106 protein-coding genes and 3 tRNA genes (2 of these 109 only partly in view) are annotated in these 115343 nt (G+C 70.8%); 39 read left to right on the top strand and 70 right to left on the bottom strand.

Annotated features, from left to right (window positions below):
• Positions 1-14: the 5' portion of a GNAT family N-acetyltransferase gene (locus ELY19_RS15335; protein WP_126196991.1), read on the bottom strand. Its footprint begins 628 nt before the window's first position; the window shows 14 of its 642 coding nt (coding positions 1-14); the start codon lies at positions 12-14; its stop codon lies off the left edge, out of view.
• Between the two features lie 66 nt (positions 15-80).
• Here ELY19_RS15335 and betT point away from each other — a divergent pair, with 66 nt between their 5' ends.
• The 3 genes from betT to ELY19_RS15320 are packed head-to-tail and all read left to right on the top strand — an operon-like array spanning position 81 to position 5338.
• Complete coding sequence (gene betT, locus ELY19_RS15330; protein ID WP_126196990.1) at positions 81-2240, top strand: choline BCCT transporter BetT; 2160 nt, start codon at positions 81-83, stop codon at positions 2238-2240.
• Complete coding sequence (locus ELY19_RS15325; protein WP_126196989.1) at positions 2237-3751, top strand: aldehyde dehydrogenase family protein; 1515 nt, start codon at positions 2237-2239, stop codon at positions 3749-3751. The genes betT and ELY19_RS15325 overlap by 4 nt, the downstream gene beginning before the upstream one ends.
• A complete protein-coding gene (locus ELY19_RS15320) occupies positions 3752-5338 on the top strand; it encodes a GMC family oxidoreductase (RefSeq protein ID WP_126196988.1) in 1587 nt (528 codons plus the stop codon).
• 23 nt (positions 5339-5361) lie between these two features.
• Here ELY19_RS15320 and ELY19_RS15315 read toward each other — a convergent pair whose 3' ends face one another.
• Entirely contained in the window at positions 5362-6318 is a 957-nt protein-coding gene (locus ELY19_RS15315; protein WP_197715905.1) for an RNA polymerase subunit sigma-70, read from the bottom strand.
• Between the two features lie 7 nt (positions 6319-6325).
• Positions 6326-6937 carry a maleylpyruvate isomerase family mycothiol-dependent enzyme gene (locus tag ELY19_RS15310; protein ID WP_126196987.1) on the bottom strand — a complete coding sequence of 204 codons (612 nt, stop codon included), beginning with the start codon at positions 6935-6937 and terminating at the stop codon, positions 6326-6328.
• Between the two features lie 115 nt (positions 6938-7052).
• Here ELY19_RS15310 and ELY19_RS15305 point away from each other — a divergent pair, with 115 nt between their 5' ends.
• Entirely contained in the window at positions 7053-7667 is a 615-nt protein-coding gene (locus tag ELY19_RS15305; protein WP_126196986.1) for a type II toxin-antitoxin system PemK/MazF family toxin, read from the top strand.
• Position 7668: 1 nt separating this feature from the next.
• Here the strand turns inward: ELY19_RS15305 and ELY19_RS15300 are convergent, their stop codons facing one another.
• From ELY19_RS15300 to ELY19_RS15280, 5 genes are all read right to left on the bottom strand, one after another.
• Positions 7669-8076, bottom strand: coding sequence for a RidA family protein (locus tag ELY19_RS15300; protein WP_126196985.1), 408 nt, complete (start codon positions 8074-8076; stop codon positions 7669-7671).
• Positions 8077-8101: 25 nt separating this feature from the next.
• Positions 8102-8785 (bottom strand): type 1 glutamine amidotransferase domain-containing protein, encoded by a 684-nt coding sequence (locus tag ELY19_RS15295; RefSeq protein ID WP_126196984.1) that lies wholly within the window; start codon positions 8783-8785, stop codon positions 8102-8104.
• 112 nt (positions 8786-8897) lie between these two features.
• Entirely contained in the window at positions 8898-9740 is an 843-nt protein-coding gene (locus ELY19_RS15290; protein WP_126196983.1) for a transglutaminase family protein, read from the bottom strand.
• The gene (locus ELY19_RS15285) at positions 9737-10720 is read right to left on the bottom strand and encodes an alpha-E domain-containing protein (protein ID WP_126196982.1); all 984 of its coding nucleotides are present in this window, start codon (positions 10718-10720) and stop codon (positions 9737-9739) included. Before ELY19_RS15285 ends, ELY19_RS15290 begins: the two co-directional genes overlap by 4 nt.
• Positions 10707-12392 carry a circularly permuted type 2 ATP-grasp protein gene (locus ELY19_RS15280; protein ID WP_197715904.1) on the bottom strand — a complete coding sequence of 562 codons (1686 nt, stop codon included), beginning with the start codon at positions 12390-12392 and terminating at the stop codon, positions 10707-10709. Before ELY19_RS15280 ends, ELY19_RS15285 begins: the two co-directional genes overlap by 14 nt.
• Positions 12393-12574: 182 nt before the next feature.
• Between ELY19_RS15280 and rpsT the strand changes: the two genes are divergently transcribed.
• Positions 12575-12835, top strand: a complete 261-nt coding sequence (gene rpsT / locus ELY19_RS15275; RefSeq protein WP_126196981.1) for a 30S ribosomal protein S20 — start codon at positions 12575-12577, stop codon at positions 12833-12835.
• A gap of 173 nt (positions 12836-13008) precedes the next feature.
• On the opposite strand, the gene holA is transcribed toward rpsT, so the two are convergent.
• The 13 genes from holA to ELY19_RS15210 form a co-directional block, all read right to left on the bottom strand.
• Positions 13009-13971 (bottom strand): DNA polymerase III subunit delta, encoded by a 963-nt coding sequence (gene holA, locus ELY19_RS15270; protein WP_227966859.1) that lies wholly within the window; start codon positions 13969-13971, stop codon positions 13009-13011.
• Positions 13865-15478: a ComEC/Rec2 family competence protein gene (locus ELY19_RS23835; protein ID WP_126196979.1), complete on the bottom strand. Its 1614-nt coding sequence runs from the start codon at positions 15476-15478 to the stop codon at positions 13865-13867. The genes holA and ELY19_RS23835 overlap by 107 nt, the downstream gene beginning before the upstream one ends.
• 1 nt (position 15479) lies before the next feature.
• Entirely contained in the window at positions 15480-16436 is a 957-nt protein-coding gene (locus ELY19_RS15260) for a ComEA family DNA-binding protein (RefSeq protein WP_126196978.1), read from the bottom strand.
• Positions 16437-16561: 125 nt separating this feature from the next.
• On the bottom strand, positions 16562-17416 hold the full coding sequence (locus tag ELY19_RS15255) for a DegV family protein (protein ID WP_126196977.1): 855 nt from the start codon (positions 17414-17416) through the stop codon (positions 16562-16564).
• Complete coding sequence (gene octT, locus ELY19_RS15250; protein WP_126196976.1) at positions 17413-18141, bottom strand: diglucosylglycerate octanoyltransferase; 729 nt, start codon at positions 18139-18141, stop codon at positions 17413-17415. Before octT ends, ELY19_RS15255 begins: the two co-directional genes overlap by 4 nt.
• Positions 18138-18827: a histidine phosphatase family protein gene (locus ELY19_RS15245; protein WP_126196975.1), complete on the bottom strand. Its 690-nt coding sequence runs from the start codon at positions 18825-18827 to the stop codon at positions 18138-18140. Before ELY19_RS15245 ends, octT begins: the two co-directional genes overlap by 4 nt.
• Complete coding sequence (gene rsfS, locus ELY19_RS15240) at positions 18827-19243, bottom strand: ribosome silencing factor (protein WP_126196974.1); 417 nt, start codon at positions 19241-19243, stop codon at positions 18827-18829. Before rsfS ends, ELY19_RS15245 begins: the two co-directional genes overlap by 1 nt.
• Positions 19240-19911, bottom strand: a complete 672-nt coding sequence (gene nadD, locus ELY19_RS15235) for a nicotinate-nucleotide adenylyltransferase (RefSeq protein WP_126196973.1) — start codon at positions 19909-19911, stop codon at positions 19240-19242. The genes rsfS and nadD overlap by 4 nt, the downstream gene beginning before the upstream one ends.
• 31 nt (positions 19912-19942) lie before the next feature.
• The gene (locus ELY19_RS15230) at positions 19943-21451 is read right to left on the bottom strand and encodes a vWA domain-containing protein (protein WP_126196972.1); all 1509 of its coding nucleotides are present in this window, start codon (positions 21449-21451) and stop codon (positions 19943-19945) included.
• On the bottom strand, positions 21448-22341 hold the full coding sequence (locus ELY19_RS15225) for an AAA family ATPase (protein ID WP_126198864.1): 894 nt from the start codon (positions 22339-22341) through the stop codon (positions 21448-21450). The genes ELY19_RS15230 and ELY19_RS15225 overlap by 4 nt, the downstream gene beginning before the upstream one ends.
• Before the next feature lie 8 nt (positions 22342-22349).
• Positions 22350-22802: an SRPBCC family protein gene (locus ELY19_RS15220; RefSeq protein WP_126196971.1), complete on the bottom strand. Its 453-nt coding sequence runs from the start codon at positions 22800-22802 to the stop codon at positions 22350-22352.
• 56 nt (positions 22803-22858) lie between these two features.
• On the bottom strand, positions 22859-23308 hold the full coding sequence (locus ELY19_RS15215; RefSeq protein ID WP_126196970.1) for an SRPBCC family protein: 450 nt from the start codon (positions 23306-23308) through the stop codon (positions 22859-22861).
• Positions 23309-23355: 47 nt separating this feature from the next.
• The gene (locus ELY19_RS15210; protein ID WP_126196969.1) at positions 23356-24630 is read right to left on the bottom strand and encodes a glutamate-5-semialdehyde dehydrogenase; all 1275 of its coding nucleotides are present in this window, start codon (positions 24628-24630) and stop codon (positions 23356-23358) included.
• A gap of 82 nt (positions 24631-24712) precedes the next feature.
• On the opposite strand from ELY19_RS15210, the gene ELY19_RS15205 reads away from it, so the two are divergent.
• Positions 24713-25420, top strand: coding sequence for an HNH endonuclease family protein (locus tag ELY19_RS15205; protein WP_227967341.1), 708 nt, complete (start codon positions 24713-24715; stop codon positions 25418-25420).
• 5 nt (positions 25421-25425) lie between these two features.
• Here ELY19_RS15205 and ELY19_RS15200 read toward each other — a convergent pair whose 3' ends face one another.
• On the bottom strand, positions 25426-28440 hold the full coding sequence (locus tag ELY19_RS15200; RefSeq protein ID WP_126196968.1) for a tetratricopeptide repeat protein: 3015 nt from the start codon (positions 28438-28440) through the stop codon (positions 25426-25428).
• A gap of 204 nt (positions 28441-28644) precedes the next feature.
• Here ELY19_RS15200 and ELY19_RS15195 point away from each other — a divergent pair, with 204 nt between their 5' ends.
• The 8 genes from ELY19_RS15195 to ELY19_RS15160 are packed head-to-tail and all read left to right on the top strand — an operon-like array spanning position 28645 to position 38558.
• Positions 28645-29427 carry a TIGR03084 family metal-binding protein gene (locus ELY19_RS15195; protein WP_126196967.1) on the top strand — a complete coding sequence of 261 codons (783 nt, stop codon included), beginning with the start codon at positions 28645-28647 and terminating at the stop codon, positions 29425-29427.
• Positions 29424-31166, top strand: a complete 1743-nt coding sequence (locus ELY19_RS15190) for an acyclic terpene utilization AtuA family protein (RefSeq protein ID WP_126196966.1) — start codon at positions 29424-29426, stop codon at positions 31164-31166. The genes ELY19_RS15195 and ELY19_RS15190 overlap by 4 nt, the downstream gene beginning before the upstream one ends.
• Positions 31163-32335: an acyl-CoA dehydrogenase family protein gene (locus ELY19_RS15185; RefSeq protein WP_126196965.1), complete on the top strand. Its 1173-nt coding sequence runs from the start codon at positions 31163-31165 to the stop codon at positions 32333-32335. Before ELY19_RS15190 ends, ELY19_RS15185 begins: the two co-directional genes overlap by 4 nt.
• A 52-nt stretch (positions 32336-32387) precedes the next feature.
• Positions 32388-33977 carry an acyl-CoA carboxylase subunit beta gene (locus ELY19_RS15180; RefSeq protein WP_126196964.1) on the top strand — a complete coding sequence of 530 codons (1590 nt, stop codon included), beginning with the start codon at positions 32388-32390 and terminating at the stop codon, positions 33975-33977.
• Between the two features lie 8 nt (positions 33978-33985).
• Positions 33986-35959, top strand: coding sequence for an ATP-binding protein (locus tag ELY19_RS15175; protein WP_126196963.1), 1974 nt, complete (start codon positions 33986-33988; stop codon positions 35957-35959).
• A 17-nt stretch (positions 35960-35976) separates the two neighbouring features.
• Entirely contained in the window at positions 35977-37134 is a 1158-nt protein-coding gene (locus ELY19_RS15170) for an acyl-CoA dehydrogenase family protein (RefSeq protein ID WP_164711721.1), read from the top strand.
• Between the two features lie 10 nt (positions 37135-37144).
• Positions 37145-37933: an enoyl-CoA hydratase family protein gene (locus ELY19_RS15165; RefSeq protein WP_126196961.1), complete on the top strand. Its 789-nt coding sequence runs from the start codon at positions 37145-37147 to the stop codon at positions 37931-37933.
• Between the two features lie 10 nt (positions 37934-37943).
• Positions 37944-38558, top strand: coding sequence for a TetR/AcrR family transcriptional regulator (locus ELY19_RS15160; protein ID WP_197715902.1), 615 nt, complete (start codon positions 37944-37946; stop codon positions 38556-38558).
• Positions 38559-38575: 17 nt separating this feature from the next.
• Here ELY19_RS15160 and ELY19_RS15155 read toward each other — a convergent pair whose 3' ends face one another.
• Together ELY19_RS15155 and fakA are read right to left on the bottom strand one after the other, a co-directional pair.
• Complete coding sequence (locus ELY19_RS15155; protein ID WP_126196960.1) at positions 38576-40927, bottom strand: ATP-dependent DNA helicase RecG; 2352 nt, start codon at positions 40925-40927, stop codon at positions 38576-38578.
• Positions 40924-42594 carry a fatty acid kinase ATP-binding subunit FakA gene (fakA, locus tag ELY19_RS15150; RefSeq protein ID WP_164711613.1) on the bottom strand — a complete coding sequence of 557 codons (1671 nt, stop codon included), beginning with the start codon at positions 42592-42594 and terminating at the stop codon, positions 40924-40926. The genes ELY19_RS15155 and fakA overlap by 4 nt, the downstream gene beginning before the upstream one ends.
• Before the next feature lie 169 nt (positions 42595-42763).
• On the opposite strand from fakA, the gene rpmB reads away from it, so the two are divergent.
• The 3 genes from rpmB to ELY19_RS15135 all read left to right on the top strand — a co-directional run bounded on the left by rpmB (position 42764) and on the right by ELY19_RS15135 (position 44327).
• Entirely contained in the window at positions 42764-42955 is a 192-nt protein-coding gene (gene rpmB / locus ELY19_RS15145; protein ID WP_068521417.1) for a 50S ribosomal protein L28, read from the top strand.
• Positions 42956-43158: 203 nt separating this feature from the next.
• Complete coding sequence (locus ELY19_RS15140) at positions 43159-43971, top strand: hypothetical protein (RefSeq protein ID WP_126196958.1); 813 nt, start codon at positions 43159-43161, stop codon at positions 43969-43971.
• Complete coding sequence (locus tag ELY19_RS15135; protein WP_126196957.1) at positions 43968-44327, top strand: GntR family transcriptional regulator; 360 nt, start codon at positions 43968-43970, stop codon at positions 44325-44327. Before ELY19_RS15140 ends, ELY19_RS15135 begins: the two co-directional genes overlap by 4 nt.
• Positions 44328-44344: 17 nt before the next feature.
• Here ELY19_RS15135 and ELY19_RS15130 read toward each other — a convergent pair whose 3' ends face one another.
• Positions 44345-45040, bottom strand: a complete 696-nt coding sequence (locus tag ELY19_RS15130; protein ID WP_126196956.1) for a uracil-DNA glycosylase — start codon at positions 45038-45040, stop codon at positions 44345-44347.
• A complete protein-coding gene (locus ELY19_RS15125) occupies positions 45037-46053 on the bottom strand; it encodes a thiamine-phosphate kinase (protein ID WP_126196955.1) in 1017 nt (338 codons plus the stop codon). The genes ELY19_RS15130 and ELY19_RS15125 overlap by 4 nt, the downstream gene beginning before the upstream one ends.
• 19 nt (positions 46054-46072) lie before the next feature.
• Here ELY19_RS15125 and ELY19_RS15120 point away from each other — a divergent pair, with 19 nt between their 5' ends.
• Positions 46073-46657: a DUF3515 domain-containing protein gene (locus ELY19_RS15120; RefSeq protein WP_164711612.1), complete on the top strand. Its 585-nt coding sequence runs from the start codon at positions 46073-46075 to the stop codon at positions 46655-46657.
• An 18-nt stretch (positions 46658-46675) separates the two neighbouring features.
• Here ELY19_RS15120 and ELY19_RS15115 read toward each other — a convergent pair whose 3' ends face one another.
• Complete coding sequence (locus tag ELY19_RS15115; protein WP_126196953.1) at positions 46676-47761, bottom strand: D-alanine--D-alanine ligase family protein; 1086 nt, start codon at positions 47759-47761, stop codon at positions 46676-46678.
• A 54-nt stretch (positions 47762-47815) separates the two neighbouring features.
• A complete protein-coding gene (locus tag ELY19_RS15110) occupies positions 47816-48847 on the bottom strand; it encodes an NAD(P)H-dependent glycerol-3-phosphate dehydrogenase (RefSeq protein WP_126196952.1) in 1032 nt (343 codons plus the stop codon).
• A gap of 113 nt (positions 48848-48960) precedes the next feature.
• Here ELY19_RS15110 and cofC point away from each other — a divergent pair, with 113 nt between their 5' ends.
• Genes cofC through ELY19_RS15095 form a run of 3 tightly spaced genes read left to right on the top strand, consistent with a single transcriptional unit; the run spans position 48961 to position 52795 of the window.
• Complete coding sequence (gene cofC / locus ELY19_RS15105; RefSeq protein WP_227966857.1) at positions 48961-49662, top strand: 2-phospho-L-lactate guanylyltransferase; 702 nt, start codon at positions 48961-48963, stop codon at positions 49660-49662.
• A 53-nt stretch (positions 49663-49715) separates the two neighbouring features.
• Positions 49716-51851 (top strand): RNA degradosome polyphosphate kinase, encoded by a 2136-nt coding sequence (locus tag ELY19_RS15100; protein WP_227967339.1) that lies wholly within the window; start codon positions 49716-49718, stop codon positions 51849-51851.
• Positions 51848-52795 (top strand): NUDIX hydrolase, encoded by a 948-nt coding sequence (locus ELY19_RS15095; RefSeq protein ID WP_126196949.1) that lies wholly within the window; start codon positions 51848-51850, stop codon positions 52793-52795. Before ELY19_RS15100 ends, ELY19_RS15095 begins: the two co-directional genes overlap by 4 nt.
• Positions 52796-52828: 33 nt before the next feature.
• Here the strand turns inward: ELY19_RS15095 and ELY19_RS15090 are convergent, their stop codons facing one another.
• The 3 genes from ELY19_RS15090 to leuC form a co-directional block, all read right to left on the bottom strand.
• Positions 52829-53548 (bottom strand): HU family DNA-binding protein, encoded by a 720-nt coding sequence (locus tag ELY19_RS15090; RefSeq protein WP_126196948.1) that lies wholly within the window; start codon positions 53546-53548, stop codon positions 52829-52831.
• Positions 53549-53716: 168 nt separating this feature from the next.
• Positions 53717-54304, bottom strand: coding sequence for a 3-isopropylmalate dehydratase small subunit (gene leuD / locus ELY19_RS15085; protein ID WP_126196947.1), 588 nt, complete (start codon positions 54302-54304; stop codon positions 53717-53719).
• A gap of 33 nt (positions 54305-54337) precedes the next feature.
• Positions 54338-55771: a 3-isopropylmalate dehydratase large subunit gene (gene leuC / locus ELY19_RS15080; protein WP_126196946.1), complete on the bottom strand. Its 1434-nt coding sequence runs from the start codon at positions 55769-55771 to the stop codon at positions 54338-54340.
• Positions 55772-55856: 85 nt separating this feature from the next.
• On the opposite strand from leuC, the gene ELY19_RS15075 reads away from it, so the two are divergent.
• Positions 55857-56579, top strand: coding sequence for an IclR family transcriptional regulator (locus ELY19_RS15075; RefSeq protein ID WP_126196945.1), 723 nt, complete (start codon positions 55857-55859; stop codon positions 56577-56579).
• 4 nt (positions 56580-56583) lie between these two features.
• Here ELY19_RS15075 and ELY19_RS15070 read toward each other — a convergent pair whose 3' ends face one another.
• The 4 genes from ELY19_RS15070 to ELY19_RS15055 form a co-directional block, all read right to left on the bottom strand.
• Positions 56584-57720: an AAA family ATPase gene (locus ELY19_RS15070; RefSeq protein WP_126196944.1), complete on the bottom strand. Its 1137-nt coding sequence runs from the start codon at positions 57718-57720 to the stop codon at positions 56584-56586.
• 3 nt (positions 57721-57723) lie between these two features.
• Positions 57724-58761, bottom strand: a complete 1038-nt coding sequence (locus ELY19_RS15065) for an aliphatic amidase (protein WP_126196943.1) — start codon at positions 58759-58761, stop codon at positions 57724-57726.
• Between the two features lie 38 nt (positions 58762-58799).
• Positions 58800-59432, bottom strand: coding sequence for an AmiS/UreI family transporter (locus ELY19_RS15060; RefSeq protein ID WP_126196942.1), 633 nt, complete (start codon positions 59430-59432; stop codon positions 58800-58802).
• A gap of 104 nt (positions 59433-59536) precedes the next feature.
• A complete protein-coding gene (locus ELY19_RS15055) occupies positions 59537-59917 on the bottom strand; it encodes a MarR family transcriptional regulator (protein WP_126196941.1) in 381 nt (126 codons plus the stop codon).
• Between the two features lie 108 nt (positions 59918-60025).
• Between ELY19_RS15055 and ELY19_RS15050 the strand changes: the two genes are divergently transcribed.
• Positions 60026-61072 carry a substrate-binding domain-containing protein gene (locus tag ELY19_RS15050; protein ID WP_126196940.1) on the top strand — a complete coding sequence of 349 codons (1047 nt, stop codon included), beginning with the start codon at positions 60026-60028 and terminating at the stop codon, positions 61070-61072.
• Between the two features lie 21 nt (positions 61073-61093).
• Here the strand turns inward: ELY19_RS15050 and ELY19_RS15045 are convergent, their stop codons facing one another.
• The 13 genes from ELY19_RS15045 to iolC form a co-directional block, all read right to left on the bottom strand.
• The gene (locus ELY19_RS15045; protein ID WP_126196939.1) at positions 61094-61633 is read right to left on the bottom strand and encodes a hypothetical protein; all 540 of its coding nucleotides are present in this window, start codon (positions 61631-61633) and stop codon (positions 61094-61096) included.
• 198 nt (positions 61634-61831) lie between these two features.
• Positions 61832-61904: transfer RNA gene (locus ELY19_RS15040), tRNA-Glu, on the bottom strand.
• A 71-nt stretch (positions 61905-61975) separates the two neighbouring features.
• Positions 61976-62048 (bottom strand) — tRNA-Glu (locus tag ELY19_RS15035).
• 38 nt (positions 62049-62086) lie between these two features.
• Positions 62087-62158: transfer RNA gene (locus tag ELY19_RS15030), tRNA-Gln, on the bottom strand.
• A gap of 91 nt (positions 62159-62249) precedes the next feature.
• The gene (gene gltX / locus ELY19_RS15025; RefSeq protein WP_126196938.1) at positions 62250-63776 is read right to left on the bottom strand and encodes a glutamate--tRNA ligase; all 1527 of its coding nucleotides are present in this window, start codon (positions 63774-63776) and stop codon (positions 62250-62252) included.
• A 36-nt stretch (positions 63777-63812) separates the two neighbouring features.
• Entirely contained in the window at positions 63813-64688 is an 876-nt protein-coding gene (locus ELY19_RS15020) for a sugar phosphate isomerase/epimerase family protein (RefSeq protein WP_126196937.1), read from the bottom strand.
• Positions 64689-64696: 8 nt separating this feature from the next.
• Positions 64697-65719 carry a Gfo/Idh/MocA family protein gene (locus ELY19_RS15015; RefSeq protein ID WP_126196936.1) on the bottom strand — a complete coding sequence of 341 codons (1023 nt, stop codon included), beginning with the start codon at positions 65717-65719 and terminating at the stop codon, positions 64697-64699.
• A gap of 38 nt (positions 65720-65757) precedes the next feature.
• Entirely contained in the window at positions 65758-66702 is a 945-nt protein-coding gene (locus ELY19_RS15010; protein WP_126196935.1) for a sugar phosphate isomerase/epimerase family protein, read from the bottom strand.
• 44 nt (positions 66703-66746) lie between these two features.
• Positions 66747-68696 (bottom strand): 3D-(3,5/4)-trihydroxycyclohexane-1,2-dione acylhydrolase (decyclizing), encoded by a 1950-nt coding sequence (gene iolD, locus ELY19_RS15005; RefSeq protein ID WP_126196934.1) that lies wholly within the window; start codon positions 68694-68696, stop codon positions 66747-66749.
• On the bottom strand, positions 68693-69637 hold the full coding sequence (gene iolB / locus ELY19_RS15000) for a 5-deoxy-glucuronate isomerase (protein WP_126196933.1): 945 nt from the start codon (positions 69635-69637) through the stop codon (positions 68693-68695). Before iolB ends, iolD begins: the two co-directional genes overlap by 4 nt.
• 59 nt (positions 69638-69696) lie before the next feature.
• Positions 69697-71205 carry a CoA-acylating methylmalonate-semialdehyde dehydrogenase gene (locus tag ELY19_RS14995; protein ID WP_126196932.1) on the bottom strand — a complete coding sequence of 503 codons (1509 nt, stop codon included), beginning with the start codon at positions 71203-71205 and terminating at the stop codon, positions 69697-69699.
• Between the two features lie 36 nt (positions 71206-71241).
• Positions 71242-72156, bottom strand: coding sequence for a Cgl0159 family (beta/alpha)8-fold protein (locus ELY19_RS14990; RefSeq protein WP_126196931.1), 915 nt, complete (start codon positions 72154-72156; stop codon positions 71242-71244).
• Positions 72149-73126 (bottom strand): 5-dehydro-2-deoxygluconokinase, encoded by a 978-nt coding sequence (gene iolC, locus ELY19_RS14985; RefSeq protein ID WP_126196930.1) that lies wholly within the window; start codon positions 73124-73126, stop codon positions 72149-72151. Before iolC ends, ELY19_RS14990 begins: the two co-directional genes overlap by 8 nt.
• A 281-nt stretch (positions 73127-73407) precedes the next feature.
• On the opposite strand from iolC, the gene ELY19_RS14980 reads away from it, so the two are divergent.
• Complete coding sequence (locus ELY19_RS14980; protein WP_126196929.1) at positions 73408-74148, top strand: GntR family transcriptional regulator; 741 nt, start codon at positions 73408-73410, stop codon at positions 74146-74148.
• Here the strand turns inward: ELY19_RS14980 and ELY19_RS14975 are convergent.
• Positions 74145-75173, bottom strand: coding sequence for a LacI family DNA-binding transcriptional regulator (locus tag ELY19_RS14975; RefSeq protein WP_126196928.1), 1029 nt, complete (start codon positions 75171-75173; stop codon positions 74145-74147). The genes ELY19_RS14980 and ELY19_RS14975 overlap by 4 nt on opposite strands.
• Positions 75174-75308: 135 nt before the next feature.
• Here ELY19_RS14975 and ELY19_RS14970 point away from each other — a divergent pair, with 135 nt between their 5' ends.
• Genes ELY19_RS14970 through ELY19_RS14960 form a run of 3 tightly spaced genes read left to right on the top strand, consistent with a single transcriptional unit; the run spans position 75309 to position 78735 of the window.
• Positions 75309-76499 carry a phytanoyl-CoA dioxygenase family protein gene (locus tag ELY19_RS14970; RefSeq protein WP_126196927.1) on the top strand — a complete coding sequence of 397 codons (1191 nt, stop codon included), beginning with the start codon at positions 75309-75311 and terminating at the stop codon, positions 76497-76499.
• Positions 76496-77284 (top strand): SDR family oxidoreductase, encoded by a 789-nt coding sequence (locus ELY19_RS14965; RefSeq protein ID WP_197715901.1) that lies wholly within the window; start codon positions 76496-76498, stop codon positions 77282-77284. Before ELY19_RS14970 ends, ELY19_RS14965 begins: the two co-directional genes overlap by 4 nt.
• Before the next feature lie 38 nt (positions 77285-77322).
• Positions 77323-78735 (top strand): MFS transporter, encoded by a 1413-nt coding sequence (locus ELY19_RS14960; RefSeq protein WP_126196926.1) that lies wholly within the window; start codon positions 77323-77325, stop codon positions 78733-78735.
• Positions 78736-78766: 31 nt separating this feature from the next.
• On the opposite strand, the gene ELY19_RS14955 is transcribed toward ELY19_RS14960, so the two are convergent.
• The 9 genes from ELY19_RS14955 to ELY19_RS14915 all read right to left on the bottom strand — a co-directional run bounded on the left by ELY19_RS14955 (position 78767) and on the right by ELY19_RS14915 (position 88135).
• Positions 78767-79783 carry a Gfo/Idh/MocA family protein gene (locus ELY19_RS14955; RefSeq protein WP_197715900.1) on the bottom strand — a complete coding sequence of 339 codons (1017 nt, stop codon included), beginning with the start codon at positions 79781-79783 and terminating at the stop codon, positions 78767-78769.
• Complete coding sequence (gene iolG / locus ELY19_RS14950) at positions 79780-80781, bottom strand: inositol 2-dehydrogenase (protein ID WP_126196925.1); 1002 nt, start codon at positions 80779-80781, stop codon at positions 79780-79782. The genes ELY19_RS14955 and iolG overlap by 4 nt, the downstream gene beginning before the upstream one ends.
• Positions 80778-81728 (bottom strand): sugar phosphate isomerase/epimerase family protein, encoded by a 951-nt coding sequence (locus ELY19_RS14945; protein WP_126196924.1) that lies wholly within the window; start codon positions 81726-81728, stop codon positions 80778-80780. The genes iolG and ELY19_RS14945 overlap by 4 nt, the downstream gene beginning before the upstream one ends.
• A 1-nt stretch (position 81729) precedes the next feature.
• Positions 81730-82905, bottom strand: a complete 1176-nt coding sequence (locus ELY19_RS14940; RefSeq protein WP_126196923.1) for a Gfo/Idh/MocA family protein — start codon at positions 82903-82905, stop codon at positions 81730-81732.
• A 27-nt stretch (positions 82906-82932) separates the two neighbouring features.
• A complete protein-coding gene (locus ELY19_RS14935) occupies positions 82933-84090 on the bottom strand; it encodes a Gfo/Idh/MocA family protein (protein ID WP_126196922.1) in 1158 nt (385 codons plus the stop codon).
• 4 nt (positions 84091-84094) lie between these two features.
• Positions 84095-84907, bottom strand: a complete 813-nt coding sequence (locus ELY19_RS14930) for an ATP-binding cassette domain-containing protein (RefSeq protein WP_126196921.1) — start codon at positions 84905-84907, stop codon at positions 84095-84097.
• A gap of 4 nt (positions 84908-84911) precedes the next feature.
• A complete protein-coding gene (locus ELY19_RS14925; RefSeq protein ID WP_126196920.1) occupies positions 84912-85970 on the bottom strand; it encodes an ABC transporter permease in 1059 nt (352 codons plus the stop codon).
• Positions 85970-86992, bottom strand: a complete 1023-nt coding sequence (locus tag ELY19_RS14920) for a substrate-binding domain-containing protein (protein ID WP_126196919.1) — start codon at positions 86990-86992, stop codon at positions 85970-85972. The genes ELY19_RS14925 and ELY19_RS14920 overlap by 1 nt, the downstream gene beginning before the upstream one ends.
• Before the next feature lie 120 nt (positions 86993-87112).
• A complete protein-coding gene (locus tag ELY19_RS14915; RefSeq protein WP_126196918.1) occupies positions 87113-88135 on the bottom strand; it encodes a LacI family DNA-binding transcriptional regulator in 1023 nt (340 codons plus the stop codon).
• 116 nt (positions 88136-88251) lie between these two features.
• On the opposite strand from ELY19_RS14915, the gene ELY19_RS14910 reads away from it, so the two are divergent.
• On the top strand, positions 88252-89466 hold the full coding sequence (locus ELY19_RS14910) for a Gfo/Idh/MocA family protein (RefSeq protein WP_126196917.1): 1215 nt from the start codon (positions 88252-88254) through the stop codon (positions 89464-89466).
• 22 nt (positions 89467-89488) lie between these two features.
• Positions 89489-90502 carry a sugar phosphate isomerase/epimerase family protein gene (locus ELY19_RS14905; RefSeq protein WP_126196916.1) on the top strand — a complete coding sequence of 338 codons (1014 nt, stop codon included), beginning with the start codon at positions 89489-89491 and terminating at the stop codon, positions 90500-90502.
• A gap of 53 nt (positions 90503-90555) precedes the next feature.
• On the opposite strand, the gene ELY19_RS14900 is transcribed toward ELY19_RS14905, so the two are convergent.
• Positions 90556-91734 carry a Gfo/Idh/MocA family protein gene (locus tag ELY19_RS14900; protein ID WP_126196915.1) on the bottom strand — a complete coding sequence of 393 codons (1179 nt, stop codon included), beginning with the start codon at positions 91732-91734 and terminating at the stop codon, positions 90556-90558.
• A gap of 158 nt (positions 91735-91892) precedes the next feature.
• Between ELY19_RS14900 and ELY19_RS14895 the strand changes: the two genes are divergently transcribed.
• The 3 genes from ELY19_RS14895 to ELY19_RS14885 are packed head-to-tail and all read left to right on the top strand — an operon-like array spanning position 91893 to position 94130.
• Positions 91893-93347, top strand: coding sequence for a sugar porter family MFS transporter (locus tag ELY19_RS14895; protein WP_164711611.1), 1455 nt, complete (start codon positions 91893-91895; stop codon positions 93345-93347).
• A gap of 26 nt (positions 93348-93373) precedes the next feature.
• Positions 93374-93727 carry a universal stress protein gene (locus tag ELY19_RS14890; protein ID WP_126196914.1) on the top strand — a complete coding sequence of 118 codons (354 nt, stop codon included), beginning with the start codon at positions 93374-93376 and terminating at the stop codon, positions 93725-93727.
• 49 nt (positions 93728-93776) lie between these two features.
• Positions 93777-94130, top strand: a complete 354-nt coding sequence (locus ELY19_RS14885; RefSeq protein ID WP_126196913.1) for a universal stress protein — start codon at positions 93777-93779, stop codon at positions 94128-94130.
• A gap of 29 nt (positions 94131-94159) precedes the next feature.
• On the opposite strand, the gene ELY19_RS14880 is transcribed toward ELY19_RS14885, so the two are convergent.
• A complete protein-coding gene (locus ELY19_RS14880; protein ID WP_126196912.1) occupies positions 94160-94933 on the bottom strand; it encodes a fumarylacetoacetate hydrolase family protein in 774 nt (257 codons plus the stop codon).
• A 90-nt stretch (positions 94934-95023) separates the two neighbouring features.
• On the opposite strand from ELY19_RS14880, the gene ELY19_RS14875 reads away from it, so the two are divergent.
• Entirely contained in the window at positions 95024-96247 is a 1224-nt protein-coding gene (locus ELY19_RS14875; protein ID WP_126198858.1) for an MFS transporter, read from the top strand.
• A gap of 118 nt (positions 96248-96365) precedes the next feature.
• Here ELY19_RS14875 and ELY19_RS14870 read toward each other — a convergent pair whose 3' ends face one another.
• From ELY19_RS14870 to ELY19_RS14860, 3 genes are read right to left on the bottom strand one after another with little or no spacing between them, the layout of a single operon-like run.
• Positions 96366-97385 (bottom strand): 3-isopropylmalate dehydrogenase, encoded by a 1020-nt coding sequence (locus tag ELY19_RS14870; RefSeq protein ID WP_126196911.1) that lies wholly within the window; start codon positions 97383-97385, stop codon positions 96366-96368.
• Positions 97382-98968 (bottom strand): phosphoglycerate dehydrogenase, encoded by a 1587-nt coding sequence (gene serA, locus ELY19_RS14865; protein WP_126196910.1) that lies wholly within the window; start codon positions 98966-98968, stop codon positions 97382-97384. The genes ELY19_RS14870 and serA overlap by 4 nt, the downstream gene beginning before the upstream one ends.
• 38 nt (positions 98969-99006) lie before the next feature.
• Positions 99007-100269 (bottom strand): RsbRD N-terminal domain-containing protein, encoded by a 1263-nt coding sequence (locus ELY19_RS14860; RefSeq protein ID WP_126196909.1) that lies wholly within the window; start codon positions 100267-100269, stop codon positions 99007-99009.
• 149 nt (positions 100270-100418) lie between these two features.
• Here ELY19_RS14860 and ELY19_RS14855 point away from each other — a divergent pair, with 149 nt between their 5' ends.
• From ELY19_RS14855 to ELY19_RS14845, 3 genes are read left to right on the top strand one after another with little or no spacing between them, the layout of a single operon-like run.
• Complete coding sequence (locus ELY19_RS14855; RefSeq protein ID WP_227966850.1) at positions 100419-101891, top strand: class I adenylate-forming enzyme family protein; 1473 nt, start codon at positions 100419-100421, stop codon at positions 101889-101891.
• Positions 101892-101918: 27 nt separating this feature from the next.
• Complete coding sequence (locus tag ELY19_RS14850) at positions 101919-103703, top strand: DUF3556 domain-containing protein (protein ID WP_126196908.1); 1785 nt, start codon at positions 101919-101921, stop codon at positions 103701-103703.
• A complete protein-coding gene (locus ELY19_RS14845; protein ID WP_126196907.1) occupies positions 103700-105115 on the top strand; it encodes a phytoene desaturase family protein in 1416 nt (471 codons plus the stop codon). The genes ELY19_RS14850 and ELY19_RS14845 overlap by 4 nt, the downstream gene beginning before the upstream one ends.
• A gap of 39 nt (positions 105116-105154) precedes the next feature.
• On the opposite strand, the gene ELY19_RS14840 is transcribed toward ELY19_RS14845, so the two are convergent.
• From ELY19_RS14840 to ELY19_RS14815, 6 genes are all read right to left on the bottom strand, one after another.
• Entirely contained in the window at positions 105155-106162 is a 1008-nt protein-coding gene (locus ELY19_RS14840) for an AurF N-oxygenase family protein (protein WP_126198856.1), read from the bottom strand.
• A gap of 98 nt (positions 106163-106260) precedes the next feature.
• Positions 106261-106629 (bottom strand): DoxX family protein, encoded by a 369-nt coding sequence (locus tag ELY19_RS14835; RefSeq protein WP_126196906.1) that lies wholly within the window; start codon positions 106627-106629, stop codon positions 106261-106263.
• On the bottom strand, positions 106626-107225 hold the full coding sequence (locus ELY19_RS14830; RefSeq protein WP_126196905.1) for a TetR/AcrR family transcriptional regulator: 600 nt from the start codon (positions 107223-107225) through the stop codon (positions 106626-106628). The genes ELY19_RS14835 and ELY19_RS14830 overlap by 4 nt, the downstream gene beginning before the upstream one ends.
• A gap of 88 nt (positions 107226-107313) precedes the next feature.
• Positions 107314-108327 carry a ketol-acid reductoisomerase gene (gene ilvC / locus ELY19_RS14825; protein ID WP_164711610.1) on the bottom strand — a complete coding sequence of 338 codons (1014 nt, stop codon included), beginning with the start codon at positions 108325-108327 and terminating at the stop codon, positions 107314-107316.
• Positions 108328-108368: 41 nt separating this feature from the next.
• Positions 108369-108872, bottom strand: coding sequence for an acetolactate synthase small subunit (gene ilvN, locus ELY19_RS14820; protein ID WP_126196904.1), 504 nt, complete (start codon positions 108870-108872; stop codon positions 108369-108371).
• A complete protein-coding gene (locus tag ELY19_RS14815; RefSeq protein ID WP_126196903.1) occupies positions 108869-110845 on the bottom strand; it encodes an acetolactate synthase large subunit in 1977 nt (658 codons plus the stop codon). The genes ilvN and ELY19_RS14815 overlap by 4 nt, the downstream gene beginning before the upstream one ends.
• Before the next feature lie 304 nt (positions 110846-111149).
• On the opposite strand from ELY19_RS14815, the gene ELY19_RS14810 reads away from it, so the two are divergent.
• The gene (locus ELY19_RS14810; RefSeq protein ID WP_164711609.1) at positions 111150-111665 is read left to right on the top strand and encodes a PH domain-containing protein; all 516 of its coding nucleotides are present in this window, start codon (positions 111150-111152) and stop codon (positions 111663-111665) included.
• An 87-nt stretch (positions 111666-111752) separates the two neighbouring features.
• A complete protein-coding gene (gene ilvD, locus ELY19_RS14805) occupies positions 111753-113594 on the top strand; it encodes a dihydroxy-acid dehydratase (protein ID WP_126196901.1) in 1842 nt (613 codons plus the stop codon).
• Between the two features lie 66 nt (positions 113595-113660).
• Here the strand turns inward: ilvD and ELY19_RS14800 are convergent, their stop codons facing one another.
• Positions 113661-114836, bottom strand: coding sequence for a DoxX family protein (locus ELY19_RS14800; protein ID WP_164711608.1), 1176 nt, complete (start codon positions 114834-114836; stop codon positions 113661-113663).
• A gap of 76 nt (positions 114837-114912) precedes the next feature.
• Here ELY19_RS14800 and ELY19_RS14795 point away from each other — a divergent pair, with 76 nt between their 5' ends.
• A protein-coding gene (locus tag ELY19_RS14795) for a PQQ-dependent sugar dehydrogenase (RefSeq protein ID WP_126196899.1) crosses the window boundary here: on the top strand, positions 114913-115343 show its start. 694 nt of this gene lie beyond the right edge of the window; the window shows 431 of its 1125 coding nt (coding positions 1-431); the start codon lies at positions 114913-114915; its stop codon lies off the right edge, out of view.

The following is a 115343-nucleotide window of genomic DNA, read 5'->3' as shown; positions in this document are numbered from 1 at the left end:
CGGATCACGGTCATCGCGCGGTGTCCGCGGAATGACCGACCTCGTCCGGTTTCATACCCACCACGGTAACGTCGAACGACATGAGTGATTCTGAATCCTCACGAACATCGAAACCAGTAGAGACCACGACGACACCGACGAGCTCCTTGAACCGCCGAGTCTTCCTCGCAGCCGCGGGCTCGGTCCTCGCCCTCGCCCTGTGGGCGCTCGCCTCTCCCGAAACCGCGGAGAGCGTGATCAGCGGCGTGGTCGACTTCATCACCACCTGGTTCGGGTGGTGGTACTTCCTTCTCGCGACGGGCATCGTCGGCGTGGTCGTGTTCATCGGCCTGAGCCGGTACGGCCGGTACCGCCTCGGACCCGAGGAGTCGCGCCCCGAGTACAGCCTCTTCACCTGGACCTCGATGCTGTTCGCCGCGGGCATCGGCATCGACCTGATGTTCTTCTCCGTCGCCGAGCCCGTGAGCCACTACATCGATCCACCGGTCGGGCAGGGCGAGACGAACCACGCCGCGCGCGAGGCCGTCACGTGGACCGTGTTCCACTACGGCATCACCGGCTGGGCGATGTACGCGCTGATGGGCGGGGCGCTGGCCTACTTCGCGTTCCGGCACAACCTCCCCCTGACGATCCGCGCGGCGCTCTACCCGATCCTCGGCAAGCGGGTGCACGGCCGGCTCGGCGATGCGGTCGACGTGGCCGCCGTCCTCGGCACCATCTTCGGCATCGCGACGTCCCTCGGCATCGGGATCGTGCAACTCAACTACGGGCTCAACACGCTCTTCGGCATCCCCCAGGGCAAGGCCGCGCAGATCGGCCTCATCGTGCTGTCGGTCATCGTCGCCACGATCTCCGCGACGTCCGGCGTCGACAAGGGCATCCGCCGGCTCAGCGAGCTCAACGTGATCCTCGCGATCCTCATGCTGGTGTACATCCTGGTCGCCGGGAAGTCCGACTTCCTGCTCAACGCCCTCGTGCAGAACACCGGCGACTACGTCTCGACGTTCCTCGACCGGACCATGGACACCTTCGCGTGGGGCCAGGTCAATCCCGAGTTCCCGGGCAACGACCCGTCGGGATGGCTCGACGCCTGGACCCTGTTCTTCTGGGCCTGGTGGGTGGCCTGGGCCCCCTTCGTGGGGCTGTTCCTGGCGCGCATCTCGCGCGGACGCACCCTGCGGCAGTTCGTCTTCGGCGTGCTGGTGGTCCCGTTCAGCTTCATCCTCGTGTGGATCTCGGTGTTCGGCAACAGCGCCCTCGAGGTCGCCCGCGGCGACAAGAGCTTCGCGGAGGCCACCGCGGCGACGCCCGAGGTGGGCTTCTACTCCCTGCTCGAGAAGTACCCCGGTGCACCGCTACTCCTGGCCATCGCCACGATCACCGGCCTGCTGTTCTACGTCACCAGCGCCGATTCCGGTTCCCTGGTGATGGGCAACTTCACGTCGAAGCTCGCGGACCCGATGGCGGACTGCGCGCGGAGTACGCGCATCTTCTGGTCCTTCGCCATCGGATTGCTCACGCTCGCGATGCTGTTCGCGGGGAACGAGGGCTCGATCGTCACGCTGCAGAAGGCGACCATCATCATGGGCCTGCCCTTCTCCTTCGTGCTGGCCCTCGTGGGCATCGCGCTGCTGCGGGCGCTGCACAGCGAGTCCTACAAGCTCGACAGCTACCGCACGACGCTGCCGAAGTCGCTCGCGGCGGGCCGTGGCAGCGGCGATCCCGGGAGCTGGCGGCGGCGCCTTCTCGCCACCATCCACTACCCCGGGAAGGCCGCCACCCAACGTTTCCTCACCAGCACCGTCGCGCCCGCGATGCGGGACGTGGCAGCCGAATTCGCCGCCGAGGGGCTCACGGCGACGATCGACGAATCGGGCCGGAGCGAATCCCTACCCTCGCCGACGCTCAAGGTGGACCTGGCCGGCGAACCGCATTTCGAGTACTGCGTGTGGCCGGTCTCCGCTCCGGCGCCCAGCTACGCGATCCTCGCGCAGCGCTCGGACGACCGGTACTTCCGGTGCGAGGTCTACCTCGCGGAGGGCTCGCAGGGGTACACGCTCAACGGCTACACCCGCGAGCAGATCATCGGCGACATCCTCGACCAGTACGAACGCCACCTCGGCTACCTGCACCTGCGGCGCGCCGCCACCGACCACCACGACGGACACGACGAATCCGCCGATACCCGAACCGATCCCGACCCCGAAGCGTCCACGGAACCCGAAGGGACCCCCGCATGACCGAACCCACCCTGTTCATCGACGGCGCCTGGCGCCGCAGCGCCGACGGCGGCACGCGCACGATCCTGTGCCCGGCCGACGGCACCGAGGTCGGCGTCGTCGACGAGGCGACCGCCGCCGACACCGAGGCCGCGATCGCCGCCGCGCGACGGGCCTTCGACACCGGCCCCTGGCCGCACACCCCCGCGGCCGAGCGCGGCGACCTGCTGCTGCGCGTCGCCGACGCGATCGACCGGCGACGGGACGAGTTCGCCCGCGCCGAGACGCTCGACACGGGCAAGCGGCTCTACGAGTCCGAGATCGACATGGCCGACATCGCCGCCTGCTTCCGCTACTTCGGCAAGCTCGCCGGGCAGGACAGCGGGCGCATCGTCGACGCCGGCTCCGCCGACGTCAGCTCGCAGATCGTGTACGAGCCCGTGGGCGTGTGCGGCATGATCACGCCCTGGAACTACCCGCTCCTGCAGGCCGCGTGGAAGGTCGCCCCGGCACTCGCCGCCGGCGACACGTTCGTACTCAAGCCGTCCGAGCTCACCCCGCACACCTCGATCCTGCTGATGCGGGTGCTGCAGGAGGTGGGTCTGCCCGACGGTGTCGCCAACCTCGTGCTCGGCGCGGGCGCGCAGGCGGGCGCGCCGCTCTCGACCCACCCCGACGTCGATCTGGTCTCCTTCACCGGCGGCCTCGTGACCGGTCGGCTCATCGCCGCGAACGCCGCAGGCACCGTCAAGAAGGTCGCGCTCGAACTCGGCGGCAAGAACCCGAACGTGATCTTCGCCGATGCGTGCGCCACTCCCGAGGGGCTCGCCGCCGCGGTCGACAACGCGCTCAACGCCGCCTTCCTGCACTCCGGGCAGGTCTGTTCGGCCGGCGCGCGCCTCGTCGTCGAGGAGTCCGTGCACGACGTCTTCGTCGACGAGCTGGTCCGCCGCGCCGAGGACATCCGGCAGGGACTGCCCTACGCCGAGGGCACCGAGACCGGCCCGCTGATCTCGGCCGCGCACCGCGACAAGGTGCACGCCTACGTGGAGAAGGCGCGCGAGGACGGCGCGGTGGTCCGCACCGGCGGCGCCTTCGCCACCGGCGACCAGGGCTCGGGCTCGCTCGACGCCGGCTTCTTCTACCTCCCGACCGTGCTGGACCGGTGCGATCCGTCGATGGCCTGCGTCCACGACGAGGCCTTCGGGCCCACCGTCACCGTCGAGACCTTCGAGACGGAGGACGAGGCCGTGGCGATCGCCAACGACACCGAGTACGGCCTCGCCGGCGCGGTGTGGTCCGCCGACGGGGGTCGCGCCAAGCGGGTCGCACGCCGGCTGCGCCACGGCACCGTCTGGATCAACGACTTCGGCCCGTACCTCCCCCAAGCAGAGTGGGGCGGTTTCGGCGCCTCGGGAATCGGGCGCGAGCTCGGTCCCACCGGCCTCGGCGAGTACCTCGAGGCCAAGCACGTGTACGAGAACCTGCGGCCGTCCGTGACCGGATGGTTCGCCGAGCGGAAGGACGCGTAAGTGACCTCTGAGCACGCACGGGACGACGACACCTTCGACTACGTGGTGGTGGGCGCCGGATCGGCCGGCGCCGCCGTCGCCGCGCGCCTGTCCGAGGATCCGACGGTGACGGTCTGCCTGCTGGAGGCGGGCCCGTCGGACGTGGGCGACCAGGCGATCCTCCAGCTGGACCGGTGGATGGAGCTGCTCGAGTCGGGGTACGACTGGGACTACCCGATCGAACCGCAGGAGAACGGCAACTCGTTCATGCGGCACGCGCGCGCGAAGGTCCTGGGCGGCTGCAGCTCCCACAACAGCTGCATCGCCTTCTGGGCACCGCGGGAGGACCTCGACTCCTGGGAGCGCGACCACGGCGCGACGGGCTGGGGAGCCGACTCGGTGTACCGGCTGTACCCGAAGATCGAGACCAACGACGCGCCGGGCGAGCACCACGGGCGCTCCGGGCCGGTGCACATCATGACGGTGCCCCCGAACGACCCCTGCGGCGTCGCGCTGCTCGACTCCTGCGAGGAGGTCGGCATCCCCCGCGTCGAGTTCAACTCGGGTGAGACGGTGCTCAGCGGTGCCAACTTCTTCCAGATCAACCGCCGCGCCGACGGGACCCGTTCGTCGTCGTCGGTGAGCTACCTGCACCCCGCGCTCGACCGCGAGAACCTCACGATCCGGACCGGCGCGTGGGCCAAGAGGGTCGTCTTCGACACGGCCGGCGACGTGCCGCGCGCCGTGGGCGTGGACATCACCGACAACGCGTTCGGCCGCACGACGCGCGTGGCCGCACGACGGGAGGTGATCGTCAGCGCGGGCGCCATCGATTCGCCGAAGTTGCTCATGCTGTCCGGGATCGGCCCCGCCGATCACCTGCGCGAGACGGGCGTCGACGTGCTCGTCGACTCCCCCGGCGTGGGCGCGCACCTGCAGGACCACCCCGAGGGCGTGATCGGTTTCGAGACCACGCGGCCGATGGTCCGCGAGTCCACCCAGTGGTGGGAGATCGGGATCTTCACGCCCACCGAGTACGGCCTCGACCGGCCCGACCTGATGATGCACTACGGCAGCGTCCCGTTCGACATGCACACGCTGCGCCAGGGCTACCCGACGGCGGAGAACACCTTCTGCCTCACCCCGAACGTCACGCACGCGCGCTCGCGCGGCACCGTCCGGCTGCGGTCGCGGGACTTCCGGGACAAGCCCAAGGTGGACCCGCGGTACTTCACCGACCCCGAGGGGCACGACATGAAGGTGATGATCGCGGGCATCCGGAAGGCGCGCGAGATCGCCGAGGCGGGGCCGCTCAAGGAGTGGATCGAGCGCGAGCTGTACCCGGGACCGGGCGCACAGACGGATGCGGAGCTCGCCGACTACATCCGGCGCACCCACAACACCGTCTACCACCCCGCGGGCACGGTGCGGATGGGCGCGGCCGACGACCCGATGTCGCCGCTGGACCCCGAGCTGCGGGTCAAGGGCACCGCGGGCCTCCGGGTGGCGGACGCGTCCGTGTTCCCCGAGCACACCACGGTGAACCCGAACATCACCGTGATGCTCGTCGGCGAACGCTGCGCGGAGCTGGTGGCCGCCGGCCGCTGACCGGCGCCGCGCTCCGGCGGCGGTCAGTCCGCGGTCAGGTGGGCCGGCAGGCCGAAGGCCTCGAACCGGTCCGCCTGGTCCAGGCACGTGGTCACCCGCGTGATCCGGGCACCGTCGGACTCGACGACGACGAGCGCGAACGGACGCATGGCGCCCCCGGAATCGGGCGCGTACTGCCCGAACGCGGGGGCGCCGTTCGCCGTCGTCGGGACGAGCCGGTGGCCGACGCAGGCGTCGCCCGAGCCGAACAGGGTCGCGTAATCGACGGCACCGCGGAGCCAGAACGCGACCGGAGGCATGGAGAAGACGACGTCCTCCGCGAGCAGGGCGGCCAGGCCCGCGACGTCGTGCCGCTCGAAGGCTCGCACGAAGCCGTCGAGCAGGCGGGGATCCACCTCGCCGGCGGGGAGGTCCGACGGTGGCGGGCCGGCACTCGCGAGCGCCTTCCGGGCGCGCTGCAACGCGGAATGAACCGCGGTCGCACTGATCCCGAGGATCGCCGCGGTCTCGGCGGCACTGTGCCGGTAGACGTCGCGCAGCACCAGCACGGCGCGCTGCGAGGGTGTGAGGCGCTGCAGCGCCGCGACGAAGGCCATCCGGATCGACTCGTGGCGCTCAGCGGCGGCCGCCGGATCTCCGCCGGCGTCCGGGAGCGGCGTGACCCACGCGCCCGGCCGCAGCTGCGCGAGGGCCTGGTCGCCGGGCCCGTTCCGCTCCGAGAGGTCCGTCGGGAGGGCTTTGCGGGGCGCGGCCCGCAGCAGGTCGATGCAGTACCGCGACGCGATCGCGTACGCCCAGGTCCGGATGCTCGCGCGCGCCGGGTCGTAGCCCTCCCGGGAGCGCCACAGCCGCAGCAGCACCTCCTGCGCGGCGTCCTCCGCGCCGGCACCGTCGCCGATCATGCGGTAGCAGTACCGGACCAGCTCGGGACGCAGCTCGCCGAGGACGTCCTCGTCGATCGCCGCATCGATCACCGCCACGGCGCGATCATCCCACGGCGCTGGGGGCCGGGACCGGCTCTCGCCCCGTCGCGATCAGCACGATGGTGAGCGTCGGCAGCGGGACGTCCCGCGGACCGTCGCCGAGGACGAGGTCGGAATCGACGGCCGTGAGCCGCAGGCCGGCGAGATCGACACCGAAGAAGGCGAGCCCCTCCGGGGTCGATCCGGCGACCGCCGCCGCGAGCACCTCCGGCGCGGGCCCCGGCAGGCCGAGCGGCACCGTGATGTCGAGGCCGTGAATGACCTCGTGGGCGAGCGCGCCCTGCAGGGCACCGGGACCGGGTGTCCAGCGGCTCGCGACCCGGGCCCTCTGGATCGCCAGCAGCTCGGCGTCGGAGAATCGTGCGACGTCGGCGCGGGCGGTGCGGTCGACCGCGACGTCGACGTCCCCGCCCGCCTCGGCGAGCGCGGCCCCGAACTCCTCCTGGGTCTGGGTGTCGGTCATGGTCAGGTGCGCGACCACCTCGCGGATGCGCCAGCCCGCACACAGCGAATCGGCGGCCCACCGCTCGGGGGCGAGGTCCTCGAGGATCGCCGCCATCCGGGCGCGCTCGGCGACGGTGGCGTCGTACAGGTCGGTGTCGGTACGGATGGTCATGGTGCTCTCCTGTGCTCGGAAACGGTCGTCACAGATGCATACGAGCGGGGCCGCCGGAATTCGTCGCGCGATTCGCCGCGCGCGGGCGTCCCGGGTGCGGGCCTATCCTGGGGACATGGCGAACGACTTCACCCGCTTCGCGGCCGTGGCGGCCAAGCTCGCGCGCGAGCACGGGCCCCGGCTCGCCGCGCAGGTCGTGAACAGTCCTCCGGTCCGAGCGGGTCGCGAGGCGATCACCCAGGCGGTGACGCAGACGGTGAATCAGGCGCTCGGGCTGGAGGCACCGCCCGAGCCCAAGGAGTTCACGCCGGGCCGGCCGGTCACCCGCACGTCCACCCCGACCGCGCTGATGGCGCGGGGCGTCTTCTACGCCCCCCAGCTCGACGGCCAGGCCGACCCGGGCGAGATCGTGTGGACGTGGGTCGAGTTCGAGGAGACGACGGGGCCGAACGCGGGCCAGGGCAAGGACCGGCCGGTGCTCGTGGTCGGGCGGTCGGTGAACAGCCTGCTCGGACTCATGCTGTCCAGCCAGGAGCGGCACATGGGTGACCCGGACTGGGTCGGCATCGGTTCCGGTCCGTGGGACGCGGACCAGCGTCCCTCGTGGGTGCGTCTCGACCGGGTCCTCGACGTGCCGGAGGACGGCATCCGGCGTGAGGGCGCCGTGCTGGACCGGCGGCGTTTCGAGGCCGTCGCGCAGCGCCTGCGCGACGACTACGGCTGGACCTGAGTCATTCCGCCACGGCGGCTACGGCTTCGATCTCGACCAGTTGATCGTCGTAGCCGAGAACGGTGACGCCCATCAGGGTGCTGGGCACGTCATGATCCCCGAACGCTGCGCGCACCACGTCCCACGCGGCCACGAGGTCGCGTTGTCGTGTCGACGCGACGAGTACCCGGGTGTACACCACATCCGCGAACCGAGCGCCTGCGGCGCCCAGGGCGAGTCGGAGATTCGCCACGCACTGCACGGCCTGCGCGGCGTAGTCACCCACGCCGACGGTACGACCGTCCGCATCCAGCGGGCACGCGCCGGCGGGGAACACCAAACGGGATCCGCCTCGCACGGTCGAGACGTACGCGTACTGCGCGACGTCGCTGAGCCCCGTCGACCTGATCAACCGGACGTGATCGGACATCCCCCGACCTTGCCACACCCCACGGTCAGAGCAGGCCCGCGACCTTCTGTGCGGTCTCCTTGGCCGAGCCCGGGTTCTGGCCGGTGACCAGGTTGCCGTCGACCACGGCGTACGAGACGAACGGGAGCCTGGCCTTCTCGTAGCGCGCGCCCCGCTTCTTCATCTCCTCCTCCGCGTTGTACGGGACCAGCTTGTCGACGCGGGCCAGGACCTCCTCCTGCCAGGCGAAACCGGTCACCTTCCGTCCGGCGACGAGGTACTCGCCGTTCGAGAGCCGGGTGTTGAGCAGACCGCAGTAGCCGTGGCACACCGAGGACACGATGGCGCCCCGCTCGAAGAGCTCGCGGCTGATCCGCTGCAACCCCTCGCTGTCCGGGAAGTCGTACATCACGGCGTGGCCGCCCGTGAAGTAGATCGCGTCGAAATCGGCCGAATCGATGTCGTCCGGCGCGGCGGTGTTCTCCAGCAGAGCCATCCGCGCGGGATCGGCCCGCCACGCCTTCGCGGTCCTGTCGTAGTTGGGGAACTTCAGCGAGCGCGGCTCGAGCGGCACGGGGCCGCCCTGCGGGCTGACGATCACCTGATCGAAACCGGCCGCCTCGAAGACGTGCCAGGCGTGGGTGAGCTCGGAGAGCCACAGCCCCGTCCTGTGCGACGGGTCGTCGTAGTGACCGACATTGGTGACGACGTTGAGAATGCGCTTCGGCATGGCGGGCTCCCGGCGACGATTGCGGTTAACACTGCTTACATTAGCGGTTCCCGCTCATGTAAGCAATGCACACATCGCGGAAGACGTGCGCCGGCGCGCCATGACCGGGACATCACGCGAGGCGGGTGATCTCCACGATCACATCGAGATCCGAGGCTCCGCCGCCCGCGATCACCCCGCGCAGCGGGGGAACGTCGGCGTAGTCGCGCCCCACGCCCACGGAGACGTGCCGCTCGCCGATCGGGACGTCGTTGGTCGGGTCGTAGCCGCGCCACTGCCCCGTCCACGCCTCGATCCAGGCGTGCGACTCCCCCGCCACCGTCGAGCCGACCTCCGCATCGCGCTGCGGGTGCAGATACCCGGACACGTACCGGGCCGGGATCCCGACGCTGCGCAGCAGGAGCAACGTGAGGTGCGCGTAGTCCTGGCAGACCCCCTTGCGTTCGTCCCACGCGTCGATCGCGGACGAGTGCACCCCGGTGGTGCCCGGCACGTAGTCCAGCTCGTCGTGCACCCAGCGGCACACCGCGAGCACGGCCTCATCGGGCTCGAGGTCCTTGACCAGCTTCTTCGCCTGCGCCGTCAGCTTGCGATGCTTCGGTACGTAGTCGGTGTAGCTGAGCAGCTCGTCGAACCGGTCCCGCACGCGGTCCGTCGCGAGCTCGTCCCAGCCGACGACGTCGCCCGTGTCGTCGGCGGCCTCGGTCTCCACGACCGAGGCACCGGTCACCTCGAGCGCGGTGTGCGGCGCGTGCAGGTCGAACGCCGTGACCGCGGTGCCCCAGTAGTCGGTGTACCGGTAGGCGCGGGTGGCGGGCACCGTCTCCACGCGGTTGAGGATGACGTTCTGCCGCTGGTCGCTCCGCGGCGTCAGGCGGGCCTCGTTGTACGACGAGGTGACCGGTGCGTTGTAGCCGAAACCGGTCGAGTGCACGACTCGAAGACGCCAGCTCACAGCTCCCCCTCCAGGATGGTGTCGATCTCGCCCCGGGCGCGGGCGTCGGTCCAGGCGACGTACGGCGTCACGTGGAAGTACCGGGCGGTGATCGCCTCGCCCGCGGCCTGCCCGAGCTCCTGCAACGCGAGGAGCCTGCGCTGCAGATCGTCGAGGAGCTCGCCGGGCGCGAGGTACTCGAGCTCGCCGCGCGCGCGGCCCAGCAGGCGCTGCGCCTCGGTGCGGGTGCCGAGCCGGCCCTCGCGGCCGCCCTCGATGGCGCCGAGGCAGTCCTCGGCGGTGGTCAGCGCGTGGATCACCGACCGCGGAAAGAGGCGGTCGACCAGGATGAATTCGACCACGCGCGTCGCGTCCAGGACCCCGCGGTACGTCCGCAGGTAGGTGTCGTGGGCGCCCGTCGCACGGAGCACCGTCACCCAGGTGGGCGAGCCGGCGCGATCACCGGCACGGGAGAGCAGCAGCCGGACCGCCATGTCCATCCGCTCGATCGAGCGCCCGAGGAGCAGGAACCGGTAGCCCTCGTCACGCGACAGGGTCGAATCGGTGAGACCGGAGAACATCGCCGCACGATTCTTGATGTAGTTGAGGAACTCGTGCGGCCCGAGCCGGCGCGCGGCGCGCTCACGTTCGGCGAGACCGTTGTAGGTGGCGTTCAGGCACTCCCACATCTCCGAACTCGTCACCTCGCGGGCGCCGCGGGCGTTCTCACGCGCCGAGGCGACGCTGGCGGCGATCGAGCCGCTGCCCGGATCCCGGTTGTAGGCGACGACCTCGGTGACGGCACGCAGGTCCAGCGGCTGATCGGCGGGCGGCTCGGGGATGCCGAGGACGCGGACCAGCTGGCGGGAGACGCGGTCCTCGTCGACGGTAGCGTCCTCGAGGAACTGATGCACGGTCACGTCGAGCATGCGGGCGGTGTCGTCCGCGCGCTCGGCGTACCGGCCGATCCAGTACAGCGCCTCGGCGTTACGGGCGAGCATGGCGCTCCTCCTCTCGTGCCTGCTGTTGCTGTTGGTCCTGCGAACTGAGCTCGGGCCCGAGCTCCACCTGCTGCTGCTCGGCCAGATCCCGGCTGGGGACCACCTCGGCGCCCTCCAGTTCGGCCTCGGCGGCCGACGAGCGGGCCGCGAGCACCCAGGTGTCCTTGGAGCCGCCGCCCTGGCTCGAGTTCACGACGAGCGAGCCCTCCGGCAGGGCGACGCGGGTCAGGCCGCCGGGGAGCACCCAGACGTCGTCGCCGTCGTTGACCGCGAACGGGCGCAGGTCCACATGGCGCGGACGGGCCTGCTCGCCGATCTTCGTCGGCACCGTCGACAGCTGCATGACGGGCTGCGCGATCCAACCGCGGGGGTCGGCGGCGACCTTGCGTCGCATCGTCGCGAGCTCCTTCTCGCTCGCGTCGGGACCGAAGACGATGCCGTAGCCGCCGGACCCCTCCACGGGCTTGATCACCAGCTCGTCGATCCGGTCGAGCACCTCCTCGCGCTCGTCGTCGAGCCAGCAGCGCAGGGTGTCGACGTTCTGCAGCATCGGCTTCTCACCGAGGTAGTAGTCGATGATGTCCGGCACGTAGGTGTAGGTCAGCTTGTCGTCGGCGACGCCGTTACCGACCGCGGAGCTGATCACGACGTTGCCGGCGCGCGCCGCGTTGAGCAGGCCCGCGACGCCGAGTACCGAGTTCGGGAGGAACTGCATCGGGTCGAGGAACTCGTCGTCGATGCGACGGTAGATCACGTCGACCTGCTGCTCACCGCTCGTGGTGCGCATGTAGACCACGTTGTCGCGACAGAAGAGGTCGCGGCCCTCGACCAGCTCGACGCCCATCTGGCGCGCCAGCAGCGAGTGCTCGAAGTAGGCGGAGTTCGCCATGCCAGGCGTGAGCACCACCACCGTCGGGTCGGCCTCGTTCGACGCGGCGCTGCGCCGCAGGGCGCGCAGGAGGTGCGAGCTGTAGTCGGCGACGGCGCGCACGCGGTGCCGCTGGAACAGGTCCGGGAAGACCTGCGCCATCGTCCGGCGGTTCTCCATCACGTAGCTCACGCCGGACGGTGACCGCAGGTTGTCCTCGAGCACGCGGAAGGTGCCTTCCGCGTCGCGGATGAGATCGATTCCGGCGACGTGGATGCGGACGCCGTTGGGTGGGCGGATGCCCGCGGCCTGACGATGGAAGTGCGCACACGAGGTGACCAACCGCTTGGGGACCACGCCGTCGCGCAGGATCTCCTGCTCGGAGTAGATGTCGTCGAGGAACATCTCCAACGCCTGGACCCGCTGCTTGATGCCCTTCTCCAGGCGGTTCCACTCCGCGGCGGCGATCACGCGGGGCACGAGATCCAGCGGGAACGGCCGCTCGCGGCCCTCCAGCGAGAAGGTGATGCCCTGGTCGATGAACGCGGCGCCGAGGGCGTCGACGCGGGCCGCCAGATCCGATTCGTCCGCCGAGGAGAGGGCGCCGAAGATCCGCTTGTACGGGGCGCGGACGGTGCCGTCGTCGGCGAACATCTCATCGAACGCCCGCCCGAACGACGGAGCATCGTCGTAGCCCGCGAAGAGGGGCGCCTCGTCGGACAGTCGGGGGGCGGCGGCCTGCTTCCGGGGCGCGGACGCCGTGCGTCCCGAACTGCCGGACTTGGCCTGTTTCTGCGGGGTCACTCGCACATCGTGCCGCACCCGCGCGGTTTCGGCAGCGCTCTCGTTCACGGCGTGGCAATGTGGGTGTCGGGCGCCGTTCCCGCAGGCGGTGCCGCGATTTGGGTTGTGTCCGGACCGCTGGTAACCTGGTACGTCGGCAGTCAGTACCGGCTGTCCCTTTCGAGACAAGAGAGTTTGAACGCGTGGCCAACATCAAGTCCCAGATCAAGCGGATCAAGACCAACGAGCGCAACCGCCTGCGCAACCAGTCGGCGAAGTCGTCGCTGCGTACCGCCATCCGCCACTTCCGTGAGGCCGTCGAGGCCGGGGACAAGACCAAGGCCGGCGAGCTCCTCGTGAGCACCAGCCGCCAGCTCGACAAGGCCGCCAGCAAGGGCGTGATCCACGCCAACCAGGCCGCCAACAAGAAGTCGGCGCTGGCGCTCGCGCTGAACAAGCTCTGATCGTCCGCTAGACGCGCGTATCACCGCGCCGCACCACCCACCGGCACCACGCGGGCCGGGACTGGTGCGGCGCGGTTTTCGCGTATCCACGACGGGCGCGCCGGGTCGACGGTCCGCTCCTCGCACCCCGCGCCCCTGCCGTGACCGGACGCGCGGTCCGCGCGTCCGCTCCCTCAGCCCGCGAGTGTGGCGACCCTGCGGACCGCGATCTCCAGCGCGTAGTCCGGGTCCGCCGCCTGGCCCTTCACATCGGCGTTGGCGGCGGCGACCGCCTGCAACGCACCGGCGACGTTCTCGGCGCGCCACCGTCGCGCGACCTGCGTCATCTTCTTCACCTTCCACGGCGCCATGCCCAGCTCCCCCGCGTCCCGGTACTGGTCGGGGGTGCGGCCCAGGCCGCGGATCCGTGCGACGGAGTGCACCGCGTCGGCGAGTGCGTCGGCGATGAGCACGTGCGGCGTGCCGCGGTGCTGGGCCCAGCGCAGCGCCTCCAGCGCGGCCGCCACCTGCCCGGCGACGGCCTTGTCGGCGATCTCGAAGCCGGTGACCTCGGCGCGGCCCGCGTAGTAGCGGTGCACCGCGGCGAGGTCCACGCGGCCGCCCGTGTCGGCGACGAGTTGCGCGATCGCCGCGGCGAGCTCCCGCAGGTCCTTTCCGACGGAATCGACCAGCAGATCGACGAGCTCGTCGGAGACACGGACCTTCTGCGCCCGGAACTCCGACTTCGCGAAGTCCGCCCGGTCGCGCGCGGAGGTGATCGTGGGCACCTCCACCATTGCGGCGCCCGCCTTCTTGAGCGCGGCGACCATCGACTTCGCGCGGCCACCGCCGCTGTGCTCGATCACCAGGGTGATCCCGTCGGGCGGGTTCTTCGCCGCCTCGACGATGAGATCCACGGGCGCCTTGCCCGCCTCGCCGGCGGACTCGAGCACGACGATGCGCTCCTCGGCGAACAGCGAGGGGCTCAGCAGCTCCACCAGCTCGGACTGGTCGACATCGCCGGCGCGGATCCGGGTGACCGGCACGGCGTCACCCGCGCCGCCCGGCAGGCCCATACCTCCGTCGCCCGCCGCCGCGCGCGCCGACTCGACGATCGACGAGACCGCCCGCTCCACCAGGAGGCCCTCGGTCCCCACCACCACGTGTACGCGCGCGCTGTCCACCACGGCTCCCATACTTCCAGACCCCACCGACGACCACGCACGCCACGACCAGCGCGACGCCCGTGCCCGCACCGCCCGGCACGGGGAGGACGCCGATCCGCGCACACCACCGCGCGACCGTGATGACCCACCACAGCTCCGGCCCCGTCGCCGACACCGCGAGCGCGGCGACGGGCCCGGCGACCGGGGCCGCCACCGCGGCGAGCGTTCCGACCACCGTGATGATCGGGATCACCGGCCCGGCGAGGAGGTTCGCCACGACCCCGCCCAGCGGCACGCGGCCCGAGAAGGCGATCACGAGCGGCAACGTCACGACCTGCGCCACGATCGTCACCGCGAGCAGGCCGGCGAGCGTGTCCGGCACCCGCGCGAGGACCAGGCGATCGCGCACCACCGGCGACCACAGCACCAGCCCGGCGGTGGCCGCCACCGATAGCGCGAAACCGATGTCGCGGGCGAGCGCCGGGCGCACCAGCATCAGCACGACCACCGCGACGAACAGCGCGACCAACGGTTGCCGCCCGCGCCGCAGCGCCAGCGCCGCCACCCCGACCAGTCCCATCACCGCGGCCCGCACCACGGAGCCCGTGGGCCCCACCAGCCCGACGAAGGCGACGATCGCCACCGTCGTCACCGCGGCCCGCGCGGTGAGCGGCACGCCCGCCGCCGCGCACAGCCCCAGCACGCAGAGGGCGATGATCGCGAAGTTGGCGCCGCTCACCGCCGTGAGGTGGGTGAGGCCGGAGTCCTGGAAGTCGCCGCGCACGGTCGGCAGCGTGGCGGACTCGTCGCCCAGCACGAGCGCGGGCAGGAGCCCGGCGGCGTCGGCGGGGAGCGCCTCCGCAGCGACCGCGGCAAGCGCGCGACGGACCGCAGCGGCGGCACGGAAGTACGGCGGCGCACGGCCGAGTACCGTCGGCTCCCCCGCCCCGACGAGCACAACCGCGACGAGGCCCGGCCGCGTGCTCCGGAGCACCGTCGCGCGGATCGCGACCCGCTCGCCCGGTACCAGGCCGCCGAGATCCTGCGTCGCACCCAGGAGGAGCACTCCTCCCCGAGCCGGAGTCGTCGCATCGGTCCGCACCCCCTGCACCGTCGCTGCGACCAGTACGCGCGACGCGTCGAGGTGCCCGCCCGGGGATCCGGAGCGCTGCCGCGGCCACTCGTCAACCTCGAGCAGCACCTCGACCGGTCCTGCCCCGTCGTACGCCACGATCGGGGCCCGCTCCCGGTCGTGCACCCGCACCGCGACCGATGCGGCCACGCCGGCGCCGAGTCCCGCGGCCGCGACGACGACCAGGCTCACCGCCTGGATCACCGGCCCCGGCCGCCTGCGGCGGAGCACCGCCGCCGCCACTGCCACCGCCGCGAGTATTCCGGCCGTCCACCACGCCGCGACGGCGGAGATCAGTGCGACCGCGGCCGCCGCCCAACAGACGATCGCCGCCGGGAGAAGGCGCAGATCCAGCCGCTCGCGCACGTCACACCGTGGCCATCGGCTTGATCTTGGCGAGCTTCGCCTCGCCGATGCCGCTGACCTTCGCGAGGTCGTCGACGGTGCGGAACGGCCCGTTCTTGTCGCGGTAGGCGATGATCGCGGCGGCGGTCGCCGCGCCCACGCCGGGCAACCGGTCGAGCTCGGCGGCGCTCGCCGTGTTGATGTTGACCGCACCCGCCGCGTCGGCGCCGCCCGCACCGCCCACCGCCCCTCCCGGTGCCCCCGACGACGCGCCCGCCGCGCCCGCCACCGAGCCGGACCGCACGGAACTGCGCAGCGTCACTCCGGCCTTCGGATCCACAACGCCGACGACCACCTGATCGCCGTCGCGCAGCGGCTGCGCCAGGTTCAGGCTCGCGGTGTCGGCACCGCCGAGCGTGCCGCGGGCGGCGGTCAGGGCGTCGGCCACCCGGGCACCGGGCCGCAGCCGGTGCAACCCGGGGGCCCGCACCAGACCGACGACCGCCACGACCAGATCCGACGGCGCCGACCCCGATCCGGTCGCAGCGCCGGCCCCGGCGGACGCGGCCGCCCCCGACGGCGCGGACGGCTCCGCCGACGAGGACGCGCCCGCGAAATCCACGACCGGGTACTGCCCGCCGCCCTCGCGCGACGGTCCGAGGACCGTCACCGCCGCCACCACGGCGGCGATCACGCCCACCACGACGAGTGCGATCGCGGCCCGGGGCGTCGTCCGCACCCGCTCGACGGTGGCGCGCCACCCGACGGGTTCCTGCTCGTCCCAGAAGTCGTCGTCCTCCATGCGCACCCGGCGCGACGGCGTGACCCCGGTGCCGCGCCCGTCACCGTCCCGCCCGGGGTCGACCGGCTCGGCGTACTCCCGGCGGGCCGGCGCGAAGTCGTCGAGCCACGCGGGCCGCGCGAAGATCTGCTCGTCCGCGACGCCGCTTCCGGCCGCCGCCTCTCGTTCGCCGTTCATGCGACGACCGTAGGGCGCCGGCACCGCCGGAACGCTCGACGAGAGCGCGAACCGGGGCCGCCTGTGGATAACCCCGAACCTGTGGAGAACCCGCTCGCCGGAGCGCGATCCGTCGCAGCGTTGTGCTAGGCCGGATCCGCGCCGTCGACCAGCGCGGGCGCCACCGCGACGCCCACCGCGCCCGGTCCGAGGTGCGCGGCGATGGTGCCGCCGAACGGCCCGGTCACCAGTTCCTGGAGCTGCGGGAACTCCTCCTTGACCAGAGCGGCGACGTGCTCGGCGGCCTCGGGCGCCTCGACGTGGTGCACCGCGACCCGCGCGGGCCGGTTCCCGAGGTGCTGGGAGGCCAGGGCGGCGAGCTGGTCCCGCGCGCGGGAGACCGTGCGGGTCTTGCGCTCGGAGACGATCCGGCCGTCCTGCAGCCGCAGCACCGGCACGATCTGCAGCGCCCCGCCGAGCAGCTTCGCGAGGGCGCTCACGCGGCCGCCCGCCCGCAGGTGATCGAGCGTGGCGACACAGAAGAAGCCCTCGGCGCCGTCGAGCACCTGCCGCGCGGCCTCCGCGACCTCGTCGGCGGGCGCGCCGGCGCGGGCCAGCCGCGCCGCCTCCAGCACGCCGAATCCCATCGCCATGTCGATGCTCCGCGAGTCGACCACGGTGATGTCGGCGTCCATGAGCGCGGCCTGCGCGACCGACGTCGAGTAGGTGGAGCTCAGGTGGGAGCTCATGGTGATCACCACGACGCCGTCACCGCCGGCCTCGGCGACCGCGGCGGCGAGCACCTCGCGGACCTCGCCGACCGACGGGCCGGACGTGGTCACGCCCTCCTTGACGAACCGCTCGGCCTGGTAACCCGTGCCGCGGTCGATGTACTCGGCGTCGCCCGAGAGGACGTGCAACGGGAGGATGTGGATGCCGAGCTCGGCGACCCGCTCCGGGGCGATCGCGGCCGAGGCGTCGGTCACGACGACGACACTCATGGCGCACCCCCTCCCGCACCGCGCAGCGCGCGCAGCACCCGCTGCGCCACCTGCTCGTGCATCTCGAACGACCAGTGGATCCCGTCGATGTTATTGATCCCCAGGTCGAACGACCAGTCGCACAGGTCACGCACGGGAACGGTCGGCACGCCCGCACCGTCGGACCAGGAGCGCATCGCCCGCTGCGTGCGGGCCCACCCGGGGTGCGCGAACGAGTAGGCCAGCGCGCGGTGCGTCGGCGGCTCGAGCACCGCGACCGGGGCCTGCGGGCGCAGGGAGTGGATCGAGTCGTAGGTCTTGGCGAGGTAGTCGACGGTGACCTTCGGCGGCAGCGCCATGGGCCAGCCCACCGGCGCGAAGACCCTCTGGATCGTCGCGTAGCCGTCGCGGGCGCGGGCGCGCACGGAGGCGGGCCGCAGGTACCGGATCTGTTCGCGCAGCGCGGTCGGCAGCGGCGAGGGCAGCGAATCCATGCCGCCGAGCGCGAGGACCGCCGCCTCGACGGTCGGCACGGCCGCCCACACCCGCGGGTCCTGGGTCACGCACCACCAGCCGTCGCGGGTGGTCCAGCCGACGCGGGCGAAGAGCTCGCACCGCAGCCCCAGTTCGGCGGCCACGAGATTGGGCCAGATCCGCGGGTCCGAGGTGGGCAGCGCACCCTCGGGTCCGTAGAAGCCCAGGGAGTCGCTGAGCACCAGGAGGGTGCCGGTCGCCGATGCGCTCACTGGACCTCGGGCGCCACGTCCGACGAGGCGTTCCACACGTCGAGCCGCCACCGCGGTACGTCGCCGTGGCCGGAGAGCTGCACCCAACTGCAGTTGCCGAGGCCACCGAGGATCGGCCAGGAGGTCACCGGCAGGTCCAGCAGGCGGGCGGTGAGCGCGGCGACGAGGCCGCCGTGCGCCACGAGCACGACGGGGCGCTCGGAGTCGCCCCAGGCGGGCAGCCGCTCGATCAGTTCCTCCACCAGCGGGTACGAGCGGGCCGCGACGTCGACGCGGGCCTCGCCACCGGGCGGCGCCCATTCGGGGGCGTCGCGCCAGCGCAGCCGCGCGCCGGGCATGTACGCGTCGACCTCGCGGTGGGTCATGCCCTGCCAGTCCCCCAGCATGGTCTCCCGCAGCCGGACGTCGGTCTCGACGGTGCCGCCGGTCACCGCGGCGAGCGCGTCCGCGGTGTCGCGGGCGCGGCGCAGGTCGGAGCTGACGATCGCGATCGGATCGCGGTCGCCGAGCGCGTCGGCGGCCGCGGCGGCCTGCCGGCGTCCCAGGTCGGTGAGGTCCGTGTCGAGCTGGCCCTGCATGCGGCCTTCGGCGTTCGACGCCGTCTGGCCGTGCCGGAGCAGGATGAGACGGCGCACCGTCGGGGTCAGGCGCTCGACCGACGAGTCGAGCCCGTCCTCCACGTGCATCAGGCGCCCTCGCGGTCCCCGCCGGAGTCCGCGGCGCCGTCGGCGCGGTCGTGCTCACCGAGGCCCTCGACCTCGATGTGCGGGCAGTCCTTCCACAGCTTCTCGAGGGCGTAGTACTCGCGCTCCTCCTCGTGGAAGACGTGCACGACGATGTCGAGGAAGTCCAGCAGGGCCCAGCGGCCCTCGCGCGCGCCCTCGCGGCGGGTGGGCTTGACGCCGGCCTCGCGGAGCTTGTCCTCGACCTCCTCGACGATGGCGTTCACCTGACGCTCGTTGCTCGCCGACGCGATGACGAAGGCCTCGGTCAGTACGAGCTGCTCCGAGACGTCGAGCACGACGACGTCGCTCGCGAGCTTGTCGTCGGCCGCGCGGGCCGCGACGGCGGCGAGGGTACGGGCCTGATCGGATGCGGTCATGATCCTCCTGGGTTCACGGTCTGGTCCGGTGCCGGGCGGCTCTGATAGAGAGCTCGCTTGGCGATGTACTGCACCACGCCGTCGGGCACGAGGTACCAGACGGGCCGTCCGGCGTCGGCGCGTGCGCGACAGTCGGTCGACGAGATGGCCAGCGCGGGCACCTCCACGAGGAACAATCTATCCTTCGGCACGTCCGACAGGTGATCCGCCGCCAGGTGGTAGCCGGGCCGGGAGACGCCGATGAAGGTGGCGAGCCCGAACAGCTCCTCCCAGTCCTGCCAGCTGAGGATGGAGGCGAGGGCATCGGCGCCGGTGATGAAGAACAGGTCGGTGTCGGGGTTCTGCCGGTGCAGGTCGCGCAGCGTGTCCACGGTGTAGGTGTCGCCGCCGCGGTCGATGTCCACTCGGCTCACGGAGAAACGCGGGTTCGACGCGGTCGCGATCACCGTCATCAGGTAGCGGTCCTCGGCGGGCGTGACCTCGCTCTTCTGCCACGGTCGGCCGGTGGGGACGAAGATCACCTCGTCGAGATCGAATCGGTCCGCCACCTCGCTGGCGGCCACGAGGTGACCGTGGTGGATCGGGTCGAAGGTCCCACCCATGACGCCCACGCGGCGGCGACCGTGATCGCTGCCGCGACGGCGCCCGGCGGTGCTGGACTCACGCATAACGGTCCATCCTATGCATCCCGCCCGCGGGTCAGACGGGCAGCAGGCGCCCGATGACCTCGGCCAGCTGCCCCGCGGTGCGGCATTCGTACATGTCGATGAGCCGCCCGTACTTGTCCGCGACCGAGTCTCCCGTGCCCCACGAGGCCTTCCGCTCCGGGTTGAGCCAGAACGCGTGGCGCGCCCGCTCGACGAGCTCGTCGAGCTCCGCCAGCGCGGGATCGGTGTGGTTGGACCGGGCGTCGCCGAGGATCAGCAGGGTCCCGCGGTGCGTGACCGCGTCGGGGAAGTCGCGGACGAACGTGCGCAGCACGTTGCCGTAGTCGGAGCCGCCGAACCGGGCGACCTTGGTCTCCCGGATCACCCGGTCGAACATGTCCACCACGGTGTCGACGGTGAGCGTGCGCGACGGGTCGATGTAGTCGGTGATCTCGTCCACGGAGTCGACGAAGCCGAACACGCGGATCTTGGAGAACTCGGCGCTGAGCGCGTGCGTGAGCAGCAGCGTGAAGTTGGAGAAGCCCGCGACGGAGCCGGAGAGGTCGCACAGGAGCACGAGCTCGGGCTTGGTGGGCCGGGGTCGACGGTGCGCCAGATCGATCGGCACGCCGCCGGTCGACATCGACTTGCGCAGCGTGCGGCGCAGGTCGATGGGGCCGCGGCGGGCGCGGCGCCGCCGCACCAGCAGGCGTGTGGACAGCTGGCGGGCCAGCGGCCGGACGGTCTGCTCCATGCGGTGCAGCTCGGTGCGGGTGGCGGCGAAGAAGGCGACGTTCTCGGGCAGCTGCGGAGCGGCGTACTGCGCGACGGCCTCGGGGCCCCGTCGAGCGGCCATGGCGACGGAGGTGAGCTCCTGCACCCGCTCCGTGAGCCCGGCGACGCGCGAGCGCGCGACGCGGCGCGCGGACTCGTACTCGAAGCTGCCGGGCGCGGCGCCGTCCTCCCCGGCGGCGGCGAGCAGGCCGTTGGCGATGGCGGCGATGAGCGTCTGCGGGTTCAACGCCTTAAGCGCCTGGTACGAGGAGAAGGCCGTGCCGGTCGCCGACTGGTACTCGCCGAGCTGCTCGACGATCTGGCTGGCGATGCCGTCGTGGTCGCCGCCGGCGACGAGCGCGGCGACGGCCTCCTGCCGCAGCGCCTCGCGGACGGCGTCCGGATCGGGCGGCGTGTCGGGAGCGGGCATCTTCAACGGGTCGACCTGGTCGGGCGCCTCGCCTGGCGCCCCCGAGCAGCCCTCCCCGCCGGACCCGGTGGCACCGTCGGGCCCGCTCCCCGCCGCGCCGAAGCCGCCGCGGACGGGGAAGTACAGATCGAAGATGACGTCGAAGGTCTTGCGGTGCATCTGCTCGCGCAGCAGCACCGCGGCGAGGCCCTCGCGGAGCTGGCCGCGGTCGGTGAGGTCGAGCACCGTCAGCACCTCGGCGGCGGTGATCGCCTCGCCCGGGCCGATGGCCATGCCGCGCTCACGCAGGGTCCGCACGAAGGCGTGCAGGTGCGTATCCAGAGGCGTGCCGGCGCCCGGATCCCGCACGCTGGTCATGACAGGCCCAGCGCCGCCGCGGCGGTCTCGATGTCGACCTGGTGCTTGAGCACCACGCCGAGCGTCGAGCGGAGGGCCGCCTTGTCGATGGACCCGCTGGCGCTGCCGGTCACGCCGAGCGCGAGCAGGGTGCGGCACCAGTCGAGCGTCTCCGAGACGGACGGCTTCTTCTTCAGATCGAGACCGCGCAGCGTCGAGATGACGCGCAGCAACTGCTGCGCGACCTCGGTCGGCAGGTCGGGAACGCGGCTGCGGATGATCGACAGTTCCAGCTCGGCGTCCGGGAAGTCGATGTGCAGGTACAGGCAGCGGCGCTTGAGCGCCTCCGACAGCTCACGGGTGGCGTTCGAGGTGAGGAAGACCAGCGGCTTGCGCTCGGCGACGATGGTGCCCAGTTCGGGCACCGTCACCGCGTAGTCCGAGAGGACCTCCAGCAGCAGCCCCTCGAACTCGAGATCGGCCTTGTCGGCCTCGTCGATGAGCAGGACCGACGGTCCGCCCTCCCGCACCGCCTGCAGGAGCGGGCGCGGGAGGAGGAACTCCTCGGAGAAGACGTCCTGCTTGGTGTCGTCCCAGTCGCCGTCGCCGCCGGAGGACTGGATGCGCAGGATCTGCTTGGCGTGGTTCCACTCGTACAGGGCGCGGGCCTCGTCGATGCCCTCGTAGCACTGCAGGCGGACGAAGCGGGCGGCGCTGGCCTGGGCGCAGGCGCGGGCCAGCTCGGTCTTTCCGACGCCGGCGGGGCCCTCCACGAGGAGCGGCTTGCCCAGTCTGTCGGCGAGGAAGACGGCCGTGGCGGTGGCGACCGACGGGATGTAGCCGGTCTCGCGCAGTGCCGCGGCGACGTCGTCGACGCTGGTGAACAACGCGGTGGGCGCGGGGGTCGTGATGTCGGTGCTCAGCGTGCAGCCTTCCGTTTGAGGACCTCCTTCGAGAAGCCCTTCGACGCGATCTCTGCACTCATCTTCACACCCTTGCGCACGACGAAGCCGGGCAGCTTGATCTTGAGGGCGATGTTCATCTCGCACAGGACGTGCACTTTGTCGTCACCGACCGGCGTGAGCTGGTAGTACCCGCCCTGGGAGCGCACGGCGACGCCCTCGCTCTCCGACTGCCAGGCGACCCTGGTCACGGGTGTGAACTCGTAGCGGAACCGCATCGAGTCGCTGATGCCGACCATGCCGGCCTCGACCTCGACGACCCGCGGGTCCCCCTCCGCATCGCGCTCGACGACCGTCACCCGCTTGTGCGACGACGACCACTCGGGAAGCGATTCGACGTCCAGCAGCGTCGCGTAGGCGAGCGCGGCGGGCGCATCGATCTCGAACTCGACCTTCTCCTTGATTGCCATTGCAACAATCTAGCGAGGCCGCCGGGCCCTCGGACGGCGAGCCCGGCGGCGGAGCGTCAGGCCGCGGCCTTGCGCTTGAGGACCTCCTTGGTGAGGCCGTTCTTGATGATGTCCATCGCCAGCTTGATGCCCTTCTTCACCACGAATCCGGGCGCCTTGACCTTGGGATCGAGGTACATGGTGACCTTGACGTGGGTCTGATCGTCGCCCTTGGGTGCGAGCTCGTAGATGCCGCCCTGGCTGCGCACGGCGGTGCCCTCGTTGCGGGTGTCCCACTTGCAGCTGACGTCGGTGAAGACGTAGTCGAAGGTGAGGTTGTCGCTGAACATCATGAGGCCGACGGAGGCGTCGACCACGCTCGGGCGGCCGTTCGCGTCGCGCTCGACGACCTTGACGTTGCTGTGCGCCGACGACCAGTCCGGCAGCGCCTCGACGTCCGCGAGGGTGTCCAGCACCAGCGAAACCGGCGCGTCGATGTCGAATTCGAGGGACTCGTTGATTGCCATGCCCGACAACCTACCCCCGAGGGCACCCGGTTCCGGGCGGGTCGGAATTACCGGGGCCGGACGTGCCCGTCGCCCCACGCGATCCACTTGGTGGAGGTCAGTTCCGGGAGCCCCATCGGGCCGCGGGCGTGGAGCTTCTGCGTGGAGATCCCGATCTCCGCACCGAACCCGAACTGCTCGCCGTCGGTGAACGCGGTGGACGCGTTGACCATCACGGCGGCGGCGTCGACGCGGGTGGTGAAGGCGCGGGCCGCCGCGAGGTCGCCGGTGACGATGGCTTCGGTGTGCCCGGTGCCGTAGTGGTCGATGTGCGCGATCGCGGCGTCCAGCCCGTCGACCAGCTTCACCGCGACGTCCAGGCTGAGGTATTCGTCGGCCCAGTCGGTCTCGGTGGCGGGCACCATGCCGTTCTCGTCGCCGTGCACGATCACGCCCTCGGCCTGGAAGGTGCTCAGGAGGCGGGGCAGGAAGGTGTCGGCGAGCGCGCGATCGACCAGCACGGTCTCGACGGTGTTGCAGACGCTGGGCCGGCGCGTCTTGGCGTTGAGCACGATCTCCTCGGCCATGTCGAGGTCGGCCGCGGGGTGGACGTAGATGTGGCAGTTGCCGACGCCCGTCTCGATGGTCGGCACGGTCGCGTCGCGCACCACGGCCGCGATGAGTCCGGCGCCGCCGCGAGGGATGACCACGTCGACCAGGCCGCGGGCTCGGATCAGCGCGGTCACGCTGGCCCGGGAGTCGGCGGAGAGCAGCGAGACCGCGTCGGGCGTGATGCCGCTCGCCGTGAGGGACTCGCGCAGGATCGCCACGAGGGCGGCGTTCGACGAGGCCGCCGAACTCGAGCCGCGCAGCAGCACGGCATTGCCGGACTTGAGCGTGAGCCCGAAGGCGTCGACGGTGACGTTGGGCCGGGCCTCGTAGACGATGCCCACGACGCCGAGCGGCACGGCCACCTGTCGCAGCTCGAGGCCGTTGGGCAGCGTGGAGCCGCGTAGCACGTTCCCGATCGGGTCCGGCAGGCCGGCGACCTGCCGCAGGCCCGACGCGATGCCGTCCACGCGAGCCGCGTTGAGGGCGAGCCGGTCGATGAGCGACTCCTCGGTGCCGGCGGCGCGGGCCCGTTCGACGTCCTCGGCGTTCGCGGCGAGGATGCGGTCCTTGCTCGCCAGCAGCGCGTCGGCGGCGGCGTGCAGCGCGGCGTTCTTCTGCTCGGTGGTCAGCGTGATCAGCTGCTTCGACGCGGCGCGGGCGGCGCGGGCCGCCTCCTCGACCGCGGCGGTCGCGGTCTGCAGTTCGGCGTCCTGGGCGGTGGGCGTGCTCATGGTCCGAGAATACGGGGCGGCCGGAATCGTCGGTGCGCGGTGTTACGTTGCGCTCGTGTCCCGTCGGAGATCCACCCGCAGCCTGTCCCGGCGGTCGTGGCTGGCGCTCGTACTGGTCACGGCCACGGCCGTCTTCGTCGCGATCGGGGCGTACCGGGACCGGTCCGGCGCGGAGCCCGGCACCGGCCCGGTGGCCCCCTCGGCCACGGTGCCCGACGGTGCGCCGCTCGCCGGCGTCCGGATCGTCGCCACCCGGGAGCGCGCCCCGCAGCCCTACCGTCGCGCGGCCTTCGGGAAGGCGTGGACGGACGACCAGTCGGCGCCGCTCGGGCACAACGGCTGCGACACCCGCAACGACGTGCTGGACCGCGACCTGACGGACAAGACCTACGTCCGCACCTCGACGTGCCCCCGCGCAGTCGCCACGGGAGTGCTGGTCGACCCGTACGGCGGCGCGACGATCCGGTTCGAGCGCGGCGCGAAGACCTCGGCCAAGGTGCAGATCGACCACGTCATCGCGCTGGCCTACGCCTGGGACATGGGCGCCTGGTCGTGGGACGACACCAGACGCGCCGCGTTCGCCAACGATCCGAGGAATCTCGTCGCGGTGGACGGGCCGGCGAACGAGAACAAGCGCGACTCTCCCCCGGGCCGCTGGATGCCGTCCAACGAGCGCTTCCACTGCCAGTACGCGCAGCAGTTCGCGTTCGTCGCCCGCGAGTACGGCCTGTCCGTCGACCGCTCCTCCGCCGCCGTCATCGTGCAAGCCGACAATCTATGTCAACCGTAGGAGACCTAGTTCCGGTTCTGTTCAAGTTTGAGCATCCAGTCGAGCATTGTCAGCTGAAACTGCCGCCTTGCCACTGGCTCGGGATCCGTCATCGCGTAATCTCGGAGCATCTTAGGCATGTCGGGGATGCCAGGCCCGACACGACGACGCTGACCAGGGGCCACGGGATCCAGCAGCGCAACCTCGTTCCTCTGTTCACGGAATGCGTCGCGATTCCCCAGCCAACGTTCCAAACAGCATGTGAAGATCTTTGAGCAATAGCGATCAAAGTCATTCAAGCGCATCCCGTTCGCGAGACCCAACAGAGTCCGGCAGGCCAATTTCGACGACACCCCTCCAAGAATGCCGGGCACAATCAGAGCTTGAACGCAGTCGAGAATGCTTGCTGCAGCCTCGGCGTGAACGTTGGGTTCCAGATCTAGGCGTACCTTCAGGTCACCTACACATTCCTCCAGCTTGGAATAGTTCGAGGTGTACGCCAAAGCCTCAATCTCACACAGATCAACTTCAACTCTTTGTTCACTGGTTAGTTTTAGCGACTGTCGAACCTGACGACACTTGTCAAGGACCGCCGGATAATCGCCAACCTCTAGATCGCGTTGAATCGAGCTGTACTCGATCAGAAACGGGCTAGCAAATCCAAATCTCTTCATTGCCGCAATTGCCTCGGCGCGGATCGAGAGGATAATTTCCCGCTCCGAGCCCCGACCTCCTGGCCGTTCCGCAGAGATGCGCCTTTCAAGCATTCCAACGATATCGACGATACTTGCCGCTACACCACCGCCATCCCAATCCCATCCCGACCTGGCCACTTCGCCGTTCATAGCCTCCAGCGACTGGATGAGATGTTCAACTACCGCTGACCGATCGTCGCCGCGGTTCAGAAGAACCGTAGCAAGCTGTTGATGGGTCTTGCACAGCGACACCAGATGAGGTCGCTCCTTCGCTTCAAGCCAGTTTAATTCATCATTCAGAAGTCGCTCAGCGTCGTCATAGCGCCCTTGCTTATGGTACAAATGCGCAAGGTTCCCGGCCAACAGCGCGCAGAGATTCGGGGGATCGGACAATTGATGAAGCCTAGTCAATAGCGCCTCAGCGTGCGGCTCCACTTCCAGCGCGAACCTTATCGAGTCGTGATCCATGTAATGCGCAATCCAATGGGAAACAAATCCTCCGACTTGTTCGACGACGACATAGAGGTCGAACTTCTGTCGAATAACATGCTGCACAATCTCATTCATGTCGTATCGATCAGAAAGCGCGCCCACATTGCTACGAGCATCGACCTCAACTGAATCGTTGATTAGTGACGCGGTCCGCAGCGAATTGATCGTGCGCAGTAGACTGTACTCATCGACATCGGTCGCCGGACTCCGCGAAGTATCAATAAGCACACTCAGATCGGTCGTGGCGGCCTCATACACCATCTTAGCAGGAATCGCTGTCGGAGCTAGAACGGAACAGACAGCTGCAAACTCGGAGGCAACCTCGCCGGAGTCACTGATGGCACGCTCGTAGGATCTGCTTAGAACGCCGTCAACAGCGATATGTAGCGCAGCAAGTAGAGGCTTATCATATCCGTCGCGTTCCAGCTCATCGTCCGCCAACAAGCGATATCTGTCGATCTCATCGCGATAGAGGTCACAGTGTGTTATCAAACGCCCCCGTGTGCCGAGGCTTGCGGCCGCAACTCTAATCGCCAGCGGCCAATCACCTAATAGATCGCATACAGCATCCGCGGCAGATTCAATCTGGCCGCTTTCGATCTCACACCCATCATCAACAACGCTGGCGAGAAGCAGTTGGACGGACTCATGCCGCTCGAATCGGCGCACCTCAATCGGCTGTGTCGAGCCCCAATCTCTGGCATTGATAGACGTGAACACGACATGAATATCGCTATGCCGCGGTATCCATTTTTCAATAGCCCCGAACGATACAGCGTTATCAAGTACCAACAGCCAACGCCCCGGTGTGTCATCAATGCGGGACCGGAATCTTTCTGAAACGTGCGGCGCTGATTCTCTACTCGACGATTCGGTTGAAACCAGATCGGAGAAGATTTTCGATCGTGCCAGCGAGCTAACGATCGAGGAATCCGATTCAGCGTCTATCCAAACGATCCTGTCATAGAGGGCACGGTTTCGATGACAGTACATCGCCGCCAGGCGTGTCTTGCCGATTCCAGACTTCCCGACCAACGCACACCGCTTGGGGCCTATGCTAGATTTTCCGCCCGCAAGTAGACGATCTTCAAGCAACGTCATCTCTCGCGTCCGCAAAACCCCACTCGCCGGAGGTACAGCAAAAATTCCGTCTCCATATTCCCTGAGCGAGACTACATCTGCGATAATCTCGCTCGCCATTGCGAGCTCTCGACAAAATTCCTCGAATGTCATCGAACTCGAATCCAGCCCCGAACCGTGGGACGCGCCGCGTTTGAACACAGCATTCTCGAGGTATCCGCAAAGAACCCCTCCTGCGCGTTGCCCCAATGGGAGTTGTATAGATCTTCTCCACGATGAGACACGGTCCAGAATCCGTGCTGATACGTCTGTCTCCGATTCGGATCGGGCCTCAATCTCGCAAAGCGAGAACCGCTGGACAAGGTCGTCAGCCTCAACGCGATCGATATGTTGCAATGCGGCCGGCGATCTCCAACAAATCTCCCTGAGTCGGACGACAAGGTCGTCCCCACCGATTTCGCCCGTTCGGAAACTCTTCAGCGCTTCTACCAATTCCGCCAGCCCCAAACTCGGGCGCGCGTTGGTCGTCAATACGTATAGGCGCGCGGATTCGTTACGAATCATTCGCGTGAGAACTCGAATCGCATCCGCGGGCGAGTACGCACTCTCGTCACTCTTTATTGTCGACTTGACTTGATGAATCTCCAGGAGAGATCCCTCCTTGTCGCGGACGGCAAAGTCCACAACATGTGAATCTCGAAGATCTTCTGCGGCGTCACCGTCAACCGAAATTGACGACCGCACATCAATTCCTCGTTCAAGCAGAACCAGCATTCGTTCGACCGTGTAGAGATACTGGTATCGATAACCCGATGCCCCCGCAGTGCCGCTCAACCGATCCCCACCTTCTATATAAACGCATCCTAAGTTCCCAATACTTGTCTTTTGCAACCATAGCGCGACTTACTGACCGTAGCTATCGGATGCAAACAAGCAGTGCTGCTTGTTTTTTTCGCCTCCAGCTGACAGAGTGTGGGCGTGCCCACTTCAGCCCCCGTGTTCGACGCGCTCGAGTCCACCTCGGCCGCCGTCGCCGCCATCGCGGATTCGCTTCCCGACTGGTCGATCGCCACGCCCGCCGAGGGCTGGACCGTCGCCCACCAGGTCGCCCACCTGACCTGGACCGACGAGGTCTCGCTCGTCGCCGCCACCGACCCCGACGGCTTCGCCGCGATCCTGAAGGACGCGATGGCGGACCCGATGGGTTTCGTCGACGCCGGCGCCGCCGAGCTGGCCACGGACCCGGACCTCCGCGCGCGCTGGGACCGCGGTCGCGCCGCCCTCGCCGTCGCGCTCCGCGAGGCGGACCCCGGCACGCCGCTCCCCTGGTTCGGCCCGCCCATGCGGCCCGCCACCATGGCGAACGCCCGCCTCATGGAGACCTGGGCGCACGGCCTCGACATCGCCGACGCGGCCGGCACCGAACTGGACGCACCCGAGGCGCTCCCCCACGTCGCGAAGATCGCCTACAAGACCCGCGACTTCGCGTACACGGTGAACGGCGAGACGCCGCCGGCCGAGCCCTTCGACGTCTTCCTCGTCGCCGCCGACGGCGCGGAGATCACCTTCGGCCCCGGCGATGCCGCACAGCGCGTCACCGGCTCACTCGAGGACTTCTGCCGCCTCGCGACGCAGCGCATCAACGTCGCCGACACCGATCTCGTCGCCACGGGTGCGGACGCCGCCCACTGGCTCACCATCGCGCAGTGCTTCGCCGGCGCCCCCGGCACCGGCCGCGCCCCGCAGGAGGGACGTCCATGACCCGCACCATCAGCATCGCCAACGTCTCCGGCTTCTACGGCGACCGCGCCGCGGCGATCGGCGAGATGCTCGCCGGCCCGCGCGTCGACTACATCACCGGCGACTACCTCGCCGAGCTCACCATGCTCATCCTCGGCCGCGACCGGCTCAAGGACGCGGACCTCGGCTACGCCAAGACCTTCCTGCGGCACCTCACCCCCCACCTCGGCCTGCTCGCCGAGCGCGGCACCAAGGTCGTCGTCAATGCCGGCGGCCTCAACCCGGGCGGCCTCGCGGCCGCGGTCGAGAAGGCCGTCGCGGAGGCCGGCGTCGACCTCGCCGTGGGGTGGGTCGACGGTGACGACCTCGTCGCCCGGTCCGCCGACCTCGGCGTGCCGAACGCCGTGACCGCCAACGCCTACCTCGGTGCGTTCGGCATCGCCGATTGCCTCGCCGCGGGCGCCGACATCGTGATCACCGGCCGGGTCACCGACGCCTCCGTCATCCTCGGCCCGGCCATCGCCGAATTCGGCTGGCAGCGCACCGACTTCGACGCTCTCGCCGGCGCCGTCGCCGCGGGCCACATCATCGAGTGCGGCACGCAGGCCACGGGAGGCAACTACGCCTTCTTCGACCGTCACCCGATCGAGCAGCTGCTGCACCCCGGCTTCCCCATCGCCGAGATCGCCGCCGACGGCTCCTTCGCCATCACCAAGCAGCCCGGCACGGGCGGCGTGGTGGAGGTGGGCACCGTCACGGCGCAACTGCTCTACGAGGTCACGGGCCAGCGGTACGCGAACCCCGACGTGACGCTGCGGCTCGACTCCATGTCCCTCGCCCAGGACGGCCCGGACCGGGTGACCGTCACGGGCGTGCGCGGCGAGGCGCCGTCGACCACGACCAAGGTCGCGACCACCACGCTCGGCGGCTTCCGCAACGAGATCGCCTTCCTGCTCACCGGGATCGACGTCGAGCGCAAGGCCGCACTGCTGGAGGCACAGCTCCGCGACGCGCTCGACCGGACCGGCGGCGCACCGTCGGACCTGCAGTTCCGCCTGGCGCGCACCGATCATCCCGACGCCCCCACCGAGGCCGCGGCGTCGGCCACGCTGACGGTGGTCGCGTGGGACGCCGATCCGAACCGTGTCGGCCGCGCCTTCAGCTCCGCCGCCGTGGAACTCGCGCTCGCCACGTACCCCGGTGCCTCCCCGATGGCCCCGCCGTCGAGCGGCGGCCCCTACGGTGTGTACCGCGCGGTCTACGTACCGAACGGTGACGTCCCCCACCGCGCCCACCGGCCCGACGGCACCGTCGTCGACATCGCGCCGCCCGAGGTCGTCCAGGAGCTCGTCACGGATCCGTCCCAGCCGGGCGAGGACACGGTGCGCCCCGTCGGCCCGACGGTCCGCGTCCCGCTCGGCACGGTCTTCGGCGCGCGCAGCGGCGACAAGGGCGGCAGCGCGAACGTCGGCGTCTGGGCGGAGTCCGATGCGGGGTACGAATGGCTCCGCAGTAACCTGACCGAACAGGCTCTGCGCGAACTCCTTCCGGAGGCCGCGGACCTTCCCGTCCGCCGCTACGAACTGCCCAACCTCAAGGCCCTCAACTTCGTCATCGAGGATCTGCTCGGCAAGGGCGTCGCCCACGGCTACCGGTTCGACCCGCAGGCCAAGGGCGTCGGCGAGTGGCTGCGGGGCCGCTACGTCGACCTGCCCACCGGCCTGCTCCCCGCCGGCCACACCACGAAGGAGATCGCATGACCAGCCTGTGGGAGTCCGACGAGCGGCTCGCGCTGCGGAAGACGGTGACCGCGTTCACCGAACGTGAGATCCTGCCGAACCTGGACGAGTGGGAGGCCGGCGGGTTGCTCCCCCGCGAACTCCACAAGAAGGCGGGCGACCTCGGCCTCCTCGGCGTCTCCTTCCCCGAGTCGGTGGGCGGCGGCGACGGCGACCCCCGCGACGCGCTCATCGTGTGCGAGGCGATGCACGAGGCGGGCGGCTCCGGTGGCCTGTTCGCGTCGCTGTTCACCTGCGGGATCTCGGTGCCGCACATCATCCTCGCCGGCACCGACGAGCAGAAGCAGAAGTGGGTGGCCCCGGTCCTCGCCGGCGACAGGATCAGCTCACTCGGTATCACCGAGCCCGGCGGCGGCTCCGACGTGGGACACCTCACGACCACCGCCCGCAAGGACGGCGACCACTACATCGTCAACGGCGCCAAGACGTTCATCACCTCCGGCATCCGCGCGGACTGGGTGGTCACAGCGGTCCGCACGGGCGGCGAGGGCGCCGGCGGGATCAGCCTGCTGGTGATCCCCAAGGGCCTGGACGGATTCGAGGTGAGCGCCCCACTGAAGAAGATGGGCTGGCACGCCTCGGACACCGCCGAGCTCTCCTTCACGGACGTCCGCGTCCCCGCCGAGAACCTCATCGGCCCCGAGGGCAGCGGTTTCCTCCTCATCGGCGCCGCCTTCGTCACCGAACGGCTCGCCCTCGCGGTGCAGGCCTACTCGCACGCGCAGCGCTGTCTCGACCTCACCCTCGACTGGGTCCGCGAGCGCGAGACCTTCGGCGCCCCGCTCATCACCCGGCAGGCCGTGCAGAACACGGTCACCGAGATGCGACGGAAGATCGAGGTCGCCCGCGTGTACAGCCGGCACGTCGCCGATCTGTACGCCGAGGCCCTCGAATCCGGCGGTCCCGCCGCCGCCGCGGAGCTCGTGCCGCAGGCGTGCTTCGCGAAGAACACCGCCGTCGAGTGCGGCGAGTGGGTCGCGAACGAGGCGGTGCAGCTCTTCGGCGGCCACGGCTACATGTCCGAGTACGAGGTCTCGCGCCATTACCGCGACGTCCGCATCCTCGGCATCGGCGGCGGCACCACCCAGATCCTCACCACGCTCGCGGCCAACCGACTCGGCTACAAGTGATCCCCCTCCCAGGCACCCACTCCGGTACCCACAACGGCAAAGGACTCCACTCATGACGGTGCTCCGCAGCACCCCCGCCCCCGACGCGGCCGCGTACCGCAAGACGATGCTCGACAAGCTGGCCGATCTCACCGCCGAATTCGACAAGGCCCTCGCGGGCGGCGGCGAGAAGTACGTGGAGCGGCACCGGGGGCGCGGCAAGCTGACGGCCCGGGAGCGCATCGACAGCGTGCTCGATCCCGCCTCCCCGTTCCTCGAGCTGATGCCGCTCGCCGCCTGGGGCAGTGACTTCCAGGTCGGCGCCTCCCTCGTCGGCGGCATCGGCGTCGTCGAGGGAGTCGAGGTGATGGTCGTCGCCAACGACCCGACCGTCAAGGGCGGCACCTCCAACCCGTGGACGCTGCGCAAGTCGCTGCGTCTCAACGACATCGCGAAGGAGAACCGCCTGCCGGTGCTCTCGCTGGTCGAGTCCGGCGGTGCCGATCTGCCGACGCAGAAGGAGGTGTTCGTCCCCGGCGGTGCGATGTTCCGCAACCTCACGCAGCTGTCGAAGGCGGGCATCCCCACGATCTCCGTGGTCTACGGCAACTCCACCGCGGGCGGCGCGTACATCCCCGGCATGAGCGATCACGTGGTGATGATCAAGGAGCGCTCCAAGGTCTTCCTCGCCGGACCTCCCCTGGTGAAGGCCGCGACGGGCGAGATCTCCGACGACGAGACGCTCGGCGGCGCCGAGATGCACTCGCGGACCTCGGGCCTCGGCGACTACCTCGCCACCGACGAGCTCGACGCGGCGCGGATCGCCCGCTCGATCGTCAAGCGACTCAACTGGCGCAAGCAGGGCACGGCACCGTCGAGCCTGGTCAAGCCCCCGCGCTACGACGCCGAGGGCCTGCTCGACATCGTCCCGGACGATCTGAAGATCCCCTTCGACCCGCGGGAGATCATCGCCCACATCGTCGACGACTCCGACTACGACGAGTTCAAGCCGCTGTACGGCGGTTCGCTCACCACCGGCTGGGCGAACCTGCACGGCTACCCCATCGGCATCCTCGCCAACGCCCGCGGTGTCCTGTTCTCCGAGGAGGCGCAGAAGGCCACGCAGTTCATCCAGTTGGCCAACCGCTACGACACGCCGCTCCTGTTCATCCACAACACCACCGGCTACATGGTGGGCGCGGAGTACGAGCGCGGCGGCATGATCAAGCACGGCTCGATGATGATCAACGCCGTCTCCAACTCCGAGGTCCCCCATCTCTCGCTGATCGCGGGCGCCTCCTACGGCGCCGGCCACTACGGCATGGCGGGCCGCGCCTTCAACCCGCGGTTCCTGTTCTCCTGGCCCAGTGCACGCTCGGCGGTCATGGGCGCCAAGCAGCTCGCGGACGTGGTGACCGAGGTGGCCGCGGCCTCCGCCGCGTCCCGCGGCCAGGCCATGGACCCCGCCTTCGTCGACGGCATGCGTACCGCGATCGAGACCCAGATCGACAAGGAGTCCCTGCCGGCCTTCATGTCCGGGATGCTCTACGACGACGGCATCATCGACCCCCGCGACACCCGCACGGTGCTCGGTATGGCGCTCTCCGCCATCAACAACGGCCCCGTCCACGGCACCGACGCCTTCGGCGTCTTCCGGATGTGAGAGAAGACATGACTGACACCACCTTCGATTCCGTCCTCGTCGCCAACCGCGGCGAGATCGCCCGCCGCGTCATCGCCGCGGCCCATGCCCGTGGCCTGCGCGCCGTCGCCGTCTACTCCGACCCGGATGCGAACGCGCCGCACGTCGCGGAGGCCGACGAGGCCGTGCGCCTGCCCGGCGAATCCCCGGCCGATACCTACCTGCAGGGCGAGAAGATCATCGCCGCGGCGAAGGCCACCGGCGCCCGGGCCATCCACCCCGGGTACGGCTTCCTCTCCGAGAACGCCGAGTTCGCCGCCGCGGTCCAGGCAGCGGGCATCGTCTGGATCGGGCCGTCCCCCGAGGCCATCACCGCGATGGGTTCCAAGGTGGCGGCGAAGGCCCGCCTCGCCGAGGCCGGCGTCCCCATGCTCACCAACCTGACCCCGGATCAGGTGTCCGACGGCGACTTCCCCGTCCTGGTCAAGGCCTCCGCCGGCGGCGGCGGCCGCGGCATGCGCGTGGTCCGTACCCGCGCCGAATTGCAGGACAACCTCGACGCCGCAGAGCGCGAGGCGAAGTCGGCGTTCGGGGACGGCACCGTGTTCTGCGAGCGCTACCTCGAGCGCGGCCGCCACATCGAGGTCCAGGTGATGGCCGACGCCCAGGGCACCGTCTGGGCGGTGGGCGAGCGCGAGTGCTCGATCCAACGCCGCCACCAGAAGGTCCTCGAGGAGGCCCCGTCGCCGCTGGTCGAGCGGCATCCGGCGATGCGGGCCGCCCTGTACGAGGCGGCGGCCAACGCCGCCAAGGCCATCGGCTACACCGGGGCGGGCACCGTCGAGTTCCTCGCCACCGACGCGGGCGAGTTCTTCTTCCTCGAGGTCAACACGCGCCTGCAGGTGGAACACCCGGTCACCGAGGCCACCACCGGGCTCGACCTCGTCGGACTGCAGTTCGACGTGGCCGCCGGCCTGCCGCTGCCCTCGCCCGAGCCTCCCGCCACGCGCGGCTGGGCCATCGAGGCCCGCCTCTACGCCGAGGACCCCGCCAACGATTGGCGGCCCGCGGCCGGCACGGTCCATCGCTTCGAGGTGCCCGGCGTCGTGAGCGAGTTCACCGGCCCGGACCGCCCCGGCATCCGGCTCGACAGCGCCCTCGCGCCGCGCGACAGCGTCGTGGAGGTCTTCTACGATCCGATGCTGGCCAAGGTGATCGGCTTCGCGCCAACCCGCGCGCAGGCCCTCGCGATCACCGAGGCCGCGCTGCGCAAGGCCGTCATCCACGGCATCACCACCAACCGCGACCTGCTGGTACGGGTCCTCGCGGACGCCGACTTCAAGGCCGGCGACTTCGCGACCGACTTCCTCACCGGCGACCGGTTGGACCGCCTCGCCGCGCCCCTGCTCGACGAGGCCGAGCTCGCCGAGGCCGCGTCGGCCGCCGGCGCGGTGCTGGACCGCCGGGGCGCCGCCGCGAGCCCGCTGCCGCACGTCGCGCCCGGCTGGCGCAACCTCGGCTCGCGCACCCTGGTGCCCGAGTTCCGCACGGCCGATGAGCGCGAGTTCCGCGCCGACAGCGGGCAGGTCGCGACCGTCACCGACGACGGCGTGAGCGCGCGCGTCGCCGTCGAGCGCGACGGGATCCGGCGCACCGTCGCCGTCACCACCTACTCCGGGGACCGCACCGTCGTGGAGGTGGAGACGGCGCGCGGCGCCGCGACGCTGACGCTCGTCGACCCGCTGCCCTCGGCGGACGCCGCCGCGGCCGCGGGATCCCTGCTCGCGCCAATGCCCGGCGTGATCACCCGGATCGGCTCCCAGGTGGGCGATTCCGTCACCACCGGGCAGCCCGTGCTGTGGATGGAGGCGATGAAGATGGAGCACGCCATCTCCGCCCCCGCCGACGGCGTCATCACCGCGATCGCGGTCGAGGTGGGCCAGAACATCGATGCCGGCGCCGTCGTCGCCGTGCTGGAAGATTCAGGAGACAACGAGGAATGAGCACCACCAGCATCGCTATGGATGTCATCGAGTCCGAGGAGCGCCAGGCGCTCCGGCAGACGGTCTCGGACCTGGGGAAGAAGTTCGGCCCCGAGTACATGCGCGAGAAGATCGCGGCCGGCGAGGGCCCGACCGAGCTCTGGAAGGCCGCGGGCGATCTCGGCCTCATCGGCGTGAACATCGCCGAGCAGTACGGCGGCGGCGGCGCCGGGATGTACGAGCTGGGCATCGTCGGCGAGGAGCTCGCCGCGGCCGGCTCGTCGCTGCTGATGCTGGTGGTCTCCCCCGCCATCAACGGCACCATCATCTCCAAGTTCGGCACCGAGGAGCAGAAGCAGCGCTGGCTGCCGGGCATCGCCTCCGGCGAGACCATCGCCGCCTTCGCGATCACCGAGCCCGATGCGGGCAGCAACAGCCACCGGATCACCACCACCGCCCGCCGCGACGGCTCCGACTGGATCATCTCCGGCCAGAAGACCTTCATCTCGGGGATCGAGCTCGCCGACGTGGTCCTCGTCGTCTCGCGCACCGAGGACGCGAAGACGGGCAAGCTGCGCCCCGCGCTGTTCCTCATGCCCACCGACTCGCCCGGCCTGCAGAAGACGAGGATCCCCATGGAGGTGGGGCTTCCGGAATCGCAGTGGACGCTGTTCTTCGACGACGTCCGGCTCCCGGCCGAGGCACTCGTCGGCGAGCCCGACGCCGCCATCGCGCAGCTGTTCGCGGGGCTCAATCCCGAGCGGATCATGGCCGCGGCGGGCGCCGTGGGCTCGGCCCGCTACGCGATCGACCGCGCCGTGGCGTACGCCAAGGAGCGCACCGTCTTCAAGGTCCCGATCGGCGCGCACCAGGCCATCGCACACCCCCTCGCCGAGCTCAAGGTCGAGACCGAACTGGCGAAGCTGATGTTGCAGAAGGCCGCGACCCTGTACGACGCCGGCCAGGAGTTCGCCGCCGCCGAGGCCGCGAACATGGCGAAGTTCGCCGGCGGCGAGGCGGGCGCGAAGGCCGTCGACCGGGCGATCCACTCGCTCGGTGGCAACGGCCTCACCACCGAGTACGGCCTCGCGCAGATGCTGGTGGCGTCGCGCCTGTTCCGCATCGCCCCGGTCAGCCGCGAGATGGTGCTCAACTTCATCTCCGAGCACTCGCTCGGCCTGCCCAAGAGCTACTAGGAGGCAGCCGATGACCGACGATTCCCTGGTCCGGTACGAGACGCGCGGCGGCGCCGCGTACCTCACGATCGACAGCCCGCACAACCGGAACGCGATCTCGCAGCGGCTGCTCGCCGACCTGAGCGCGGGTCTGGAGCGTGCCGCCGCGGACGACGCCGCCCGGGCGGTGGTGCTCACCCACACCGGCACGACGTTCTGCGCGGGCGCCGATCTCAAGGAGGCCGCGGCCAACGGGGCAGGGAGCGATCCGAAGTCGCGCACGCTGGCGATGATCGGCGCCATGCGCGGGATCATCGAGTGCCCGAAGCCGGTGATCGCCCAGGTCGACGGGCACGTCCGAGCCGGCGGCTTCGGCCTGATCGGCTCGTGCGACTTCGTGTTCGCGGGTCCCGGCGCGTCGTTCGCGGTCACGGAGACGCGGATCGGCGTCGCGCCGGCGATGGTCTCGCTGGTGCTGCTGCCGCACCTGCCCTCGCGGGTCGCCTCCACGCTGCTGCTCACCGGCCGGAAGTTCGACGGTGCCGAGGCCGCCGGCTACGGCCTGATCACCGCGGCGGTCGCCGATCCGGCGTCCGCGGTCGCGGAGCAGCTCCGCGAGCTGCAGCTGTGCAGCCCGCAGGGCTTGCGGGAGACCAAGCAGATCCTGTGGCACGACGTGCTGCGCTCCTTCGACGAGCGGGCGGACGCCCTGGGCGAGCAGTCGGCGCGACTGTTCGGTTCCCCGGAATCCGTCGAGGGGATCACGGCGTTCCTGCAGAAGCGCGCGCCGAGCTGGGCCGAACCGGCACCGGCGGAATAGGCTGCTGCTGATGACTCCCCTCCGCCCGCCCATCCGCGCACCCCAGCAGTCCCGCAGCCGGGAGACCCGGCAGCGTTTGCTGGAGACCACCATCGCGTCGCTCGCCGCACGCGGGTGGACGGCCACCACGGTGGGCAGCGTGGCACGGCAGGCGGGGGTCTCGCGGGGCGCCGCCCAGCATCACTTCCCCACTCGGGAGGATCTGATCAGCGCCGCGCTCGAGTACATGGGCGAGCAGCGGCTCGCGCAGGTGGCGCAGGCGGGTGCGGCGGTGCCCGAGGGGCCCGACCGTCCGTACGCGGTGGCGCGGCTCATCGTCGAGTACTACACGGACGACCTGTTCAAGGCCGCGCTGCACGTGTGGACGGCGGCCGCGAGCGACGACGCACTCCGCGAGCGGATGCTGCCCTTCGAGAACAAGCATTCCCGTGAGGTCTTCGCCCTCGCCATGCGCCTGCTCGGCGTGGACCGGGACGACGAGGAGGCCCGCCGGGCCGTGCAGGCCACGCTGGACCTCGCCCGCGGCCTCGGCCTCGCCGACCTGCTCTCCGACGATGCCGCCCGCCGCGAGCAGGTCGTCGACTTCTGGGGCCGGCAGCTGGCGGCGATCTTCGTCGCCCGCTGAGCGCGTCGCCGTGCTCGCTAGGCCTTGTCGAGGTAGTCGCCGCGGTCGCCGCCGAGGATGACCTCGTTCATGCTGCGCAGGGCCTCGTGGCGCTCGAGTTCGGGATCCTCGCCGACGATCTCGTAGGCGAGATCCCGCGCGGCCTGGAGCACGTCGCCGTCCTGCGCGAGGTCGAGGAAGCTCAGGCGCCGTGCGAGGCCGGACTGGTCCACGCCCAGGATGTCGCCGAAGCCGCGGTACTCGAGGTCGAGCTGCGCCAGCGCGAAGCCGTCGACGGTCTCGGCGACACGGTGCAGCCGCTCCAGCGTGCGCTCGGACCCGGTGGCGGTGAGGAGCAGGCACAGCCCCGGCAGCCCGCCGCGGCCGACGCGGCCACGGAGCTGATGCAGCTGACTGATGCCGAACCGGTCGGCGTCGCGCACCACCATCGTGGTCGCGTTCGCGACATCCACGCCGACCTCGATCACGGTCGTCGCCACCAGGATGTCGATCTCCCCGGCGGCGAACGACGCCATGATCTCCGACTTCTCCTCGGCGGGGAGCCGGCCGTGCAGCAGGGCGATCCGGTGCCGGCCGAGCGGGCCGGCGGCGAGCTGGTCGTACATCTCGATCGCGGAGACGGTCTTCGGCTTCTCCGCCTCGTCCGCGTTCGGCGCTCCGCGGGATGCGCTCCTCCCGGACGCCTTCGGTTCCGCCGCGGGTGCCTCGAAGTCGTAGTCCTCGTCGGTGAACCCGGCTTTGGCCTGCTCACCGGTCGCATCGTCGCCGATCCGCGGGCACACGACGTACACCTGGCGGCCGGCGCGGACCTCCTCGTCGACGCGCGCCCAGGCCCGGGCGACCCACGCCTCGCGGTCCTCGGGGACGACGGAGGTCTGGATCGGCTGCCGGCCGCGCGGCAGCTCCCGCAACACGGATGTCGCCATGTCGCCGAACTGCGCGAGGGCGACGGTGCGCGGAATCGGCGTCGCCGTCATCACCAGCAGGTGCGGCATCGACTCGTCGTCGGTGCTCTCCCCGGTGCCCTTGCGCCGCAGGCGGTCACGCTGCTCCACGCCGAACCGGTGCTGTTCGTCGACCACCACGAGCCCCAGCCGGAAGAACTCGACGGTGTCCTCCAGCAGTGCGTGCGTGCCGATCACGATGCCGGCCTCGCCGGTCACGATGCGCAGCAGCGCCGCCCGGCGCTGCTTGACGGTCATCGACCCCGTCAGCAGGGTCACCGTCGTCGCCGCGTCCGCCGCGCCCAGCTGGCCCGCCTCGGCCAGGTCGCCGAGCATCGCCGTGATGGACAGGAGGTGCTGCGTCGCCAGGACTTCCGTCGGCGCCAGGAGCACGGCCTGGTGCCCTGCATCCACCGCGGCGAGCATCGCCAGCAGCGCTACGAGGGTCTTGCCGGAGCCGACCTCGCCCTGCAGCAGCCGGGTCATCGGGTGGTCGCGGGCCATGTCGCCGAGGATCTCGGCCAGCACGCCCTCCTGCCCCGCGGTGAGCGCGAACGGGAGCCGCTCGCGCAGCCCGGCCTGCAGCGGACCGTCGGGCGCGTGCAACGGCGGCGCGCCGACGATGCCGACGTCGTGCGCCCGCCGGGCGAGGGCGGTCTCGATCGCGACGGCCTCGTCGAAGGCGAGGCGGCGGCGCGCCCGGTCGGCCTGCGCGCGACCGTCCGGCTTGTGCGCGGCGCGCACCGCGTCGTCGAGGCTCATGAGCCCGTGCAGCGCGAGGAACGCGGGCGGCAGTGATTCCGGCACCGGCGCGAGCCTTTTCAGGACGCTGTCCACCAGCGAGAGGATCAGCCACGTCGGCATGTTCTTGGTGCCGTGGTAGATCGGCACGGTGGGCTGCATCAACAGGCTCAGGTCGGCGAACTTGAGTCGTTTGGAACCGGCCTTGGTCGATCCCGCCTCGTTGGCGGCGAGCGCCTCGGCCGAGGTGATCGTGGTGTCCGGCAGGACCAGCCACTCGGGATGGGTGAGTTGCAGCTTGCCGTTGAACTCGCCGAGCCGGCCGATCAGCAGCAGTTGCCGGTCGGGCTGGATCGGCTTGGGCAGGTAGTTGAAAAAGGTCACCTCGTAGGCCCGGACCTTGTTCACCACCTGGACCCGGAACATCTTCTTGCCGCGATGATGCGGCTTCGGGGGCGTGATCGCGGTGACGGTGCCGATCACGACGATGTCGTCGCCGATGCGGGGTTCGGAGCGCCGCGTGCCGTCGTCCTCGACGGCGCCGCCCTCGTACCGGAACGGGAAGTGCCGCAGCAGGTCACCGACGGTGGCCAACCCGAGTTCGGCGGTCGCCACGTCGGCGATCTCGGGGTCGACGGCCTCCGCCAGCGGCGTCTGCAGCGTGAGGGTGCGCGCAGAGCTCATTCGACGCCGATCTCCATCACGCTCGCGGTCTGTCCGCCCCGGTAGCCGATCACCTCGACCTCGGGGCGGTCCGGCCGCAGGGCGGCGCTGACCCGGTCGGGGAAGTCGCCGTCGCCGGCCTCGCCCAGGAGGACCGTCACCATGTCGCCGCCCGTGGCCAGCAGCAGTTCGGCGAGCGCCTCGCCCGCGGAGTACTGGTCCTCCTCGAGAACCACCACCTCGCCTCCGACCATGCCCAGGTAGTCGCCGGGGCCGCAGGGGCCGAGGATCGTCAGCGCATCCTCGGTGACGGCGACGACCGAGCCGCACCGCGCACCGGCGGCGGCCTCCGCCATCGAGTAGGTGTCGTCGGCGGCGTGGCCGTTCGGCTCGTGCACCGCGAGCGCGGCGATCGCCTGCACCATCGACGAGGTCGGCAGCAGGGTCACGAGCACCCCCGATTCGCGGGACCGCGCCGCGACCGCCAGCAGTTCCGGGGTGGGGAGCGCGCCGTTCGGCATGAGCAGCACCTCGCGGCCCTCGAACCGGTGCAGTGCGGCCAGCAACTCCGCGTGGGTCATGCCGCCGTCGCAGCGGATCACCTCCGCCCCCGCGCTCGTGAACAGCTCCGCGGCACCGTCGCCGGAGACGAGCGCGACGATCGCGCGCGGCGCGTCCAGCAGTGCCTGCAGGGGCGTCTCCGCGTGGCCCGCCTCCTGCAGCACGTTGACGGCGATGCTGCGGAGTTTGCCGTGCCGCAGCCCGGCCTGGATCGCGGCACCGGGCTCTGTCGTGTGCGTGTGCACCGACCAGGTCGCGACGGGGTCCGGGTCGGCCGCGGCGACCACGACGACCGAGTCGCCGAAGGCCTGCAGCTCCGCCCGCAGCCGGTTCGCGGTGGCCTCGGTCGCGGCGGGGAGGAGGTACATGACCTCGTAGTCGGCGTGCGGACCGCGGGGCGGGTCGGCGTGCGCACCGTGATCGTGCGCGTGACCGTGCCCCTCCTCGACGTGCACCTGCACGTGCGGTGCCACCTGGCGGCCGAACCGGGGGCGCTCGGGCACGGTGCCGGACGTCACCTCGACGAGAGCGTCGAGCAGGACGAGCAGGCCGCGCCCGCCGGCGTCGACCACTCCGGCCGCGGCGTTGTCGGCGAGCTGGTCGCGCGTGCGCAGCAGGGCGTCGAAGGCGGCGTCCGCGGAACCGCGCGCGCAGGCGGCGAGGTCGCCCCCGCCGGAGAGGGCCGCCCCGGCCCCGTCGCCGGCGGCCCGCAGGACGGAGAGGATGGTGCCCTCGATCGGATCGGCGACCGCGGTGGTGACCAACTCGGTCGCGTTCCTCAGGCCGGTCGCCAGGCCCTCGGCGGTGAGGTCGGCGTCGGGACCGAGCTGCGCGGCCAGGCCCCGCATGATCTGCGAGACGATGACCCCCGAATTGCCCCGCGCCCCCGCCACCGCGCCGGCGACCGTGGCGCGGGCCACGGCGTGCGGCCCCTCGGCGCGGTCGGCCTCCTCGGCGGAGCGGGCGGCGGCGCGGAGAGTGACCAGCATGTTCGTGCCGGTATCCGCGTCCGCGACCGGGAACACGTTGAGCGTGTTGATCTCGTCGACGGCGCGCTCGAGTCCGAGGACGGCGCGCCGCAGCCAGGCCACCACCACGCGGCCGTCCTCCGCATTCGGTCCCGTCACGGGTGCCAGCCTAGTGGGCGCGCCCGCGCGGTACGGGCTCCGGAGCGGTTTGGCTCCGTCGCCGGGCTCGGCTATGCTTGCAGGGTTGCCTCGCGTCCGTGCGTGTCCTTCACGTCTGCGACCGCCGGGGCGAAGCACAGGTTTTCAACGATACGAGGAGTACACGACTATGGCTGCCGTCTGCGACGTCTGCGACAAGGGCCCCGGCTTCGGTAAGTCGGTCTCGCACTCGCACCGGCGTACCAACCGCCGGTGGAACCCGAACATCCAGACCGTGCGCGCCCAGGTCGCGCCCGGCCAGACCCGCCGGCTGAACGTGTGCACCTCGTGCATCAAGGCCGGCAAGGTCGTCCGCGGCTAGTACGCGACACCCACGCCACAAGGCCCGCGACCGTTTCGGTCGCGGGCCTTGTGGCGTCCGCCGTCCTCGTGATCCGCACTCGGCCGTCGCCGAGCGCCCACCACCGCGCCGCGAGGCGCTTGCCGGACCATTTATGTATTGATACATTCGGTGGTGTATCGACACACATGCGGAAGCCGGAGCGCACCCGGACGGAGGCAGTCATGACGCTGGTGTGGATCATCCTTCTCCTCGGCATGGTCGGGCGGCAGGCGAACGCCGTCTACGGCACGACGGGCCGGCGCGCGCCGGAGCCGACGCTGTACACCGGGCTCGTCATCGCTGCACCGTTCGTGGTTCTGGCCGCGGCGTCCTGGGGGAACACGGAGCTGTGGTGGGCGGGAGCCCTGATCGCCTTCGCCGGCGGGACGGTGATCGGCGAATTGATCTCCGTGCTGCGAAGGACGAAGGCTGCCCCCGGGCGGCGGGTCGCCCTCGGGGTCGGAGTCACCGCGCACGACTACCTGCCGCGGATGAACCTCACCACCATGCGCGCGGCCCCCGCCGTCGTGGTGGCGGTCGGGGTCGGCACGGTCCTGCTCGTGCGCTGGCCGGCCCATCACACCGACTCGGGACTCAGCGTCGCACTGCCGGTCGCGATCGGCGCCTCCGCCGTCGCGGTCATCGGATGGATCTGTGCCGAACTCGGCGTCCGCGCCGTCGTCGGGCACCCGCTGCGCGCGGACACGCCGGAGGACCTCCGGGCGGCGAACCGCGCCCGAGCGCGGTACCTGGTCCGGTTCACCAACCTGGTCCCCGCCTACGCCGTCGTCGCGGTCGTGCTGTGGCTCGCCTACGCGGCGGACGCTCTGCTCAAGGCCAATTCCGCGCCGTATCCGGCTGACGCGCAACTCGCCGGGTACGCCATCCTCGTCCTGTGCGGGGCCGCGGCATCCGCGCTCGCCGTGGGACTGGTGGTCTCCGCACGCGCCGAGAAGGACGGTACGCACGGCCCGCGCGGTGCCCTCTCGCGATGATCGTCTACGACCCGGACTCCCCCACCCCGGCCTTCGAACAGATCCGTTCGCAGATCGCGGCCGCCGCGGCGAGCGGCGCGCTCGCGCCGGGCACCCGGCTCCCGTCGGTGCGGCGCCTCGCCGCGGACCTCGACATCGCCCCCAACACCGTGGCCCGCGCCTACCGCGAGCTGGAGCAGTCCGGCGTCGTCGTCACGCGCGGTCGGGGCGGAACCGTCGTGGCCGATGCGTCGGCGGCCCCCGCGGCACGCGCGCATGCCTTCGTCGCCGAGATGCGGTCCCTGGGCGTGCCCCGTGCGACGATCCTCGGTCTCGTCGAGGACGCCCTGAGCACTCCCGCGACGATGCATCGCTGATTCCGGCGCCGAACCTCTCAGGGAACCTGCGCGAGGTGCGGCAGCCGCCAGTCCACGGGATCGGCGCCCAGGGCGACCAACGCCTCGTTGGCCTTCGAGAAGGGGCGGGATCCGAAGAAGCCCCGCGACGCGGACAACGGCGACGGGTGCACCGACTCGATCCGCGGAGCGTCCCCGAGGCGCGGCCCGAGCGACGCCGCGTCGCGGCCCCACAGGATCGCCACCAGTGGAGCGTCGCGCGCGACCAGCGCGTCGATGGCGCACTCGGTCACCTTCTCCCAGCCCTTCCCACGGTGTGAGGCGGGCGTCCCCGGACGCACGGTGAGGACGCGGTTGAGCAGCAGCACGCCCTGCTCGGTCCACGGCGAGAGGTCGCCGTTGGCGGGCATCGGCAGGCCGAGATCGTCGCAGTACTCGCGGTAGATGTTCTGCAGGCTGCGCGGGACCGGTCGCACCGCCGGGTCGACCGAGAAGGACAGTCCCACGGCGTGCCCGGGCGTCGGATACGGGTCCTGGCCGACGATGAGCACGCGCACGTCGGCGAACGGCTGCCGGAAGGCGCGCAGCACGTTGGCGCCGGCGGGCAGGTACCCCCGCCCGGAGGCGTTCTCGGCGCGCAGGAAGTCGCCGAGCGCGGCGATCTCGTCGGCGACGGGCGCGAGCGCCTCCGCCCATCCCGCCTCGACGCTGTCCGCCAGTGGTCTCGCCGTCATCGCGCGTCCTCCTCTGCCTCGGTGAAGGTGTTCCAGCCGCCGCCGGCCGGCCCGGCGTCGCCGTCGACGGTGACGGTGCCCGCGGGCCGTTCGCCGGGCTCGGCGGCCGTGCCGATGGCGCGCCATCCGCCCGGGAGAGGGCTCCCCGCGGGGAACGTCGCGAGCAGTGCGTGATCCTCGCCGCCCGTGCGGACCCACCGGTCGGCGTCGGCGCCGAGCGCGGCGGCGCAGGCGGTCAGCTCGGCGTCGGGCGCGAGGAGCGCACCGTCGAGCGCGATCGTCACGCCCGAGGCCCGGGCGAGGGCGCGGGCGTCCCGGAGCAGTCCGTCGGAGACGTCGGTGAGGGCGGTCGCGCCGGCGTCGGCGGCCTGCGGCCCGGCGGCGAGCGGAGGGGCCGGGCAGCGGTAGGTCTCGACGAGCCCGTCGAAACCGTCGTACCCCGCGAGGAGGACGTCCAGGCCCGCGGCGGAGTGTCCGAGCGTGCCGCGGACGGCGACCACGTCGCCCGGCCGCGCGCCCGAGAGCAGCACCGGTTCCCTGCCCTGGAGGTCGCCGAGGACGGTGACCGCGAGCAGCACCTGGTCGGTGCGCACCACGTCTCCCCCGGCGATCGCGCCGCCCGCCTCCGCGGCGCCGAGCGTGGTGCCCCGAGCGATACCCGCGATCACGTCCTCGCCCGTCTCCGACGGACAGCCCAGCGTCACGGTGAAGGCGGTGCACACGGCGCCCATCGCCGCGATATCGGCGGCGTTCTGCGCGATCGCGCGCCGGCCCACGTGCTCGGGCGTGGTCAGCTCGAACCGGAAGTGCCGGCCCTCGACGAGCGCGTCCGAGGAGACCACCGTCCGGCCGTCGGGGGCGACGACGACCGCAGCGTCGTCGCCCGGGCCGACCGGTACCCGCGGATCGGGGCGCACACCGCCGGTGGCCAGCGCGATCACGCCGTCCTCCCCCAGTTCGGCCACGGTGCGCACGCGGGTGTGCGCAGGGCTGTCCGGCTCCTCTGATGTCATCGCGGCTACCGTATCGGACGTGAGCGATGCAGACGACCAGACCACCGCGGCGCCGGGCACGACGGAGCGCCGCAGCCCCGCCTTCCTCGCGACGGCGGTGGCGCTGCCGCTCGCGGTGGTCGCGTGCTTCGTCGTCTTCCTGGTGCTCGCGCAGCAGAAGCAGGGCGAGGCCCGCGACGCGGCGGAGGCCGGCCACCTGAAGTCGATCGCGGCGCCGTCGTCCGGCGACGGGGCGTGCGCGAAGCTGCTCGGCGCGATCCCCGCCGACCTCGACGGCTTCCGCCGCACCGGCGACGACGAGCCCGGGGGCTTCGCCCGCTGGAGCGGCGAGAAGGCCGGGGCCGTCGAGGTGCGATGCGGCACCGACCGTCCCGCCGACCTGTCCGCGACGTCGAAGCTGCAGATCATCAACGGAGTGCAGTGGCTGCAGGCGACTCCCGCGGGCGCCCCCGCTCCCGACGGCGGCAGCTACTGGACCGCCGTGGATCATCGCCCGTACGTCACCCTGTGGGTGCCCGACGGTGCCGGTACCTCGGCCGTGCAGGCGACGTCGGACGCGATCCGCGAGCACCTGCAGGCCGCCTCGCTCGACCTGGGTAGGTAGCCCGCTCCCGCTCCGCCGTCAGCGGAGGCCGGTGCCCCGGGCGAGGGCGGTCTCGATGAGCACGGTGAGCAGTTCGGCGTAGCCGACGCCGGACTCGGCCCACATCCGCGGGTACATCGACGTCGACGTGAAGCCCGGCATGGTGTTGACCTCGTTGATCACCGGGCCGTCGGGGGTCTGGAAGAAGTCGACGCGGGCGAGGCCCTGGCCGTCGAAGGCGTGGAAGGCGCGCACCGCGAGGTCGCGGATCGCCGCCGCCTGCTCCTCGGTGAGGTTCGCGGGCACGGTGTACCGGGCGCGGTCGTCGAGGTACTTGGTCTCGAAGTCGTAGAAGGAGTGCTCGGCGTCGGCCGCCATCTCGATCTCGGCGATCGCCGATGCGGCGACGTCGCCGTCGGGCCGTTCGAGGACGCCGATCTCGACCTCGCGGCCGATCACGGCCGCCTCGATGATCACCTTCGGGTCCCACTTCCGGGCCTCGGCGATCGCGGCGGGGAGCTCGGTCAGGTCGGTCACCCGGGTGATGCCGATCGACGAGCCGCCGCGGGCGGGCTTGACGAAGAGCGGCAGGCCCAGGCGGTGCAGGACGTCCGGCGGGACCTCGGTGTCGCGCTGGCGGAGTACGTGGAAGTCGCCGACGGGCAGGCCGTCGGCGGCGAGCAGCTTCTTCGCGAACTCCTTGTCCATTCCCGCGGCCGAGGCGAGGACGCCCGCGCCGACGTAGGGCACGCCCACCATCTCCAGCAGGCCCTGCAGCGTGCCGTCCTCGCCGTACGGGCCGTGCAGCACGGGGAAGACGACGTCGACGCTCCCGAGCACGGACCCCGCCGCGTCGGCGTCCACGGATACCAGTTCGGCGCCGGGGAGCAGGGCGAGGTCCGTGGGGCCCTCGGGCACGCTGGGCAGGCTGCGGTCCGTAAAGCGCAGCGCGTCGGCGTCACCGTCGGAGAGCACCCACGAGCCCGCCTGGGTGATGCCGACGGGGACCACCTGGTAGCGCTCGGGGTCGAGGTGGGCGAGGATGCTGCCCGCCGAAACGCACGAGACCGCGTGCTCGCTGCTGCGCCCGCCGAAGACCACTGCCACCCTGATTCGCTCCGTCACGGTCGCCCACCTTACGTGTCGCCGGATCGGAGGGCCACGTGGTTACCGCGTCGGCTACTCGGCGTCGTTGGGCCGCCATTCGCCGCCGACGTCGCGGTTGAGCAGGTCGTCCATGGCCCGGGAGACGGGCACCCCGTCGTAGCAGACGGCGCGCACGGCCTCGGTGAGCGGCATCTCGACCCCGACGCGGCGTGCCAGGTCCGCGATGGAGATGCACGACTTGGCGCCCTCGGCGACCTGGCCGTGCGCGGCGGCCTGCGCCTGTTCCACCGTCATGCCCTGTCCGAGGCGCGCGCCGAAGCTGAAGTTGCGGGACTGGGGCGAGCTGCACGTCGCGACCAGATCGCCCACGCCGGCGAGCCCAGCCAGGGTCAGCGGCTGGGCCCCGAGCGCCGTGCCGAGGCGCAGCGTCTCGGCGAGGCCGCGGGTGATGATCGCCGCGCGCGAGTTCTCGCCCAGGTCGATGCCGGAGGCGATACCGCAGACGAGGGCGATGACGTTCTTGGTGGCGCCGCCGATCTCGCAGCCGACGACGTCGTCGCTCGTGTAGGGACGGAAGTAGTCGGTCCGGACGAGGTACTGGGTACTGGAGGCCCGGTCGGCGTTGTCGGAGGCGACGACGGCGAGGGTGGGCTGTCCCTTCGCGATCTCCTTGGCGAAGTTCGGACCGGTGAGCACGGCGAGGCGGTCCCGGTCGATGCCAGCGGCGTCGACGACGACCTCACTCATCCGGTCCAGCGTCCCGATCTCGATGCCCTTGGCCAGGTTGACGACGGTGATGTCCGGCGGGATGAGGTGGCCCCAGTCGCGCAGGTTCGCGCGCAGCGACTGCGATGGGACGGCGAGCACCACGAGCCCCGCCCCGCGCATCGCCTCCTCCGGATCGTGTGTCGCGGTGAGGTTCTCGGGGAGCACCCCCTCCGGGAGGTACTGGGCGTTGATCCTGGTGTCGTTGATCTGATCGGCGACCTCCTGCCGCCGGCACCACATCCGGACGCGGTGCGGCTCCGGACGGGTGGCCTCCGCGAAGACCTTCGCCATCGCGGTTCCGAACGACCCCGCCCCCATCACCGCAACGTCGACCATCCGAGACCCCTCCTCGCAGCGCACCGGTCCCACCCGATCCGTGGGCACCCGGGCCGAGCCTATCGCCCGCCCGGAGACGGCGGGTTCGGTTCGGCGCGCCTACATTGGTGCTCATGAGCTCACCGCACGGGGCCTCCGCCCGCCCCGCCGTCGTGGTGGTGACCGCTGTGAAGTCGCTCGACGCCGCCAAGTCGCGGTTCGCCGCGCCCGGGGACGGCCTGCGGGACGCCGTTCCCGGGCTGGTGCTGGCGATGCTGCGGGACACACTGGCCGCGGCCGCCGCGACTGCCGGGGTCATCGGCGTGCACGTGGTCTCCCCGGATCCCGCCGTGCGCGCGGCGGCGGAGGCCGCCGGCGCACGGACCGTCGACGAGCCCCGGCCCGGTGGCCTGAACGCCGCTCTGGAGGCGGGGGCGCGGGCCGCGCGCGCCGAGCACGGCCCCGCGGTCGCGGTCCTGGCGCTCCAGGCGGACCTGCCGGGGGTCACGCCCACCGAACTCGGGGCCTTCCTCGCCGCGACGGAGGGCCGCCGGGGATTCGTGCCGGACCACGCGGGGACGGGGACCGCCGCGCTCTACGCGCCTCCGGGGACGGACCTGGGCGCCGCCTTCGGGCCGGACTCCGCGGCGGCGCACGAGGCCGGGGGTGCCGCCCGGCACGCCGGTCCCTGGCCCGGTCTGCGCACCGACGTCGACACCCCGCAGGACCTCGCCGGTGCGCGGCCCCTGGGAGAACGCACCACCGAGGCGCTCGCCGCGGCCGATCGGGGCTTCGCGTCGAATGCACGCGTCCGATACGCCAGAATGGAACGGTGACGACCGAGCCTCCCGCCCCCTCCGCCGAACCGACGCAAGCCCCGAGCACCGCGGTGGCCGAGCCGGCCCTCCCGCCCTCCGGCAGGCCGACGGCGATCCCGACGGCGCCGCCCGCGGCGCCGGCCGAGGTGACCAGCGACCTGCCGGCGGACCGCTACCTGAACCGGGAACTGAGCTGGCTCGACTTCAACGCGCGCGTGCTGGCGATGGCGGAGGACGCCTCGCTGCCACTGCTGGAGCGGGCCAAGTTCCTCGCGATCTTCGCGTCGAACCTGGACGAGTTCTTCATGGTCCGGGTGGCGGGCCTCAAGCGTCGCGACCAGATGGGACTGTCCGTCCGCTCGGCCGATGGCCTCTCGCCCCGGGAGCAGCTGCGCCTGATCGCCCAGCGCACCCAGGAGCTCTCGCACAAGCACGCCCTCGTGTTCAGCGACGCGGTGCGCCCGGAGCTGGCGGCGCAGGGCATCTCGGTGGTCAGCTGGGCGGACCTGACGCCGGCCGAGCGCGAGGACCTCACCGCGTACTTCCACACGCAGGTCTTCCCGGTGCTCACGCCGCTGGCCGTCGACCCGGCGCACCCGTTCCCGTACATCTCGGGTCTCTCGCTCAACCTGGCGGTGGCGGTGGTCGACACGACCACGGGCGGCGAGCATTTCGCCCGCGTCAAGGTGCCGGACAACGTCGCACGGATGGTCTCGGTGCGCAGCGAGCGGATGGATCACGCGGTTCTCCCCCTCGAGGACCTGATCTCCGCGCACCTCGACGTCCTGTTCCCGGGGATGACGGTGTCCGAGCATCACGTCTTCCGGATCACGCGCAACGCCGATTTCGAGGTCGAGGAGGACCGCGACGAGGACCTGCTGCAGGCGCTCGAACGCGAGCTCGCGCGGCGCCGCTTCGGTTCGCCGGTCCGCCTTGAGGTGGCGGAGGACATGTCCGAGCACATGCTCGATCTGCTGCTGCGCGAGATGGATGTCGACCCGGCCGATGTCATCACCGTGCCCGGCCTGCTGGACCTGAACTGCATGTTCGAGTTGTACGGCGTGGACCGTCCGGACCTGAAGGAGAAGCCCTTCGTCCCGGTGACCCACCCCGCGTTCGGTGAGCGGGAGACCCCGAAGAGCGTCTTCTCCACGCTCCGCGAGGGCGACGTGCTCGTGCACCACCCGTACGACTCCTTCTCGACCAGCGTGCAGCGGTTCATCGAGCAGGCGGCCGCAGACCCCCACGTCCTCGCGATCAAGCAGACGCTGTACCGCACCTCGGGCGATTCGCCGATCGTCGACGCCCTGATCGACGCGGCGGAGGCCGGCAAGCAGGTCGTGGCGCTGGTCGAGATCAAGGCGCGCTTCGACGAGCAGGCGAACATCAAGTGGGCGCGCAAGCTGGAGCAGGCGGGCGTGCACGTCGTGTACGGCCTCGTCGGCCTCAAGACCCATTGCAAGACCTGCCTGGTGGTCCGGCGCGAGGGCTCGACGATCCGCCGCTACTGCCATATCGGCACGGGGAACTACAACCCGAAGACCGCGCGCCTGTACGAGGACGTCGGCCTGTTCACGGCGGACCCCGATCTGGGCGCGGACCTGACGGACCTGTTCAACCGGCTCACGGGTTACTCCCGCAAGGAGGAGTACCGCAACCTCATGGTCGCGCCGCACGGGATCCGCTCGGGCATCGTCGAGCGGATCGACCGCGAGATCGAGCTGCGTCTCGCGGGGAAGCCCGCCGGCGTCCAGCTCAAGGCGAACGCCGTGGTGGACGAGCAGATCATCGATGCGCTCTACCGGGCGAGCCAGGCGGGGGTGCCCGTGGAGGTCGTGGTCCGCGGAATCTGTGCGCTGCGTCCCGGCGTCCCGGGCGTGAGTGAGAACATCACGGTCCGCTCGATTCTCGGGCAGTTCCTCGAGCACTCGCGCATCCTGCACTTCCGCGGCGCGGACGAGTTCTGGATCGGCAGCGCGGACATGATGCACCGCAACCTCGACCGCCGAGTCGAGGTGATGGCGCAGGTGAAGGATCCGCGACTCACGCGGCAGTTGGGCGAGATGTTCGACTCCGCCCTCGATCCCGCGACGCGCTGCTGGGTGCTCGACGGTGACGGCAACTGGAACGCCTCCCCCATCCCGGGCGAGACCGTGCGGGATCACCAGCGGGAACTGATGCGCCCGCACCGCGCGAGCCAGCGGTGAGCGGCGGAGGCGAGGGCGCGGTCGTCCGCGCCTCCGGCGGCGTGCTCTGGCGCCCCGCCCCGGGCGGCCCGGAAGTGGCTGTGGTGCACCGCCCCCGCTACGACGATTGGTCGCTGCCCAAGGGGCACGTGGAGGCGGACGAGAACCCCGTCGTGGCCGGGCTGCGGGAGGTGGTCGAGGAGACGGGCTTCTCCGCCCGCTTCGTGCGCGCGGTCGGCCAGGTGTCCTACGACGTGCCGCGGCGCAAGCGGCACGGTCCGGGCGGCGCGACCGTGCGCAAGCGCGTCGGCTACTGGTCCGCGCTGGCCGGGTCCGGGGTGTTCGTGCCGAACGAGGAGACCGACGAACTGCGGTGGCTCCCGGTGAAGGAGGCGACGGCGCTGCTGAGCTATCCGATCGACCGGCGGATCCTGCGGTCGTTCGGCAAGCAGCCGCGGTCGACGTCGACGATGCTCATCGTGCGGCACGCGAAGGCGGGCCGGAAGCAGGGGTACCAGGGCGACGATCTCGCGCGACCGCTGGACCGGAACGGGCGGGCGCAGGCGGAGGCCCTGGTGGACCTCCTGAGCGCCTTCGGGCCCGGTCGCCTGCTCTCGGCGCCGCCGGTGCGATGCACGCAGACCCTGGAGCCGCTGGCGGCCGAGACGGGCCTGCCCCTGGTGGAGGAGCCGACGATGTCGGAGGCGGCCTACGCACGCGACCCGGCGGCCGCGCATCGGCGGATCCGCGAGATCGCTCGGCAGGGCGAGGAATCGGGAACGGTGCCCGTAGTGTGCAGCCAGGGCGGCGTGATCCCCGATCTCACCGCCTGGTGGGCCGGCGCGGACGACGTGCGCCTGCCCGCCGCCCGGAACCGCAAGGCAAGCGTGTGGGTGCTCACCACCGACGGCGGGCGGCTGCTGACGATGGACCACATCGACAGCCCGCTGCCCCTGGAGCACTGAGGCGTCCAGGGGCAGCGGCCCGACGACGGTCGGTTACTTCTTGGCGGCCTTCTTGGCGGGGGCCTTCTTGGCCGGAGCCTTCTTCGCGGGCGCCTTGGTCGCGGCCTTCTTCGCGGGCGCCTTGGTCGCCGCCTTCTTCGCCGGGGTGGCCTTGGTGGCGGCCTTCTTGGCGGGCGCCTTGGTCGCGGCCTTCTTCGCCGGGGTGGCCTTGGTCGCGGCCTTCTTGGCGGGCGCCTTGGTCGCGGCCTTCTTCGCCGGGGTGGCCTTGGTCGCGGCCTTCTTGGCGGGCGCCTTGGTCGCGGCCTTCTTCGCGGGGGCGGCCTTGGTCGCCTTCGCCGGCGCCTTCTTCGCGGCCGCCTTCGTGGCGGTCGCCTTCGCGGCCTTCGCCGGTGCCTTCTTCGCGGCCGTCTTCTTGGCGGGCGCGGCCGTGGTGGCCGAGCTGCGGCGGACGGCGGGGCCCGAGGCCGGCAGCTTCGCCGAGCCGGAGATCACGGCCTTGAACTGCGCGCCGGGACGGAACGCCGGGACGGACGTGGGCTTGACCTTGACGGTCTCGCCGGTGCGGGGATTGCGGGCGACGCGGGCGGCGCGCTTGCGCTGCTCGAAGACACCGAAGCCCGTGATGGTGACGGACTCACCGGCGTGGACGGCACGGACGATCGTGTCCACGATCGCCTCGACGGCGGCGCCGGCGGTCCGGCGGTCGGTGCCCAGCTTCTCGGTGAGCGCCTCGATCAGTTCTGCCTTGTTCATTGACGATCTTCCTCTGTGGTCGGAGGCTCACCGCTGAGCCAACTAGGGACACCGTAAACGCAGAATTGCATTCAATCCAAGAGCCACGCCAGATTTGATCGAAGGTGTGTCGGAATGACAAGTGGCGGCACCGGTTCGATCCGGTGCCGCCACTGGCGGGTTCACGCGCTACAGAGTCACGGGTTTGTATGCGGGCCTATGACTTTCAAAATCAGAGATGGCGGCGTCCTGCTGCAGGGTGATGCCGATGTCGTCCAGCCCCGCCATCAGGCGATGCCGGACCGGGTCGTCGATCGTGAACGGGACTACCAAGTCCCCGGCGGTCACCGTCCGGTCCTCGAGGTCGACGGTGACCTCGAGCCCCGGGTCGTTCTCGAGGGCCTTCCACAGCAGTTCGACGTTCTCCTGCTCGACCAGTGCGGCCACGAGGCCCGCCTTGCCCGAGTTGCCGCGGAAGATGTCCGCGAACCGCGACGAGATGACCACCCGGAAGCCGTAGTCCATGAGCGCCCACACGGCGTGCTCACGGGAACTGCCGGTGCCGAAGTCGGGTCCGGCGACGAGGACCGAGCCGCGGTCGTAGGGCGGGACGTTGAGGATGAAGTTCGGATCGGCGCGCCAGGCCGAGAAGAGACCGTCCTCGAACCCGGTGCGGGTCACGCGCTTGAGGTACACGGCGGGGATGATCTGGTCGGTGTCGACGTTGGTGCGGCGCAGCGGCACGCCGATGCCGGTGTGGGTGACGATGGCTTCCATGGTCGTTCTCCTTGAGCTGCGGTCGGGTGGCGCTCAGGCGCCGGAGACGGGGGCCAGATCGGCCGGGGCGGAGAGCGTGCCGCGCACCGCGGTGGCGGCGGCGACCGCCGGCGAGACCAGGTGCGTGCGGCTGCCCTTGCCCTGCCGCCCCTCGAAGTTGCGGTTCGACGTGGAGGCCGAGCGTTCCCCGGCCGCGAGCTGATCGGGGTTCATGCCCAGGCACATCGAGCACCCGGCCTGGCGCCACTCCGCGCCGGCGTCGACGAAGACCTGCCCCAGTCCCTCCTCCTCGGCCTGGGCGCGCACCCGCATCGAGCCGGGCACCACGAGCATGCGGACGCCGTCGGCCACCTTGCGGCCGCGGAGGATCTCGGCGACGGCACGCAGATCCTCGATCCGCCCGTTGGTGCAGGAGCCGACGAACACGGCGTCCACGGCGATGTCACGCAGCGGAGTTCCGGGCTCGAGCCCCATGTACTGCAGCGCCTTCGCGGCGGTCTCCTTCTCGCCGTCGGAACCGAACGACTCCGGATCGGGCACCGAGGAACTGAGGGGCGCTCCCTGGCCGGGGTTGGTGCCCCAGGTGACGAAGGGCGTCAGGGCACTACCGTCGATGTCCACCTCGGCGTCGAAGGTCGCACCCTCGTCGGTGCGGAGGGCGTCCCAGGCCTCGACCGCCGCGTCCCAGTCCGCACCCTTCGGCGCGTGCTCGCGACCCTTGATGTAGTCGTAGGTGGTCTGGTCGGGCGCGATCATGCCGGCCCGGGCGCCGGCCTCGATCGACATGTTGCAGATGGTCATCCGGGCCTCCATCGAGAGCTTCTCGATCGCGCTGCCCCGGTACTCGAGGACGTAGCCCTGGCCGCCGCCGGTGCCGATCTTGGCGATGATCGCCAGGATCAGGTCCTTGGACGTCACGCCGGGCTGCAGCTCACCGGAAACGTTGATGGCCATGGTCTTGAACGGCTTGAGCGGCAGTGTCTGAGTGGCCAGGACGTGCTCAACCTCGGACGTCCCGATCCCCATGGCGATGGCGCCGAAGGCGCCGTGGGTGGACGTGTGACTGTCGCCGCAGACGACCGTCATGCCCGGCTGGGTGAGCCCGAGCTGCGGTCCCATCACGTGCACGATGCCCTGCTCTCCGTCGCCCATGGAGTGGAGGCGGACGCCGAACTCGGCGCAGTTGCGGCGCAGCGTCTCCACCTGCGTGCGGGAGACCTCGTCCGCGATCGGCTGGACCAGCGTGTCGGTGGGCACGTTGTGGTCCTCGGTGGCGATGGTGAGGTCGGGGCGGCGCACCCGGCGGCCGTTGAGGCGGAGCCCGTCGAAGGCCTGCGGGCTTGTCACCTCGTGGACCAGGTGCAGGTCGATGTAGATGAGGTCGGGCTCACGCGAGGCGCCCTCGCCCTCCCCCTTGACGACGACGTGCTGGTGCCAGACCTTCTCGGCCATTGTGCGCGGCTGCATGATTCCCACCTGCTCCATGTCGGGCCCCGACGGTGGACGCGGGCTGCGCGTTGAATCCCACCATACGAGAGCCTAGTATCGAACTATGGGAAAGGATACCGCACCGCCGGACGCCCCCGAAAGTCTCACCCCGGTGAGCGGCATCGGCGTGCTCGACAAGTCCGTCGCCGTCCTCCGCGCGGCGGCGGAGGAACCGGCGAGCCTGGCCGATCTGTGCGGCCGCACGGGCCTGCCGCGGGCGACCGCGCATCGCCTGGCCGTGGGCTTGGAACTGCACGGCCTGCTCACCCGGGACGGCGACGGCCTGTGGCGCCCCGGTTCCGCGCTGCGCGAACTCGCGGCGAGCACCGCCGACGCCCTCGTCGAGACGGCGGCGATGGTGCTGCCCCGGCTGCGGGAGATCACCGGCGAATCGGTGCAGTTGTACCGCCGCGAGGGCGATCACCGCGTGTGCGTGGCCGCCGCGGAGCCGCCCTCCGGCCTGCGCGACACGGTACCGGTGGGGTCGCGGTTGCCGATGACCGCCGGCTCGGGCGCGAAGGTCCTGGCGGCCTGGGCGGACCCGCGGGCGGAGTCCCCGTTCAGCGACCGCGTCCTCGCGGAGGTGCGCAAGCGCGGATGGGCGCAGAGCGCCGGCGAGCGCGAGTCCGGCGTCGCCAGCGTCTCCGCGCCGGTCCGCAATCCGCGCGGCGAGGTGATCGCGGCGATCTCCGTCTCCGGCCCGATCGATCGCATGGGCCGCCGCCCCGGTGCGCGCTGGGCGGCCGACCTGCTGCAGGCCGCCGAGGCGCTGCAGCGGCGACTCTGAGAGCCTAGGCCGACCCGACCACGCGGCAGCGCACCGCGGCACCGTCGACCGTGAGACTCGCGCCGACCCGGCTCGCGGTGTCGCTCGCGCGCGCCGCTCGGTGCGCGATCACCGCCTCGGCCACCATCGGCCAGACGTCGTGGCGGATCGCCCGGCGCACCGAGCGAGCCCCGTAGACGGGGTCGAAGCCGGTCTCCACCAGGTGAGTTGCGACGCCGTCGTCGATCGTCAGGTCCACGCCGCGCTTGCGAGCGCGGTCGGCGAACATGTCCAGCTCATGTCGCGCGACCTCGATCGCGGTGCCGGCGGAGAGCTCCTCGAAGAGCGTCACCTCGTCGATGCGGTTGAGGAACTCGGGGTCGAAGAAGCGGGCGATCGACTGCTCGGAGATCCGGTCGAGGCGGCCCTCCAGGATCCGGTCCACCCGCTCCCCCGCCGGGGCCGGCAGCAGCCGCGAGACCGACCGACCCGCCCGATGCCACGGGCGCTCCTGCTCGGCGCGCAACTCGCGGCTGCCGAGGTTGGAGGTCATGAACACCAGGCAGTTGCGGAAGTCGTAGCGCTGCTGGCCGTTCGCGAGGGTCAGCTGCCCCCGGTCGAGCACGTGCAGCAGGGCCCGCAGGACCGTGGTGTGCGCCTTCTCCACCTCGTCGAAGAGCACGATCCCCGGCATGGTGACGGTGCCCTCGATGCGGTCGCGGTCGAAGACGCTGAGCCCTTCCTTGGAACCGGAGTAGCCGGGCGGCGCGCCGGCGAACGATGCGGCGTAGTGCTCCTGCGCCATTGCCGACATGTCCACCTGGCAGAAGTCGTCCGGCCCGGTGCGCAACGCCGCCGCGAGCTGGCGGACGATCTCCGTCTTGCCGGTCCCCGTGGGTCCCACGAGCAGGTGGCTGGCGAGCGGGCGGGTCTTGTCGGTCAGCCCGGCCTGCACCACCGAGAGGGTCTTGAAGATCGACTCGATGGCGTGGTCCTGTCCGAAGACGTTGGCGCGCAGCTGGGCCAGGATCCGCGCCGCGTCGACCCGACCGATCGCCGCCTTGGCGAACTCGGCGTCGGTGGGGCGGGACTCGGAGGAGCCGGGCGCCCGGCCGCCGACGTCGACTCCTTCGGCGGCCAGGCGATCGGTGATGAAGGGCACGGTCTACGCCTCGCGGGTCTTCTCGGTGGGAATGGTTCCGACGGGGCACTCGGCCACGCCGATCGTGTCGCGCGTGAAGGACTCGACCTGCTCGCGCGCGGCCTCGGCATCGGTGACCCACAGCTTGTAGAAGTCGAAGGGGCACTCGGCGACGCCCTTGTCGCCCTCGCCCGCGGCGTGGATGCCGGTGTAACCGCGGTGAAGGATCTTGAACAGGTGGTTCTGCGACTGGTCGTGCTTACGCGCGTCGCGGATCGTCGAGACCGAGAGCTGCGCGTACTGGATGCCGTACTCCTCCTCGCCGGTTTCGCCGAGGGTGCGGCCGTCGAAGCCGATGATCGACGAGTGGCCGAAGTAGGAGTAGACGCCGTCGAAGCCCGCGGCGTTGGCGACGGCGACGTAGACGTTGTTCGCCCAGGCCATGGCCTTCGCCATGAGCACCTGCTGATCCTTCGACGGGTACATGTAGCCCTGGCAGCGCACGACGAGTTCGGCGCCCTTCATGGCGCAGTCGCGCCAGATCTCGGGGTAGTTGCCGTCGTCGCAGACGATGAGCGAGATCTTCAGCCCCTTGGGGCCTTCGACCACGTACGTCGAGTCGCCGGGGTACCAGCCCTCGATGGGGGCCCACGGGATGATCTTGCGGTACTTCTGGACGATCTCCCCCTGGTCGTTGATGAGGATCAGGGTGTTGTAGGGCGGCTTGTTCGGGTGGTCCTCGTGCTGCTCGCCGGTGATCGAGAAGACGCCCCAGGTACCGGCCTTGCGGCAGGCGTCCGAGAAGATCTTCGTCTCCTCGCCGGGGATGGCGGCGGCGGTGGCGTACATCTCGTCGGGGTCGTACATGATGCCCTGCGTGGAGTACTCGGGGAAGACGACGAGGTCCATGCCGGGCAGGCCCGCCTTCATGCCGACGATCATCTCGGCGATCTTGTGGCAGTTCTCGATGACGCCGGCGCGGTCGTGCAGGCGCGGCATCTTGTAGTTGACGACGGCGACGCCGACGGTGTCCGGGCTGGAGGAGATGTCTCCGTGACGCATGGTGGAACCTTTCGTTGGATTTCCTTGTCGGGCGGGGATTACGCGGATTCGGGTGTGGCGACGGAGTCGCGCGCGGGTAGGGGCAGCGTCGGCGCGGTCCTGGCGGCCACGGCGCTGACCGCCAGGAGGGCGACGGCGATCACCGCCGCCCACAGTGCCGCCGACGCACTGGTGGGCCAGCTCCCGCGCCACGCCATGAGCGCGGGGATCGTGCAGGTCAGGTGCGAGCCGATCAGGATGAGCCACCCGGTGAACGGCATGAGGGCGGTCCTCCCGCAGGCCAGGATGAGGAAGAACATCAGCCACATCACGGCCCACACGAACCAGATGACGCCGAAGACCGGATCGGTGGCGAGCGAGTAGCCGCCGAAGACGATCGCCATGGCGGTGACGAAGATCGAGTACCAGCCGAGGCCGCGGCCGTCGTTGCCCATGAGGTTGTTGACGCCCACGAACAGGTAGGTGAACCCGAACAGGTAGCTGGAGCCCGCCCCGAACACCCCGCCGAGGTCGCCGTCGGCGGCGACCACCGCCAGGGTCGGCAGGATGACCTGCATCGCCCCGACGAAGAGGTTGAAGACGCCGGCCTCACGGGCGGAGATCGCCCCGAGGAACCAGGCCCCGTTGACGAACAGAACGGCCCCGACGAAGAGCAATCCGAGTGTGGTCATCGCGACTCCCGATTTATTACCGATTCGGCACTATCTCTGATCGGTAGTATTGGCGGGGAGCGCGCTGCGCGCAGCGGAATCGATGAAAAAGCAGGTGAGAGCGCTCAGGAGAGCCGGAGCACGAGCGAGTCCCAGACCTCGCGGCCGGTGTCGGAGATCGTCAACAGGACGCTGCGACGATCACCCGGCGCCGGGCGCCGGTAGGCCAGGTTGCGCTCGACGAGCCGGTCGACGAGACGGGTCGTCGACGACGGTGTGGTGCCCGTCCGGGCCGCGAGCTCACCGACGGTGGCGCCCTCGACCGACGCCAGCAGGCGCAGGGCGCGGAAGTGCTCGATGGTGAGGTCGTGCTCCGCGAGGGCCGGGATCAGGACGTTCAGGACGAGGTCGTCGGCCTCGCACACGGCTGCGAACGCGGTGCGCCCCGGCGCCTCCCGCAGGTCCGCACTCGCGTCCATACCGGCCTCGATCCTCGACTGTGTCATCGCAATCCGCGCCTACTGTATCGCGTTCGGCCGCGGGCGCGGGCGCACTCCGCGTAGGCTCGGTGGCACACCGGTCCGTAGTGCAGGACTTCAGACGAGCGGACGTCCATGAGCGAGTACACCGTTGGGTTGCTGTATCCCCGACGTGGCCCCGCGGGGCTGTTCGGTCCGTCGTGCCTCAGTTGCACGACGCTGGCGGCCGACGACATCAACAGCAGGGGCGGCATCCTGGGTCGCGAGTTGGCCGTGCGCCCCATCGACGCCGCGACCGGCGTCGCGAACGTGACCCGCGAGGTCGAATCCCTACTGGCGACGGGCGAGATCGATGCGATCGTCGGCTGGCACACCTCCGACGTGCGCCGAGCGCTCTCGGCACGGCTCGACCTGCGCGTGCCCTACGTCTACACGGCGCTCTACGAGGGAGGCGAATCCACGGCGGGGGTCTTCCTCACGGGCGAGACGCCCGAGGAGCAGATCCTCCCCGCCCTCGAGTGGCTCCGCCGCGAGCGCGGCCTGCGCCGCTGGTGGATCGTGGGCAGCGACTACCTGTGGGCTCGCGACAGTGCCAAGGCCTGCGTCCGCTTCGCGCGCCGTCTCGGCGACGCCCTGGTCGGCGCGCGCTTCGTCCCCGTCGGCACCGAGGACTTCTCGTCGGTGGTCGCCGACATCGCCCGATCCGACGCCGATGGCGTACTGATGCTCCTGCTCGGGCAGGACGCGGTCGAGTTCAATCGCGCCTTCGCCGCGGCGGGCCTGGACGAGGCCTTCGTGCGCTACTCGCCGCTCATGGACGAGCACATGCTCATGGCCTCGGGCCCCGACGCCACGCGCGACCTGTTCGCGTCGGCGGGCTACTTCGACTCCGTGGTGACCTCCGAATCCATGGAGTTCGGCTCCCGGTACTTCGGCCGGTTCGGTCCCGACGCCTGCACGCCCACGTCGATGGGTGAGTCCTGTTTCGAGGGCATGCTCCTGCTCGAGTCCCTGTTGTCGACGGTGCGCAGCACGGACGTCCGCGACATCATGGCCGGGGTGGGCGGCGTGCACTACGAGGGTGCCCGCGGCAACATGGCGCTCCGCGACGGCCACGCGCATCAGCGGATGTACCTCGCCCGCGCGGAGGGCTGCGATTTCGACGTGATCGGTCAACTCTGATGACGCACGGGTTCGACCGGCTCAGGGCGCAGCCGGCGCCGGCGACACCGGAGCCGACGCGCAGTTCGCCCGGAGTCGGGCGAAGACGGGCGCGTTCCGCCCCCGCGGGGCGTTGTTCCGCTTGAGCGTCACCGTGCCCTCGCAGCGCGACAGCCGATCGGCGGCGATCACCGAGAACGCGACAGTGTAATCCGTCTCCTCGCCCTGGTACGGCGCATGCATCGACGTTCCCGCCGAGTGATCGGACTGCTCGACGACGACCGAGCCCGGCTGCAGCACGGCGGGCTGGGCCGTCAAGGCACGCGTCAGAACATCGTCGGCGTGCGCGGAGGAGTGCGTGTCGCCGGCGATGACCGCGGCGATCGGCACGCCCACACAGAACCAGGCGACGAAGAACAGCACCGACTTCCACCACTGCCACCGCTCCGCCCACCGTGCTTTCCACACGACGATCGGTAGAAAGGCCACCGCGATGCCCACGACCACCCAGACGGCCCGCCACCCGCTGACGGAGGACGCCGCGACATCCGCCAGCTCGACCCAGGGCGTCTCGATCACCATGCCGGAACCTCGAACCTCCGAACACCTCCACCCGGCCCGACGAGCAAACATCGATTCGACATCACGTACCGAGAATATCGTGTGCCGAAAAGTGGCCGCCCGCCCGCTACGGGTCCGCGATCATCGCTCGCCGGTTCATGAATGACTGGTCCACGCAGACGACGAAGGCCCGGATCGTCAGATCCGGGCCTTCCGTTGTACCCCCGATGGGATTCGAACCCACGCTACCGCCGTGAGAGGGCGGCGTCCTAGGCCGCTAGACGACGGGGGCTAGAACTGGCGCCGACGCGCGCGCGAGGCGCCTCGACGATGTCGATGAAGGTAGCACACCTGCACCGAACGTACCCCCGATGGGATTCGAACCCACGCTACCGCCGTGAGAGGGCGGCGTCCTAGGCCGCTAGACGACGGGGGCTAGGACTGCGCCCTCCGCATGCGGAGGGCGCTGTCACGCTGGCCTACCAGGACTCGAACCTAGAATGGCTGAACCAGAATCAGCTGTGTTGCCAATTACACCATAGGCCAATGGCTCTCCCCGAGATCGTTTCCGACCTCGTTTTGAGCCGCGATCCAGCTTACCCAGCCGCGCTGGGAACGCCAAATCGCCAGGTCATCCCTATTGCGGCGCCGCGCCGTCGGCGGGGACAAGCGTACGAGCGGCGGCGAGGCGGCCCAGGGTGCGCTCGCGGCCGAGCAACTCCAGCGACTCGAACAGCGGCGGGCTGATGGGTGAGCCCGTGACGCCGACGCGGATCGGAGCGTAGGCCTTGCGCGGCTTGAGCTCCAGCTCGTCGATGAGCCGGCCCTTCAGCGCACCCTCGATGGCCTCGGTGGTCCAGTCCGTGAGCCCCTCGAGCGCGGCAATGCTCTCGTCGAGCACCTGGCCGGCGTCGGCCTTGATGTTCTTCGCCGCGGCCGCCGGGTCCACGGAGAAGTCGGCCTCATCGACGTAGAGGAACTTCAGCAGGTCCCAGGCGTCCGACAGCACCACGATGCGGGTCTGCACGAGCTCCGCCGCGGTCGCGAACTCGTCCCCCAGGCGCGCACCGTCGACGAAGCCCCGCTCGACGAGGAAGGCCCGCAGCCGGGCCGCGAAGTCGTCCGGCGCGAGCAGGCGGATGTGTTCGGCGTTGATCGCGTCGGCCTTCTTCTGGTCGAAGCGCGCCGGGTTGGAGTTCACCCGGTGCACGTCGAACGCTGCGATCATCTCGTCGAGGCTGAACACGTCGTTGTCCGGCGAGATGCCCCAGCCGAGCAGCGCCAGATAGTTGAGCAGGCCCTCGGGGAGGAAGCCGCGGTCGCGGTGGTGGAAGAGGTTGGACTCGGGGTCGCGCTTGGAGAGCTTCTTGTTGCCCTCCCCCATCACGAACGGCAGGTGCCCGAACTCGGGGGTGCGCTCGGCGACGCCGATCTTCTCCAGCGCCTCGTACAGCGCGAGCTGGCGCGGCGTGGAGCTGAGCAGGTCCTCGCCGCGGAGCACGTGCGTGATCCTCATCATCGCGTCGTCGACGGGGTTGACGAGGGTGTACAGCGGATCGCCGTTCGCGCGGGTCAGCGCGAAGTCCGGCACGCTGCCCGCGGCGAAGGTGGTCTCGCCGCGCACCATGTCGTTCCACGTGAAGTCGTGATCGGGCATGCGCAGGCGCACGACGGGGCTGCGCCCCTCGGCGCGGTAGGCGGCCTTCTGATCCTCGGTGAGGTCACGGTCGAAGTTGTCGTAGCCCAGCTTCGGGTTCCGGCCGGCGGCGACGTGCCGCGCCTCCACCTCCTCCGGCGTCGAGAAGGCCTCGTAGGCGTAGCCGCCCTCGACGAGGCGCCGCACGACGTCCAGGTGCAGGTCCTTGCGCTCGGACTGGCGGTAGGGGCCGTACGGCCCGCCGACCTCGGGGCCCTCGTCCCAGTCGAGGCCGAGCCAGCGCAGCGATTCGAGGATCGCGGCGTAGCTCTCCTCGCTGTCGCGGGCGGCGTCAGTGTCCTCGATGCGGAAGACGAAAGTACCGCCGGTGTGTCGCGCGTGGGCGAAGTTGAACAGCGCGGTGCGCACCATGCCGACGTGCGGCGTGCCGGTGGGCGACGGGCAGAAGCGCACCCGGACGGACCCGGGTGCGGCGGTGTTCGACGGTGCGGCGGAAGACTCAGTCACGGCGTCCAGGGTAGTCGCCGCGCGCGGCGCACCCGTTCACGAGTGCGCCGCGACCAGCGACCGGATCCTCTCCAGCTGGAGCGCGGAGACCTCGTCGGCACGTTCGTCCTCGGCGAAGACGTTGGAGCAGATGATCGCGTCCGCGCGCGCGAGGAACCCGGAAGCGCCGAGGCGGCCGAACAGCTCGTCCCAATCCACGTCGCCGTCGCCGATGGTCAGGTGCTGGTGCACGCGGACCGCATTGCCCGGCGGGTTGGTGATGTACCGCAGTCCGTGCGAGCGGCGGTGATCGAAGGTGTCGGCGGCGTAGACCGCCCCCAGACGCTCCCCCAGCTGCGGGATCAGCGAAGCGGCGCGGTCGCCGTAGTGGAAGGTGTGGCTACCCACGTAGACGAAGCCGACGGCGGGCGAGTCCAGGCCGCGGATGATCCGCCACGCCTCGAGTCCGTCCTCGACGAAGTCGTCGGGGTGCGGGTCGATGTTCAGCGTGACGCCCTCCCGCTCGAGGACCGGGACGAGCTCCTCCATGCTCCGGTAGAAGCCCGCCTCGGATTCCTCGGCGCGCTCGGGGCGGCCGCTGAACTCGGTGTTGATCACGGGCACCTCGAGTTCGGCGGCGATCGCGATGATGCGCCGGAAGTTCCGCACGGCGGTCTCTCGCTGCGGCTCGTCCGGCCACGAGATGCGCTGCACGGGCAGCAGCGAGGAGATCCCCACGCCCGCGGCGGCGGCGCGCTCGCGCACCCGGGCGAGCTGAGCCCGGTCCACGCGCGGGTGCGCGAAGAACGGGATGAAGTCCGGATGCGGGGTCAGTTGGATCCACTCGTAGCCGGCCTTCGCGGCGACGTCGAAGAAGTCCTCGAAGTCGTGGGTGGAGTGGTAGGGCGTCGGGTCGAGGGCGATGCGGACCACGATGCCCCCTAGGCGCGCTCGGCGTAGAACGCCGGCATCTCGGGGAGTTCGACCGGCACGGGTCCGGTGGTCTCCAGTGCCTTCACCCCGGCGGCGCAGCACACGGCCACCTTGTACCCGTCGAAGGCAGACGGACCGGCGATCGTGCCGGCCTTCGCCGCATCGACCCAGGCCTGCACCTGCCGGTCGTAGGCCTCGCGGAACCTCGTGGTGAAGTCGGCGTGATCGGCGACGGAGAAGCGGCCGCGCTGCCACAGCTGCAGGCCCGCGGGCTCGCCGATCCGGGCGACGCCCTGCTCGAAGACGGCCTCGGTCTCGACCTGGTACCCGAACTCGATGGAGACGTTCATCTCCACGTCGACGAGGACGCCGTTGTCGAGCTCCATGAGCACGAGGATCGGCTCGCGCAGGTGCTCCGGGCTGCGTGAGTTGCGGCGCGGGTACTTGACCTCGACGGAGGTCACGACCCCACCGGCGAGCCAGGGCACCACGTCGAACTCGTGCACGACGGAATCGTTGATGAGCATCGTCTGCACGTAGCTGTCGGGCACCGACGCATTGCGGTGGCGGGCGTGCAGCATGACCAGGTCGCCGGCGGGTTTGGCGGACACCACCTTCCGCAGCTCCTCGTACTCGCGGTCGAAGCGCCGCATGAACCCGACCTGGATCAGCTGCCGGCCGCCGGCCATCTCGGCCTCGACGACCCGCCACGAGGATTCGGGGTCCTGGGTGAGGGGTTTCTCGCACAACACGGGCAGGCCCGCGGCGAGGACCGTGAGCAGCGCGTCCTCGTGGAACTGTCCGGGGGTCGCCACCAGCACGGCGTCGACGACCCCCGACGCGAGGGCCTCGTCGAGGTCGGCGAAGCCGGCGGCACCGGGGGCGAGCTCGAGGGCGGCGGCACGGCGCGCCCCATCGGGCTCGACGACCGCGGACACGGTCGCCCCGGCGATCGTGGTGGCGATGCGCTTCACGTGGTCGGCACCCATCATGCCGGCGCCCACCACGGCGACGCGGAGGTCGTTGGTCATGCTCTGTCTCCTTGTAGGTCTTCGAGTTCCGGGCGGGATCAGCGGGTGCGGGTGAGCGGGTGGCAACCGAAGATGTGCTGCCGTGTCCGGGTGGCGATGCCCGCGGGGAGGTCGATGTCGCAGCCCGGCATGTCCTGCTCGACGATCGCGAACAGGTCCGGGTTGATCCGCAGCGCCTCCTCGATGACGGGTGCGAAGTCCGGGACGCCGTTCGGCGGCTCGACCATGATCGCGGAGGCGGCGTCGGCGAACGGGGTGTCGTTCTTGAGCACCTCCCAGATCAGTTCCGGGTCGATCTGCTTGAGGTGCAGGTACCCGATGCGCTCCGGGTGACGCTGCATGAGAGCCACGTTGTCGCCGCCGTAATAGGCGAAGTGCCCGGTGTCCAGGCACAGGCTCAGATACCGCGGGTCGGTCTCGGCGAGCAGGCGCTCCACCTCGCGGGTCGTTCCCACGTGGCTGTCCGCGTGGGAATGGAACTGCTGCGTGATGCCGTACTCCTCGGCCAGGGCCTTGCCGAGCCGGTCGTGTCCCGCGGCGAGCGCCTTCCACTGCTCGTCGTCCAGCGTGCGGGATTCGAGGGCCTCCCCGGTGAGGTCGGAGCGCCACAGGTCCGGGATGACGACGATGTGCTCGGCGCCGAGGGCGCCCACGAGCGTCGCGACGTCGCTCACCTGCTTCCAGGCGCGCTCCCACTGGTCGGCACCCTTGTGGAAGCCGGTGAAGATCGTGCCGCCGGAGAGCTCGAGGTCGCGCTTGTCGAGCTCGTCCTTGAGCCGCTCGGGATCGGTCGGCAGGTAGCCGTAGGGGCCGAGTTCGATGTAGTGGTAACCGGCTTCGGCGACCTCGTCGAGGAAGCGCTCCCACGGCGTCTGGCGGGGATGCTCGGGGAACCACACGCCCCACGAGTCGGGGGCGGTGCCGATGCGCAGGCCCTCGGTGTGCGCGGCGGCGGAGGTGGTCGTGCCCAGGGTGTCGGTCATGAGGGTGGTCCTTACGGTCTGGTCGTGGGAGGGGCGGGCGCGGCTCAGCCGAGCAGGGGCCGCTGTGCCTTCTGTTGGTCGAGGTATTCGGCGCGGGCGGTGATGGTGCTGTCGATCGTGGAGACTTCGGCGACCGGGACGTCCCACCAGCCGTCGCCGTCGGGCGCGTACACGAACGGGTCGTTGTGGATCTGGATCACGGTCGGGCCGGTCGCCGCCTTGGCGGCGCGGACGGCCTCGGTGAGCTGCGCGATCGATTCGGGTCCGGGCGCGATGTCGATCACCCTCGCGCCGTAGCTCCGGGCGTTCGCGGCCAGGTCGACGGGGAGGAACTCCCCCCGCTCGAGGTCGGGCGCGGGGACGCCGCCGGATTCGTCCGCGGTGCGGTAGCGGGTGCCGTAGCGCTGCGAGCCGACCGTCTCCGAGAGGTGGCCGATCGAGGCGTACCCCTGGTTCTCGACGATGACGACGATCAGCTTGATCCCCTCGGCGACGGCGGTCACCAGCTCGCTGTTGAGCATGAGGTACGAGCCGTCGCCGACCATCACGACGACGTCCCGGTCGTCGCCCAGGGCGAGGAGCCCGCGCTTGGCGCCGAGACCGCCGGCGATCTCGTATCCCATGCAGGAGAAGGCGTATTCGACGTGGTAGCCGAGCGGATCCCGCACCCGCCAGAGCTTCTGCAGGTCACCGGGAAGCGACCCCGCAGCCTGGATGATCACGTCTTCGGAGTCCATGGCCGCGTGTACCGCGCCGATCACCTCGGGCTGGCCGGGCAGGTCCGCGCCGGTCGGCGCGAGTGCCGCGTCGACGACCGCGTCCCATTCCGCCTTCGCGGAAGCGGCCGCGGCGGTGTGGTCCGCGGGCACCCGGTGGCCGGCGAGTTCGCCCCGCAGCGTAGCGAGGGTCTCCCGCGCGTCGGCGATCACCGGCAGCTGCGATCCGTGCTTGTAGGCGTCGAACGAGGCGACGTTGACGTTGACGAACCGCACGCCCGTGTCCTGGAACGCGGTCCGGCTCGCCGTGGTGAAATCGCTGTAGCGCGTGCCGATCCCGATGACGACGTCGGCCCGCGCGGCGATCGCGTTGGCCGCCGCGGTGCCCGTGGCGCCGACGCCGCCCAGGTTGAGCGGGTGGTCCCACACCAGCGATCCGCCGCCCGCCTGGGTGGTGGCGACGGGGATCCCGGTCGCCTCCGCGAACAGCCGCAGCTCGTCCTCCGCACCCGAGTACAGGACGCCGCCGCCCGCCACGATGAGGGGGCGCCGGGCCTCGCGGATCGCGGCGGCGGCGCGGGCCAGCGGGCCGCGCTCCGGCAGGGGGCGGCGGACGTGCCACTCACGGTCGGCCAGGAACTCCTCGGGGACGTCGATGGCCTCGGCCTGGACGTCCTCGGGCAGGGCGATCGTCACGGCGCCGGTCTCCGCCGGGTCGGTCAGCACCCGCATCGCGGCGAGCGCGATGGAGAACAGCTGCTCGGGCCGCTGGACCCGGTCGAAGAACCTCGACAGGGGCCGGAAGGCGTCGGAGACCTGCAGCCCGATGTCGTGCGGGTGCTCGAGCTGCTGCAGCACCGGGTCGGCCACCCGGGTGGCGAAGGTGTCGGAGACCAGGAGGAGCGCGGGGAGCCGGTTCGCGGTCGCGAGCGCGGCACCGGTCAGCATGTTGGCCGCGCCGGGCCCCACGGAGGCCGTGCACGCGTAGGTGCCGCGCCGACGGTGCATCCGGGCGTATCCGACGGCCTGGTGCACCATCGCCTGCTCGTTGCGGGCCTGGTGGTAGGGCATGAGCCCGGCGTCGGTCGCCGCGTACTGCAGTAGCGCCTGGCCCACGCCGGCCACGTTGCCGTGGCCGAAGATGCCGAAGGTCGCGGGGACGGTGCGCTCCCGCACGGTGGTCACCCCGCCGTCGGCGCGCACCGTCTCGTCCACGGTCCACTGGTGTGCCAGGAACTCGATGAGGGCCTGGCCCACGGTCATCCGCCGGGTGCTCATCGCTCGTCTCCTTCGGTCGGTGCGGCCGCGTAGGGCAGCCGGGGGTCGGGGCCCTGCGCGGGCCAGGTGTCCCGCAGCCACGCCTGCCGCGGGTCGTCGCTGATCAGCCACACCCGCTCGGGGTCGGGGCCGGCCATGACGTTGAGGTAGTAGAGGTCGTACTCGGGTGCCGCCATCGCGGGCCCGTGATAGCCGTACGGCACGAGGGCGATGTCCCCGGTGCGCACCAGGGCGTTGGTGTCGATCTCCCCCGCCGCCGACGAGTACGTGACGAAGCTCCCGAAGGCGTCGGCGTCCGCGGGCACCACCCCGGCGGGCAGCCCCCGGGCGGGGGCCGCTTCGAAGTAGTAGATCTCCTCGAGCCGCGACTCGTGCCCGGCGACGTGCTCGTCGTGCTTGTGGGCGGGATGGCTGCTCCAGTTCCCACCCGGGGTGATCACCTCGCACACGATGAGCGCGGCCGCGTCGAGAGCCCCGGGAGTGCCGAAGTTGTGTACCTGCCGCGTATCCCGGCCGGCACCGCGCACCTCGACGGGCACCTCCGCGGCGGCGATGTACCGCGTGGGTCGGCGCTGCGGGGTCGGAGCCTCCGCGATCGCGACCCGCGCCCGCCCGCGGAGGGTGAAACCTCCGCCGGCGCCGACGTACAGGACGTCGGTCGGACCGTCGAAGACCGACGCGCGGCCGGTGAGCGTGACGACGGTGCCCCCGTCGAATCCGGCGGCCGCGGCCGCGTCGAGCTCGACGGCGACTCCGCCGGAGAGCGGCACCACGATGCGCTCGATATCGCCCCCGGGGAGCACGACCGGCGCGTCCCCCAGCTCCGCGACGCGGATCCCCGTGTGCGCCCAGCCGGGCAGGGATCCGTCGACCACGGACTCCCACCCGTCGCGTGCCAGGTCACCGCGGGGGTGGAACCATTCGTTGGGCGTCGTCGCCATCGCCGTCCTCTCGTCTCTCACGTCCTCGCGGACGATGTTGCTGCCGGGATCCGTCCGCGTCAGTCGTTCTGCGGGAATCCGAGGTCGACGCCGCCGTGACTCGGGTCGAGCCAGCGGGTGGTGACCGCCTTGAGCTGTGTGAAGAACTTCACGCCCTCGGCGCCGTGCGCCTTGGTGTCGCCGAACATCGAGTCCTTCCAGCCGCCGAAGCTGAAGGTGGCCACCGGAACCGGGATCGGCACGTTGATGCCGACCATCCCGACGCGGATGTCCTTCTGGAACCGCCGCGCGGCGCCGCCGTCGTTGGTGAAGATCGCGGTGCCGTTGCCGAAGGCGCCGGAGTTGATGAGGTCCACGCCCTCCTCGTAGGACGCGACGCGCACGACCGCCAGCACGGGGCCGAAGATCTCCTCGGTGTAGACCCGGGACGTGGTGGGGACCCGGTCGATCAGCGTGGGACCGAGCCAGAACCCGTTGGCGTCGCCATCCGGGTTCACGCCGCGCCCGTCCACCACCACGTCGGCTCCGTCCTCGACGGCGATGTCGATGTAGGACGCGACCTTGTCGCGGTGCGCCTCGGTGACCAGCGGCCCCATGTCGCAACCGCGGCGGCCGTCACCGATCCGCAGCCCCGCCATCCGGGACCCGATCTCCTCGATGAGGGCGTCCGCGACGGGCTCCACCGCGACGACGACCGAGATGGCCATGCAGCGCTCGCCGGCCGAACCGAAGCCGGCGTTGATCGCGGCGTCGGCGGTCAGCGCGAGGTCGGCATCGGGCAGCACGAGCATGTGGTTCTTGGCGCCGCCCAGGGCCTGCACCCGCTTGCCGTGCGCGGTGGCGGTCTCGTACACGTACCGGGCGATGGGCGTCGAGCCGACGAACGAGACGGCGGCGACGTCCGGATGGGTCAGCAGGCCGTCGACGGCCTCCTTGTCACCGTTGAGCACCGTGAACACGCCCTCGGGCAGGCCCGCCTCGCGCCACAGCTCGGCGATCCAGATCGCGGCCGACGGGTCCTTCTCGCTGGGCTTGAGCACGACCGCGTTGCCGGCGGCGATCGCGATCGGGAAGAACCACGCCGGCACCATGGCCGGGAAGTTGAACGGGCTGATCACCGCGACGACGCCGAGGGGCTGGCGGGTGGAGTACACGTCCACACCGGAGGAGACCTGCTCGCTATACTCACCCTTGAGGTGATGCGCCATGCCGCAGGCGAACTCGACGACCTCCTGGCCGCGGCTGATCTCGCCGAGCGCATCGGAGAGCACCTTGCCGTGCTCGCTCGTGATGATCTCGGCGAGCTCGCCCTTGCGCGCGTTGAGCAGCTCACGGAAGGCGAACAACACCGATTGGCGCTTGGCGAGGGAGAGGTCCCCCCAGCTCTCCGAGGCGCGCTTGGCGGAGGCGACGGCGGCATCGATCTCTGCGCGATCGGCGAGCGCGACACGCTTCGTCACGACGCCGAGGGCGGGGTCGTAGACGTCGGCGGTGCGGCCGCTGCTCGACGGGTACTCGGCACCGTCGATCCAGTGCGGGACGACGGTGAGGTTCTCGGTGGTGGTCATGGAGCGGCTCCTTCTGCGGAGTGGGAGTGGCGGGCGTCAGGCGCCGTGCACGAGGCCGGCGGCGGTGTCGACGGCGGCGGTGACGTCGCCGTCGCGGGGGTAGAGCAGGGTGCGGCCCACGACGAGGCCGTGGACGCCGGGAAGGGCGAGGGCCTTGGCCCACGACGCGTAGACGGCGGCGGGGTCGCCGCCCGGGTCGCCGCCGAGGAGCAGGGTGGGCAGCGTGGTCGCCGCCATCACCCGCTCCATGTCGTCGACCACCGGGAGCTTGAGCCAGCTGTAGGCCGACGTGTTGCCCAGGCCGGAGGCGATGGCGACCGAATTGATCACGGCCTCCGGGGACAGGTCGTTGCCGACCTTGCCGTCGATCCGCCGGCTCATGAAGGGCTCCAGCATGATCGGCAGCTTCGCGGCCGCGGCGGCGTCCACGGCGCGGGCCGTGGCCTCGAGCGTGACGACGGTACTGGGGTCGTCCAGGTCGACGCGCACGAGCAGCTTGCCGAAGTCGAGGCCGTCGCGCCGCATCGACGGCACGTCGTAGGCGGTGTAGCGGTCGTCCATCTCGAACGCCGCGCCGCGCAGGCCGCCGCGGTTCATGGAGCCGACCACGATCTTGTCGTCCAGCAGCCCCAGCAGGGCGAGGTCCTCGATCACGTCGGGCGTGCCGAGCACGCCGTCGACCCCCGGTCGGGACAGCGCGAGGGCCATCCGTTGGAGCAGCTCGTACCGGTCCGCCATCGCCATCGCGTCGGAGCCGACGCCGAGTGCGCCGCGGGCGGGGTGGTCCGCAGCCACGATGAGCAGCCTGCGGTCGCCGCGCACGAGCGGGCGGCGGATCCGCGCGGCCAGCACGTCGGCGATGGCATCGGGGTTCTCGTGCCGGGCGGCGCGGAGTCGCTCGAAATCGGCGGCGCCGAGCGGGCCCGCCGTGGTCGACGTGGGATCAGACATGGTCGGCGCCTCGTTCCTCGATGACGGTCTCCACCTCGGCGGTGGTGGGCATGGCGGTCGAGCATTCGCGGCGCGAGGCGACGATGGCGCCCGCGACGTTGGCGAACCGGAGCACGCGCTCGAGCGGCCAGCCGGCGAGCAGTCCGTGACACACGGCACCGCCGAAGCCGTCGCCCGCCCCGAGTCCGTTGATCACGTCGACGAAGTGCGGGGCGACCTCGACGCGCTCGTCGCGGGTCTTCGCCAGGACGCCCTTGGGCCCCTGCTTGACCACGGCAAGTTCGACGCCGCGCTCGAGCAGGGCGTCGGCGGCGCGGTCGGGTTCGGTCTCGCCGACGGCGACCTCGCACTCCTCGCGGTTGCCGATGGCGACGGTGACGTGCTCGAGGGCTTTGCCGACCTCCACGCTCGCGACCTCGGCGGACTCCCAGAACATCGGCCGGTAGTCGAGGTCGAGCACGGTGAGCGGCGCGCGGCCCCGGGCACCCCACGCGGTGTGGTGCGCGGAGCGGCTCGGCTCACGGGACAGGCCCGTGACGGTCGCCCAGAAGATCCGAGCCGACCGGATCGCGTCGAGGTCGAGCGCGTCGTCGTCGAGCATGAGGTCCGGCGCGATCGGGTCGCGGTAGAAGTACAGCGGGAAGTCGTCGGGCGGGAAGATCTCGCAGAAGGTGACCGGCGTGTTGAGGCCGCGGACCTCGCCGACGTACCGGTCATCGACGCCGAGCCGCACCAACTCCTGATGCACGAAGCGCCCGAACGGATCGGCGCCGGTCGCCGTGACGACGGCGGACCGGCGACCGTGGCGGGCGGCGGCGACGGCCACGTTGGTCGCGCTGCCACCGAGGTACTTGCCGAAGGTCTCGACCCGATCGAGCCCCACACCGTCCTGGAGGGGGTAGATGTCGACCCCCACCCGCCCAATGGTGATCACGTCGAACGGCGCACCGTGGGTGCCGGTGTCAGTCATGTGGGAGGCCCTCCTTAGCCCTGGTCCCGGACGAGACGTGGATCACTCCCGCTCGTTTGTCCTGTCAATCTAACAGAAGCGGCCGACATTCTTCAATAGCCTTCGAGCAGGTCGTATACGGCGTCCGACTCTCGATGCTCGGCGAAGTCCTCGACACCCACCGACTGACAAAGCTCCGATATGTGCGGACATAGATCGCTCGGTCACGCAAGTGGCGATTGTACGAACAAACCCTCAACAGCGCCCCGCATTTTCGCGATCGGTGCACTAGACTGCATCCCATGTCCCCCGCCCCGGTCTCGGTCGAACTGGACCGCACCAGCCCCGTGCCGCTGTACTACCAACTGGCACAGGCCCTCGAGCGATCGATCCTCAACGGCGAGCTCGTGCCCGGCGACCGCATCGAGAACGAGATCGACCTGGCCAAGCGACTCACCCTGTCCCGCCCGACGGCGCGACAGGCGATCCAGGCGCTGGTGGACAAGGGGCTGCTGGTCCGCAAGCGCGGAGTCGGCACCCAGGTGGTGCGCAACGAGGTGCACCGCGCGGTCGAACTCACCAGCCTCTACGAGGACCTGATCGCCGCCGGCCAGACGCCGTCGACGGAACTCCTCGACTACCGCCTCGGCAGGCCCGACGAGGAGATCGCGGACGAGCTCGGCATCGAGCACGACGCACAGGTCGTGTCGATCCGTCGGCTCCGCAGCGCGGACGACGTCCCCCTCGCGATCCTCACCAACTACATCCCCGCCGAACTCGCCCCTGCCCCCGACGAGCTGCAGAGCAAGGGCCTGTACCAGTGCCTGCGTGGGCGCGGCATCACGATCGCCCAGGCGCAGCAGCGGATCGGCGCCCGCATCTCCGACGACGACGAGTCGCGCCTGCTCGACGAGCCCGCAGGCGGCGCCGTGCTGACGATGCAGCGCGTCGCCTTCAACGAGTCCGGCACCGCGATCGAACTGGGCCGCCACGTCTACCGCGCGTCGCGCTACTTCTTCGACGTCTCGGTGTTCAGCCGCTAGCCGTCCACCGCCGCGAGGTTCGGCGGCACGACGATCTGGATCGCGGTGGGCCGTGGCCGCTGCGGGCCGTCGATCGCGCCGTGGAAGGCCATGATCGCGTGAGCCGCGCCGCGCAGGTCCGCGCGCAGGTCGTGGTGCAGCACGGCCGAGATCCGGCCCGCCAGCAGTAGTTCCCGGTTCGATTCGGCCAGGTCGTGACCGATGTAGCCGCGGTACGTCCGCTCGGCCTCGTCGAAGGCGGCGACGATGCCGCGGTTCCCGCCGCCCGGGGAGTAGACGGCGGCGATCACGGGCTCTCGGGCGAGCACCGCCGCCACCTCCCGCCGGCACACCGCGTCGAGGCCTCCCGTGTCGTCGATGCCCACGACGCGCCGCCGCGGATCGGTCCGGCGGATCTCGCTGCGAAAGCCCGTCTCCCGTTCCTCCTCGCCGCGGAAGAGCCGCCCGCTGGTCACGACGAGCAGGGCTCCCGGCGACTCCCCCACCCACCGGGTGACGAGGTGCGCGGCGGTGGCGCCCGCCGCGTGGTTGTCCATACCCACGTACGCGATCCGCGTGCTCTGCGGGACATCGGTGACCACGGTGACCACGGGGATGCGACGCGCGGTGAGCCGCCCGATCGCCGCCGCGACGCCGGGGGTGTCGGGCGCCTTGAGCACGACGCCGTGACTGCCGCGCCGCGCGATGTCGTCGAGCTCCGCGATCAGCGCCCCCGGTTCCCATTCCTCCCGCACGTGGTAGCGGGCGCGGAAGACCGCGGGGCGCAGGGTGGGGAGCTCGGCCTCCAACGCGTCCCTGGTCAGGTCCGAGAATCGGCGCGGGGTCTGCATGACGAGATCGAGCATGAACCGCCGCCCCGACAACCGCAGCTGGGAGCGTTGCCGATCGAGGTCCGCGATCGCCTGGCGGACCTGCGCGGCCGTCCCCTCGCGCACACCGGCGCGGCCGTGCAACACGCGGTCGACGGTGGCTTCGCTGACGCCCGCCTGCCGCGCGATCTCGCGGATCGGGTGGGAGTGCGCCACCGCGGGACCTCCTCGCGCTGAGGGATTCTTGAGGGATTTCCGGGGTATCCCCGGCCTCGACAGCTTGCCACGATGAATCCGTGGCGGACACCGATTCCCCCACTCCCGCTTCACATCGACGTCAGGAACACCGATATGTCCACCACCTCACCACCGCGCACCGGAGCGGCGGACCGAGCGGGCCGGATCGCCGAGACCGACTGCGATCTCGACGCGTTCACCGCGCTGCTCGAGGCCGAGACCGACCTGTCGCTCTACCCCTACGCGGACCGCGCCGTACGCGGTGTCCTCTGCTACGGCGCCGAAGCCGCCGAGGCCGCTGCGGATCCGGACGCGCGCGAGGAACTGTCCGACGAGCTGGCGCGGGCCCTGCTGACCGGCCCCGGCATCGTCGTCTTCGACGGTGCCTTCGACGACCGGCACGGCCTGCGCGCATCGACGGAGCTGTTCACCGCCATGATCGCCGAGCAGCGCGCGGCCGGTGTCGGCGGCGGCGACCACTTCGCCGCGCCGGGCGCCAACGACCGGATCTGGAACGCCCTGCAGAAGCACGCACTGCGCGACCCGGCGTCCTTCGCGCGCTACTACGCCAACGACGTTCTCGCGCTCGTCGCGACCGCGTGGCTCGGCCCGATGTACCAGGTGACCTCGGCGATCAACGTGGTCAACCCCGGTGGGACGGCGCAATCGCCGCACCGGGACTACCACCTCGGTTTCATGGAGCCCGAGACCGCGAAACGCTTCCCGCGCCACACGCATCTGCTCTCCCCCGCGCTGACGCTGCAGGGCGCCGTCGCACAGGTGGACATGCCCGTCTCGTCGGGTCCCACGCTGTACCTGCCGTACTCCCAGCGCTACGAACCCGGCTACCTGGCCTTCAACCTCCCGGAGTTCCGGGACTACTTCGCGGCGAATCACGTCCAGCTCCCGCTGCGGGCCGGCGACGCGGTGTTCTTCAACCCCGCGCTGTTCCACGCCGCGGGCTCCAACCGATCGACGGGCATCCGCCGGATGGCGAACTTGCTGCAGATCAGTTCGGCCTTCGGGCGTGCCATGGACGCCGTGGACCGGTCGGCGATCCTGCGCGCGGTCTACCCCGAGTTGCAGGCACTCGCCGCCGCCGGGGAGGCACGCGCCGTGGAGAATCTCGTGGCCGCTTCCGCGGAGGGGTACGCGTTCCCGTCGAACCTGGACCGGGATCAGCCGCTGGGCGGCATGCACGGCGAGACGCAGGCCGAGCTGACCCGCCGGGCACTCGACGCCTGCCTCGCACCGGCGGCGTTCGCGGCCGAACTCGCGGCGCTCGACGAGCGGCACCGCCCGTGATCGCGCGGCCCGCCGAGTTGGCGGACAAGGTGGTCCTGGTGTCGGGCGGCAGCCGCGGCGTGGGCGCCGCGGTCGTCCGGGAGGCCGCCGCTGCGGGAGCTCGCGTCGCCTTCACCGGGAGGGACGCCGCCACCGGGGAGGCGCTGCGCTCCGAGTTGGCCGGCAACGGCGCCGAGGCGTTGTTCGTGCGCGCCGACGTCGCTGATCCGACGCAGGCGACGGGATCGGTCGATGCGGTCGTGGCGGCCTTCGGACGGGTCGACTGTCTGTGCAACGCTGCGGGACTCACCTCGCGCGGCACCCTGACCGAGACCACTCCCGAGCTCTTCGACGAGCACATCGCGATCAATCTCCGCGCGCCCTTCTTCACCATGGCCGCGGCGGTGCGAGACATGCGATCGCGGAACGCCCCGGGCACCGTCGTCAACATCATCTCGATGTCGGCGCACGGCGGGCAGCCCTACCTGGCGCCGTACGTCGCCGCGAAGGCCGGGCTGATCGGGCTCACGAAGAACGCGGCGCACGCGCACCGCTTCGACCGGATCCGGATCAACGGCCTGAACATCGGCTGGACCGAGACGGAAGGGGAAGCCCTCGTGCAGAAGCGATTCCACGACGCTCCGGACGACTGGGCCGACGTCGCCGGTCGTTCCCTCCCGGCCGGGCGGCTCGCCTCCGCGCAGGACGCGGCCGCGGCCGTGATCTTCCTGCTCTCGGACCGCAGCGGCGTGGTGACCGGCTCGGTGATCGACTGGGACCAGCAGGTGTGCGGCGCCTACGACTGAGGGGTGCACCGCGCCGGTACGGGACCGAACATACTGACATGTCGCGCCGCTCAGCTCGGCTCGGGAGGAGGGGAGCCACGAGTTTCAGCCGCCCGCTCGCTCTCCTCGTCGCGGGCGCGCTGTTCCTCGAGAACCTCGACGGGACGGTGCTACAAACCGCTGCGCCCGCCGTCGCCGACGAGTTCGGGGTCGTGCCGGCGGGAGTGAGCCCCGCGATCGTCGGCTATCTGCTGGCCGTTGCGGTGGCCATCCCCGCCGCGGGATGGATCGCGGAGCGGTACGGCACGCGGCGCGTCTTCCTGTGGTCGGTCGCCGGGTTCACAGTCGCCTCGGTGGCGTGCGCCCTCGCTCCGGACCTGCTGTGGCTGTGCCTTTTCCGCATCGCCCAGGGCGTCGCGGGAGCGCTGATGATCCCGGTGGGCCGGATCGCGGTCCTGCGGTCGGTGCGACCGGTCGACCTGCTCGCGGCGATGGCCTATCTGACGTGGCCTTCGCTGATCGCACCGGTGATCGCGCCGTCCGTCGGTGGCGCCATCACCGACGCCCTGGGCTGGCGGTGGATCTTCCTGGTCAACGTGCCGATCGGGGTCGCGCTGGCGGTGGGCGGCGCGTGGCTGATCCCCCGGAACGAGGTACGGATCCGGACCGCGCTCGACCGCTGGGGCTACCTGTGCACGGCAGGCGCGGTCGTGTGCCTGACCGGCGGCGTCGAGCTCCTCCAGGGCGGCCGGCCGTGGGCCGTCACGGGGCTGCTCGGGGCGGCCGTGCTCCTCGGCGCCACTGCGGCGCGGGGCATGATCCGGCGCGAGCATCCGCTGTTCGACCCGGCCGTCATGGGCATCAAGACCTTCCGCGCGGGCAACGTGAGCGGCTCGGTGTACCGCCTCGTGATCACCGGGGCTCCGTTCCTGTTCGTCCTGCTCTTCCAGGCCGGCTTCGGCTGGAGCGCGACGGCGGCCGGCGCCATGGTGACCGCGGTCTTCGTCGGCAACCTGGGAGTCAAACCGCTCACCTCGCCGATCATCCGGCTGCTGGGATTCCGGCGTACCCTGGTGTGGTCGATCATCGCGGGCGCGGCGACGCTGCTCGCCTTCGCCTGGGTCCACGCGGCGACGCCGACGCCGGTCATCGCCGTGCTGCTCGTGTTCTCCGGGGCTGTCCGGTCGATCGGCTTCAGCGCGTACAACACCGTCATGTTCGCCGACGTGCCCGCGCCCCTGCTGCCCGCCGCGAACGGCCTGTCGTCCACGCTGCAGCAGGTGGGCACCGCCCTCGGCGTCGCGGCGGCCGCGGCGGCGGTCCGGCTCGGTACCGGCCTCGCGGGGCCGGACGCCGGCGAGCTCGGCTACCGACTCGCCTTCGTCCCCTTCGCCGCCCTCCTGCTGCTCCCCCTCGCCGGGGCACTCCGCCTCCCGGCGGCGGCTGGCGAGCACGCCAGGGCCCGACGGTGACGGGCACCGTCGGGCCGCGAGATGGAACGGATCAGAGGACGACCGTGACGCCGGTCGCGGCGGAACGCCGTGCGGCCTCGAGGGCGCGGGCCTGCGCGATCGCATCGTCGCGGCCGAACGCCGGGGCCGCTCGCCCACCGAACGCCGCGCTCGCAGCCTCGAACTCGAGCCGGTACGCGTCCTCGTTGTCGGGCCTCGGCGGCGTGAGCCGGTAGGCGCCGTCCGGGTCCACGGGCAGTCGTTCCGACCGCTCCGCGCGGATCAGGTCGACGGTGCCGGACCGGCACAGCCACGGATCGTCGACGACGATCCGTCCTTCCGTGCCGACGAGCTCGAGCTGGTCGCGCCGCTCGAGATCCAGCCCGACGTCGATCAGCCCGACGACGCCGTCCTGCAGTTCGAGGACCGCGGAGGCCCGCAGGTCGTGGCCCGCACCAGTGCCGGCCGGATCGGCGACCCGAACAGCGCGCACCGTCGACGGTTCGCCGCCGAACAGCCGCACCGCGCTGACGCAGTAGCCGCCGAGGTCCGCCAACGCGCCGCCGCCGAGGTCGGTCGTGCGCCGTATGTCACCCGCGGGGGCACTCACGCTGAGTGCGGCGCGGACGAGCGCGAGCTCACCGATCGAGCCCGCCGCGAGTAGCCGGCGGACCGGCCGCGTCTGCGGGTGCAGCCGCCACATGAAGCCCTCGATCGCGAGCCGCCCCGCGCGCTCCGCGGCGTCGAAGACGGCCGTCGCCTCATCCGGGTCCAGGGTGAGCGGCTTCTCGCACAGCACGTGCTTACCGGCCTCGAGCGCCCGAATCGTCCACTCGCCGTGGAGCGTGATCGGCAGCGGCACGTACACTGCGTCGATCCCGCCGTCGGCGAGCAGCTCCTCGTAATTCCCGTAGGCGACGGGCGAACCCACCTCCGCCGCGTAGGCGGCGGCGCGGTCGGCGTCACGGCCCGCGACGGCGGCGAGCTCCGCCCCGTCGGCCGCGGCGATAGCGCGGGCGGCGACCCGGCCGATCCCGGACGTCGACAGCAGGCCCCAGCGCACCGTCACGCCCGGACCTCCACCACCGCGCCGGTGCGGAGCGACTCCGCGGCGGCATCCGCGAGAAGCAGTGCCGCCCGGCCGTCGTCGAAGCCGGGGGACGCCGTGCCGCCGGTCTCGGTCATCGTGATGAACGCGTCGAGCTCGGCTCGGTAGGCCGGGGTGTAGCGGTCCAGGAAGAAGTTCAGGACCGGTCCCGCGGCATCGGTGTGCGTTGCACCGGAGAAGGTCACGGAGGTCTCGTGCTGGTTGGCCGCGCTGAGAGCGCCCCGCGCACCGAAGGCCTCCAACCGCTGGTCGTAGCCGTACGCGCAGCGCCGGGAGTTGGTGATCGTCGCCAGCTGACCTCCGGCACCGCGGAGCACCACCATGGCACCGTCGACATCGCCGGCCGCGCGGATCTCCGCGGAGATCAGGTTCGACCCCAGGGCCGACACGGCCACCACCTCGCCGAGGAAGAACCGGGCCAGGTCGAGGTCGTGGATCATCATGTCGCGGAACAGCCCGCCCGACGAGGCCACGTAGTCCGCCGGCGGCGGCGCGGGGTCGCGGCTGACGATGGTGAGCTGCTCCAGCGGGCCGATCTCTCCGGCATCGACGCGGCGGCGGACCTCGGCGAACGAGGAGTCGAACCGCCGGTTGAACCCGAGCATCACCCTCGCCGTGAGCTCGCCCAGGTCCGCGCGGCACGCGTCCACCCGGGCGATGTCGAGGTCGATGGGCTTCTCGCACAGCACGGTCCGCCCCGTCCGTACGGCGCGCGTGAGCAGGTCGACGTGCGTGGGCGTCGGCGAGGCGACGACGACGCCGTCCACGTCGGTGGCCGCCAGGACCTCCTCGACGTCGGTCGTCCAGGCCGCGCCGCAGCGCTCGCCGACCTCCTTCGCAGCCGCCTCGATCGGGTCGAAGACCCACGTCAGCTCGGCACGGTCGCTCGCCGCGACGGAATCGGCGTGCACCCGCCCGATCCGCCCGCAGCCCAGTACCGCGATCCGGGTCCGGTTCATCGCACCTCCTCCAGGTTCTGCGCGGCGCGCAGGGTCTCGACGGCCAGCGCGACCGATTCACGCTGGCCCAGGGTGTAGTCCTCGTTCTCGATGGACAGCGGTCCGTCGTAGCCCGCGTGCCGGAGTGCGGCGATGAACCGCACCCAGAAGTCGACCCCGTCGGGGTGGCCGGTGCCGACGGCCACGTAGTTCCAGGCCCGCTCGTCCGTACGCGGGTTCGGGACGGTCTCCAAGCGGGAGGCCACGGAGGCGCGGTCCTCGATCCGGGTGTCCTTGGCGTGCACGTGATGGATCGCACCGTCCAGGGCATGGATCACGGACATCGGGTCGGCGCCCATCCAGATCAGGTGGCTGGGATCGAGGTTCGCGCCCACGGCGTCGCCGACGGCCTCCCGCATTCGCAGCAGCCCCGGCGCGCTGTAGACCAGCTGGTTGGCGTGCATCTCGACCGCGATACGGACGCCGCGGGACCGGGCGTCCTCCGCGATCGGTCCCCACCACTCGACCGCCCGCTCCCACTGGTAGTCCAGGAGTTCCAGGTTCTCGGGCGGCCACACGGTGGTGATCCACGGCGGCACGGTGTCGCCCGGGTAGCCGGGGAGTCCCGACATCGTGACCACCGTGTCGATCTCGAACTCCTGCGCCAGCTGCAGCGCGCCGCGCAGCACGGCGGCGTCGCGCTCGCCGTGGCGCGGGTGCAACGGGTTGCCCGCGGCGTTGAAGGCCTCGAGCCGCAGGCCGCGGGAGGCGATGTCGCGGGCGAGGGCCGCGCGGGCGGCACCGTCTCCGAGAAGCTCCGCGAGGTCGGCGTGCGGGGCGGGCGACCACCCGCCGTGCGCGCCGCCCAGGCCGATCTCGACGGTCTCCACGCCCAGCTCGGCGGCGGTGTCGAGAGCGTCGGCGCGGGTCAGGTCGGAAAGGCTGTCGGTGAGGAGTCCGATCTGCACGTCAGCCCCCGATCCCGGACGTCGCCGGCGCCGACAGGCCGAACAGGCCACGGCGGCGGACGAAGGAGTCGTCGGGGACACCGATCTCCGCGAGTCCGGCGACCCCGGAGGTGAACAGGGCGCCGTCGAGCGGAAGGGGGACGGTCGCGCCGAGCGCGCCGGACGCGTACGCGGCCACCGTGATCTCGAGGATGTGGCGGGCGACCGCGGCGTCGACGACGGGCGCGCGGTGGCCGGCGATCGCGTCGGCGAAGTCGAGCACCGTGTCGCGCATCGACGCGGCGATGAGGGGCTCCAGCTCGGCGCCCGCCGGAAGGTCGACGGTCCGCGTCCCGGACTCCGTGGTGACGGTGAGGGATTCGAACGGCGCCCACGGCATCGTCCCGTCCGCGCGGTAGTGCGCGACCGCCCGGCCCCGGTCCCCCTCGACCGCGATGCCGCCCTGGCCCACGCCCCAGGCGATGTTCACCATCGCGACGCGGCGTCCGGCCTCGAGGCGGCAGAGCGCGATGCCGTCGACGGCGTCGCCGTCGGCGACGCTGTCCACGAAAGCGGACACGCGTTCCGCGCGGGCGCCGAGCAGCGACTCGGCGAGGTACACGCCGTGCAGCATGTCGACCAGCACCCCGCCTCCCGCCTGTGCGGGATCGTGTCGCCACGCGGGCCGGTAACCCGCGGCGCCCGGCAGGTCCAGGACGCCCATCATGTCGACCCGCGTCGTCCGGATCTCACCCAGCTCACCGGAATCGATGATGGCCTGCAGCGCAACGACCTCCGGGAAGAACAGATAGTTCGCGACCACCGCGAGCACCGTGCCCGCCTCCTCGGCGGCGGCGCGCATGGCCTCGGCGTCCGCGGGGACGGCGGCGATCGGCTTCTCGCACAGTACGTGTTTGCCGGCGCGCGCCGCGGCGATCGCGACCTCGCGGTGCAGGTGCTGCGGGGTGCACAGGTCGAGCGCGTCGACGTCGTCGCGGGCCAGCAGGTCGGCGACGTCCGCGTGCACCTGTTCGGGCGTGAGCCCCGCGGCGACGCGGCCGAGTTCGAGTCGCTCCGGTGTCGGATCGGCGATGCCGACGATGCGGAACCGGTTGTCGGCGGCGAGATAGGCGGGGATGTGGAAGCCCAGGGCGATGTTGCCGCAGCCCACGAGGGCCACGCGGATCGGCTCGGTCATATTCTCTCGATTCGGATGGGGGGGTGGTCAGGTGTCGACGGCGACGGGGCGCCCGGCCCCGTCGGACCGGATGGCGGCCTCGACGACGGCGAGTGTGCGGACGCCGTCGTCGACGTCCGGGAGATCGGCGAGGTGGGGGGCGGGGTCCTCGCCGAGCCCCTCTGCCATCAGAGCGAAGGCGAAGTCGCGGTACAGGTTCGCGAAGGCGAGGGCGTACCCGTCCGGGTGCCCGGCGGTGAACCGGGCCGCAGCGAGAGCGGCGGGGCTCGCCCCGGGACCGGCCTTGGTGAGCAGACGATCGGGCTCGCCGTCCGCGCGCCACCACAGGATCTCCGGGGCGTCGTGGTCCCAGGCGAGGCTGCCGCGGTCGCCGTACACGGTGACCGCGAGGCCGTGGGTCGCCCCGGCGGCCTGGGAGGTGCTCCAACACCGCCCGCGGGCACCGTCCTCGAAGCGGAGGGTGAGATAGGCGTTGTCGAACGCGACGTGGCGGGGGTCGACCCGCGCGAGTTCCGCAGCGACCGTCGTGATGCGCCGGCCGGCGACGAACTCCGCGAGGTGCAGTGCGTGCGTGCCGAGATCGGCGATCAGCGCCGTCACCCCGCCCTCGGTCCCGTCCACCCGCCAGGAGCCGGGCGGGGTGGCCGCCGAGTACATCCCGCTCGCGAACCTGCTCTCGACCAGGGTGATCCGGCCGAGGTCGCCCCGCGCGACCATCTCCCTCGCCTGGCGCACCATCGGATAGCCGCTATAACAGTGCGTGAGTAGGAGCCGACGCCCCGAGTCCGCGACCAGCGCCGCGACCCGGCGGCCGTCCGCCACGGTCTCGGTGAGCGGCTTCTCGCACATCACGTGGAAACCGGCCGCGAGGAGGTCGCAGGCGATCTCGGCGTGGCTCGACGGCCGGGTCGCGACGATCACCGCGTCGACGCGGTCCGCCCGCGTGGACTCCCCCGCGATCAGGGCGCGGTGGTCGGCGTAGGTGCGGTCCGGCGGCACGAGCCACGACCGCGCGGTGGCCGCGTTGGTCTCCGGGCGGCGGGAGAAGGCACCCGCGACCAGGTCCCACAGCCCGTCGGCGCGGAGCGCGATCGCGTGGGTCTCACCGATGTAGCTGCCGATCCCGCCGCCGATCATCGCGACGCGAAGGCGTCGCCCGAAGCGTTCCAGGAGCGTCTCCGCCACCGGATCACCTGCGCAGTTCGTGGCTGAGGGTCTCGAGCTCGTCACCGCCCGCCATCTGCGAGGTCAGCTCCTCGAGACTGATCTCGTCGTAGGTGCAGTCGAGCTTCTGCCGGCCGCGGTTGAGCAGCACGAAATGGTCTCCCACCATGTACGCGTGGTGCGGGTTGTGCGTGATGAAGACGACGCCGAAACCCTGCTCCTTCGCCGCGGTGATGTACCGCAGGACCATGCCGGACTGCTTGACGCCCAGCGCGGCCGTCGGCTCGTCGAGGATCAGCACCCGCGCGCCGAAGTAGATCGCGCGCGCGATGGCGACGCACTGCCGCTGGCCACCCGACAGCGAGCTGATGGGGGCGTCCACGTCGGGCAGGTCGATGCCCATCTTGAACAGCTCCTCCTTCGTCGTCGCGCGCATGGTCTGCACGTCGAGGCTCTTGAGGAATCCCGAGCGCAGCTCCTGTCCGAGGAAGAAGTTGCGCCACACGGGCATCAGCCCCACCACGGCCAGGTCCTGGTAGACCGTCGCCACGCCCTTCGCGAGCGCGTCCTTCGGCGAGTCGAGCGTGGTGACCTCCCCGTCGATGAGCACGTCGCCCTCGCTCGGCTTGTGCAGGCCCGCCATCGTCTTGATCAGCGTCGACTTACCGGCGCCGTTATCGCCGAGCACGCAGGTGACCTCACCGGGGTACACCCGGAGGTTGATCCCCTGGAGCGCGATGATGTTGCCGTACTGCTTGCCGACGTCCTTGAACTCGATCAGAGCTACCTTGTCGTCGCCGGTCTCGGGGCGCTCGGCCTGAATGTCGTCCGTGGTCATCGGGTCACCTCTTCGCGGCGAAGTTGCGGAATGCGTTGTTGGCGATCACGGCGAACAGCAGCATGATGCCGAGGAAGAACTTGAACCAGTCGGGATTCCAGCCGGCGTACACGATGCATTGATTGACCATGCCGAAGATGAAGGCGCCGATCATCGCCCCGACCGCCGTCCCGTAGCCGCCGGTGAGGAGGCAGCCGCCGATGACCGCACCGATGATGTAGAGGAACTCGTTGCCCACGCCCTGCCCGGACTGGACGGTGTCGTAGGCGTACAACAGGTGCTGGCCGACGAACCAGGCGCAGAAGGCCACGAACATGAACAGACCGATCTTGACCTTGGTCACCGGGACACCCACGGCTCGTGCGGAGTCCTGGTTGCCGCCGACGGCGAAGATCCAGTTCCCGACGCGAGTGCGCATCAGGACGTAGGTGGCGACGGCGGTGAACAGGATCCACCAGAGCACCGTCACCTTGAGCCCCACGCCGAAGACGTGGATCGTCGACGAGAAGACGGCCTGGGCCGAGGGGAAACCCTCCATGTCCGCGATGGTCGGGGTGGCGACCTGCCCGGTGACCATCTTGGTGACCGCCAGGTTGATGCCGGTGAGCATGAGGAACGTCGCCAGGGTGATGAGGAAGCTGGGGATCTTGGTGCGCATCACCATGTAGCCGTTGAAGGCACCCACCGCGAGTGACAGGCAGAGCGCGAGGAGCGAGCCCACCCAGGTGTTCAGGTGCAGGTTGTAGGCGAGCATCGACGCCGCGAGCGAGGAGAAGGTCACCGCGACCCCCGTCGAGAGGTCGAACTCGCCGCCGATCATGAGCACGGCGACGCCGCAGGCCATGATGCCGATCGTCGAGCTGGCGTAGAGCACCGTGGCGAAGGCCTCCGGGCTGCGGAAGGGTGGTGCCACGATGAGGAAGAAGACGAAGATGGCGACGGCGCCGATCAGCGCTCCGACCTCCGGTCGGAGGATCAACCGCTGGAGCGGCTTCTGCTTCTTGACCCGTTCGTCCGTGACGGGCGTGTGCGTGCTGAGGTCGAGGGCCTCGTCGGTGGTCATCAGCGGGTACCGCCCTTGGCGAGCTCGGCGACCTTGTCGACGTTGGTCTTGTCGATGAAGGCGGGGCCGGTGAACACGGCCTGGCCGCCGCCGATGGTGTTGCCGTTGATGATCTGCAGCCAGAGCGAATCGATGGCGAGGTAGCCCTGCAGATAGGGCTGCTGGTCGACGGCCCACGCGACCTTGTCGTTCTGGATCGCGCCCACGAGCGCGGCGTTCGTGTCGAAGGTGACGATCCGGGCCTTCGACGCCGCACCCTCGACCGCCTTCGAGGCGGTGAGCGCGAAAGGCGCGCCGAGGGCCACCACGGTGTCGATGCTCGGGTCCTGCTGCAGCTTGGCGTTGACCTTCGACTGCACGTCGGTCATGTCCTCGCCGTTGACGTTGAGGTTCTCGACGGTGCCGCCGGTGAGGCCGGTCCGCACGCCCGCACAGCGGGATTCGAGCTGCACCTGGCCCTGCTGCTGAATGATGCAGATCGCCTTCTTCGCGCCCTCCTTGGACAGTCGTTCCCCGACCGCGACGCCGGCGGTGGTCTCGTCCTGGCCGAAGTACTGCTGGATGCCCATCCGTGCGTAGTCGTTGTAGCCGGCGTTGAACGCGGAGACCGGGATGCCCGCCTTCTGCGCGTTCTGCACGACGGCCTGGAAGGCGTTCGGCGTGGACAACGTGAGCGCGATGCCGTCGACCTTGCTGTCGATCGCGGCCTGGACCAGATTCGCCTGGTTGGGCGCCTGCGGGTCGTTGGAGTAGCGGAGGGTGACGTTGTCCTTCTTCGCGGCCATCTCCGCGCCCTTGCGGATGAGATCCCAGAAGGTGTCACCGGGCTGCTGGTGCGTGACCATGGCGATGGTCAGTCGCTTGGTACCCGCCGAGCCGACGCCGGCACCGCCGTCGCCGGTGTCGCGCGGCGCACCGCCCGTGCTGGAGCAACCCACCACCGTGATGAGCGCGGCCGTGCCGGCCGCGGTCGCGGCGAGCAGGGTGCGGAGCCTTCGCGGCCGCTGCGTGGTCTTCTTCATTGCTGTGTCCCTTCGACCTCACCGAGTGAGACGACCCACTCGCTGAGCTGAATGTAGTACAGATCACATCGCTTGCCTAGTATTTGTTCAGACATACGCACATTGAGGCGATTCCGCGACTCAGCGAGTGGGAGCGGTCGTGCTGCGCACAACCAGTCTCGGTGCGAGAACGCGACTCTCGCGAGCGCGCGACGACGAGGCCACGGCGGCGTCACCCGGCGCCATGCGGCCGTGGAGAAGCGTCCCCGCGTGCCGACCCACGTCGAAGCTGCGGTCGTCGACGGTCGTCAGGCCGATCAGCCGCGTCGATGCCAGCGAGGTGTCGTCGTAACCGACCACGGAGAGATCCTCCGGGACGCGAAGGCCGCGCTCGCGCGCGGCGCCGAGGACGCCGACGGCCATCACGTCGTTCGCAGCGAAGACGGCGGTGATCCCCGCGTCTCTGCCGAGCAGATCGGACGCGGCACGGAAACCGGCCCGGTCCGATGCCTCTCCGTGCCACGCGGCGTCGATCACGGTCACACCGAGGCGGGACGCCTCGGCCGCGAACGCCGCGCGCCGCACCTCCCCCGCGCCACCGCCGGCACACACCTGCCCGATGGTGCGATGCCCCAGTTCCACGAGGTGCCGCGCCACCAGCCGCGCCCCCTCCGCATCGTCGTTGGCCACGGCGTCGAAGCGTGCATCCCGCACCGCTCGCGTGCCCGCGACCACGACCGGCGGCAGCGCGAGATCACCGCGGCCGAGCAGTGACCGGGGCGGATCCATACCGAGGACGAGCCCGTCGACGCGCATCGCCAGCATCGATTCGACGGGGTCCTCTGCCTGATCCGCGGTGGCGACGTCGACGACCGCGAGCCGGTACCCGGCCGGCCCGAGCGCGGCGTGCAGCCCGCGCACGAGGTCGACGAACCACAGGTTCGTGTAGTCGTCGATCAGGACTCCCACGGTTCGCGTGCGCCGGGCCGCAAGGTTCGCCGCCGCTCGGCTGGGCCGGTAGCCGAGCTCCGCGATCGCCTGCTCCACCGCACGCCGCGAATCGTCCCCGACCCGCGGCGATCCCTGCAGCACGAGCGAGACCAGGGACTTCGATACTCCGGCTCGCGTCGCGACGTCGTAGATCGTCGGCCGCTTCTCCGCCATGCCACCTCCCGATTGACAGGACATATGAACATTAGTCATCATTGTTGTTGGAGCGCTCCAACTCGCATCGACACTAGGTCGTGACGGAGCTCGCATCAACCCGTGAAGGAGGGAACATGAGCAGTACCGGCATCGGCGTCGCCGTGATCGGCGCAGGAATGGCGGGCAAGGCCCACGCCGCCGGCTACCGATCGGCCACGGCCGTCTACGGCCCCGGGCTCCCGGATGTACGCCTGGTGTCGATCGCCGACGCCTACGAGCCACTGGCCCGGGAGACCGCGCGACGGTACGGATTCGAACGCCACGACACGTCATGGCAGGCGATCGCCGCTGCGGACGACATCGACGTGGTGAGTGTCGTCGTGGCCAATTCCCTGCACCGCGAGATCGTCGAGGCCCTCCTCGCCGCGGGTAAGCACGTGCTGTGCGAGAAACCGCTGTCCGACACGCTCGACGACGCCCACGCCATGGTCGCGGCCGCGGACACGGCGGCCGGTCGCGGCGTGCTGGGCAGGATCGGACTGACCTACCTCCGGTCGCCGGGTATCGCCCTGCTCGGCGAGCTGGTACGCAGCGGCCGTCTCGGACGGCTCATCAACTTCGACGGTGCGTACTGGACCGACTACGCCTGCAACCCCGACGGCCCCATCTCGTGGCGGTTCAAGGGGCCCGCGGGATCCGGGGCCCTGGCCGACGTCGGCAGCCACCTCACCTACATCGCCGAACTGTTCGGCGGCCCCGTCGCCACCGTGCGCGGCGCGACTCTGCACACCGCCTACCCGACCCGGCCGAAACCGCTGGGCCGGGTGATCGGTCACGAGCACGCCGAGGTCGGCGACGAGCGCGACGTGGTCGAGAACGACGACGTGGCCGGATTCTTCGTCGATTTCGCGGAAGGCGGGACGGGCGCCCTCCAGGTCTCGCGCGTCGCGGCCGGACATCCCAACACGCTCACGTTCGAGGTGTTCTGCGAGCGCGGCTCGGCCTCGTTCGACTTCCGCACCCCCGGCCAGGTGCACGTCGCCTTCGCCGATGACGACGCCGCGCTGGGCGGCCCGCGCACCGTGACCCTCGGCCCCGACCACCCGTACTGGCGGGACGGGCTCGCGATGGACGCGCCCGGCGTGGGGATCGGCCAGAACGACGGCTTCGTCTTCCAGGCCCGCGCCTTCCTCGAGGAGGTCGCAGGCCTCCCCGCGGACGAATCGCTGCCGCGCAACGCGGACTTCGCCGACGGCCTGCACAACATGGCCCTGATCGACGCCGTCGCGCGGTCCGCGCTGGCCGGCGGGGCACCCGTGGACGTGCCCGCCCTCCTCCCCCACCCCTGACCCCCTCGACGGAGACACCACCATGAGACTCGGCCTGTACAACGCGATCTACCACGACCGCCCGCTGCCCGACGCGCTCCGCGCGATCGCCGGCGTCGGCCTCACCGGCATCGAGATCAACACCGGCGGATTCCTACCGCCGGTGCACGTGCCGAACATCGCCGACATCCTCGCCAGCGACACCGCTCGCGACGAGTACCTCGGGATCTTCGAGGGCACCGGCGTCGCGATCGCAGGGCTCAACTGCAACGGCAACCCCCTGCACCCGAACCCTGCGATCGGCGCGCGGCACGCCGACGACATCCACCGTTCCATCCGGCTCGCCGCGCGGCTCGGCCAGCACCGGGTGGTCACCATGTCGGGCCTACCGGGAGGCGATCCGGGTGCGATGCACCCGAACTGGGTGGTCAACGCGTGGAACTCGGCGGCGCTCGACGTGCTCGATCACCAATGGGAGATCGCCACCGCTTTCTGGCGTGAGACGGATCGGATCGCCCGTGACCACGACGTGAAGATCGCCCTCGAGCTGCACCCGCAGAATCTCGTCTTCAACAGCGCGTCCGTGCACGAGCTGGTCGAGCGGACGGGCTCGACGAATCTCGGCGTCGAGCTCGACGCCTCACATCTGTTCTGGCAGCAGATGGACCCCGTCGCCGTGGTGCGCCACCTCGGCGAGCTCGTGGTGCACGCCGCCGCGAAGGACGTGCGCATCAACCCGGAGCACGCGGCGCTGAACGGCGTGTTGGACAACTCCTTCCGCCGGCTCGGGCCCGACGAGGCCCGCACCAACCTCGGCGGCGACGAGTGGGCCAACGAGTGGCCGAAGCGGTCGGCGTGGGACTTCGTCGCGCTCGGCAAGGGCCACGAGGTCGCGTACTGGACCGAATTCCTGCGCGCCCTGCACGAGGTGGACCCGGACATGCTCGTCAACATCGAGCACGAGGACACCGAGCTGGGCCGGGAGGAGGGCGTGGCGGTCGCCGCCGATGTCCTCCTCGCCGCCGACGCGGCACTGACCGCCTCGCTCGGCGCGTGACGGACGACGGTGCCGACGGCCCGCGGACCGTCGGCACCGCGACCCGTGCGGGACTACCCGAGCGCGATCCAACGCCCCTCGTCGACCGAGCGGGTCATGGCGTCGAGCGCACGGGCGCTGCGCACCGCGTCCTCCACGGTGGCGCCCTCGGGGACGCCAGTGACGATGGAACGCAGGAAGTGCTGGGCCTCGATCACCTTGAGGTCGTCGTAGCCCATCGGATTCGCCGCCCCGGGCTGGAACGCGGCGTAGTCGCCGCTGCCGGGGCCGACGTGCACCGTCGCGACCGGCTGATCCTGGAACTCGGTGCCGAACGACGCCTCGAGCTCGCCCATGCGACGGTAGTCCCAGCGCACCATTCCGGCTGTGCCGTGGATCTCGAAGCCGTAGGAGTTCTGCTCCCCCACCGCCACTCGGCTCGCCTCCAGCACGCAACGCGCACCGGACGTGAGGCGCAGCTGCGCCGACAGGTAGTCCTCGTTCTCGACGGGGCCGCGCACCCCGGAGGTGGCGAGCTGGTGGCCCGACGTGGCGCCCGTGGGCTCCGACCGCTCCGGGATGAAGATCGCGGTGTCCGCGACCACCGCGTCGATGCCGCCGAGGAGGTAGGTGATCAGGTCCACGCCGTGCGACCCCAGGTCGCCCAGCACACCGTTGCCGCCGCGATCGCGGTGGTACCGCCAGGTCAGCGCACCGTCGGGGTGCGCGGCGTAGTCGCTGAACAGGCGGAACCTCGCGTGGGTGACGGCGCCGAGCCGCCCGTCGGCGAGCATCGCCCGGGCCGCCTGGACGGCGGGGGCGTTGCGATAGTTGAAGCCGACGGTGGTGCGGCGGTCGTTGCGCGCCGCGGCCTCGGCGACGGCGGTGGCATCGGCCGCGGTGAGGCCGACGGGCTTCTCGATCCACAGGTGCTTCCCGGCGTCGAGTACCGCGACGCCGATCTCGCGATGGAGGAAGTTCGGCACCGTGACGGAGACCGCGTCGATCGCCGGGTCGTCGAGAACCGCGCGCCAATCGGTGTACGAGGCCGCCGCCCCGAAGCGTGCGGCGAAGTCCTCGGCACGCCCCGGGACGTCGTCGGCCACCGCGGCCAGCACGGGCACTGCGGGACCGTCCGGGTAATGGTGCGGCACACGGGCGTACGCCTGCGCGTGCACTCGGCCCATCCAGCCCATGCCGATCACCGCCACCCGCACGCGGGCCGGGTCCTGCTGCGTCTCGTCGCGCACCATGCGCCACCTCCGTCGTCGTCGTTCCGAGCCAACACTCTCAACAATGCCAGAGAAGAACATTAATGTCCTGACATTATTTCAATCTTGTGAAACTACTTGCCAAACCAGTGGCGGGTCTGCTGTGATGTACCTCACGCGACAGCGGGAAGGACTCCAGGATGACGTACGGAAGCACCAGCACGCCGGAGGGCGGAACAGCACTACCCGCCCTCAGACCGGGGCCCCACCAGCGGCGGATGGACCTCGTCGCGGTGGTCGCGACCTTCGGTGGCCTGCTCTTCGGCTACGACACCGGTGTGCTCAACGGCGCGCTGGAGCCGATGAAGCACGATCTGGGGCTGACCACGACCACCGAGGGCCTGGTGGTGAGCACGTTGCTCATCGGCGCCGCGGTGGGTGCGCTGGCGTGCGGCCGGCTGGCGGATGCCATCGGTCGCCGGAAGACGATGATCATCCTCGCGGTGATCTTCTTCGTCGGCACCCTCGGCGCCGTCGTCGCCAACGACCTCGCGGTGATGCTGCCGGCCCGTTTCGTGCTCGGACTCGCGGTCGGCGGCGCATCGGTGGTCGTTCCGGTGTACCTCTCCGAACTCGCGCCCACGGAACGCCGCGGTGCACTCAGTGGCCGGAACGAACTGGCGATCGTGGTGGGGCAGCTCCTCGCCTTCGTCATCAACGCGATCATCGCGGCGGTCTGGCCGCCGCTGACGGACTCCAACCCCGACGGCCACCCGGGCGTCTGGCGGATCATGCTGGCGGTCTGCGCCGTTCCCGCCGTGTGCCTGTTCCTCGGCATGCTGCGCATGCCCGAGTCGCCGCGGTGGTACATCTCGAAGGGACGCCACGACGAGGCGCTCGCGGTGCTCATGCAGGTCCGCACCGAGGATCGGGCGCGCGCCGAGATGGCGGAGGTCGAACAGCTCGCGCAGGAGGAGGAGGCCGCCCAGACCGGAGGGTGGGCCGACCTCGCCATTCCGTGGGTGCGGCGTATCATGCTCGCCGCCGTGATCCTCGCCATCGCCCAACAGCTGACCGGCATCAACTCGGTCATGTACTACGGCACCGAGATGCTCAAGACCGCCGGATTCAGCGACAGCGCAGCACCCATCGCCAACATCTTCATGGGCGTGTCCGCCGTGGTCGGCAGTGCCATCTGCCTCTTCGTGCTCATCGACCGGGTACCCCGGCGTAGGCTCATCCTCCTCGGCATGGCCGGTGTCACGGTGTTCCACGGCCTCACCGTACTGTCGGCGCTCGTACTGCCCGAGGGCAAGGTCCAGGCCTACGGCGTACTGATCTTCGTCGCTCTGTTCGTCCTCGCGATGCAGACCGCGCTCAACGTACCGGTGTGGGTGTGCCTGTCCGAGCTCTTCCCGCTGCGGCTGCGCGGCTTCGGCATGGGGCTGTCCGTTCTGGTGCTGTGGCTCACGAACGCGCTCGTCGGCCAGCTCTTTCCGACCCTCATCAAGGTCGGCGGCATAGTCGGCACCTACGGCACCTTCTTCGTGGTGTGCGCCCTGTTCGGCTTCCTGATCTACAAGACCCTGCCCAACACCAGCGGCCGATCGCTGGAGGACTTGGAGGAGTCCTTCTCGCACGGCGACTTCCGCTGACCGGTCCATCAGACACGAGGAGCATCATGACCATCATCGTCGCGGTCCCCGGGACCACCGAGGGTCCCGTCGCCCTGCGCGCGGGCATGGCGGAGGCGAAATCACTGGGCACGGATCTCGTGGCCGTGAACCTCGGCATCGCCGCGCTCGACGTCTCCGGCCTCGACGCGGAGGTCCCGATCACCGTCGTCGAGCGGACGGGGCGTGGCGATCGCGACCCCGTGGACGCCGTGCTGGACGAGATCGAGGAGCGCGACGCGACGCGCCTCGTGATCGCCGTCCGTCGCCGTTCTGTCGTGAGCAAGGCCGTCCTCGGCAGTATCAGCCAGCGCCTGATCCTCAATTCGCCGATCCCCGTCCTCGCGGTCAAGGCCGATTGACCCGACGGAGCCGACAGCGATGCCGGGCTGCGATGGCTACCATCGCCGCATGACGATCATCGCCGCGATCCCCGAGAGCGCCGAGGGGCGGGCCGCGCTGCGCGCGGCGGTCGACGAGGCCTCTCGGTTGCACGCCGACCTGGTGGCCGTGAACCTCGGGCTCACTCCGCTGGACGTCTCGGATATCGGGTTCGACGGCCGGCTCACCGTGGTGGACCGGCACGGCCGGGAGGACCGCGATCCGGCCGACGCCGTTCTCGCGGCGATCGAGGAGTACTCGGGCGAGCGTCTGGTGATCGGCGTGCGCCGCCGTTCGCGCGTCGGGAAGGCGCTTCTCGGCAGCGTCAGCCAACGTCTGCTGCTCGCCTCACCCGTCCCGGTTCTCGCCGTCAAGCTCGACTGACCCGCGCGTGACGAGCGCGCGAGCCGCCCTCAGCGGTCCTCGGCGAGGCTGGTCAGGGTGCCGATGCCTTCGACGGTGACGGCCACGTGCTGGCCGGCGGTGATCGGGCCGACGCCCTCCGGGGTACCGGTGAGGATGACATCGCCGGGCAGCAGGGTCATGACCGACGAGATCCACTCGACGATGTCGCCGATCGAGTGGATCATCAGCGAGGTCCGGGAGTCCTGCTTGATCTGGCCGTCCAGCTCGGTGTAGATCCGCGCATCGGACGGGTCGAAGTCCGTCTCGATCCACGGGCCGAGCGGGCAGAAGGTGTCATAGCCCTTCCCTCGGGTCCACTGGCCGTCGTGGCGCTGCTGATCGCGCGCCGTCACGTCGTTCGCCACCGTGTAGCCGAGGATGACGTCCTTCGCCCGCGCGGCGGGGACATCCCGGCAGGGCTGGCCGATGACGACCGCTAACTCGCCCTCGTAGTCCACCTGCTCCGAGCTGCGGGGCAGCTTGATCGGCGCCAGCGGCCCGATGATCGAGGTATTGGGCTTGATGAAGATCACGGGATCCTTGGGCGCCTCGCCGCCCATCTCCGCGGCGTGCGCCGCGTAGTTCTTGCCGATGCAGACGACCTTGCTGGCGAGGATCGGAGCGAGCAGCCGCACGTCGTCGAGTGCCCAGCTCCGGCCGGTGAACTCCGGTGTGCCGAAGGGATGCTCGGCGATCTCGCGGGCGCGAGCACCGTCCTCCGGGTCACCCTCGACGGCCGCGAACGCGACCCCGTCACTGCTGGCGATTCGTGCAAGGCGCATGCGGCGAGCCTACCGCTCGACGCCGATACTTCGATCCACTAGGCTTCGTCTCAGATAGTAAGCCAGTCGTCTCACTAGTTGGGAGTCGTGATGGAGATGTCCGCCGCCCGCCGGTGGTGGATCCTGGCGGTCTCGATGACCGCCGCGATCACCACCACCGCCGCTGTGAACTGCACCGCGTTCCTCATCCCGGAGCTCATCAGGGATGGTCTCTCCGTGCAGGGCGCGGGCCTGTTCGCGGCGGCGGCGCCTGCGGGCCTGCTCCTCACCACGATCCTGTGGGGCGCGCTCATCGACCGGTACGGCGAGCGCCGGGTCCTGCTGATCAGCATGGCGGGCGCGGTACTCGGACTCGCGGCCGCCGTCGTCGCGTTCGCCGCGCACGCACCGCTGTACTACGCCGCCGCCGCACTCTTCGTCGCCTCCGCCATGGCGGCGAGCGGCAACGGCGCGAGCGGCCGCATCGTCGTCGGCTGGTTCCCCGCGTCGAGCCGTGGCACCGCCATGGGGATCCGGCAGACCTCACAGCCGCTCGGCATCGCCCTCCTGTCGCTGACGATGCCCCTGCTCGCGAACCGCGCGGGGCTCACCGCGGCGATGTCGGTTCCGCTCGCGGTCGCGGCGCTGTCCGTGGTTCTGGTGTGGTTGTTCATCGTCGATCCGCCCCGGCCCGAGACCGGCCCCGCGGCCATGGAGGCGCGCGCGAACCCGTACCGCGAGGACTCCTTCCTGGCCCGGATCCACGCCGTCTCACTGCTTCTCGTCCTGCCGCAGGGCGCGATCTGGACCTGGGGCATCACGTGGCTGATCGTCGGGCTGCAGTGGGCGCCGGCCACTGCGGGCCTCCTGATCTCCGCGAGCCAACTCCTCGGCGCCCTCGGGCGGATCGCGGCGGGCGCGTGGTCCGACCGGCTGGGCTCGCGGACGGCCCCGATCAAGTGGATCGCCCTGGCTGCCGCGGCGGCGATGGGCGGGCTCGGCGCACTGACGGCGATCGGCTCACCCGTCGCGGTGGTCGTGTTCCTGGTGGCCTCGGTGGTCACCGTCGCCGACAACGGCCTGGCCTTCACCGCGATCGCCGAGAAGGCCGGGCCGTTCTACAGCGGCCGGGCGCTCGGGATCCAGAACACCGGGCAGTTCGTCGCGACGACCGCCGCAGGGCCGATCCTCGGCGCCCTGATCCACGCGACGAGCTTCGGCGCCGCGTTCGCCATCGTCGCCCTCGCCCCGCTCGTCGCCTACCCGCTAGTGCCCTCGGACGCGAAGCCCGCCGAGGTGCCCGACCTGCCGGCGGAGGCACCGTCGACCCCCTGACGACGACGTGACAGCGTCAGCTCGGAGCATTCCCCCGACGGGAACTCCTACTGCTGACGCTGTCACGTTCCGGGTGTGCGAGCCGCCGCTTCCGGATGGGCGACGGGCCGGTGCCGGGTTACTCGCTGAGGGCGGCGGCGATGCGGTCGCCGACCTCGGTGGTGCGGATCGGGGCATCACCGCGGGCGGCGAGGTCCGCGGTCACCGCGGCCTCGATGCGCTGCGCGCCCTCGGCGTTCCCGAGGTGACGCAGGAGCATCGCTGCCGACAGGATCGCGGCGGTGGGATCCGCCACGCCCTGTCCGACGATGTCGGGAGCGCTGCCGTGCACGGGCTCGAACATCGACGGGTTGGTGCCCGTCGCGTCGATGTTGCCCGACGCGGCGAGGCCGATGCCGCCGGAGATCGCGCCGGCCTCGTCGGTGAGGATGTCGCCGAAGAGGTTGTCGGTGACGATGACGTCGAACCGCGACGGATCGGTGACCAGGTAGATCGTGGCCGCGTCGATGTGGCTGTAATCCACCGCGACGTCGGGGAACTCCTGGGCCACCTCATCGACGGTGCGCTGCCACAGCGAGCCGCCGAACACGAGCACGTTGGTCTTGTGCACCAGCGTCAGCTTCTTGCGGCGGGTGCGCGCCAGCTCGAACGCGAAGCGCACCACGCGCTCCGCGCCGAACCGGGTGTTGACCGACGTCTCGTTGGCGACCTCCTGCGGGGTGCCGACCCGGATGGCGCCGCCGTTGCCGGTGTAGGCGCCCTCGGTGCCCTCGCGGACGACGACGAAGTCGATCTCACCCGGATTCTTCAGAGGCGACTCGACGCCGGGGAACAGCTTCGATGGGCGCAGGTTCACGTGGTGGTCCAGGGCGAACCGCATCTTCAGCAGCAGGCCGCGCTCGAGCACACCCGGCGGAACCTTGCGCGGGTCGCCGATGGCGCCGAGCAGGATCGCGTCGTGCTCGCGCAGCGACGCCAGGTCCTCGTCGGTGAGCAACTCGCCGTTGCGCTCGTAGCGGCGCGCACCCAGGTCGTACTCGGTGGTCTCGATCTCGCCGACCACCGCGCGCAACACCTTGAGCGCCTCCGCCGTCACCTCGGGGCCGATGCCGTCCCCGCCGATCACCGCGAGCTTCACGACAGGTCCACCTGCGCGATGGTGGTGGCGGACACCGCGTCGGCGATGGCCTGCTGCACGTCGGCGGGGACGGGCTGGCTGACGCGCAGCAGCACCGTCGCGCCCGAGCCCTCCGCGTCCTGGCTCAGCGCCGCGGCCTGGATGTCGATGCCCGCGTCGCCGAGCAGCGTGCCGATCTTGCCCAGCGAGCCCGGCTGATCGCCGTACGCGACGAACAGGTTCAGGCCCTCGGCGCGCAGGTCGAAGTTGCGGCCGTTGATGTTGGTGACCTTCTCGACGCGGCTCAGGCCCGACAGGGTGCCGGCGACGTTCTGCACGGTGCCGTCGCCGTAGACGGCGCGGACGTCGACGAGGCTGCGGTGGTTGGGGCTCTCCGAGACCTTCTCCAGTTCGACGGTGACGCCGCGCTCCTCCGCGAGGGCGGGGGCGTTGACGAAGGTGACGGCGTCCTCGATGACCGCGGAGAACAGGCCGCGCAGCGCCGAGAGCTGCAGGATGTCGACGTTCTCGCTGGCCAGCTCGCCGCGGACGGTCACGCCGATCTTCTCCGGCAGCTGGCCGGGCAGGCCGCCGAGCAGCACGCCCAGCTTGCGGGTGAGCTCGAGCCAGGGCGCGACCTCCTCGTCCACCGCGCCGCCCTTGACGTTCACGGCGTCCGGCACGAACTCGCCGGCCAGGGCGAGGCGGACGCTCTTGGCGACGTCGGTGCCGGCACGGTCCTGCGCCTCGGAGGTGGAGGCGCCGAGGTGCGGGGTCACGACGACCTGCGGCAACTCGAACAGCGGGCTGTCGGTGCAGGGTTCGGTCTCGAAGACGTCGAGGCCGGCGCCGAAGACGTGGCCCGAGGTGATGGCGTCCGCGAGCGCCTGCTCGTCGACGAGGCCGCCGCGGGCCGCGTTGACGATGATGACGCCCTTCTTGGTCTTGGCGAGGAGGTCGCGGCCGATAAGGCCCTTGGTCTCCGGGGTCTTGGGCAGGTGCACCGTGATGAGGTCGGCGCGCTCGACCAGCTCCTCCAGCGTGACGAGCTCGATCCCGAGCTGTGCGGCGCGGGCCGGGCTCACGTAGGGGTCGTACGCGATGATCTTCGTCTCGAACGCCGCCAGGCGCTGGGCGACCAGCTGGCCGATGCGGCCCATGCCGACGACACCGACAGTCTTGCCGAGGATCTCGACGCCGTTGAACGCGCTGCGCTTCCAGGTGTGCTCGCGCAGGGTCTTGTCCGCAGCGGGGATCTGGCGGGCGGTGGCGAGCATCAGCGCGACGGCGTGCTCGGCGGCGGTGTGGATGTTCGACGTGGGCGCGTTGACCACGAGGACGCCGCGCTCGGTGGCGGCGGGCACGTCCACGTTGTCCAGGCCGACGCCGGCGCGGGCGACGATCTTGAGCTTGGCGGCGGCGGCGAGGACCTCCGCGTCGACGGTGGTCGCCGAGCGCACGAGCAGGGCGTCGGCCTCCGGGACCGCGGCGAGCAGGGCGGGGCGGTCGGGGCCGTCGACCCACTTCACCTCGACGTCGTCACCGAGCGCCTCCACTGTCGACGGTGCCAGCTTGTCGGCGATCAATACCACGGGACGGGTCACTTGCGCTCCTCATTCACGGTGCCGGTTGCACCGTCAGCTTAGTGACCTGCGTCGGGGGCCTTCCGCGCCGGGTTGCCAGGAGCGTGCGGGCCGAAGATGCGGCGCACCGCCAGCGCGACCTCCACGTCGAGCCGGTCGTCGCCGATCTCCCTGCCGCGGCGTGCCACCGCGCGGCGCACCCGGTACTTCACCGAGTTCGCGTGCATCGTCTGCTGCTCGGCCGTCGCCTTGAAGCTGCCGCCGGTGCGCAGGAAGATCTCGAGGGTGCTGCGCAGCCGCTCGTCCGCGGCGGAGTCGCCGGTCAGCGGCCCGAGCACCCCGTCCGCCCAGGCGCTCGCGGCGCCGACGTCCTGCGCGACGAGGGCGGCGAGTCCCACACCCGGGTCCGTCGCCACCAGCAGCCGCGCGCCGGTGGCGTCGGCGACCCGGCGCACCTCGCGTGCCGCCCGGTTGGTCGCGCGGAAGCCCTCGATCCCGTCCCGCGGGGGCCCGAGGACCACGCGCGGGGCGTCCGGGTCGGCGGCGACGAGGGCGCGGGCGGCGGAAATCGCCGCGTCGCCGTCGGCGACGGGCAGCCACGCCCACGCGGTGAGCCGATCGACCGCGACCGACAGCGGCGGCGCCGCCGTCCCGGTCGCGGTGCCGAGCTCCCGGAGGAAGCGCTCGATCCGCTCGACCTCGTCGACCCCCTCCGAATACCACGCGACGAGGCCGATGTGCGTCGCGCGCAGCGGATAGCGGATGGTCGCGGAGGCGGCGGACTCGCTCGGCACGTCCCCGTCGAGCACCTCGAGGACCCGCACCGTCCGGGCCCCGCTGCGGGCGTCCACCCATGCGGCGCGCTCCGCCTCGTACTCGTCGAGCACGCGCCGGGTCACGACGTCGTTGTAGTCGAAGGACCAGCCGATCAGCCAGCGCATCGCGGCCTCGCGGAGGTCGTGATCGGCGTCCGCCTCCGCGTCGAGCGCCTCGCCGAGGAGGCCGATCATCGTCTGCTGGCCCAGGTAGTAGGCGCGGACCAGCGAGGTCGCGGCCATGCCGCGCTGCGCCACGCGACGCGGGTACTCGAGCGCAGCGAGCGGGACCTCGATCCGCTCCACCGGAACGTCGAGAACGACCGCGTGAGTGACGTTCTCGACATTCGCCTCGACGCTCGCGGCCAGCGCCCCGAAGATCGCGTCGTCGGCACGCAGGTCGGGCAGATCCGCCGCGATCCGCTCGGTCATCACGTCGGCGACCGCGCCGCGGGACGCGGCGCTGAGCAGCCGAGCGATCAGCCGGCGCGGCGCATCGGGATCCACCGCCAAATCCTAGCGCTATGACGGACGCGAGAGCGCTGGAATTCGTCTTGCGAGGACGAATCCGGCGTCACATCTCGTCGCCGGTGGACGATGTGACCGCCATCATGTGCGCCCTACCGTGGGTGCACCGACACCGACGAGGAGCCACCGTGACCTACGACTTCACCACCTTCGCCCACCTGCCCGCCGTGCGCGCAGCCGCGGCGCCGCACGCTGCGGCGGTCGCGGACGACGCGCTCGACCTGGACAACGCCGCCTTCGATGCGGCCGTCCGCAGCGCCGCCGCGGCATTGCGCGCCGCCGGCATCGGGCCTGGGGACGTCGTTGCGGTGAAGCTGCCGAACACCGCCCTGCTCGTGGTCGCCCTGTTCGCGTCGTGGCACCTGGGTGCGGCCGCGACGCCGATCAACCCGTTCCTCGCCCCGCCCGAGGTCGACTACCAGGTGCAGGACGCGGGGGCGGCGGTGCTGGTCACCGACACCGACGCACCGGCCGGGATCCCCGTGATCGCCGCGGGCGCCCTGCTCGATCACGCCCCGGACGCGGCGGAACCGGTCGCGGCACCGTCGGACCTGGCGCTGCTCATCTACACCTCCGGCACCACGGGGCGCCCCAAGGGCGTCATGCTCGACCACGCGAACCTCGTCGCCATGAGCGAGATGTCCTCCGCAGCCTTCGACTTCGACGCGTCCGACCACAGTCTGCTCATCCTGCCGCTGTTCCACGTGAACGCCATCGTGGTGTCGACGCTCAACCCGCTCCGGGGCGGCGGCCGCGTGACGATCGCGGGCCGGTTCGACCCGCGCACCTTCTTCGACGTGCTCGCCGAGACCGGCGCGACGTACTTCTCCGCGGTGCCCACGATCTACACGATGCTGGCCGGCCTGCCCCCCGAGGTGCGGCCGGACCTGCCGAGGGTGCGCTTCGGCGTGTGCGGCGCGGCCCCCGCGAGCCGGGAACTGCTGGAGGGCTTCGAAGCCCGCTACGGATTCCCGCTCATCGAGGGCTACGGCCTGTCCGAATGCACCTGCGCCGCCACCTGCAACCCGCTCGACGGGGTCCGCAAGGTGGGCAGCGTGGGCGTCGCACTGCCCGGTCAGCGGATCCGGATCGCCGGGCCCGACGGTGCCGACGTCCCCGTCGGCGAGCCGGGCGAGGTGCTGCTCGCGGGTCCGAACATCATGCGCGGCTACCTGGGTCGCCCCGAGGAGACCGCGAAGACCGTGGTCGACGGGTGGCTGCACACCGGCGACGTCGGCGTGCTCGACGAGGACGGCTACCTCCGCCTCGTGGACCGCGCGAAGGACATGATCATCCGCGGCGGGGAGAACATCTACCCCAAGGAGATCGAGTCCGCGGTGTACGGCGTGACGGGCGTGGCCGAGGCCGCCGTCATCGGGCGGCCCGACGCGAAGTACGGCGAGCTGCCCGTGCTGTACGTCTCCGCCGCACCCGGCGTCCGGCTCGACGTCGACGCCCTCGCGGCGCACGCCCGGGAGCAGCTGGCGAAGTACAAGCAGCCCGTGGCGATCACGGTGCTCGACGCGCTGCCGAAGAACCCCGTCGGCAAGATCGACAAGCCCGCGCTCCGCCGGCTCGACGCCGCCGCCCCCACCGCCTGATCCGCCTCCTCCCGATAGGACGTCACCATGGGATTCATGAAACCCGACCTCCCCGAGGTCGATCCGGCGGAGTTCATCACCCGCCCGCTGCAGGACCGGCTCCGCTTCGCCACCCAGCGGTGGGTCGAGCACGGCTTCGGGACGCAGAAGGTCGCCTTCGTCATCTACGTCGTGAAGCTGGTGGTGCTCTACGCCTTCGGCGGCGTGCTCCTCGCCACCGCCACCTCGGGCCTGCACTTCTGGGAGGTGTCGGCCTGGTGGAACCAGCCCATCGTCTACCAGAAGCTCGTGCTGTGGACCACCCTGCTCGAGGCGATCGGCGTCGCGGGCGCCTGGGGCCCACTCACGTTCAAGATCAAGCCCATGACCGGCGGGATCAGGTTCTGGGCCCGCACCGGCACCATCCGCCTGCGCCCCTACACCTGGGTGCCCGGCACCGCGGGGACGCGCCGCACGGCACTCGACGTCGGCCTGTACTGGCTGCTGCTCGGCTCACTCGCGCTGCCCATCGTGCTCCCCGGCGGGCTCGTCACGGATTCGTCCCCTTACGACCTCGTGGCGCCGTGGCTCATGATCGCGCCGGTCGCGCTGCTGGTGCTGATCGGCCTGCGGGACAAGACGATCTTCCTCGCCGCACGCGGCGAGCAGTACATGCCGGCACTGGTCATGTTCGGGCTGTTGCCACTGCTGTCGTTCGCGACGATGATCGTCGGGCTCAAGCTCCTCATCGTGGTGGTCTGGGTCGGTGCCGGCATGTCGAAGATCGGCAAGCACTTCATCAACGTGATCCCGGTGATGGTGTCCAACTCGCCGTGCATGCCGTTCAAGGGACTTCGGCGCGCTCATTACCGCAACGCCCCGAGCGACCTGCTGCCGTCGCGGCTCGCCCGGTTCATGGCGGAGGGCCTCGGCACCGTCGTGGAGATCGTCGCGCCGCTCATCCTGCTGTTCTCCGTGAACCGGACGCTCACGGTGGTCTGCGCGGTGTTCATGGTGTGCTATCACCTGTTCATCATCTCCACGTTCCCGTTGGCGGTGCCGCTCGAGTGGAACCTGCTGTTCGCGTACACAGCGCTGTTCCTGTTCGTCGGATTCCCCGCACAGGACGGCTATTCGGTGCTCGACATGTCGCCGTCCTGGCTGATCCTCGTCGTGCTCGCCGCCCTTCTCGTCTTCCCCGTGCTGGGCAACATCCGCCCCGACAAGGTCTCCTTCCTTCCCTCCCTGCGCCAGTACGCCGGGAACTGGGCGACCGGCATGTGGGCGTTCGCGCCCGGCGCCGAGGAGAAGCTGAACCGGGTCCAGCGGCAGACGACCAACACCGTCGACCAGTTCGTCGCGACCGGCGTTCCCCGCGAATGGGCCGAGACGCTCATGACCATGGGACTCGGCTGGCGCGCGCTGCACAGCAACGGCCGCGGCCTGTTCTCGACGTTGCTGAGCCACGTCCCCGATATCGAGCAGCGCACCCTCCGCGAGGGCGAGCTGGTGTGCAACACCATGATCGGCTTCAACTTCGGCGACGGTCACCTGCACGACGCGACCCTCATCGCCGCGGTGCAGGAGCAGGCCGGCTTCGAGCCGGGCGAGCTCATCGTGGTCTGGGCCGAATCCCAGCCGATCACCCGGCTGCGCCAGGACTTCACCATCATCGACGCCGCCCTCGGCGTGGTGGCACGCGGCCGGTGGAGCGTCACCGAGTGCGTGACGACCCAGCCGTGGCTACCGGACGGCCCCGTCGCGTGCGAGATCACCTGGTCGGCGGACCACGACCGCTTCCCGCTCGGGACCGGGCTAGGCTCGCGGGCATGACCACCGGCACCGTCGTCGGCGGCGGGCCCAACGGGCTCGCCGCTGCGATCACCCTGGCCCGCGCGGGCGTCGACACGACGCTGCTGGAGGCCGGCGCCACGGTCGGCGGCGGCCTGCGCTCCTTCGAGGCGATCATCCCCGGCCTCGTGCACGATCACTGCGCGGCGATCCACCCGATGGCGGTCGGCTCCCCCTTCCTCGCGTCGGTCGATCTCGCGCGACGCGGTCTGCGCTGGCGCTCCGCGGAACTCGAGTGCGTCCATCCGCTCGACGACGGTTCGGCGGGGGTGCTGCGCCGCGGCGTCGCGGAGACCGCCGCGGGTCTCGGGCGCGACGGTGCCGCCTGGCGCGCACTGTTCGGCCGGCCCGTGGAGCATTTCGACAGGATCGGTCCGTCGATGCTGGGGCCGCTGCTGCGGATGCCGCGGCACCCCGTGGCGCTGGCCGGATTCGGAGCGCCGACTCCCCTGCCCGCCGCGGCACTGGCCCGTGCGTTCCGGACTCCGCAGGCGCGGGGCCTGTGGGGCGGCGTCGCCGCGCACGCCTTCCGCCCGCTGCACGAGCCGATGAGCTCTGCCATCGGGAAGGGGATGCTCACCGCGGGCCACGCCTTCGGCTGGCAGGTCGCCGAGGGCGGCTCCGGGGCGCTCGCGGCGGCGCTGCTCGCCGAGTTCGAAGACCTGGGCGGCCGCGTGGAGACCGGCGTCCGGGTGACCGCGGCGAACCTTCCGCCGGCCGACGTGACGTTGTTCGACCTGGATCCGCGGCAGGTGGCGGCCGTCCTCGATGACCGACTCCCGGCACGGGTGCAGCGCGCCTTCGAGCGGTTCCGGTACGGGCCGGGGGCGTTCAAGGTGGACTTCGCCGTCGAGGGCGGCGTGCCCTGGACCAATCCGGACGCCCGGCGTTCCAGCACCGTCCACCTCGGCGGCGAGTTCGCGGAGGTCGCCGCCACCGAGAGGGCGATCGCCGCGGGGCGGATGCCGGAGCGGCCCTTCGTCCTGGTGGGCCAGCAGTACCTCGCCGATCCCACGCGCAGCGTGGGCGATGTGCACCCCGTCTGGTCCTACGCCCATGTGCCGAGCGGCTACACCGGCGACGCCACCGCGGCGATCATCACCCAGATCGAGCGCTTCGCACCGGGCTTCCGCGACCGCATCGTCGGCACCGCCGTCTGCTCGACGACGGAGATGGCCCGGTACAACGCCAACTTCGTCGGCGGCGACATCAACACCGGCTCCAAGGATCCGCTTCAACTCGTCTTCGGGCCGCGGATCACCCTGCAGCCCTACGACCTCGGCGTCCCCGGCATGTACATCTGCTCCGCGGCCACCCCGCCCGGGCCTGCTGCCCACGGGATGTGCGGATTCCACGCCGCCACCCGCGCGCTCGCGAGGCTGCGGGGCCGCTAGGCGTCCCGGTGGCCCACGAGCTCGCCGAAGACCCGGCGTCTACTGCGCCGCGTAGGCCGGCTCGCTGCGGAACCGGGAGATACGACCGTCGATGCCGCAGATCCGCCACATGAGCTTGCTCAGCGGGTTCATGAGGCCGCACTTCTCGGCCATCATCCGCACGTCGCCGAACACGTCGCGCTTCATCTGCTGCGACTCGGGCGAGCGCCAGAAGATGTCCTTCTTCACGCTGCGCGGGACGTCGAAGGTCTCCCAGAACTCCTTGGGCGGCATCATGATCATGGTCACCATCACGCGCATGGTGATCGGCAGCATCAGCGAGAGGATCAGCCGCGGGAAGGCGCCGCGGGTGGGGATGCGGTGCTCGAGGAGCTGGTGCGCGAAGCCGATGTGGCGGGCCTCCTCCGCCACGTGGATCTGCATGATCGAGCTCATCGCGGGGTGCTGCTCCGAGCCCGAGCGCAGGAACTGCTTCTGCAGGTGGTCGATCGGCTCCTCGCCGCCGAGCACCATCATGTAGAAGTACAGCGGCGTCATGGTCGCGAAGAGCGGCACGATCGGCGAGATGCGGCGCAGGAACCAGCTGCCGCCCGGGACGTCCATGCCCACGCGGTTGACGAACTCCTGGAACATCAGCGTGTGCTGGCACTCCTCCTTCGCCTCGTGCGTGGCGTACCGGAACTCCGGCGAATTGTTCGGGAGGGCCGCGGTGTACTGCATGATGCCGCGGATCAGCATGGATTCGAACTGCAGGCCGACCTTGGCGACGTTGGCCTGCCGCCACATGCCGATCTCGATCTGCTTGGCCAGCGGCTGGGCCTGGTACCACGGGTGGCGACCGATCGGATCGAACCGCGCGTCGCAGACCCACCGCGGATCGTCGGGCACGATCGCCAGCTCGGGAGCATCCCAGTCGATGTCGACGTACGGGTCGAAGTTCCGGCGGACCGACGCCTCGGACAGGTCGGTCAGCGTCTGCTCGTACTCGGCACGCCCGGGGAAGTCATCCCCCATCGTGCGTCCCATGTGCGTGAGGGCCAGTCGCATCCACGTCTCGCTTCCATCCGCGGCCATCGTCGTCGTGATAGCCGTTCGGGACCACCCTATCACTATCAATCAGCAGCGCTGGTTTCTTCGGCATCGAATCAGATGTAGGACAGGATCAGCACGCCGGTCGAGAAGGCCAGCATGCCGAGGCAGTTCACCCAGAAGGTGGAACCGAGGAAACCCGCCCGGATGTGCGAGACCGCGGCACAGACGAAGTAGGCGATCACACCCGCGTTCGCGGCGAAGCCCACGCCGGGGTACTCCAGGCCGGCGAGCAGGCCCGCGACCGCGACCGTCTTGATCACGATCAGCGTCCACCACCAATCCCGAGGGAACCGGACCCCGTCGAGACAGTCCCGGATGAAGGCCGGCGGGCGCAGCGACATCGCCGCGTCGCCCAGCAGGACGACGGCGAGCGCGACGGTGAGCCACGGCCAGTGCGGCGTGTCGATGAAACCGGTGGTCATTGCGATACCCCTTCTCCAAGGATCTGTCCGATCGCCTCGACGAGACGCTCCGCCGCGACCTCCCGCGTGATCGCCCCACCCGAGGTCGCGAACAGCAGGCCGATGTAGACGAAGTAGAGGGCGCGGCCGGCCGCGCCGGGATCGCCGCATCCCGTGGCGGCGAAGATCCGCTCGAAGTCGGCCTGCAGCTCGTCGCCGAGGTCGCCGAACGTGCGGGAGTGATGCTTACCGCGCGCGAGAACGGCGGCGTACTCGCGGGAGAGGTCACCGTCGGCGTTGAAGTAGGTGACGAAGGGCCGGACGGTCTCGACGAGCCGCATCGTCGCCTCCTCGCGGGTCAGCGCGGGCAGCGGTGCGGCCGGTTCCCGCCGGGCGTGCACAGCCGCGATCCAGTCGTCGACGATCGCGATGAGGAGCGCGTCCTTGTCACCGACGGCCATCACCGTACCGGTGCTGACGCCCGCGTCGGCGGCGATGCCGCGCACCGTCGTCCCCGCGAAGCCGTGGGCGCGGAAGGACCGGTCGGCTGCGGCGAGCACGCGAGCGCGCGTGTCGGCCTTCGCCTCCGCTCGTGACTGAACGTGTTCATTGAACATGTTCAGAGGGTAGCGCCCTGTCCCCGGACACGCAAGAGCCCCGCCGGACACATGGTCCGACGGGGCTCCCGAGTGATGCGGGCGAGACCTAGGCGGTCTCGGTGATCGGGCGATCGACCCAGCTCATGAGGTCGCGGAGCTTCTTGCCGGTGACCTCGATCGGGTGCTCGGCGTTCTCCTTGCGGAGGGCCTCCAGCTCCTTGTTGCCACCCTCGACGTTGGCGACGAGGCGCTTGACGAAGGTGCCGTCCTGGATGTCCGTGAGGATGTCCTTCATGCGCTTCTTGGTGTCGGCGTCGATCACGCGCGGACCCGAGAGGTAGCCGCCGAACTCCGCGGTGTCGGACACCGAGTAGTTCATGCGGGCGATACCGCCCTCGTACATGAGGTCCACGATGAGCTTGAGCTCGTGCAGGCACTCGAAGTAGGCCATCTCGGGGGCGTAGCCCGCCTCGACGAGCACCTCGAAGCCGACCTTGACGAGCTCCTCGGTGCCGCCGCAGAGCACGGCCTGCTCACCGAAGAGGTCCGTCTCGGTCTCCTCCTTGAACGTGGTCTTGATGACGCCGGCACGCGCGCCACCGATCGCGGCGGCGTAGCTCAGCGCGAGGGCCTGGCCGTCACCGGTCGGGTCCTGGTCCACGGCGATGAGCGCGGGCACGCCCTTGCCGTCGACGAACTGGCGGCGCACCAGGTGGCCGGGGCCCTTCGGGGCGACCATCGCGACGGTGACGTTGGCCGGGGCCTCGATCAGCTTGAAGTGGATGTTCAGGCCGTGGCCGAAGAACAGCGCGTCGCCGTCCTTGAGGTTCGGCTCGATGTCGGCCTTGAAGATCTCCGCCTGCGCGGTGTCGGGCGCGAGCAGCATGATGACGTCGGCCCACGCGGCGACCTCGGCGGGCGTGCCCACGGTGAGGCCCTGCTCCTCGGCCTTGGCGCGCGACTTCGAGCCCTCCTTGAGGCCGATCCGCACGTCGACGCCGGAGTCGCGCAGGCTCAGCGAGTGCGCGTGCCCCTGCGAGCCGTAGCCGATGACGGCGACCTTCTTGCCCTGGATGATGGAGAGGTCGGCGTCCTCGTCGTAGAACAGTTCGATTGCCACTGTGGTTCGGTGTCCCTTCTTGGTTTTCTGCAGTAGTGAAGTTAGCGGGTCGCGGTGATCGACTTCGGGCCGCGTCCGAGCGCGATGACGCCGGACTGCGCGATCTCGCGGATCCCGAAGGGATCCAGGACCGCCAGCAGCGCGTCGAGCTTGTCCGGCGTACCGGTGGCCTCGATGGTCACCGAGTCGGGCGAGACGTCCACGATCTTGGCACGGAACAGGTCGACGGTGTCGGTGACCTGGCCGCGCGTCGCGGCATCGGCGCGCACCTTGATGAGCATCAGCTCGCGCGCCACCGACGTCGACGAGTCCTGCTCGACGATCTTCAGCACGGAGACCAGCTTGTTCAGCTGCTTGGTGACCTGCTCGAGCGGCAGCTCGTCGACCGTGACCACGATCGTCATGCGGCTGACGCCCTTGAGCTCGGTGCCGCCCACCGCGAGGGATTCGATGTTGAAACCCCGGCGGGAGAACAGCGACGAGACGCGGGCGAGCACGCCCGGACGGTCCTCGACCAGAACGCTCAGCGTGTGCGTGGTGCTCACTTCTGCTCCTCCCCGGGCAGCGTCGCAGCGTCGGGACGCTCCATCGCGGCGTGGATGACGGCCGGCTCGTCGGCCGCGTCGTCCTCGTCGAACAGCGGGCGGATGTCCCGCGCCGCCATGATCTCGTCATTGCTGGTGCCGGCGGCGACCATCGGCCACACCTGCGCGTCGGCGCCCACGATGAAGTCGATGACCACCGGGCGGTCGTTGATCTCGCGCGCCTGCGCGATGATCGCGTCCACATCCTCGGCCCGCTCGCAGCGGAAGGAGACGCAGCCCAGAGCGTCGCCCAGCTTGACGAAGTCGGGGATCCGCATCGAATGCGTCGACAGGTCGGTGCTGGAGTAGCGCTCCTCGTAGAACAGCGTCTGCCACTGCCGGACCATGCCGAGGTTGCCGTTGTTGATGACGGCGACCTTGATCGGCGCACCCTCGATCGCGGCGGTGGCGAGCTCCTGGTTGGTCATCTGGAAGCAGCCGTCACCGTCGATCGCCCAGACCTCCTTCTCGGGCGCGCCCATCTTGGCGCCGAGGGCCGCGGGAACCGCGTAGCCCATGGTGCCGAGACCGCCCGAATTGAGCCAGGTGCGGGGCTTCTCGTACTTGACGAACTGCGCCGCCCACATCTGGTGCTGGCCGACGCCCGCGCAGTAGATCGCGTCCGGGCCCGCGGCGACGCCGAGGCGCTCGATCACGTACTCGGGGCTCAGGGCGCCGTCCGACGGGGTGTTGTACGCCAAGGGGTACGTCGCACGGATGCCGTCCAGGTACTCCCACCAGGCGGTGAGATCGGGCGCGGCGATCGTGGCGCGGTCCTCGGAGATCGCGGCGATGAGCTCGGAGATGACCTCCTTGCAGTCACCCACGATCGGGACGTCCGCGAAGCGGTTCTTGCCGATCTCCGCCGGATCGATGTCGGCGTGGATGACCTTGGCATCGGGCGCGAACGAGTCCAGCTTGCCGGTGACGCGGTCGTCGAACCGCGCGCCCAGGGTCACGAGCAGGTCGGAGCGCTGCAGTGCGGCAACGGCGCCGACGGTGCCGTGCATGCCGGGCATGCCCATGTGCTGGCGGTGGCTGTCCGGGAAGACCCCTCGCGCCATCAGGGTGGTCACGACGGGGATGCCGGTCAGCTCGGCCAGCTTGAGCAGCTCGTCCGACGCCTCCGCCTTGAGGACACCGCCACCCACGTACAGCACGGGCGACTTGGCCGCCGCGATCAGACGCGCCGCCTCACGGATCTGCTTGCCGTGCGGCTTGGTCACGGGGCGGTAGCCGGGCAGGTCGATCTGCGGCGGCCAGGAGAAGACGGTGTCCTCCTGCAGCACGTCCTTGGGGATGTCGACGAGCACGGCACCCGGGCGGCCGCTCTGGGCCAGGTAGAACGCCTCCGCGATGACACGCGGGATGTCGGCCGCGTCGTAGACCAGGAAGTTGTGCTTGGTGACGGGCATCGTGATGCCCGAGATGTCGGCCTCCTGGAAGGCGTCGGTGCCGATCAGCGGGCGACCGACCTGGCCGGTGATGGCGACGATCGGAACGGAATCCATCTGCGCGTCGGCCAGCGGCGTGACCAGGTTGGTCGCGCCCGGGCCCGACGTCGCCATGCACACGCCGACCTTGCCGGTGGCCTGGGCGTAGCCGGTGGCCGCGTGGCCGGCACCCTGCTCGTGGCGCACCAGCACGTGGCGGACCTTCTTGGAATCGAGGAGCGGGTCGTAGACCGGAAGGATGCACCCGCCGGGAATGCCGAAGACCGTGTCCACGCCGATCTCCTCGAGCGACCGGACCACCGACTGCGCGCCGGTGACCCGCTCGGGGGCCACGACACGGGCGCCCTCGAGGACGCTGTGCGCGACGTCGGCTGCGACGTTGTGCTTCGAGGCGGCGGAATGCGCGCCGGGGATCCCGGCGCCGGGCTTGCGGGCCCCGGGCTTCTGCCCTGGGTGGGGCCGAGCTGTAGGTGCGCTCACGATGTGACCTTCTCACCACTCATGCGGTGCTCTGCTCTATGGACGTATCGGCGGGCGGCGCTGCCCGAAGACTATCCGGGCAACAAAAAACCCCCGTCAGCGGTAGCTGAGCGAGGGTAGCGCGTCGATGCTGGTGTGAAACGGCTGCAACCGGTTCAGGCGACGACGCGCCGACCGATTACGAGGAGCTGGTAGCTGTGCTTCACACCTGAGAAACTAGGCGCAGGTGTGCAGTCGCGTCAAACCAGTGAGCAAGACGATTCCACATACTGGGATTCTTCTGCCGCGTGCGACAATGCGTGTTATGAGCGAGCGCCCTGCGAAGCAGTCGAGCACGACCGGCACCACCCGCACCGTGACCACCGATCACACGTCGGACACCGCCGTGCCGATCGATTCGGGCGACCGCGTCGTCTTCAAGCACCCGCGCATCGCACTGCTCGGCGTCGCGCTGTTCGCCGTCTGCCTGGCGCCGATCGTCGGCCCGTGGACCGTGGGCCGCTCCATCGACGGCACCACCGCCGGCACCGGGGCCGCGATCCTGGGCTGGCTGCTGCTCGTCATCCCGATCCTGCTCGCCCTGTGGGTCCTGCGCGTGCGCACCGTCATCGGACCCGACGGGGTGCGGTCCGTCCGGATCGCCGGCTCCACCACCATCGGTTGGGACGAGCTGACAGGCATTAGGATCGGACGCAACGGTGCGGTGTACGCCGTCCGCACCGACGGTTCCGAGGTGCGACTACCCGCCGTCACCATCAGCCAGCTCCCCCGCGTCGCGGTCGCCTCCGGCGGCCGGATCCCCGACGTCACCGCGGAATAAATCCCGCCGAACAGGCCTTTCCCTGTTCACGGGGAGCGCGTCTCCTCCACCAGCCCGCACGATACGAAGATCCGAGGCGAGAAGCACATGCCACCGCTCCGCTCACGCACCACCACCGTCGGCCGCAACGCCGCAGGCGCCCGCTCGCTCTGGCGCGCCACCGGACTCACGGACAGCGACTTCGGCAAGCCGATCGTGGCCATCGCGAACTCCTACACCCAGTTCGTTCCCGGCCACGTGCACCTCAAGGACATGGGCGAGATCGTGGCCGAGTCGGTGCGCGCCGCCGGCGGCGTGGCGCGCGAGTTCCACACCATCGCGGTCGACGACGGCATCGCCATGGGGCACGGCGGCATGCTCTACAGCCTTCCCAGTCGCGAGATCATCGCCGACTCGGTCGAGTACATGGCGAACGCCCACACCGCCGACGCGCTGGTGTGCATCTCCAACTGCGACAAGATCACTCCGGGCATGCTCAACGCCGCGATGCGCCTGAACATCCCGACCGTGTTCGTCTCCGGCGGGCCGATGGAGGCCGGCAAGGCCGTCATCGTCGACGGTGTCGCCAAGGCCCCGACCGACCTCATCACCGCGATCTCGGCCTCCGCCAACGACGCGATCGACGACGCCGGGCTGGGCGAGGTGGAGCGCTCCGCGTGTCCCACCTGCGGCTCCTGCTCGGGCATGTTCACCGCCAATTCGATGAACTGCCTCACCGAGGCCCTCGGCCTCGCGCTGCCGGGCAACGGCTCGACGCTCGCGACCCACGCCGCGCGCCGCGCCCTGTTCGAGCGGGCCGGCTCCGTGGTGGTCGAAGCCGCGAAGCGGTACTACCGCGACGGGGACGAGTCGGTGCTCCCCCGCAACATCGCGACACCGGCCGCGTTCCGCAACGCGATGGCGCTCGACGTCGCGATGGGCGGTTCCACCAACACGGTGCTGCACACGCTCGCGGCCGCGCAGGAGGGCGAGGTCGATTTCGACCTCTCGACCATCGACGCGATCAGCCGCAAGGTGCCGTGCCTGTCCAAGGTCTCGCCGAACAGCGACTACCACATGGAGGACGTGCACCGGGCCGGCGGCATCCCCGCGATCCTCGGCGAGCTCCGGCGCGCGGGCCTGCTGGAGACCGACGTGCACACCGTCCACGAGCCGTCCTTCGACAAGTGGCTCGACGACTGGGACATCCGTTCCGGCACGGCGACCGACGAGGCGCTCGAGCTGTTCCACGCAGCGCCCGGCGGCGTGCGCACCACGCAGCCCTTCTCCACGAAGAACCAGTGGGAGAGCCTGGACACCGATCACGCGAACGGCTGCATCCGCGATATCGAGCACGCGTACACCGTGGAGGGCGGCCTGTGCGTGCTGCGCGGCAACATCGCCGTCGACGGTGCCATCCTCAAGACCGCGGGCATCGACGAGGACCTGTTCACCTTCGAGGGTCCGGCCGTCGTGGTCGAATCGCAGGAGGAGGCCGTCTCCAAGATCCTCGGCAAGCAGATCAAGCCCGGTGACGTGGTGGTCGTCCGCTACGAGGGCCCCAAGGGCGGCCCGGGTATGCAGGAGATGCTGCACCCCACCTCGTTCCTCAAGGGGCAGGGCCTGGGCAAGGTCTGCGCGCTGATCACCGACGGCCGCTTCTCGGGCGGCACGTCGGGCCTGTCGATCGGCCACATCTCCCCCGAGGCGGCCGCCGGCGGCGTCATCGGCCTCGTCGAGGACGGTGACCGCATCCGCATCGACGTGCACACCCGCGCCCTCGAGGTGCTGGTCGACGACGAGGAGCTCGCGCGCCGCCGCGCCAAGATGGAGGCCTCGGAGCGGCCCTGGCAGCCCAAGGACCGCCAGCGCACCGTCACCACCGCGCTTCGGGCGTACGCCGCCCTGGCCACCTCCGCCGATAAGGGCGCAGTGCGATACGTGCCGTAGGGCACCGTCGAACCGCGAACGCCCGGTCTCCCGCGTGGGAGACCGGGCGTTCGCCGTCACTGTCGATTACTGCTTGACCAGCGGATTCGCGCCGTTGAGCAGGATCCACACAGTGACCGCCGCGGCGATCGCGATGATCAACCACACGACGGAGCCGAGGTGGGGGCGCCGCGCCCAGCCCCGGTTGAAGTCGAGCGAGATCTTGCCCGGCCCGGTGAGGATGATCGCCACCGACGCGAAGAGCAGCAGCAGTTCGAATTCGACGCCCTTGTCCTGGGCGAAGAAGACGAAGCCGTTGCCCGCAGTGGTCAGCTTGAACAGCGTCGCCGAGAGCATCACGCCCACCGCTCCGGCGGCGGCGATCGGGGTGAGCAGGCCGAGGATCAGCATCGCTCCGCCGCCCAGCTCCACGACGCCCGTCGCGATGGCGATGACCTTGGTGAAGCGCTCGAATCCGAGCGACGGGTCGTTGCCGTTCTGCAGGTAGGCGGCGAAACCGTCGATGCCGGGACCGCCCCAGATGCCGAAGAGCTTCTGGATGCCGTGCGCGGCGAGGATGACGCCGACCGCGACCCGCAGCACGAGCAACCCCAGGTCGGTCGTGCCGCGGCGCGCAGCCTTGCGCGCCTCCTCCAGCTCGGCGGGGACGTCGGCGACGGGCTTGCCGAACCGGCGGCCGGGCGGCGGCGAGATCTGCTCGGTGGCCGCGGACTCCAGCGGGATGCCCTCGGCCTCGGCCCGTGCCTGCGCGGCGCGCTCGCGGCCCCGCCGGCGGTTGTAACGCTTGCCGAACTCGTCCCGCTCCTCGCTGGAGAGGTCGGCCCGCTCGGTCGCCGCGTCCGGGGAGGTCCCGGAGGTCGAGATCGCCGCGGTGGCCGCATTCGCGGCGGCGATGGCCGCCGCGAGGTCGCTGGTGTCCGGCACGGAGGTCGTGGGGTCGTCGCCGCCCGACGGTGCCGGGGTCGCCGCGGCAGGCGTGCTCGCTGCCGCCGTGGGTGCGTCCGCGTCACCGGCCGGCGTGCCCGCGGATCCACCGGCGGACGCGGTCCCGGCCGGTTCGTCGCGGTAACGCGGGAGCACCGGCCCGATGCCCGTGTCCGAATCGTCGTGGGGGTCCAGGATGAACCCGCCCGTGGGGTGCCGCTCGCCGAACCGGGGCAGCTCGCCCGTGGACCGGAAGTCAAAAGGGGACTCGGCCGCACCCTCGCTGGTCTCGTTCTCGGTTCCGTCCTTGTCGCTCACGGAAACCACACTAGAGTGCGAACGCGCCGCGGGCTGGGAGCGAACCGCGCCCCGGGCCGATCGGTAGGGTGGCGGCATGAGTGTGGGGTCCCGGCGCGCGCGTTCCGGCGCGCGGCGCGCCGTCGTGGTCGCGACCGCCGCGGCGCTGCTGGCGGGGTGCGCCGACTTCTCGGGCAACGAGGCCGCGCCGTTCACCGGCCCGCCGACGGGCCAGGTCACGACGACCAAGCCGACCGGCCCCGCCCAGCCCAGCGCCGCGCCGAAGACACCGGGACCGTGCATCGACCAGGATGCGAACGTCCTCGCCACGTGCCTCACCGAGCCCACCGATTTGATCACCACCGACGACTTCGAGCACGCCTACGTCGCCGAACGCGGGGGCACGATCACCTACACGACCACGGATCAGCCGAACCGGGAGGTCGTACGCGTCGGCGTGGACACCGCCGGCGACGGTGGGCTCACGGCGATCGCGATGTCACCGACGTACGACCAGGACCGTCTCTT

Source organism: Tsukamurella paurometabola, from assembly GCF_900631615.1.
GTDB lineage: Bacteria > Actinomycetota > Actinomycetes > Mycobacteriales > Mycobacteriaceae > Tsukamurella > Tsukamurella paurometabola_A.
This window is presented reverse-complemented; position numbering and strand designations above follow the sequence as displayed.

Bases quoted from the DNA above. Each gene is read 5' to 3' on its own strand.
- betT (WP_126196990.1), top strand. From the start codon at position 81: ATGAGTGATTCTGAATCCTCACGAACATCGAAACCAGTAGAGACCACG.
- ELY19_RS15325 (WP_126196989.1), top strand. From the start codon at position 2,237: ATGACCGAACCCACCCTGTTCATCGACGGCGCCTGGCGCCGCAGCGCC.
- ELY19_RS15310 (WP_126196987.1), bottom strand. From the start codon at position 6,937: ATGACCATCCGTACCGACACCGACCTGTACGACGCCACCGTCGCCGAG.
- ELY19_RS15305 (WP_126196986.1), top strand. From the start codon at position 7,053: ATGGCGAACGACTTCACCCGCTTCGCGGCCGTGGCGGCCAAGCTCGCG.
- ELY19_RS15300 (WP_126196985.1), bottom strand. From the start codon at position 8,076: ATGTCCGATCACGTCCGGTTGATCAGGTCGACGGGGCTCAGCGACGTC.
- ELY19_RS15295 (WP_126196984.1), bottom strand. From the start codon at position 8,785: ATGCCGAAGCGCATTCTCAACGTCGTCACCAATGTCGGTCACTACGAC.
- ELY19_RS15285 (WP_126196982.1), bottom strand. From the start codon at position 10,720: ATGCTCGCCCGTAACGCCGAGGCGCTGTACTGGATCGGCCGGTACGCC.
- ELY19_RS15260 (WP_126196978.1), bottom strand. From the start codon at position 16,436: ATGAACGGCGAACGAGAGGCGGCGGCCGGAAGCGGCGTCGCGGACGAG.
- ELY19_RS15255 (WP_126196977.1), bottom strand. From the start codon at position 17,416: ATGAGTGTCGTCGTCGTGACCGACGCCTCGGCCGCGATCGCCCCGGAG.
- ELY19_RS15245 (WP_126196975.1), bottom strand. From the start codon at position 18,827: ATGCACGTGGAGGACGGGCTCGACTCGTCGGTCGAGCGCCTGACCCCG.
- rsfS (WP_126196974.1), bottom strand. From the start codon at position 19,243: ATGACCGCATCCGATCAGGCCCGTACCCTCGCCGCCGTCGCGGCCCGC.
- nadD (WP_126196973.1), bottom strand. From the start codon at position 19,911: ATGCGTGAGTCCAGCACCGCCGGGCGCCGTCGCGGCAGCGATCACGGT.
- ELY19_RS15230 (WP_126196972.1), bottom strand. From the start codon at position 21,451: ATGACCAGCGTGCGGGATCCGGGCGCCGGCACGCCTCTGGATACGCAC.
- ELY19_RS15220 (WP_126196971.1), bottom strand. From the start codon at position 22,802: ATGGCAATCAAGGAGAAGGTCGAGTTCGAGATCGATGCGCCCGCCGCG.
- ELY19_RS15215 (WP_126196970.1), bottom strand. From the start codon at position 23,308: ATGGCAATCAACGAGTCCCTCGAATTCGACATCGACGCGCCGGTTTCG.
- ELY19_RS15210 (WP_126196969.1), bottom strand. From the start codon at position 24,630: ATGAGCACGCCCACCGCCCAGGACGCCGAACTGCAGACCGCGACCGCC.
- ELY19_RS15200 (WP_126196968.1), bottom strand. From the start codon at position 28,440: ATGCTGGTTCTGCTTGAACGAGGAATTGATGTGCGGTCGTCAATTTCG.
- ELY19_RS15190 (WP_126196966.1), top strand. From the start codon at position 29,424: ATGACCCGCACCATCAGCATCGCCAACGTCTCCGGCTTCTACGGCGAC.
- ELY19_RS15185 (WP_126196965.1), top strand. From the start codon at position 31,163: ATGACCAGCCTGTGGGAGTCCGACGAGCGGCTCGCGCTGCGGAAGACG.
- ELY19_RS15180 (WP_126196964.1), top strand. From the start codon at position 32,388: ATGACGGTGCTCCGCAGCACCCCCGCCCCCGACGCGGCCGCGTACCGC.
- ELY19_RS15175 (WP_126196963.1), top strand. From the start codon at position 33,986: ATGACTGACACCACCTTCGATTCCGTCCTCGTCGCCAACCGCGGCGAG.
- ELY19_RS15170 (WP_164711721.1), top strand. From the start codon at position 35,977: ATGGATGTCATCGAGTCCGAGGAGCGCCAGGCGCTCCGGCAGACGGTC.
- ELY19_RS15165 (WP_126196961.1), top strand. From the start codon at position 37,145: ATGACCGACGATTCCCTGGTCCGGTACGAGACGCGCGGCGGCGCCGCG.
- ELY19_RS15160 (WP_197715902.1), top strand. From the start codon at position 37,944: ATGACTCCCCTCCGCCCGCCCATCCGCGCACCCCAGCAGTCCCGCAGC.
- ELY19_RS15155 (WP_126196960.1), bottom strand. From the start codon at position 40,927: ATGAGCTCTGCGCGCACCCTCACGCTGCAGACGCCGCTGGCGGAGGCC.
- rpmB (WP_068521417.1), top strand. From the start codon at position 42,764: ATGGCTGCCGTCTGCGACGTCTGCGACAAGGGCCCCGGCTTCGGTAAG.
- ELY19_RS15140 (WP_126196958.1), top strand. From the start codon at position 43,159: ATGACGCTGGTGTGGATCATCCTTCTCCTCGGCATGGTCGGGCGGCAG.
- ELY19_RS15135 (WP_126196957.1), top strand. From the start codon at position 43,968: ATGATCGTCTACGACCCGGACTCCCCCACCCCGGCCTTCGAACAGATC.
- ELY19_RS15130 (WP_126196956.1), bottom strand. From the start codon at position 45,040: ATGACGGCGAGACCACTGGCGGACAGCGTCGAGGCGGGATGGGCGGAG.
- ELY19_RS15125 (WP_126196955.1), bottom strand. From the start codon at position 46,053: ATGACATCAGAGGAGCCGGACAGCCCTGCGCACACCCGCGTGCGCACC.
- ELY19_RS15110 (WP_126196952.1), bottom strand. From the start codon at position 48,847: ATGGTCGACGTTGCGGTGATGGGGGCGGGGTCGTTCGGAACCGCGATG.
- cofC (WP_227966857.1), top strand. From the start codon at position 48,961: ATGAGCTCACCGCACGGGGCCTCCGCCCGCCCCGCCGTCGTGGTGGTG.
- ELY19_RS15090 (WP_126196948.1), bottom strand. From the start codon at position 53,548: ATGAACAAGGCAGAACTGATCGAGGCGCTCACCGAGAAGCTGGGCACC.
- leuD (WP_126196947.1), bottom strand. From the start codon at position 54,304: ATGGAAGCCATCGTCACCCACACCGGCATCGGCGTGCCGCTGCGCCGC.
- leuC (WP_126196946.1), bottom strand. From the start codon at position 55,771: ATGCAGCCGCGCACAATGGCCGAGAAGGTCTGGCACCAGCACGTCGTC.
- ELY19_RS15075 (WP_126196945.1), top strand. From the start codon at position 55,857: ATGGGAAAGGATACCGCACCGCCGGACGCCCCCGAAAGTCTCACCCCG.
- ELY19_RS15065 (WP_126196943.1), bottom strand. From the start codon at position 58,761: ATGCGTCACGGAGACATCTCCTCCAGCCCGGACACCGTCGGCGTCGCC.
- ELY19_RS15060 (WP_126196942.1), bottom strand. From the start codon at position 59,432: ATGACCACACTCGGATTGCTCTTCGTCGGGGCCGTTCTGTTCGTCAAC.
- ELY19_RS15055 (WP_126196941.1), bottom strand. From the start codon at position 59,917: ATGACACAGTCGAGGATCGAGGCCGGTATGGACGCGAGTGCGGACCTG.
- ELY19_RS15050 (WP_126196940.1), top strand. From the start codon at position 60,026: ATGAGCGAGTACACCGTTGGGTTGCTGTATCCCCGACGTGGCCCCGCG.
- ELY19_RS15045 (WP_126196939.1), bottom strand. From the start codon at position 61,633: ATGGTGATCGAGACGCCCTGGGTCGAGCTGGCGGATGTCGCGGCGTCC.
- ELY19_RS15015 (WP_126196936.1), bottom strand. From the start codon at position 65,719: ATGACCAACGACCTCCGCGTCGCCGTGGTGGGCGCCGGCATGATGGGT.
- ELY19_RS15010 (WP_126196935.1), bottom strand. From the start codon at position 66,702: ATGACCGACACCCTGGGCACGACCACCTCCGCCGCCGCGCACACCGAG.
- iolD (WP_126196934.1), bottom strand. From the start codon at position 68,696: ATGAGCACCCGGCGGATGACCGTGGGCCAGGCCCTCATCGAGTTCCTG.
- iolB (WP_126196933.1), bottom strand. From the start codon at position 69,637: ATGGCGACGACGCCCAACGAATGGTTCCACCCCCGCGGTGACCTGGCA.
- ELY19_RS14995 (WP_126196932.1), bottom strand. From the start codon at position 71,205: ATGACCACCACCGAGAACCTCACCGTCGTCCCGCACTGGATCGACGGT.
- ELY19_RS14990 (WP_126196931.1), bottom strand. From the start codon at position 72,156: ATGTCTGATCCCACGTCGACCACGGCGGGCCCGCTCGGCGCCGCCGAT.
- iolC (WP_126196930.1), bottom strand. From the start codon at position 73,126: ATGACTGACACCGGCACCCACGGTGCGCCGTTCGACGTGATCACCATT.
- ELY19_RS14980 (WP_126196929.1), top strand. From the start codon at position 73,408: ATGTCCCCCGCCCCGGTCTCGGTCGAACTGGACCGCACCAGCCCCGTG.
- ELY19_RS14970 (WP_126196927.1), top strand. From the start codon at position 75,309: ATGTCCACCACCTCACCACCGCGCACCGGAGCGGCGGACCGAGCGGGC.
- ELY19_RS14960 (WP_126196926.1), top strand. From the start codon at position 77,323: ATGTCGCGCCGCTCAGCTCGGCTCGGGAGGAGGGGAGCCACGAGTTTC.
- iolG (WP_126196925.1), bottom strand. From the start codon at position 80,781: ATGAACCGGACCCGGATCGCGGTACTGGGCTGCGGGCGGATCGGGCGG.
- ELY19_RS14940 (WP_126196923.1), bottom strand. From the start codon at position 82,905: ATGACCGAGCCGATCCGCGTGGCCCTCGTGGGCTGCGGCAACATCGCC.
- ELY19_RS14930 (WP_126196921.1), bottom strand. From the start codon at position 84,907: ATGACCACGGACGACATTCAGGCCGAGCGCCCCGAGACCGGCGACGAC.
- ELY19_RS14925 (WP_126196920.1), bottom strand. From the start codon at position 85,970: ATGACCACCGACGAGGCCCTCGACCTCAGCACGCACACGCCCGTCACG.
- ELY19_RS14920 (WP_126196919.1), bottom strand. From the start codon at position 86,992: ATGAAGAAGACCACGCAGCGGCCGCGAAGGCTCCGCACCCTGCTCGCC.
- ELY19_RS14915 (WP_126196918.1), bottom strand. From the start codon at position 88,135: ATGGCGGAGAAGCGGCCGACGATCTACGACGTCGCGACGCGAGCCGGA.
- ELY19_RS14910 (WP_126196917.1), top strand. From the start codon at position 88,252: ATGAGCAGTACCGGCATCGGCGTCGCCGTGATCGGCGCAGGAATGGCG.
- ELY19_RS14905 (WP_126196916.1), top strand. From the start codon at position 89,489: ATGAGACTCGGCCTGTACAACGCGATCTACCACGACCGCCCGCTGCCC.
- ELY19_RS14900 (WP_126196915.1), bottom strand. From the start codon at position 91,734: ATGGTGCGCGACGAGACGCAGCAGGACCCGGCCCGCGTGCGGGTGGCG.
- ELY19_RS14895 (WP_164711611.1), top strand. From the start codon at position 91,893: ATGACGTACGGAAGCACCAGCACGCCGGAGGGCGGAACAGCACTACCC.
- ELY19_RS14890 (WP_126196914.1), top strand. From the start codon at position 93,374: ATGACCATCATCGTCGCGGTCCCCGGGACCACCGAGGGTCCCGTCGCC.
- ELY19_RS14885 (WP_126196913.1), top strand. From the start codon at position 93,777: ATGACGATCATCGCCGCGATCCCCGAGAGCGCCGAGGGGCGGGCCGCG.
- ELY19_RS14880 (WP_126196912.1), bottom strand. From the start codon at position 94,933: ATGCGCCTTGCACGAATCGCCAGCAGTGACGGGGTCGCGTTCGCGGCC.
- ELY19_RS14875 (WP_126198858.1), top strand. From the start codon at position 95,024: ATGGAGATGTCCGCCGCCCGCCGGTGGTGGATCCTGGCGGTCTCGATG.
- ELY19_RS14850 (WP_126196908.1), top strand. From the start codon at position 101,919: ATGGGATTCATGAAACCCGACCTCCCCGAGGTCGATCCGGCGGAGTTC.
- ELY19_RS14845 (WP_126196907.1), top strand. From the start codon at position 103,700: ATGACCACCGGCACCGTCGTCGGCGGCGGGCCCAACGGGCTCGCCGCT.
- ELY19_RS14840 (WP_126198856.1), bottom strand. From the start codon at position 106,162: ATGCGACTGGCCCTCACGCACATGGGACGCACGATGGGGGATGACTTC.
- ELY19_RS14835 (WP_126196906.1), bottom strand. From the start codon at position 106,629: ATGACCACCGGTTTCATCGACACGCCGCACTGGCCGTGGCTCACCGTC.
- ELY19_RS14830 (WP_126196905.1), bottom strand. From the start codon at position 107,225: ATGTTCAATGAACACGTTCAGTCACGAGCGGAGGCGAAGGCCGACACG.
- ELY19_RS14810 (WP_164711609.1), top strand. From the start codon at position 111,150: ATGAGCGAGCGCCCTGCGAAGCAGTCGAGCACGACCGGCACCACCCGC.
- ilvD (WP_126196901.1), top strand. From the start codon at position 111,753: ATGCCACCGCTCCGCTCACGCACCACCACCGTCGGCCGCAACGCCGCA.